Genomic DNA, 115,343 nt, shown 5'->3' with positions numbered 1-115,343 from the left:
AGAACTTTTTTAAAAGTAATGAAATGTTTTAATTCTTCCGTATTCTATTATTCAAAGCAAATTTGCAAGAACCCATTATGTGGATGATGGCATTTTTTATGTTTTCTATGTCATACCTTCTAATTAGGGGGAATGCATGTTGAGAAAAATAGTAATGTTTGTTGGTGTATTGCTAGTAGCTATAGTTACTTTTAACCTTGTCGACAGGCTTTTAGCAGCCGATACTTCAGAAAATAAAGAAAGGCAGGGTTCATTCGTTAGTCAAGAACAATTAAGTATGGCTACATTGAAAGATAAGTTGCGTGCAATATATGTTGGAGTAGATGTGAAAACGACACCAAAGAAAGAATTGGTGTTACAAGTTGTTGCGGACGAAGATTATTTTAATTTGGTAACAAAGGATATGGAACCGATTGCCAAAAGTGTAATAGCAAACTCTCCATTTATGGACTATACGCTTGTTTTTGAACGCTGGGAACTAACCTCACGGGATGAAGAGGATATCAATCTCGTTAATGGGGTATCCAATTTTATTAAAACGATTGTGGAAAGTCTTGAAAGTTATACAGTATTCAAACATGTAACGACGGATTACCAGTCTTTCATTACTATCCAAACGACAATAGATAGTTCTGAGAAAGACGCGGAAAAATTAGCGCTGGAGATGGAAGAGACAGTTTATGAAATAATTAATTTTCAAAACCGAAATGAGCAATCTCAGAAGCGTACATATGACATTAAAATAGTGAGTGCTCAGGGAAAAGTATTAAATCAATAAATGGTGAAATTGTGTGGGTGACAGGCACTAAAAAAAAGCCGTAACATGCGCTAAGTGCGACATGTTGCGGCTTAAATTGTATGAGTGACAGGCACTAGCTTTTTAGGAAATCGGGTTTAGCGAAGCTTGGGTTAGGGTATTGGTAGAAGCCTTCACCTGTAGCTCGTCCTAATTTACCTTTATCGATATACTCTGTTTTCAATAGGTTAGCTAATTTTTTCATGTTTTCATCCCCTGTAGCGGCAGCTTTTGCTTCTACAATGTTATGGGCTGTATTAATACCTACAACGTCTAAAATAGCAAATGGTCCAAGAGGAGCGCCAGTACCAATCATCCATGTTTTATCAATTGTTTCAGGGTCAGCTACTTCTTTCACTAATAGCATTTCTGCTGCATCTAAAAATGGCACTAATAAAGAGTTTAAAATATAGCCAGGCTGTTCTTTATATAAAGGTAGTGGTACCATGCCGATTGCACGTGCAAATTCCACCACTTCATCAAATACTTTCATATCTGTACCTGGGTGTTTCATAATTTCAGCAGTATTGTTTACCCAAATAGTATTAGCAAAATGTAATGCTAAAAATTTCTCTGGACGCCCTGTTGCTTCTGCAAATTGGCTAGGTAATAAAGTCGATGAGTTCGTAGCAAAAATTGTTTTTGCGGGTGCAACTTTACCAAGGTTTGTGTAGAATTCAGTTTTAATTTTTACAACTTCAGGAATAGCTTCGATAACTAAATCAGCATTTGCTACAGCATCTGCTAAATCACTATTAAATGATAGACGAGCGTAAGCAGCATCCACTTCTTCCTGTGTGGCACCTAAATCGTGCTGGTACAATGGTTTTAACTTTGTAATACGCTCTTGCGCATTTTTTAAAGCTTCGTCATTAATATCGTATACAGTAACGTTAAATCCTTTAAAAGCAGACTGATAAGCAATCTGGCTTCCTAAAACTCCGCTTCCTGCTACAGTAATATTTTGATAATTCATCTGACTTCCTCCTCTGATAATGTTACATCGATATAATAGTTTCGTTACAAAACGATTTCCTTGTTACACTCCCATAGTACTGCTTCCAACGAACTAAAATCAAATAATAAACTCAATTATTATAATGATATAAAAATATGTCTGATTACTATAAAAAATTATCTCCTTAGAGTATGTGCTGATGGGGAATAAAAATAACGGCTCTACCATTTTTTTTTGATAGAGGTCTCTGATACTAGATGAGTACTGTACAAAGGTTGTTATCGTGAGTTGAAAGGACTATACAAGATGAGTAGTTATCCCTTTAGTGAATAAATATATTAATCAATTAGACTTATGTAACTAATTATTTAGACGGTGAATTTAGTTTTTGAAATATAGGACTTTATTATAATTTTGAATAATTTACATATATTTATAGATTTGTTAACAGATGATTTAGTACACTAAATTTATGAATTGAAAGGGGAAAGAAAAATGAAGAAAACGATTTTAGCTGGAGCTTTAAGTATTGCTTGTTTTACAGGAGGTTTTGCTACACAAGCACAAGCTCAAGGCAATGACAATATTGCCAATATTATTCATCCAAATCAGGTTGTTGTAGCAACAAACCAAGCGCAGTCTATGTCTTATCAAGATATCTACAAAATGCTATTACTTTCAGAATTAGGTATTGACAATCCTGATAATATGACTGTAGTAACAACTAAAAATAGCATTACTTTGAAAATTTCACTAAAGGCAGTAATGGATAGCTATTCAGATGGGTCAAACTTATATCCTGAGGGTGAAAAAGAGTTTAAAGAAAACTACGAAGAAATTAAAAAGCTATTTGGTGATGCTATGCAAATGCGCTTTATTCAATCTGGTAATAGTTACAAAGCTGAAGTTTATGCAGAAGGGAAATGGCAAACTGCAAGTAATAAAGATGTGAATGATTGGTTGACAGTATTAAACCGTGCAGATTTTGATCTTAAACCAGGTGGTTATTTTACAGATGCAATTGGTCACTGGGCTGAAAACTATATCCAATTACTTTATCAAGCTGGAATAGTGACAGGTGTTACGGATACAACGTTTAATCCGAATGGTCAAGTAACACGTGGACAATTAGCTGCAATGATTTTCCGTGCTTCAGGACTAGATGTTAATGAAGATTATGAAGGTCCAGCTACATACAAAGATATGCAAGGCTTCTGGGGGGCAAAGGAAGTAGCGATTTTACAAGAGTATGAATTACTCGAAATTTTTGATGGTGAAAATTTTGAACCAAATAAACCGGCTACACGTGAGGAAATGGCTCATGTAACGGCAAGCTACTTGGAATCAGTGGAATTCGATGTAGAAAAGGCTAATAAAAATAATACTTTTACAGATAAAGGTGACATGCGTCAGGAAGCGGTAGCATCGATTGGCTTATTACAGCAATTAAGAATTATTGAAGGCGCAAATGGTAAGTTTAATCCAAAAGGCAATTTGACTCGTGCGCAATTTACGAAAATCTTATCGCTTACACTGATGACAGTAAATAAATAGTAAGAGTAAAAAACCACTTTGCTAAGGCAAAAGTGGTTTTTTTACGTGCCAGTCACCGAAACAATTTTGACACAATTCATCCTGCAAGTACGTGGAACATATAGCTTAAAAAATAGCCTAATAATATATAGGTGAGAAAGGCTTTACAAGTGACTGTTTGTACATGGTGCAAAATAAACTCTGAAATACTAGCCGTACCGATTAATCCGATTGATAAGCCCATTAATATTCCTTGTGCTCTTATTGTTAAATCCCAATACTGACCAATTAAAATAAAAATGATAAAGAAAATGGAGAATCCGATGAAATAAATAAATAGCTTCCATAGCTTTTCACTTTGTGAGAGAAAAGCTGTTGTAAGTGCAAATCCTTCAGGAAGATGATGAAGAATAATGGAAGCTGTGATCGTTATACTTAATGCAGAGTTTCCTAGTAAATTACCTACTGTAAGACTGATTGGGATTGTATGAATGACCATTGCAATGGCAAGCAAGGAAACGGAGGGATTTTGATAATTAGTCGGGTGAAATAAACTACTAAGTAGTTGAAAAACTAAATAGCCGATGAGAATGCCTAGTATGATGCCAAAAGACTTGTACATTTGAAATGAGGATGGAATGATGTCTAGTATAAGCAATCCCACTAAAAATCCGCCACATAATAACGATAAGCCTTGGGTTGTATGTTGAAAAAGCTTAGAGAAAACCCAAGCAATTGTTCCTCCTATACTCACGCTGAAAAAAAGAAATCCTCCAAGTATCATTGCACTCAACTGCGAAATTCCCCCGCCCCATTATAATCTGAAGTCCGTTTTACAAAATATATGCAATTCAAGGGTTTATATGAGGATACGCTGTTAAAAATATACAATCTCACTATCTATGTAGAGCAGGAAAACATTAATTAGCAAATAAAAAGTTACAGCTCGTACAAATGAAAAGGAGCAGTATCAAGCTTCCCTTCCATCTGTAGACCGTATAAGGTTATTGGAAGACTTCTTCAATCGTTTGAGCAATTTTAATAAAATGTAAGTCTTTATCTTTTGTATATTCGATTGCGCCAGCTCCACCTAAATAAAATTGTATAGCTGGATACTTTGAAGCAAAATCCTCTAATTGCTGTAAGAGAGCAGGGTGCATTTCAAAAGGCATAGTTGTTAGAGCGGACAATATAACAATTTGAGGCTGAAACTTCGAAACGAGCGATTCAATTGCCCCTAGTGCAGGTGAGCTCCCTATTAAAAATGACTTCCATCCAAGCAACATCGCTTGTAAAAGCAAAATATGGAGTGGGACTTCATGATATTCCCCTGGTAAACATGCCCCCATAATGAGTGGGGCGTTGTCTTTATATTGATAGTTGCGTCTAATCTGTACTAAATAATCTCGGATCACCATCGTGATAACAGCTTCCTGATATTCTGACCATTCCGCTTTTTCCCATCGCATACCTACTTCATGTAACAAAGGAATAACTACAGTCGATAGAAATTTGGGTAAGCCAAGCGCATAATGGGCATCTTGAAGAATTCGGTTAATTTCAATTTCGTCACAATGCGCCCCTTTTTCTAGTAGAAGAAAAACATAATCGTTCATTTCGTGATGGATAGTTGGAACAGGAATTGGTTTAGAATCTGATTCTTGTTCTGGCTCCATTGTTTTGACAACTGTGGCCGCTTGTTTTATAGAATATCCTTGTTCGGATAGTTTTCGTACCTTTAGTAGTATTTGAATATCTTGTTCTGTGTAAACTCTATGACCGTTGTCTAATCGTTTTGGTTCAACAAGTTGATAGCGTTCTTCCCATTTTCGAATGACTTGCTTAGAAAGACCCGTTACTTCAGAAACTTGTTTAATATTATAATGCCATGTTGTTGAATTGACAGATGTCATTGTTCGTCAACCCTCTTTCCAGTTTGAAAAGTATCGAATTATCATAACAATTATACTGTAGATTTATCAAGTGGAAAATTTAAACCTATAGCTCTATTTTAAACGATAAAACATAATTTGTATAATTTTTGTATAACTATTATATCTAATAGTTTGACAATATTTAATTTTTCATGATATACAGGTACTAAACAATTATGTGATTGAGGTGGAGAATGTGGCGAAATGGTGGAAACGGAAGTTAGAAGCCTCTAAAGATGAATTATTTAGGTTGGAAGATGGCTTTGAACCAGTTATTGAATTGTCTACTATGCCAGAGTTAGAAAAACAGATGGTATTAATAGGGCTTAAACGAGAAGATTTCTACATAATAAAAGCATGTCAGCCATTTGTTCGCGACGGTATCGAAGAAGTAACGGCTGTATTTTACCAAAACATACTCGCAGTTCCATCGTTGCGTAAAATCATTGAGGGGCGTACCCAAATCGATCGCTTGAAAAAAACATTAGGGAACTATTTAATTGCAATGTTTGATGGAGCTTTTAATGTAGAAGCAATTGAAAGAAAAAGAAAGCTAGCTCGCATGCATTTTAAAATTGGTCTAGAGCCAAAGTGGTATATGGGTACTTTTCAACATATCCAAGAAGCAATCATCAATTTGATTGTGAAAGAGATGACAGCACCTGCTCTTCGTGAGCAAATTATGTTAACCATTTCAAAATTAATTAATCTTGAAATGCAAATTGTGTTGGAAGAATACGAAAAGGAAAACGTTAAAATAAGAAATGATCAATACAATCACATTAAAAATGAGTTAAAACAAAAAATATCTTTAATCAGTCAAGATTTGGCTAATTTAACTGAAGAAACAAATTCGTCTATTGATGAAGTAGATGTGCAAACGACGATGATTGCACAAATAATTGAAAGAAATGTCGAGACTGTTCATCATATTAATCAAGATGCAGATGTTGGTAATCAACATGTCATGAAGTTGGAACAAGAGATGCGCCATATATATAACCGGACAGAAGAAATGGGCACATTAATCGGCAACTTAAAAGAGTCTTCGGATCGTATTATTGATATTGTTTTGCTCGTCAAAGCCATTGCAGATCAAACCAATTTGCTTGCCTTAAATGCCTCTATTGAAGCGGCAAGAGCAGGTGAACATGGTAAAGGATTCGCGGTAGTTGCTCAGGAGGTACGCAATTTAGCTGAACAGTCAAAACAATCTGTCGAGGAAATTACGAAGCTTGTTCAAACATCTACCTCTTTAACGATGCGTGCAGTTGAAATGATAGATCGTATTGAAGAAAGCGTGGCAGATGGTGTTGAGGCTGCTGTTGAAACACAATCGAAATTTCACGATATCCTCCAAGCTATTGTGGAAAATGAGCGATGTATTGTACAGGTAGAAACGGATGTAAAAAATTTAGAAAAGGTAATTAGCTCTATTGGGAACGAAACACGCACTGTTGCCAGTACAGCTGATAGTTTATATCAGACAGCCATGCATTTGTAATTAACACATATGCTGATAGATTTTCACTAAGATAGAACGATCTCCAACTGTAGATCATTCTATTTTTTTATGTCCTTGAGTAGAAACGAGCAGTATCTGTTCATCATGGACTGTTTTAAAAGTAGCCACTACAGGTATAAAAGGGGAGAGCGTGTTTTTAAAGGAAACATGTATATCAATAATTAAAAGGCTATATAGTACCTTATATAGATAAAAATAAGGAGGGGTGGCTATGAAGTGGGTTGCACTGTTAAGTTATATAGCAATGATTATAATCAATGGTTTAGCAAGTACAATCGGTATTAATGGCAAAACAACAGCGGAAATATCCAATCAAATAGAGGTACTTTTCACACCAGCAGGCTATGTTTTTGCCATTTGGATTGTGATTTATATTGTTTTGGGAATATGGATTTTTATTCATTTCTTTTCGAAAACAGAAAATCAGGAGACCGCCATTATCAATCTTGTTACATTAACGTGTCTGTTTAATATTGCGTGGCTTTTATGTTGGCATTATGCATATTTCGTATTATCCATTGTAATGATGGTAGGTCTCCTTATAAGCTTAATCTTGATATACAGTAGTTATCCAAAAGGGGATACTCGTTTTGCAGGAAGATTACCGTTCTCGATTTATTTAGGCTGGATTAGTGTAGCCTTAATGGCGAATATTAGTTTTGTACTGAAGTATTATCAATGGAATGGCTTTGGTATCTCTGAAATATGGTGGACAAATTTATTGCTCTTTGTCGCTACATGTCTTGCTATTTATATACGCACTGTAGAAGTGGATGTTGTGTTTCCACTAGTTATTATTTGGGCTCTTATCGGCATTGCTGTCAAAAATGGAGTGGATGCAGGAAGTTTATTTTATATGCCTATACTGTATAGCGTAGTGCTCTTGATATGGATTTTTGTAGGAAAGCGGAAAGAGTAAGACGGTAACAGCCATCAACGACATAGCAAAAAGTGTTAGATTGATTGCAGTTAATCTAACACTTTTTCGCTTTTGTCCCAGTCTCTTTCATTCATTGGATTATGATCAAGGACCGTGCTAGTTGTTCTAATTTTGTTCTTATATGAATATAGTGGCTACTAAGTGCTGAAATAGGATGCGAAGTGTAACACTAGAAAATAAGCGTTTGGAAAGAACGTGATGCTTTGTTATTGAAGGCAAAAAGGAGTGACTACACACGTGCTAGAGTATAGACTCGTGACAACGATTGACGAGCTTGAGTCGTATAAGGAAACTTGGACTAAGATACTTGAACGTGAAAAGAACGATAATCCATTTATAGAGTATGGTTGGGTGTCGACGTGGTGGTCGATACTTGGGTGCGAAGAAAATGTGGAAATTTACGTAGTTGAGCATAGTGGAGAGCCCATTGCATTTTTTCCATTTGTTCATGCTATTCGATTTGGTGGCATTCATCAATTTAGCTTTTTAGGACAAGGACTTGCTTCTTATATGGAGGTGATTTCCGAAAAAATTTGGAAAGAGCGAGTGGTGCAATATTTATTAAAAGAACTGATAAACCAATATAAACGGGTTCTTTTCTTGTTCCATGGTTTGCTTGAAAGTAAGGATACTTCTCAGATTTTAGAAAAGTTTACTTTAGAACGACAATTGCCCCATTCAATTTTTCGTGTGGTCACACCTTATATAGATTTTAGAGCAATTGAATTACCGGATTTTTTAAAGAAGCATAAGCGTAAATTTAAAAGTATTCATCGTCGAGAGAAAAGATTAAAAGAATATGGTCAACTTACGTTTCAAAAAGTTGATGATGGAAATTTAGATAATATGTTTCAGTTGTTCGAAAGAAGATGGCAAAAGAAAGTAGATACAAGTGGATTTACAAAGGAGCGGACGCGGGCATTTATTGAACAGCTCGCAAAACAACAAGATGCAGCACTTGCTTTAAAAGTTCATCGGTTGCAATTTGAAAATATCTGGATTGGCTTTACAGTAGATATTTGCTGTCGAGGTAGAAACTTTTGTCACACAATGGGGCATGAGCCGGATTTCAATATGTTCGGACCTGGACGATTGATCGAGAAGGAAAATATGCTGCAAGCACATAGTACAAACTTACAACTATACGATTTTGGCAGTGGCTACGAACCGTATAAGTTTGAATGGTATACTCATTTAGATTTTACAAGAAAATTCATTATGAGTACGACAGGTATTAGGGAACGACTATTTCGAAATGCAATGGTGCTCCATGAAACGGTTTTAACAATAGTAAAAGCAAATCGCAGAATGGTTGAATGGAAACGTAATACATTAGGAGAAATGCGATACTGGTTGACAAAGGCAACTTTGCACGAGTGGTTTTCAATGCTAAAATGTAGGGTTCTTAGTGGACGGGTATTTCATATTTATTATTTACAGACAAAACGAGGTCATAACAAATCGAATTTTCGTGAAATCTATATTCAATCCTTACTGGAACACGATAAGCGTTCCGAGCTCCTTATGCATTATTTTAAAGGCTATAAACTGTACGGACAAACCAATCAGGAAGTCGCTTATTTGCGACATGATCAATTGATTCGTGAAGAAGCAATTGGATTTATACAGGAGTTGCCACCGAATACTACATATATTAAAAATTATGAACTACCGAACCTCCAAATAATAGTCGGGGAAGTGCAACGGGAAGAGCGAGCAATTTGTACGTCTGCCAATTGGTTTGAATGGCGGAAACGTAAGAAGTTGTCAGCATTGGGATTTCAAAAGGTAGAACGTGTATGGGTCAATCAATTTTTAAAATGGAAAAAAATATATCGTCAACAGGAAAAATGGGAAAAATATTTGTTGAAACAAGGGCATAAATTAGAGCATATTTGGCATCTAGCCATACTTTCCTTACTTATATAACAAAAAACCTTAGCATCTTTTTATCGATGCTAAGGTTTTTTAGCTTGTCTAATTTTAATTGTAACTGTCATGCTGTAATGCAGATGATATTTTGTTAACGTAGTGTATTAGCAAAAATCAAATTAAAAGTGAATGCCAGGTTTGTCAATTAGCTTACAGCCTGTGCCGTATTTCGCTTTTAAGGCACCTTTAAAGTGTGTTTGTTCAAGCTCTGGGAATGTCTGCTTCCATAGTTCGAAGACATTATGATTTGACGCTGTGCCGTCTTTTGTTAGGCGGACAATATGAAAACCGTATTCGTCATTACAACGAGCGAGTGGACGATTTTCTCGCACTGTCATAATTCGCCCGCTTGCTGTTATTTCATAGAGTCCTTCATAGCCTGCAATTGCACGGCTTTCTTCATCTAAATTAGTTGTTTTAATAACTGCCTTGTTAACAGGTTTTTGTTCTTTAGCAGGCGCTTCGGGCTCCTGTTCCTCTGGAAGTTGGTCAACGACAATAAAATCTTTATTGGAAGCTTTATCGCTCATTGTTGCCATTACATTCATAATGGAGCCTACATAATGTAATGGTTTGTCGCTACCTTCTTCATAGACAAAAATATTATAGTCAGTTTTATTTACCTTTTTCATAATAATGTTTCCTGTCGTAATCGTAAAACCGATAAATTTGTTTTTATTTAGTGCTTGTAATGCTTGTTGCTTTGTTAAAGTCATTATTAATTCTCCTAAAAAAATGTTTTTTCTATTTTACCATAAAATTAGTAGTGCTGTTTTCTAATGCTTGTTGCAATTGCCCATAGGAAAGAAAAATGCGAGAATGCAGTTTGGAAAATTTAAGAAAAAATATGTAAAGGGTGCTTTACAAAATAAAAAAAGTAAAGTACACTTTACGTAAAGTTAGCTTTACATAGGGGTGGTGAAAAATGGAACAGCGCATAAAAGAGCTGAGGGCTTCCTTTGGTTGGACACAGGAACAACTATCCGAAAAACTAGGTGTTTCGAGACAAACGATTATTTCGATAGAGAATGGTCGTTATAATCCGTCTTTAGAACTGGCGTATAAGATTGCAAAATCATTTCAACTAAGTATTGAAGAAGTATTTATTTTTGAGGAAGGTAGTGATGAATGATGACTTTGGAACAAATGCTAGGTTTACTTGGTATCGTATTAGGACTTTCAGGCGGTGTTTTTGGACTTTGGTGGGGACGTAGAATGGCTGCACGTAAAAATGGGCTAGATGAAAGATATGAAAAAATTACAGTTCATTCACTGGCAACTGGCTGGAAAATAACGATTATCTCCATTTATCTGCTACTCCTTTTAGTGATTCTTGGTACGCAGTTTTCTACTGCCCAAGTATTAGGGATTCTGTTATTCATTCATATGGCAGGATGGGCATTTTCAACATTGTATTATAATTTAAAGTTTTAGAGTTGAAGGGGGCAAATTCAATATGCAACATAAGTTTAGTATGAATTTATCTTGGTCACAAGGAAGAAATGGTACAGGCAATTTATCAGCCACTCATTTGAAAACACATGTATCTATTCCTCGGGAAATGAATGGGCCAGGAATAGGAACAAATCCGGATGAGATGTTATTGGGTGCTTCCGCAACGTGTTATTTAATCACATTTGCCGCTTTACTTGAAAATTCTAAAATTCCTGTCGTGACATTATCAATGGAGGCAGAAGGATTTGTCGACGTAACGGATGGTGTTTTTACATATGAAAAAATTATCCACAAACCGAATGTCAAAGTAGCTCATCTAACGGAGCGTGAGGAAAGACGTATTAATCGATTAGCATATAAAGCAGAACAAACTTGTATGATTAGTAAAGCTTTAAAGGGAAATGTGCAAATTGAATGTCACCTTCAAATTGAACATACGACTGATGGTCAACCATCCACCTCAACGATTTAATGATGAAAGGAATTATGCTAGAAGTTTTTCTAGCGTAATTCCTTTTGTCATTTTTACATAGTATTTACTTGGACTGAAATAGTTCTATAAATGGGCGAAATGAATATATAAAGTTAAGCACTAAAAAAATGAAAAGGATGATGTATTGCACGTACAGACAGCCGAGACACTCACATTTTACGGTCAGTATGGAAAACGAATTTTTGATATAGTAGGGGCACTTATTTTATTGTTTTTAACAATCCCTCTTATGATAGCTATTTTCCTCCTATTACTTATTACTACTGGACGCCCCATCTTTTTCAAACAAATTCGAACGGGATATGATCATCAGCGTTTTATCATATGGAAATTAAGGACCATGTCCATACAGGCAACACCTGTCAATATGCCTGTGATATGTACAGATGGTATACCAGATGATTACTATTTTAAAACTGACCAAGATACGCGCATTACAAAAATTGGAGCAGTTCTTCGTAAGTTAAGCATTGATGAAATTCCACAACTTCTCAACGTATTAAAAGGTGATATGAGTATTGTTGAAATTTTACTGAAATTCCTGCAATTACAAATAGCTATAGCGCATTACAAGCACGTCGTTTAGAAGTAAAGCCAGGTTTAACAGGGCTTGCCCAAATTAACTTCTAATATATCGCATGGACAAAAAATTTCCTATGACCTTCACTATGTGGACCATGTAACTTTTTGGATGGATGTAAAAATTGTTGTGAAAACACTTTTTGTCGTACTGGCCAGAACAGGTGCTTATTAAAAGCAGGAGGTGGAGGATACTGAAGATTGTTCAACTAATAACACGTATGGATAAAGTAGGTGGCGCTCAAAAGCATGTCGAAGCGCTTGCCATAAAATTAAAGCAAGATGCTCATGAAGTGACGATTGTGACGGGGAGTTATGATCCATCATTATGGCGCTTACAAGAGGCGCAAATTGAAGTCATTCGTATCCCAGCCATGCAGCGAGCAATACATCTGACAAAAGATATGCAAGCGCTGTGGCAATTACGAGCAGCTTGTAAAAAAATTCAGCCTGATATTATTGCGGCACATTCTTCTAAAGCAGGTGCCATTGGACGTGTTGCCGGTCGTCTTTTACGTATCCCAACAATTTTTACTGCGCATAGCTGGAGCTTTACAGAGGGTGTGTCGCCAAAAAAACAATTAATGTATCGTCAGCTTGAAAAAACTGTCCAACCATTGACAACAAAAATTATTACTGTATCTGATTATGATCACAAGTTGGCGCTAACGAAAGGAATTGCACCCGCTCATAAAATGCAGACCATTCACAATGGGATAGAACATTTAGAAAGCGTAATGGCACCAAATAGAGTACGGAATGAACAGCCTCAGCTTGTTATGGTCGCTCGCTTTGAGATACCGAAAAGACAGGATCAATTGCTAGAAGCTTTGTTGGCGTTACGTGACATCCCTTGGCATCTTCAATTTATTGGAGATGGTTCTTTGCGACTGTCATTAGAAAATTATGTGAAAGACAAAGGGTTATCAGAGAGAGTGACCTTTTTAGGCAATCAATTGGATGTCACAACATTACTTGCTGAAAGTCAAATCTTTGTATTGTTATCCGACTGGGAGGGCTTGCCTATTTCGATTATCGAAGCAATGAGGGCTGGGCTTCCCATTATTGCGACGAATGTTGGTGGAGTGAATGAGTTAGTGACTGATGGTGAAAATGGATTTTTAATTCCTCGTAACGATGAAAATCAGAGCCTATTAATAAGAAGGCTAAAACAGCTTTTAACAGATAAATCACTTTGTGAAAAAATGGGCGATGCAAGCGAACGCCGTTTTTTACGTAACTTTACGTTTTCGCCTATGTATCAAAAGACGCTTGATATTTATGAACAAGCTATTTCAAAGTTTGCTAAGAAGGGTGATTAAATTGCAATTACTTCGCATTCGAACGGACGATGAACTTGTGCTTTATAAGGAGATATGGGATGACATTTTAGCGAATGAACAAAATGATAATCCATTTATTGAATACGCATGGTTTTATAACTGGTGGATCACGATAGGAAGAAAAGAACGAGTGGAGCTATATGCTGTTCAAAAGAATGAGGAAATTATAGCATTTTTGCCATTCACGGTAAAAATGCTTTGGGGAGTGCGCATATATGCCTTTACAGGTGAAAAAATAGCCCATTATACAGGAATCGTCGCAAGGAAAGAGTGGCAACTTTCTGCCATTACGTTCGTATTTGATGAACTTATGAAAAAGCACCGCCACGTATTATTTTCATTTCATGGATTACTAGAAAGCAAAGAATCAACAAAAGTAATCGAACAGTATTTTGTTGAAAAGCAATTACAACTTCGTATTTTTCGAGATGTAACACCGTATCTCGCCTTTTGCGAAGTTGATTTCGATAGCTACTTTAAGGAAAGGGAAAAAATGCATGATGTCGAACGTCGGAAAAATAAGCTGCGAACATTTGGCTATTTGCGCAAGAAATCGCCTGTACACGAAGACCTAAGAGCATTATTTCAGTTATACGATAGATGTTGGGTAAAAAAAATAGATACGAGTGGCTTTACAGAAGGAAAGAAAAAAGATTTCTTTGAAAGGCTTATGCTCCTGAAAGGAGAAGCAATGCAAGTCGAGGTAGATGCTCTTGCTTTTGACAATCAATGGCTCGCTTTTAATTACGGTATTTGTTGTCGGGGACGTTATGTAATGTATGCAAGCGGTTATGAGCCAAACTTTACAAGTTTTGGGGTAGACCATTTGCTGAATCAATCCACAATAAAACGTATTTTTACAGAAAACTACCTTTTGTATGATATGAGTACTGGCTATGAGCCCTCTAAATTAGCGTGGCGTTCTGGCATTGATTTTACAAGGCGGCTAGCGGTCAGTAGTAACACGAAGCGTGCCAAGTTATTATTTAGACGATTAGTATGGAAGGAACGCATAAAGGAAATGTTGCGCAGTAATCAACGCGTTGTCAAATGGACACGTCATACGCTTGGTCATTTACGCTATTTAGTAAAGTATGGGAAAGGGAAAGATTGGCTAGAATATGGACAACAATTCGTTGAAAAGTTTGTTCGTTTAAAGCGCGTGGAATTGTACGAGTTATCCCCAGCTGATCGGGTAATACCACAGCAACCAGTAGGAGAGTTATTTGAGGAAATGACGATTCAAGAGGCGATACAAATCGATCAGGAAGAGCTTATTTCCTTATTGTCTAAGGGATATACCATCTATAAAGATTCCTTTGCTCAAACGAGTAAGCCTGCTTTTGCTTTACATACGGAAACTTTACGTGTGGATGCATTGCAAATTGTTGAGCCGTTGCCAAAGCAAACCTATTTTTTAACTTATGATCTCTATAAAAATATCGACATTATCACAGCATATATTCAAAAAGTAAAACCAGATAAAACACTGTGGATAACGGCAAGTTTTTGGCAATGGCGTAAGCGAAAACGTCTACAACAAATAGGCTATAAACGTATTTCTCGAATGAAGCATTTTAAATGTGCTCGTTATGAGCGCAATCATGTAGAAAATTACACAGAGAGTGGGGGCGATGTTCATTCTATCCATTAGAAGTAAGCGATGGAATATCGCGATGCAGCATATTTACTTTGCAGAAAAGCTAGCAAATACTAGAAAGCCGATGAAGTTAGTTTGTCACACACATTCACTTGTTCCAAGTCGTAAGTTGATTAAACGTGAAGCCGTTCATATTCGATTAACAGATCATGAGTACATGATGTTGAGTGCACTGTCGAAAAACACTCGAAAACTATTGCGTCGTGCACAAGAAGAGTCCTATCAAGTTTTCTTATATAAAGAACCTTCAGAGGATAATTTACGAGCATTTCAACAGTTTTATAATGAGTTTGCCAAAAGGAAAAAAATCGACCAAATAAATAAACCTCAAATGGAAGCGATTATGCTATTAAATCAACAACAGGCTTTGTTATTGTCAGAGGTGCGAAGTATTTGTGGACAAACCTTATGCTATCGACTGGATATTGTCCATGCACAAAAAGCGATGTCCTATTATGTAGCGACTTGTCATGCTAGCGCATTACCTACACATTTAAAACGTCCTATGCGCTATGCGAATCGTTTCTTGTTATGGCACAATTTTATGTATTTAAAACAGCAAGGGTTCGTTCTATATGATATGGGTGAGCTAACAGATATCGAAACGGTTCGTCAATTTAAATTGAGTTTCGGTGGACAAGTTGTAAACGTATATTCTGGTTACATCGCACATTCGAGAATAAGTGCGTTGTTATTGGGCGTGCAAAAGTGGAGAAAATAGCAAGCAAAGTAAATCATGGAGGGTTTGTTATTTCCTTGGACTTTGAGCTAAATTGGGGTGTCCATGATGTATTTAGGTATGGGCAATATAATAAAAACTTATATGGAGTACGTCAGGCCTAACCTAAAATCCTAATGCTGTTTAAGGAATATGAAATTCATGCAACATGGGCTACTGTTGGCTTATTATTTGCGGAGTCTAAGGGAGAAATGGCGCACTACTTGCGAGGCATTCCAGTGAAGTACGAGCAGATGAAGTATGCAGCACATTCACAACTTGCAAAAGTAGGTGAAAATGAGCAAGAAGATCTTTTACACTTTGGCAAATCGTTAATAGAACAAATTATTCAAACACCTTATCAGGAAATTGGTAGTCATACGTTTTCGCATTATTATTGTTTAGAGAGTGGACAAATTGAATCGGATTTTGAATCGGATTTACAAGCGATGGCCATGATTTGTGAAGGATATATTGCACCGATGAAGTCGATTGTTTTTCCACGTAATCAGGTAAACGACAACTATTTTACTGCGTGTCAGCAAGCAGGCTATGTTTGCTATAGAGGAAATGAACGGCATGATTTATACAATCCGAAAAAGTTCACCAAAAAAAATCGACTATCATTAGGCGCAATGAAATGGCTGGATAGCTATGTTAATATTACGGGTAATCATATGGTCCGATTAGAGGAAATGAAAGAGGATGCATTTATTAATGTTCGAGCAAGTGCATTTTTAAGGCCTTACAGTCGTATTTTACGTGCATTTGAGCATCGCAAGATACAACGAATTAAAGAAGGGATGCTTGCTGCTGCTAAGGAAGGGGCTTTTTATCATTTGTGGTGGCATCCGCATAATTTTGGAAGACATATTGATAAAAATTTAGCGATGCTTGAGGAGCTTTTGCAATATTATCAAGAATTGCAAAGAGACTATGATTTCCAAAGCTATTCCATGTATGAGGTAGCAATGCTATGTAAGCAATAACATTTCTGTATAGAGTGTTATTGCTTTTTTGTCTTGCTTCGAAATTTAGTTGCTACTCTAAGCGAGCAATGAAACGTGCGCTAAAAATTAACTCGCTAGATGTTATAGATTTGGCAAGGGACTATTCGCGGTTCCGAACATAAGGATTCATTTTGTGCTCAAGCTTTATGGATGATAGGTTTTATAGAAATTTTAAGAGAATAAGAGGGAATTGCGCAGGGCGTGACGAAGATGTAAGTACCTTACTATAGGGCTGCTTTAGAATAATAAGCGTGTTCACAATTTTAGTGAGATCATAGTAATAAGTTCACTTAACGGATGAGGGTTATACATAGACAAAGGGGAGTTAGGGATGAAGGACAAGCAACAAAAGCCAATTTGGATTCAAAATATTTCTCAATTAGTAACACTTGCAAGTGACAAGAAAGGTCCGCGAGTACGAGAAGCAATGCGAGAGCTTGCTATTATTGAAGGAGGAAGTGTTTGGCTGGAAGATGGTGTGATTCAAGATCTTGGTACAACACGAGAAATGATATTAAAATATTTACCCCGTGCAGAGGAAGCGGAGATTGTCGATGCTACAGGGAAAATTGTCACGCCCGGTTTGATTGATCCTCATACCCATGTTGTTTTTGGCGGTAGTCGTGAACATGAATTTGAGATGCGTATAGAAGGCGCGAGCTATATGGACATTATGAATGCTGGGGGAGGCATCCATGCAACAACTCGAAAAATGCGCTCGTTGACAGAAGAACATATTTTCAATCAGACGACGAGACGCTTGGACTTATTTTTACAACATGGTGTTACGACGTTAGAAAGTAAAAGTGGCTATGGCTTAGACTTAGAAAACGAGTTAAAACAATTACGGGTTATGCAACGATTGCAAAATAAGCATCCGATGGACATTGTGCCGACCTTTATGGGCGCACATGCAGTACCAGAAGAATATCGAGAAAACCCAGAGCACTTTGTTAACTTAGTGATTGATGAGATGATTCCTGCGGTGGTGGAAGAAAAGCTTGCAAAATTTATTGATGTTTTTTGTGAAGTCGATGTCTTTACACCCGAGCAAGCAGAACGTATTTTATTGGCTGGCAAGGCACAAGGGCTTATACCTAAAATACATGCCGATGAAATTGAAGAAAATCAAGGTGCGCATGTTGCGGCAAGAGTAGGTGCTATTTCTGCTGAGCATTTATTAAAAGTGTCGGATGAAGGTATTGAAGCACTTGCTAAATCGGGCGTAATTGCATGCTTGTTACCAGCAACAGCATTATATTTAGGTGAAAAACCAGCACGTGCCCGAGATATTATTGACGCAGGTGTACCTGTAGCGATTTCCACTGATTGTAATCCAGGCTCATCGCCAACGATTTCGCTACCACTTGTTATGAACTTAGCATGCATCACAATGAAAATGACGCCGGCAGAAAGCTTATGTGCTGCTACCTATAATGCGGCTTGTGCATTGCAAATTGAAGATCGCGTAGGTTCTATCGAAATTGGAAAACAAGCTGATTTAGTGCTGTGGGATGTCCATAATCATCAAAAGTTACATTATATTTTTGGTGTAAATCATGTGAAAAAGGTTTGGAAAAAAGGTGTGAAGGTGGTAGGTTAAGATGTTTACCCAACCTGAATGGCAATGGAAACAAGAAAACGGCTCAGGCATGCATCAGTGGATTAAGCAAAAGCAAAACCCACATGCAAATAATGTAGATATTATTGTCTATGGCGCCTTATTATCTTATGCGAACGATCCTATGAAAAAAGCACAGTATCCTACTGCTTTTCGGAAAGCGTGGTCGAGCTTTCAATCTTATAATTTAGATGAACAAGTAGATTTGCGTTCATTAGCAATTGTTGATATTGGAGACGTGGCAATTGACTCGACCAATCGCATGCTTTCGGAATCTGCTATTGAGGCAGCTGCTGAAAATTTAAGTATCGCTTATCAGAAAAGCTTCACTTGCCTGATTGGTGGCGACCATGCAATCACGGCTTGTTCATTAAGGGGGATTAAAAATGCTTTTCCGAATGAGCGAATTGGCATTATTCAACTTGATACGCATTTAGATGCAAGAAATCAAGAAGATATAGGTTTAGCAATGAATTCACCGATTCATCAACTAATCGCATCAGGCGTTGTAGAGGGAAAACATATGTATAACGTGGGCTTGCATGGCTTTTTTAATTCACCAGAAATGATTTATTATGCTCGTGAGCAAGGAATTCATATGATTACGTTAAAGCAGATGCGACGTGACGGTATCCAATTGACCATCCGTGAAATGCTACGTCAGCTTATGTACGAGGTAGATAGAATTTATGTATCCGTGGATTTAGATGCATTGGATATTACGTTTGCCCCAGATGTACCTGCTGCTACACCGGGTGGATTAACGGCCTATAAATTATTTGATATTTTAAAGCTGATTGGTGAAAATGAAGGTGTACGGCATATTGACTTTATTTATCCTGATCCAAAACAAAATGAACTTCGCTTAGAAACGGTGAAAACGGGGGTTACTGCATTTTTGCAATGGCTAACTGGCATTCAATTGGATCATCGCAATCGTATATCAAGGAAAGAAAAGGCAGGCTATGGAGCTACTCCATAGTCTGTTTTGCTACGGGCGGAAGCTTCCCACAGGCACATCTAAATTGTTTGGGTGCCTGACACCTTAAACTGTTATAATAGAATAATAGATAAGAGAGGATTTTTTATTATGACTACAAAACCAAAATTACTCATTGTTGATGGTATGGCGTTATTATTTCGTTCTTTTTTTGCATCAGCAGCAATGGGGCATTTTATTCGATTAAAGGACGGCACACCAACGAATGGTGCGCAAGGATTTGTGCGCCATGTGTTGACGGCACAATCTATTATGCAACCAACACATTTAGCTGTTTGCTGGGATATGGGGGCACAAACATTCCGCAATGAATTATATGATGGCTATAAAGCTAACCGTCCAGCACCGCCAGAGGAAATGCTTCCTCAATTTGATATGGCTAAAAATTTAGCTCAACATATCGGATGGCAAAATTTTGGCGTTGTCGGTATGGAGGCGGATGATGTAATCGGCTCGATGATTACGAAGTGGCAGGATGAAGCTGATATTACGGTTATTAGTGGGGATAAGGATTTATTACAATTGCTCACACCGACAACGCAAATTGCTTTTACAAAAAAAGGTTACACTGAATATGATCTTTATACACATACACGCTTTAAAGAAGAATATGGTATAGAGCCAATTCAATTTGCACAAGTAAAAGCGTTTATGGGTGATACGAGTGATGGCTACCCAGGAGTTAAAGGAATTGGACCTAAGCAGGCACTGACACTTATTCAAATGTATGGCTCGATTGATAATGTGATTGCTTCCTTAGAGGACTTAAAACCTGGTCAGCGTACCAAAATTAAAGACAATCTGGATATGCTGAAGTTATCACATGAACTTGCAACGATACAAACGAATGTACCGATTGAAGCCGATTTTGCTCATTTAGCAGTACCAAACTATGAGCACCAGACGATTAATGCAATAGAGGAACGTGGCTTTACACTTATTGCGAAGCAAGCACGTTCATTGTATGCCCTTAGTTAGGTGCTATTTTAACGAAGCGTAATACGTTTTTATTTTGTTGAAATGAAGCACTACGGATTTGACTGGCGCGATTGTTTCCTCCGTTATCGTGGAAAATTAACAATAGCTTACCATCTTGTACTTCGTAGCCAATAAGTGGTACCCAATGGTAGGCAAAGGTCGATTTTTTATCAAACCATCTTAGGCTAAAATAACGGTCAAAGCGCATTGCCACCGGGCGACCTGCGTCAATTTCTTGCAGCGCCTCTTTTAATGTGCAATCGCGTATATCCCATGTTGGTAACAGCTTTCGAAGGTTAGAAATTAAACGCCATTTAAACAAACCAACTTTGGTGCTACCTAGGATTTGGTAAAGGTCATTTACCGATGGAGCTAAAGGATCAAAGTACTTTAGGATGACATGGACTGTTGTCGGCCCACAGGCAGAGTTACGATAATGAGATGCAATAGATGCATCGTATTGCGATTTTCCTTGTAATGACAAATGCTGTTTCATCAATATCTCCCTTCCAAAAAACGCTTTATAATCTACGTGTTTTTAATAAGGTGTTTGCTTTCGATTGATATAGAAGAAAAAATAGTATGCCAAGGGATACCTAGCATACTATTTTTACGTTTGTTACGATTTATTATTGTTGAGCAGCTAAAAACTCCGTAACTTGTTGTGGTGTTTTAGCGTTCGCACTATGTAAGTGGGCTAATTTTTCACCGTTTTGGAAAATTAATAAACTTGGAATACCCATTACATCGTATTTATCAGCGATTTCTGGCAGCTCGTCACGGTTAAGCTCATACCAATCAAATTGGTTGTATTCTTCAATAATTGGGTCGATGAACATATTCATACGTGTGCAATCTGGGCACCATCCAGCATAAAATTTTACAAGTACTTTTTGTTCACCAGAAATAAGCTCATTAAATTGTTCTGCAGTTGTTATTGTTTTCATTAGTAAATCACTCTCCTTGCTTTCCATTTTACACATTTTCTCTTCAACCTGAAAGTTATCTGTTTGGGATATGTGGAAGCTACTTATTGTCTTATTTTCGCTCGTAAAAAACAAAAAAAGTTGTATATCGCAAAAATAATTATAGAAAAAAGATTGCTAATTTAGACAAAATAATCTACACTAAAAACAGAAAAAGTAGTTTTATTTTCATTCAGTGGAAGACATTTCTCGTGATTGAAGAAAGTAAATTGAGTGAAAATAAGTCTCTGGCGATTGTCACAGATTTTGAGTAATGCTAGTGTGAAAACTTCGCATTCATGCTATACGACGTTTCGACTTCCGTTTTAACCAGTAGCAGTGTCAAAATCTATGCGCAAAAACGCCGAAGCACAGTTTTGATTTTTTTTGACCAAAAAATGAATGGTCATTCATTCAATGGGAGAATAAGGGGGAATTGCTTGTGACTTACAACATTAAAAAAGCGGCTGTTCTAGGTTCTGGGGTAATGGGTTCTGGAATTGCAGCACATTTAGCAAACATCGGTATTCCAACATTATTATTAGACATTGCACCGAAGGAACTAACGAAAGAGGAGGAAGCAAAGGGGCTTACGTTAGCACATCCAGCTGTAAGAAACCGCTTTGTAAATGGGGCTCTTCAAAAGTTATTAAAGCAAAAACCAGCACCACTTACTTCTAAGAAAAATTTATCGCTTCTAACGGTGGGAAATTTTGAAGACGATTTAGACAAACTGAAAGATGTCGATTGGATAATTGAAGTTGTTGTAGAAAATCTAGCGATTAAACAAAGCCTGTATGAAAAAATTGATGCTGTTCGTACGCCAGGTACAATAATCAGTTCTAATACATCGGGCATTAGCATTAATGCGATGGCTGAAGGACGTTCAGAAGATTTCCAACAACATTTTTTAGGGACACACTTCTTCAACCCTCCACGCTATTTAAAATTACTTGAAGTAATCCCAGCAACGACAACTGCACCAGACGTTGTTGACTTTATGAAAAAATTTGGTGAGGACATTCTTGGGAAAGGTGTTGTCTTGGCTAAGGATACACCAAACTTTATTGCCAATCGCATCGGCACATACGGTCTGTTAATCACTTTACAGCAAATGATGCAAGGTGGTTATTCAGTCGGAGAGGTAGATTCAGTGACAGGGCCGCTCATTGGTCGCCCAAAATCAGCTACCTTCCGTACATTAGATGTTGTTGGCTTAGATACATTTATTCATGTGGCAAAAAATGTATATGACCAAACGACAGGAGAGGAACAGCAAGTATTTGCAGTACCTGAGTTCCTACAAAAAATGGTTACGAAAGGCTGGCTAGGTGCAAAGTCTGGTCAAGGTTTCTTCCAAAAGCAAGGAAAAGAAATTTTAGAAATTGACCCACATACTTTAGCTTATAGTCCAGCTAAAAAATTACAAACACCTTCGATTGAAATGGCGAAACAAACGCGCGGACTAGCGAACAAAGTGAAGACATTAACATACGCAAAAGATCGTACAGGTGAGCTTTTATGGGGAATTTTTGCACCTACACTAATTTACTCTGCGCAGTTACATGGTGAAATTGCTGATGATATCGTCGCAATAGATAATGCCATGAAGTGGGGATTCGGCTGGCAGCAAGGCTCATTTGAAATTTGGGATGCTATTGGTGTAACAGAATCTGTTGCGAAAATGGAGGCAGAAGGTCGAGAAGTTCCACTATTTGTGAAAGATATGTTAGCGCAGGGCTTTACTACATTCTATTCAGAAATAGATGGTGACGTAGCGTATTATAACGGCTCACAATACGTGAAAGTTCCAGTGAATGAGAAAGAAATTAACTTAAAGCGTTATAAGAAAAAACATGGTGTTATTAAGTCCAATAGCGGTGCTAGCTTAATAGATTTGGGTGACGGTATTGCGTTACTAGAGTTCCATTCCCAATCCAATGCCATTGGTTTAGATATTATTCAAATGATTAACTACGCAATAGATGAAGTAGAAGCAAATTATAAAGGCTTGGTAATCGGAAACCAAGGTAAAAACTTCTGTGTCGGAGCGAACTTAGGCATGATTTTAGTAGAAGCACAGGATGATAACATCTTCGAACTAGATTTTGTTATTAAAGCATTCCAAGATGCTATGCAAAAAATAAAATATTCAAGAAAACCAGTTGTCGCTGCACCGTTCGCTATGACATTAGGTGGGGGCGCAGAAGTATGCTTACCTGCTGCACATATCCAAGCGACAATGGAAACTTATATGGGCTTAGTAGAAGTCGGTGTTGGCTTAATTCCTGGGGGTGGCGGTAACAAAGCACTCTACCAAAAATTCTTAAAAGGCTTACCGCATGGTGTGGAAGTAGATTATCAACAAATTGCCAATAAAGTATTTGAAACAATTGCTATGGCGAAAGTATCAACTTCAGGTGAGGAAGCACGCGACAATAATTTCCTAAACTTTGCAGATGGTATTTCAGTCAATGCAGATCACCAAATTTATGATGCAAAGCAGGCTGCTTTGGCACTCTATGAGGCAGGCTACCAACCACCGGTGCCAAAAAAAGTTCCTGTTGTCGGTGCATCAGGCTATGGTACGTTACTAATCGGTGCTCAAGGGATGTTTGAATCAGGTTTCATTAGTGAACATGATTTAAAAATTGCCAAGAAGTTAGCGTATGTTATCGCAGGTGGAAAAGTACCATACGGCACATTAGTAGATGAACAATATCTATTAAATTTAGAACGTGAAGCATTCTTAAGTCTAGTAGCAGATCCACTATCGCAGCAAAGAATGCAACATATGTTGTTAAAGGGAAAACCACTTCGTAACTAATTAGATAGATGACTATATTTGCACATGAAACAAAGGGGGATTTAGACGATGCGTGAAGCCGTTATTGTAGCAGGAGCACGAACTCCTATTGGAAAAGCGAAAAAAGGTTCATTAGCAACAGTAAGACCAGATGATTTTGGAGCAGCAGTTGTCAAAGAGACATTGAAAAGAGCAGGCTATGAAGGGACTATTGATGACTTAATTTTAGGGTGTGCAATGCCTGAAGCAGAGCAAGGCATGAATGTTGCACGTAGCATTGGTGCACTTGCAGGGCTACCGGATACGACACCTGCTTTGACTATTAATCGTTTTTGTTCATCGGGTTTACAGGCAATAGCGTATGCAGCTGAACGGATTATGCTTGGTCATTCAAAGGCAATTCTTGCTGGCGGTGTTGAGTCTATGAGTATGGTACCAATGGTAGGGAATACACCACGCTTAAATCCAACATTAGCAGAAACAGCCCCTCAATATTATATGGGGATGGGACATACAGCAGAGGAAGTCGCACGACAGTATAATGTTAGCCGTGAAGATCAAGATGCATTTGCGGTACGCTCGCATGTGCTTGCAGAAAAAGCAATTCAAGAAGGCAAATTTAATGATGAAATCGTCCCAATTGAAGTAGAACAACATTATGTGGATGCTAATAATAAACTACAGGTGAAAAAATTTACTTTCAGTATGGATGAGGGGGTCCGCCCTGGCACATCTGTAGAAGGTTTAGCGAAACTTCGTCCTGCCTTTCATGTAAAAGGTAGTGTGACAGCAGGTAATGCTTCGCAAACTTCTGATGGTGCAGCAGCAGTTCTGGTGATGGATCGAGAGGAAGCTGAAAAGCAAGGGATGACACCAATGGCGAAGTTTTTAGGCTTTGCGGTAGGTGGTGTTCCTCCAGAAGTGATGGGCATCGGTCCAATCGTTGCAGTACCGAAAGCACTTGATATTGCCGGTTTATCTATAGAGGACATCGATTTGTGGGAAATTAACGAAGCATTTGCTTCGCAGTCTTTACAAGTTGTACGTCATTTAGGCATCGACCAAGAGAAAGTGAATGTCAATGGTGGCGCAATTGCATTAGGACATCCACTTGGCGCAACCGGTGCAATTTTAACATTAAAACTTATTCATGAGCTGAAACGTCAAGGTAAAAAATATGGAGTTGTCACAATGTGTATCGGCGGCGGTATGGGTGCAGCTGGGGTATTTGAAATTCTATAAGTTGTGTAAAAATTAATTGTTTAAGAATTGCGAATTGTATGCGTGCCTGGCACCGAAAAATAAGGAGGAATTGGACATGACAGAAAAAACTACAGATATCATTAAAGGCGGCGGATTTATTATTGAGGATGTGGCGTTAGATCGCGTATTTACACCTGAAGATTTTACAGATGAGCAAAAAATGATCGCCAAAACAACGGAAGAGTACGTTGCGAATGAAGTATTACCTGTCGTTGAAAACTTAGAACATCATGAGTTCGAACATTCAGTACGTTTACTAAAAACCGCTGGTGAGCTAGGCTTATTGGCGGCGGATGTACCGGAAGAATATGAAGGTCTTGGTTTAGATAAAATTTCTTCAGCATTAATCGCAGAAAAAATGTCTGTAGCAGGTGGTTTCTCGATTACACATGGTGCGCATGTGGGAATTGGTTCATTACCGATCGTGCTTTTCGGGAATGAAGAACAAAAGCAAAAGTACTTACCAAAGCTTGCTTCAGGTGAGTTAATTGCAGCTTATGCTTTAACAGAGCCAGGTTCAGGTTCCGATGCATTAGGTGCTAAAACGACTGCCAAGTTAAATGCTGCTGGTACTCATTATGTTTTGAATGGTGAAAAACAATGGATTACAAACGCTGGATTTGCTGACGTATTTGTTGTGTATGCAAAAATCGATGGCGATAAATTCTCGGCATTTATCGTAGAACGTGCATATAACGGTGTTTCTGTTGGGTCAGAAGAAAAGAAAATGGGTATTAAATCTTCATCAACTCGTACATTAGTGCTTGAAGATGCAGAAGTACCTGTTGAAAATCTGCTTGGTGAAGTAGGTCGTGGACACGTCATTGCCTTTAACATTTTAAATATCGGTCGCTATAAATTAGGTGTCGGTACAATCGGTGGCTCAAAACGTGCATTAGAGCTAGCGATTCAATATACGAACCAACGTCAACAATTTAAAACAAAGCTTTCTGATTTCAACCTAACAAAAGAAAAGCTATCGACTATGGCGTCTCAATTATATGCGTCAGAATCATTAAATTATCGTACAGTTGGATTATTTGAAGATCGTCTAAGCCAATTGAGCCCTGAAGAACAAAAGCAAGGGAAAGTCATTGCTAATGCAATTGCAGAATATGCAATTGAGTGTTCGATTGCGAAAGTGTTTGGTTCAGAAACATTGGATTATATTGCTGATGAAGCGGTGCAATTACATGGTGGCTATGGCTTTATGGCAGAATATGAGGTAGAGCGCATTTATCGCGACTCTCGAATTAACCGCATTTTCGAAGGAACAAATGAAATTAACCGCATGATTGTGCCTGGCACATTTATGAAAAAAGCATTAAAAGGCGAATTGCCATTATTGCAAGTCGCACAAAATTTACAACAAGAATTGCTGATGATGATGCCAGAAGAAGTAGGTACAGAACCACTAGCACAAGAAAAATACCTTGTAAAAAATGCTAAGAAAATCGCTGTGTTAGCAGCAGGTATGGCAGCACAACGCTACGGTGCGAAGCTTGACCAAGAGCAAGAAGTATTGGTAAATATCGCGAATATCGCAAACCAACTATTTGCTATGGAGTCTGCTGTGTTACGTACAGAAAAAGCGATTGCACGTGAGGGTGCAGAAAAATCACAACAAAAATTACTTTACACGCAAATTTTCTGCCAAGAAGCATTTGCAGAAATTGAGAAAGAGGCAAAGGATACGATTCTTGCTTCAGCTGATGGAGATGCTGCACGGATGACATTGTCAGCGCTTCGCAAACTGACTCGCAACAATCCTTATAACCTTATTGCTAAAAAACGTGAAGCTTCCGTTAAACTTATCGAAGCTGAAAAATTCATCGTATAATACTAGCTATGAACAGACTGTAGATACCTTAATCTACAGTCTTTTTTGGTGCCAGGCACTCACACAATTTATAGCTTTGTCTTAAGACTCACTAAGTAATAATCCACGTAGACTCCTGCGGGAACGCATAGATTTAAGTGTCAGGCACTGAAACAATTCTGAATTCCACTGGTGTCAGGCACTCAAACAATTATAATTGTTTCATTTTGGCACATACTAGTTATGATGGTATACTACAGAAAATGATAGTAGAGGAGCCTACAAATATGATTCAATTTATCCATTATCCTAAATGTACAACTTGTAAAAAAGCACAGAAGTGGTTAAACGACAATGGCGTTTCATACGAAGAGGTACACATCGTTGAACAAGCACCTACGAAAGAACAATTAAAGCAATATTGGCAAGAGAGCGGGTTGCCACTGAAGAAGTTTTTTAACACTTCTGGCATGAAATACCGTGAACTTGGATTGAAGGATAAATTGGCGGAAATGCCGGAAGATGAGCAACTTACACTGCTTGCGTCAGATGGTATGCTAATTAAACGACCAATCGTGACAGATGGAAAAAAAGTAACGTTAGGTTTTAAAGAAACAGAATTTGAGCAAGCTTGGAAATAACTGCTTTTATCCTTGTTTTTATGATAGAAGTATGGCACACTGATAGTGAATATATTACATATTTATGGAGGGGTTTTTGGCATGAGCACACCTAAAGACTTACGTTACTCTGAAGAACATGAATGGGTAAAATTAGAAGATGGTAAAGTACGTATCGGTATTTCTCACTTCGCACAATCAGAACTAGGAGATATCGTTTTCGTTGAGCTTCCACAAGTTGGCGACGAAATTAAAACAGATGATCCATTCGGAAGCGTAGAATCAGTAAAAACTGTTTCTGAACTTTACGCACCAATTTCAGGTACTGTAGTTGAAGTAAATGCAGACTTAGAAGATAGCCCAGAATTCGTAAATGAATCACCATATGAAAAAGCATGGATGATCGTTGTAGAGCCTGCTGATGCATCAGAGATTGAAAACCTTATGACAGCTGAGCAATACGAAAAATTGATTGCAGAATAAACAAGCCTGTAATAGAAAAACGTCGGCAAATTTACCGGCGTTTTTTATTATATAATGCTACAATTTTTCGGCGCAATCTTAGGAATTGCTAGTGCCATGAATTAATGGAAACGCTCAAAAGTTGAGATGCAATAGTATGAAATTCGGTTATTCAAATGTTATGCTGTAGTAGATAACTGTCTAAATGGGGGTGGCGTGATGTTCGAAGGCAAATGTTTAATCGTGGAAGGCCGTTCGGATAAGCTTCAAATTGAACCTATTCTTAGTGAAGATGTTACAATCCTTTGTACAAATGGTACAATTGGTGTGCATCAATTAGAAGAATTACTCGACCCATATGAGGGCTGTGAGCTCTATACATTTTTTGATGCGGATACATCAGGCGATAAACTACGTGCATTAATGGATAGACATTATCCAGAGGACGAGCATTTACGGACAATGCCAACATATAAAGAAGTAGAAACAACACCGAGGAAAGTGCTAGCGACGATTTTATTGCGTGCTCATTTTTCAATCCATAATGAATATATTTTGTAAGGTTGCGTGAAATCATGGAAGAATGGTCAAAAGAGCAGTGGGAAACGGCTGTACAGTCTGGAGACAAAACTGCCTTTTATTTATATACACCGATGTGCGGAACTTGTGCCGTTGCATCTAAAATGATGAATATCATTGAACAGTTACTGCCAGAGGTAAAAATAGGCAAGGCAAATATCAATTTTTTAGAACAAATAGCTTTTGATTTTCAAATTGAAAGTGTACCTTGTTTACTTGTTAGCGATGGAGGAGAGGTTATTGAAAAGATTTATGCCTTTCAATCCGTACCATTTTTATACGAATTGTTAAAAAAACCAATTGACTGAACTTTGCTAGCGTGGTAAAGTAACAAATATATTAAAAAACTATTAAATATATCGAACTCTTATAAAGAGCGGCGGAGGGACGTGCCCTATGAAGCCCGGCAACCATCACATTTGTGAAAAGGTGCCAAATCACCCAAAGATTTATCTTTGAAAGATGAGAGAACGGTTTAGCGTATAAAAGTACGTGACCCCTTCTACTTGTCTTGAGAGAAGGGGTTTTCTATATGAGAAAAGGAGTATTCGCTATGATACAGCTTCAAAATATTACGAAGAAATACAAAACCGCAAATGGCGAATTGACTGCTGTCAAAGATGTAAATCTTTCGATTAACAAAGGTGAAATTTTTGGCATTATCGGCTACAGTGGTGCTGGTAAAAGTACGATGATTCGTTTATTAAACGGTTTAGAAAAACCTACTACAGGTACAGTGAAGGTCAATAATCAAGAATTTTCATCTATTAAGGGGCAAAAGCTCCGTGATGCTAGACAAAAGGTAAGTATGATTTTCCAACATTTTAACTTACTTTGGTCCCGAACAGTGGCAGAAAACATTGCTTTTCCACTAGAAATAGCAGGCGTTTCTAAGCGTGAGCGAGAAGCACGCGTGAAAGAACTAATTGCACTCGTTGGCTTAGAAGGTCGCGATAAAGCGTATCCTTCACAGCTATCAGGTGGTCAAAAGCAACGGGTTGGTATAGCGCGAGCCCTTGCCAATAATCCAGAAGTTTTGTTATGTGACGAAGCTACATCTGCACTTGATCCAGAAACTACAGATGCAATTCTCGATTTACTAGTTGATATTAATGAACGATTAGGCTTAACCATTGTGTTAATTACGCATGAAATGCATGTTATTCGCAAAATTTGTCATCGTGTGGCGGTGATGGAAGCTGGAGAAATTGTAGAGCGCGGTGAAGTATTGCAAGTGTTCCAAGCACCTCAAGCGGCAATTACAAAAAAATTCGTCTCACAAATTACTGATACGAAGGAAACGCAGGAGACTGTTGCACAGCTTAGAGCGAATTATCCTACAGGGCAATTGGTCAAGCTCGTCTTTGTAGGAGAAAAAACAGAGCAGCCCGTAATATCGCATTTAGTGAAGCAGTTTGATGTAGAAATTAGTATTGTTCATGGTAACATCTCACAAACTAAAAACGGCGCATACGGCACACTTGTTGTGCAAATTGATGGCTCAGAGACAAATGTAGCAGCTGCATTAAATTATTTGAATACAGTTGAAGTACAAACGGAGGTGATTGCAGATGCTAACTAATCTCTTTCCGAATGTCGACTGGGAAAAAATGTGGTCTGCCACATATGAAACACTTTATATGACCACTATCTCAACGGTCATCACGTTCATACTTGGTTTAGCCATTGGTATTATCCTCTTTTTAACGAGCCCGAACCAACTATGGGCAAATAAAATCGTAAACTTTTTAACGGGGTCAATCGTCAATATATTCCGTTCGATACCATTTATCGTGTTAATTATTTTACTAATACCGTTTACAAAGTTTTTACTTGGAACAATCCGTGGAGCAGATGCAGCTTTACCAGCACTTATTATCGGTGCAGCACCATTCTATGCACGAATGGTATTAATTGCACTACGAGAAATTGATAAGGGCGTTATAGAAGCAGCGCGCTCAATGGGTGCTAAAACGTCCACGATTATATGGAAAGTACTAATTCCAGAATCATTACCAGCACTTATTTCTGGGATTACGGTAACGGCTGTTGCCCTTGTTGGCTATACAGCAATGGCTGGTATTATTGGTGCTGGCGGTCTAGGAAACTTAGCCTTTTTAGATGGCTTCCAACGTAATCGCCAAGATGTGACATTAATGGCAACTATTTTGATCTTAGTAGTCGTATTTATTATCCAATGGATTGGCGATATGATTACTTCGAAAACAGACAAACGTTAAAAAGGTTATACCGGTTATTTACCGCTAACATATTATTGTTTGAACAAAATAAAGGGAGTGTAGACAAATGAAGAAGTTATTAGCAGGATTATTTTTATCAGTACTTGTACTAGCTTTAGCAGCTTGTGGTGCTGGTAACAAAGATGAAGCAGGTTCAACAACTGGAGATAAGGCAGACGACAGTGCAAAAACTGAAGAAAAAGTAACATTAAAAATAGGTGCTTCTAACACACCTCACGCAGTTATTTTAGAAAAAGCAAAACCGATTTTAGCTAAAGAAGGCATTGACTTAGAAATCGAAACATACCAAGATTATGTATTACCAAACCAAGATTTAGATTCTGGAACAATTGATGCAAACTATTTCCAACATATCCCTTATTTAAATTTACAAATTAAAGATAATGGCTATGATTTTGTAAATGCTGGCGGTGTACACATCGAGCCAATCGGTATTTACTCTAAAAAATATAAATCTCTTGAAGACCTTCCTAAAGGTGCAACAATCTTATTATCTAATTCTGTTTCAGACCATGGTCGTATGCTGTCATTATTAGAAGCAAAAGGCTTAATTAAATTAAAAGATGGTATCGATAAAACTGCAGCTGAAATTAAAGATATTGTAGATAATCCGAAAGACTTTAAATTTGATGCGAATACTGCACCAGAACTACTTGTTCAAATGTTTGAAAACGAAGAAGGCGACGCAGTCCTTATCAACTCAAACTACGCAATCGATAATGGCTTAAACCCAATCAAAGATGCGATTGCTTTAGAAGATAAAGAATCTCCATATGTCAATATTATTGCAGTACGTGCTGGAGATGAAAATAAACCAGAAATTAAAAAATTATTAGAAGTATTAACTTCTAAAGAAATCCAAGACTTCATTCTGGATGAATGGAAAGGCGCAGTAGTACCAGTTAAATAATATGAACTTTTAAAAAGAGTATGTAAGTGAAAACTTACATACTCTTTTTTTATGTAAGGAAAATATCCGTCGTTCAAGGCAATGTCCAATCCGTCTTTTACGAACATATTTGTGTAAATAACAATAGTAAGAAAGTATTTATTATATTAAATGTGAATTATTAACATTGTTCAGTGTTACAATGTGACTTTTATTAATACAGTTAAAAAGAGGTGCGTGAAAAAGTGAACAATTAGGAAAAGGCCATTTTATTTTAAGCAATCGGAGTGTGACGATATTTTTTCTTTTTTTGAAATAATGCCATCTTTGCATCTAGTTAATTATATTTAGAAAAATAGTGCATGTATTAATTTACCAAAAATGATATAATACTAAAGGATTATATGAAGGTTTTTGGTGAAATCAACTTATTTAAAATAGTTATATATACATTCAATTAAAAATTGTTTAGAATTTGTTTAGTTGAAATTAGTACTATAGGTATGTTGGAAATGTGTACTTATTTTGTGGTGACAAGAGAATAAATTCCTTTTGCACAAAAAAGGATTTATTTGTATTTAATGTTTAAAATTAGGTAAAGGGGTAATTTGTTTATGGGGATTAAAATTGACTCACCAAAGTTAGCTTTATCGAAAAAAATCAAAACGAAACAGGCAAAAATTGGTGTAATCGGACTTGGCTATGTAGGATTACCACTCGCTATAGAAATGGTCAAAAAAGGGTTTCAAGTAATTGGTATTGATAAAAATAACGAAAAAATAGCTAAGCTAACGAATGGAGAAAGTTATATTGCTGATTTATCGGATGCTGTTATCCAAGAGGTCTTAAAAGAAGAGAAGTTGGAAACGACTGCGGATTTTTCAAAGCTTGCAAGTGTAGATGTCATGATTATTTGTGTACCAACTCCAACATCAGCAGATGGTACACCGAATATTTCTTACATTGAAGATGCGTCCAAATCAATCGCACAATATATTTCTGCCAATACACTAGTGATTCTTGAAAGTACGACGTACCCTGGAACGACTGAAGAAATCGTTCAACCAATTTTAGAAAAAAGTAATTATGTGATTGGGCAGGATATCTTTTTAACTTATTCCCCTGAACGTGTTGATCCTGGAAATATTAATTTTACCGTTTCAAATACACCGAAAGTAGTCGGTGGTGTGACAGAAGCATGTTTAGAAATAGCAAAACTATTTTATGAAACGATCATCAATACAAATGTTTTTCCTGTTTCTAACCCAAGGGTTGCAGAGATGGAGAAGTTACTGGAAAATACCTTTCGCCAAATCAATATCGCACTTGTTAATGAGCTGAGCAAAATATGCTACAAAATGAATGTAGATATTTGGGAAGTAATCGAAGCTGCTTCGACAAAACCATATGGATTTATGCCGTTTACACCTGGTCCAGGGGTAGGGGGGCATTGTATCCCTGTTGACCCTAAATATTTATTATGGGCAGGACAGCAACATGGTATTACGGCTTCATTAATTGAGGCGGCAGATAAAATTAATGATTCCATGCCGAGTTTTGTGGTTGAAAGACTGGAAAATTATCTTATTGACCAGAAGAAAGAGCTACGAGCTAGAAAGATTGTTGTTATTGGTGTCACGTATAAGCCAAATATTAATGATTTCCGTGAATCTCCTGCACTTCACGTCATCCAAGAATTATTGGAGAAGCAATATGATGTTATGGTTGTGGACCCATTTATCGAAACTTTTTCAGTCAACCAATACACACTTAATACTGTTGCATTATCAAAACAATTAATCGAAGAAGCAGAAGCTGTATTAATTTTAACGAATCATGCAGAAATTGATTATGGATTGATCGATCAATATGCTGCACTAATTTTTGATACACGGAATACCCATTTTTTATTTGCCAATAAAAATTATCATAAATTGTAAGGAGAACTGTGTGGAAATGAAAAGACTAAAATTATGTAGTTTACTAGTCGCTTTGTTCATAGCAGGATGTCAATCCGAAACACAAAGTCAAGTTGCACCAGTAGATTCGTCGATTGAAATAAAAGAACATGATGGAACGATGAGCGATATTTTACATCATGCCAATATTCTTACCCCAAAAGTGGCTTTGACTTTTAATGGACTTGCAGATAATGAGACAATGCAAAAGCTTTTAAAGGTATTAGATCAAACGAACATCAAGGCAACGTTTTTTATTGAAGGTATGCGTCTAGCACAAGAACCTGAATTGGTTAAGAACATATTGAGCAAAGGCCATGAAGTAGAAAACGGTACATTAACGTTCCCTGATATGGCAGATATAGATTATGAAGAGACTTATAAAGAAATATATTTAACAAATCAAATTTTTGAAGAGCAATTAGGTTATACACCGAAGTATGTGAGAAGTCGTTCAGGGGACGCAACAGACAATATGCGTTATGCTACAAATGCTCTTAATATGAAAGCTGTTGTAGAGGCATCTGTTAATCCGAAAGATCGTAATATGCAAAGTGCAGAGGAAATGATGACGTATATTCGAAAGTATGTAGATAGTGGTTCAGTCATCCATTTAAATACGTATATTAATCCGTAGTCATTGATGTTGTCCCGTTACTTGCACAGTTTGGCAAAGAAAAAGGCTTTACATTTTCTACGTTAACGGACGTATTTGAAAACGAATATTTGGTTAAATCATTAGAGGAAATTAAAGGCTACGATGCGATAAAAATAAATCCAGCATACGAAAATGTCCAACCGCATGTCTATTATCGGAAAAATACAACAAAAAAAGAAATTGCTTTATCCTTTGATGACTGGGCAAGTGAGGAACGAACGAAGGAAATTTTAGATGTTTTGGATAAGTACAATATTCAATGTACATTTTTCTTAATCGGGAAGGGTGTTGAAAAAAACCCTCAATTAGCACGATTAATTGTAGATCGAGGACACGAAGTAGCGAGTCATTCTTATAATCATGTCGATGTAACAACGATGACACCAGAGGAGTTACAAGAAGATGTATTGAAGGCACACCAAGCACTCACGTATGCCTTACAAGAATCACCGTTATTGTATTTTAGACCAAATCAAGGTGTTATTAATGAGGAGTCTGCTAAAATTATTGCCGCTACTGGCGTTCAAACAATTGCCATGTACGATATTGCATCATTTGATTGGAACTTAGATTATACGGCACAAGATATTTATGATCGGGTTATGACTAGGGCAGCTCCAGGAAAGGTAGTGGTGATGCATATTTTAGACGGTACAAAAACAGTCGAAGCACTGCCATTAATTATTGAACAACTTCAAAAGCAAGGCTATAGTTTTGCAAAAATGTCGACTTGGATTGAAGAAGATTCAAATAAGAAAGTGAATTGATAATCATGAAAACGAAAAAAGAGATTTTAACAATGCCGCGCTCTGATCGACGTATCTTATCCAATATTCCTGACCCTGAAAATGTACGGAGCCTCATTAATCGTCGAGGGGCTTCGTACCAAACAGAAGGGGATATTGACCCTACAAATGTAAATGAAATTTATCGTTTACAGTTATTAAGTTTGCGTTATGAAACTGCATTTGAAGTGAACATTAAAAGAGCTAGACAAAAAAATCCTTATCAATATTATGCTGAAGATATTTCGGTGACAGGTATCCTTGTTTATACGGATAGTGCAAATAGATTATTAGCTGATGAAATTGTTACGATGCAGTTCACAATACCTGATGGAGCGATGCCTGAGGGTTATGAATCAAAAGTAAAGTTAAAAGCTAAAGTAGTCCGTCAATTTACAAAAGAGATAGATGGAAAAACGAGATACTACTATGCGTTTGAATTTTTAAATCCTTTAAATGAGTATTTAACGAAAAAACGTTGGGGACTTTCAATTTTTGTAGCGAGTTTATTTTTATTTATTGTTTCACTTATCGTTGTATTAATGCGTGCTGAAAGTGTCATCTATTTTAAGTTTAATAAGTTCTTATATTTATATAGTATAATCGCAGCAACATTTCTTCTAAGTAGATATTTGTTTGGTATTTTCTATAAGAATGTGCCAATCAATCCTCAATATGAACCCGGTGTTTCTATTATTATTCCAGTATTTAATGAAGAACAATGGATTCATAGAACCATTTTAAGCTGTATAAATCAATATTACCCTGTGGATAAATTAGAAGTTATTGTCGTAGATGATTACTCTACAGATAGAACAGAGGAAGCCGCCAATAACATGATTGAGCTGATTCATAGGGAAGGTGGGCGTTTTAGAACAGAGGGACGTTTGAAATTTCATAAGCTACCTCAAAATGGGGGGAAGCGTGAAGCGTTAATAGCGGGAGTGCATTTGGCCAAACATGATTTAGTCGTTTTCGTCGATTCAGATAGCTTCTTAGAGCCTCACGCCATTCGAAATTTAGTACAACCTTTCCAAGATCCTAAAATGGGCGGTGTAGCAGGGAGAACAGAAGTAGAAAACAAGTTTACGAATGCTCTAACAAAACTACAAACGGTTCGATATTATATAGCCTTTCGTATAATGAAAGCGGCAGAGTCTTGGTTTGACACCGTAACATGCTTATCGGGGCCACTTGCATGCTATCGTAAAGAGCTTATATTAAAAAATGAAACAGCATGGTTAAATCAAAAGTTTTTAGGGCAACCGGCAACATTTGGTGATGATCGTAGTATGACAAACTATATTTTAAAGACGCATCGCACAGGCTATCAGGACAATGCAGTATGTTCTACGATTGTACCTTCAGATACAAAAGTCTTTTTGTCGCAACAAATGCGCTGGAAACGATCATGGTTACGAGAGTCGTTAAGAGCCTTTTTATTTATGTGGAAAAAAGAACCTTTTATGTTTTTGTTCTTTATCATTGGTTTAATTGTACCAATCGCAGCACCAATTGTCGTAGTTTATAATTTAATCTATGTGCCTATTATGCATGGGATATTTCCAACAACATTTTTAATGGGTCTATTGTTAATGGCAATGCTGATGAGCTTGGCTCACCTATTCTTTAGACGAAGTAAGTTGTGGATGTTTGGCTTTATATTTGTCCTTTTCTACGAATTTATTTTACTTTGGCAAATGCCTGTGGCGTGGGTGACATTTTGGAAATCAACTTGGGGTACAAGAGAAACACCTCAAGATGTATTGGCAAGGGAAAAGAAATTGGAAAAACAAAAGATTCGGAAATCCCGATTTTCAATGCTGAAAATAAGAAAAATGGGTGAGAAGGAATGAGTGAAAAAAATGTTGTATTAAATCCAGCTAAAAAAAATCGCAGAAAATTACTTCGTTCTATTGCTCAATTCGTTATCGTTGTATTTTTAGCGGTGATATTAATACGTGTCGTGTTCTTAACAGAAAAAAAAGAAGAGGAAACTGTTCCTCTAATTAATAAAGATGGTTTTATTGCATTATCCTACTTTGGCGTAAGTAGAAATGATTCTCCAAAATACGTGTCCAGAAAGAACTTGGAAAAACAGTTGGAGTTACTTGAAGGGCAAGGTTACAAAACGATTACCCAGCAAGATATATTAGATTTTTATGAAAAGAAAAAACCTCTACCAGAGAAAGCGTTGTTTTTATCATTTGAAGATGGACGCACAGACTCAAGTATTTTCGCTCAAAACATTATGGAAGAGTTGAATTATAAAGCAACCATGTTTACGTATGCCAATAAGATGGATACGAGAGACAATAAATTTTTAAAACCTAAAGATTTATTACTGATGCAAAAAAGTGGGTTTTGGGAATTAGGTTCCAATGGATACCGTCTGACGTATATTAATATTTATAATGATCAAGGACAGTCATTAGGCATGATTGACGAGAATGATGTGCCAAATAAAACGACAATCGAATATTATAATCACTATTTAATGGACTTTATTCGCAATCAGTTTATGATTCCGAGTGAAACGCGGAAAGAAATGGAGACGCGAATTAAAAAGGATTATAAATTAATGCACGATATTTATGAAGAAAAGTTAGGTGAAGTGCCAAAGGCGTATGCCATTATGCATGCCAATGCACTTTACAATAATATGGACCCTTTAGTAGAGAGTATTAACGATACCGAAATTAAAAATACATTTCGTATGCATTTCAATTTAGAGCTAGGTGCCTATAATAACAAAGATGCAGATCTCTATAACTTAAGTCGATTACAAGTATCGCCATATTGGTCAACAAACCATGTGATGATGAAAATCCGCCAAGCGAGTAAACAAAATGTAGCATTTGAAGTAGGGGATGCGCAACAAGCAAAAAAATGGTCCATTATTAATGGAGCCGCAGAATTTAAAAATAATGAAATCATTATAACGTCTGCACCATCCAGTGAAGGGCGTATTATTTTAAAGGATGCCTTGCCTAATCAATATAATGTCAATTTTGCTTTTAAAGGAAATGTAGTAGGGCAGCAATCTCTATATTTGAACTATGATGAAAAAAGCAATAGCTATATTCGCATTGCATTAATAGACAATGAGATCGTTGTGTCAGAAAAATTGCCTGGAGCAAGTGTTGTTGAAAAGGAACGCTTGCAGTTAAATGATATTAAGTGGGATGAAGAACAATACGCATTTAATAAAGCAACTGTCTATAACTATCAAGATACACAAAAAGGTTCGAGAATTGATGAAGATGAATATCCACGAAATTTAACACAAAAAAGAGTATTTAATATCGCTGTGAATAAAGATAAAATAGAGATAAATGTCGACGATGTATTATCGAAGACAATAAAGGTAAATCCAGTTATTAATGGGACTCAATTAGGAATCGGAGCAATGTATAGTAAAAAAGATACGACACACGAACAGTATGCAGATGATATTTACGATACATTGATCGATGATCTATTAATAACAGATGGAAACAAGACGACACTCTTTTCAAATCAATATACGAATTTTGATAAAGTAAAGTATAAAACAACGACATTGTTTAATAACGTTGTAGACTTCTTTATTGAAACCTTCTAAACCGAGGGGAAGTTAGATTCACGTGAGAAAATTTATTTGGTTTATCTGTATGGCACTACTAATTATCACAGCATGTAGTAATAGCAAAGAAGTTCCGGTTGAAGCAAAGGAAGAGCTAAAAAATAAAAATAAGTTGCAATTATCTATTTGGTTGCCCGAATGGCAAAAAAAATCAGCAATAGAAGACGTGAAAAATTCACAGCAGGGTTTACAGGATATCCGTGTATTTGGCGCTTATTTCAATAGTAAAGATCAATTATTATTAACAGATAATGCGGTAGAGATGTTGCAACAAACACAGCAACAATTTCATGCCACACATTTTGTGATGCTTACGTTAATCAATGACTATGTTACAGATAACGCCCCATCAGTTCAGAAGGATAGTAAGTTATTACATCGCCTGCTCCAAGATACTTCAACGAGGCAAAAGCATATCGATAATATATTGCAAATTATTGAGCAATATCAGGTCAAGGGAATAGAAATTGATTATGAAAAGGTAGCGAAAGAGGATCTTCCGAAATATATACTTTTTTTAGAAGAGCTTTATCAACAGTTATCCAAAAAAAATATCACACTAAATGTTGTATTAGAACCGCGTTTTCCATTCGATATGAAATTGCCCGATGGCCCAAAGTATACTGTTATGGCGTACAATGTCCATGGTTATCATAGTGGACCTGGAGCAAAAGCAACATTCTCATTTTTAGATGACTTACTAAAAAAAATACAAAAGTCGAATCAAAACTTAGCCATTGCTTTTGCAACGGGTGGATTTAAATGGGCTGCACAAGGGAAAGCAGTTGCTTTAACAGAAATTGAGGCAGAGCAACTTCTCGCCAAAACGAAAGTAAAGAAACAACGAGATCAAGCAAGCGGAGCTGCCTACTTCACTTATTCTGATGACAATAATGTACGTCATGAGGTATGGTATGCGGATCAAGAGACACTTGAAAAATGGATTAGCTATGTCCAACAAAAAAGCTACCATGAGGTAGTATTATGGCGCGCTGGCGGTTTAAGTTCAGATACATTAAAGTGGATTGACAAGCAATCTATCAAATGAAGGAAGGATAGATAAGTCAATTAAACGTATTTTTTACTGTAGTTTGAAATAGCGAAAAGCTATATAATGATTAAATATGACAAGCCCCACCATTTAACTTTTTGTGGGCGAGCATCGAGCATCTTCCATATGGCATGTGCCATATGGAGGGGGCTTGTCTGACTCGCTTTCCTATAAAAGTTTATTTGGTGGGGTTTACCTTGTTTATCAATAATTATGTACGGTTAGTACAAGGTTTATTTTTGTTCCTATCGGGCACTAAACAAGTAAGGCTTTGAATTATTTCGAGGAGAGCTACAAGGAGGTAGGAATAATGAATGAAGTAATTTTCGCAAAAGATATAATGCTAGAACAAGATGTTAAAAAATATTTTGAAATTATGCTTGAAAGTGCTATTCGTTCACATATGACGATTACCACAATTTTTTTAAAGTGTGTACACAGTAGCTCTTCAGAAGTAAATCAAAGCAATGTAAATGCTCAAATTACTGATTTTTTAACGGAAAATATTCGGAAGACGGATTTACTCTTCCAATTGGCAGATGGAGAGCATTGGGGCATTATTTTTTTACAAAGTAGCGATGTTGAAGCGAATGCATTTTTAAAAAGAATCTTTTATTTACTAAAGAAAGATACAACGCTAGAAAGTCGCGTTGCCTTAAAAGCTTCTATAACAGAAATACGTAATAATCAGATTAACTTTGAAATACTAGTAGAAAAAAATAAAGCATTACTGGCTGATAGCAATCAACAGCAATGGTGGATTGAACAGATAGAGGATTATCGTTTACAATCCATTGAACTTGTAAAAGTGAGTATTATTGAACAAAATGCTATTTTTAGAAAAGTGTTAGAAACGACTTTAAATTCCATGGATATCGCTAATTTTACTTTTGATGTCACTGCATATGAAGATGGTTATAGTTTTTTACAATCTAATACTTATCAATCCGGGCATTTGCATTTAATTATTATGAATGATATTTTACCGCGCAATAATGGCTTAGAAATTTTACACAGCTTACGAACAATGCCGAACGAAAAGCGATTCCTCATTTACATGATGTCTGAACGTAACTCAGAGATCGCCGCACTCAATGCATATGAAGGTGGCGTAGATGAATTTATAGTTAAACCGTTTAACTTACGTTTATTAGAAGCAAAAATTAAACGAACTTTTGCGAGGTATTGGCAATGATAGACTTATCGCTTGATTTTCTTTTATCCGTAATAGCTATACTGTTCATCGTTCTGTGCGGCTTCATGATGTATATATTTTATCAACGTCAAAGTGAAGTGCGTTTTAAAAAATCGAGAGATATCTATTTAAAAGACTACTCACAGCTTTGGTATGAATATCTTTTTAATAATGAAATTTTTTCAGTGGTGCTTATACCACGTGGCAAGCCGCAAGTTCAGGCAATCGAAATGATTTTTTCATCCTATTTAAAGAACATTATGAATGATGATATGAGATGGAAAATGAAGAATTTTTCCAATCAGTATTTAAAGACATTTTATGAAAATGATTTAATGAATAAACGTTGGAGCATTCGCATGAACGCATTATATCGTATCGCCGATTTGCAGCTCGATGAATTGCTCGATGCTTGTAAAAAATTAGAGACAACGAAATACTCTAAGGAAGAGTTTTTTCAATTGCTTAAAATATATTCTTTATTTCAGCCAGAATTATTTATTCGAAAAATAAATAATGCAAATTACTCTGAAAGTGAATATAGAAGATTATTCGTTTTATTAGAGGAAGATATATTTATGCGATTTTTTGATGAGTTTACGAGCTGGTCAATGAGCATTCAATTTGCTGTAATCGATACGGCTGCGGTAAAAAAAATATGCAATATATTGAGAAATTAGAGCAATTATTAACGAATGAAAATGATGAAATTAAAATACGCGCGCTAAAGTACTGTTTGAAATTGGTGTAATTGAAAATATCAATCCGTATATTCCTTTCGTAACGTCACATTTATGGGAAGTACGCTTAATGGTTGGGAAGATATTTAAATATGTCCCCTTGTCCTATTCTTATCCCTATTTAGAACAGCTTCTTCAAGATGAAAATTGGTGGGTTCGGTCTCAAGCTGCGAAGACGATTGCTGAAGATCGTGACGGATTAGAGAAATTAAAAGAGTTTATTTCATATTCTACTGATCATTATGCAGTGGAGATGGCACAAGAAACAATAATGAGAAAGCAGGGAACGAGATGAAAATTTTACATTACTCCATGTTGTTTTTTGGCGGCGTAATTGTATTTTATATGCTGTTTGTTATTGTTTCATATTGCACCATGTTAATTATCGCAATGCTTGATTTGCGTAAGCGATATCGTTTAGACCCTTCGGAGTATGATGATGCGCATATAGATGCCTTTTATTCCAAGCCTGTGTCCTTACTAGTTCCTGCCTATAATGAAGAAGTAGGGGTAGTAGATACCGTCTATTCATTGCTTAATTTACGTTATCCGCAAACAGAAATTATTATTATTAATGATGGTTCCACTGACAATACTCTACAAACGGTCATTAAGCACTTTCAGATGAAACCTGTAAATAAAATTATAAAAACAAATATTCATACGAAGCAAGTTATCCAAATTTATGAATCAGAAATTTATATGAATTGTATATTGGTAGATAAAGTGAATGGCGGCAAGGCTGATGCATTGAATGTTGGTATCAACGTATCACAATATCCGTATTTTTGTTCCATTGATGGGGATTCCATTTTAGATGAAAAAGCATTGCTTCGTGTAATGAAGCCGATTGTTTTATCTGATGGAGAAGTGATTGCAGCTGGGGGCAATATACGTATCGCCAACGGAGCGAAAATGCAACTTGGCTCGATTTATGATATGCGATTACCTAGTAATTATTTAGTTATCATGCAAATAATTGAATATTTGCGAGCCTTTTTAATGGGGCGAATTGCATTAAGTAAATTTAATCTTGTGTTGATTATTTCAGGTGCATTTAGTGTCTTTTCAAAAAAATGGGCTGTTGAAGCAGGCGGCTATTCGACCAATATTATTGGTGAAGACATGGAGCTCGTTGTCAATATTCATCGACTTATTAAAGAGAAAAAAGAAAATAAACGAATTGAATTTGTGCCAGACCCTGTCTGTTGGACAGAAGCGCCGCATACATTAAGTGTTTTGCGAAATCAGCGAAGACGTTGGCACCAAGGAATGTTTGAAAGTCTTTGGAAACATAAGAAAATGACGTTAAATCCACGATACGGTTTGATTGGTATGGTGTCGTTTCCGTATTTTTGGCTTGTGGAATGTTTAGGACCTGTTGTAGAACTAGGTGGCTATATCTATATTATTATCGCGTTTTTCTTAGGGCAAATTTATTATGAAATGGCGATTTTGTTATTATTGCTTTTTGTTATTTATGGTGTTATTTTTTCCGTTGCTTCCGTATTATTTGAGGCTTGGAGCATGAATACGTATCCAAGAAAGAGAGACTTGTTACGTATGATTACTTTAGCGTTTACTGAAATTTTTTGGTATCGCCCACTTACACTACTATGGCGTTGTGAAGGATTAATTCGATTTGTACGTAGAAAGAGTGAATGGGGAAATATGAAGCGTGTCGGGATTGCTGAAAAGGAGAAAAGTGTATGAAGCGAATATATATAGGAATTATCATTACATTAATGCTCATTATTACTCCGATTATTATTTGGTACTTGGATGATAATACCCCGCTTAACGTAGCTATTTTAGATAAAACAGTTCCAAATGAAACATATCGCGAACATCTCGGCGTGAATTGGTTTTTAAATCATTACAAGTATACGATGGACAATCAGCCTTATGATTTAGTGGACAGTTATTTCGGTACGCAACCAGATGACAAATTAAAAAGTGTAACGGAAAAAAAATTCCCAACAGACTACAGTAACTATGATGTGATTTATTTAGCAGATACGTATGGTGTGTATAAAGATGATTTAGGACAAGAAAAAAGGCTAGGACAGCGCTCAGAAAAAATTGTCGGTGGTTTAGAGATGGAAGAATGGCAGTCCATTGTATCTCGACTAGCTAGTAATAAAAAAAGTATGTTAATAGCCGAGTACAATACATTTGCTTCGCCAACAACAGAAGCTGTTCGAAAAGAGCTTCAAGATTATTTGGGAATTTCATGGTCAGGATGGATTGGGCGTTATTTCGATGAGCTCGATTATCATAAAAATTTAGAAATACCACAATGGATCGTAGATGAATACGGAGACGATTGGTCCTATAAAGGCGGAGGATTTATCGTATTTAATGAAATTACAGAAAAGCTCGTAGTATTAGAGTTGGACAAACATATTAAAACGGCAGGGATTGAGCTTCAATTTACGGAAGCGGGTAAGCAATTTTTTAATACCTCTAGCAGTGCAAAATATGAGTATTGGTTTGATATTATTACGCCGAAATATGCTGAAGATGCATTAGCCAACTATAAGTGGGATTTAACGAAAGAAGGGTCAAAGTTATTAGATGACAATCATATTCCACAACAATTTGCAGCGATTGTCTCGCAGGATAAACGTTATACAACGAGCTATTATTTTGCAGGAGACTTCAATGATATGGGGCGTTTACCTACGCTATCTAAAGTCAAAGGTTTACCTACTCTTTATAAATATGCTGAGAAGTTTGCTGACAGCTCTTTTTATTGGTCTATTTACATACCAGTTATGCACAAAGTATTTGAGACATTTGAGAAAAAAGAAGTGCAAGAAACAAATCATGCAAACAAATTAAACTATAATGCACGTGTTCAAGGTGAAACGTTTGAAGTGTTACAAGATGGAAAATGGGAGCCGATAACATTCAAAGGTGTCAATATTGGTATGGGGAAACCAGGTGCATTTCCTGGGGAAGCAGCAATCACTGAAGAAGAGTATTATCGTTGGTTTAATCAAATTGCAGCTATGAATGCGAATACGATACGGGTATATACATTACACCCGCCAGGCTTCTATCGAGCGCTGGCAAAGTACAACGAAGAAAATCCTAATAAGCCACTATACGTTTTACATGGTGTTTGGATTAATGAAGAAGGCTTATCACAATCACTTGATGCTTATGATGCAACTACGTTAAAGGATTTTCAACATGAAATGAAGCGCATGGTTGATGTTATTCACGGTAATATTTATGTGAAGCCTGTAACGGGACATGCATCCGGCTTATACGATGTAGATGTTTCAAAATATGTAATTGGTTGGGTGCTTGGGATTGAGTGGTATCCTCATATGGTCGTCGGAACAAATGAAAAGCATGCTAATTTAGGGCAATATAATGGAACATATTTCGAAACGAAAAATGCGACACCTTTTGAGCATTGGCTTGCTGAGCAGATGGACATGATTACAGTTTATGAGAAAGAAAAATACAATTGGATGCGACCGATGAGTTTTACCAACTGGGTAACAACAGATTTACTAGAGCATCCATCCGAACCATCAGAAGATGAAGATTTAGTAGGCGTTAACCCGAATGTCATCTTTACAAAAGGGGAAATGCAAACACCAGGACAATTTGCTTCATATCATGTCTATCCTTATTACCCAGATTTCTTTAATTTCGATAAAGATTATTTAAATTATGTAGATTTCCGTGGTCAAAAAAATAGTTATGCAGGCTATTTAAATGAATTGCATAAGGCGCATACAATGCCTGTACTTATCGCGGAATTCGGCATTCCAGCATCGCGTGGAATGACACATGAAAATGTCTACGGTTGGAATCAGGGGCACATGTCTGAAAAGAAACAAGGTGAAACATTGCAGCATTTGTATGAAGATATCATGCATGAAGGCTTGCTTGGTGGGCTTGTATTTACATGGCAGGATGAGTGGTTTAAACGGACGTGGAATACAATGGATTACGACGACCCGAATCGTCGACCGTTTTGGTCCAATGCTCAAACCAATGAACAGCAATTCGGTCTAATGAGCTTTGATCGAAATAAAGTAAAAGTGGATGGAAAGCTAAATGATTGGGAAGAAGGTACACAATTATATAAAACTTCGCCTTCTAGCTCGACTGATTTTGCTGTGGATTACGATGAAAAGTATGTGTATATGAAGTTGAAGAGTGATGAGATAAAAACAGCATCACCACGTATTTTACTAGACGTAGTACCAGAGCAACGCAATACATCTGCAACAACTATTAAAAATATAACATTTTCAAATGGTGTTGACTTTATTGTTGAGTTAAATAAAAATAGCGATTCGCGAGTTGTCATTGATGAATACTACGATTTCTATGATTATTTCTATGGACATCGATTAAGCATGATTCCTCCACGCATGAAAGCAGCGGTTAAAAATAGTGGCAGGTTTGCGCCGATTTATTATGTTTTAAATAAACAACTGTACTTACCAGAACAAAAAAAGACGACAGACTTTAGCTTTTATGAAACAGGTAAATTGCTACAAGGAAATGCAAATCCTGAAGCGTCTAACTATAATTCACTCGTTGACTACACATGGACAGATGATAATGTGATTGAGCTACGAATACCTTGGCTTCTGCTACAATCCAAAGATCCAAGTCAGCGAGAGTTTATGGGAGATTTATATGCAAATGGTGAAACAGCGTCAGTTAAAGTGGATAATATTTTTGTTGGTGTAGTATTTGTCGATGAAGAAGGAAAAGTAGTCCAATCTTTACCGAAGTCTACGAATAATGTATTGCCAGCATTGGATTCATATAGTTGGGATACTTGGCAACAACCGAAGTACAATGAACGCTTAAAACAATCTTATTATATTTTACAAAAAGTATTTAAGGACGATTAACGCATACACTTGAAGCATTGGATAAACAGAAAAAGTGGATGGGACATAACTAAAAAAATTAAGAAACAGACGAAAGATGTTCATAATTTTTTGCTGTATGGAGACCTTAGCTATTCTTGCTTTTGCAATAAAAAAATTAGAAGTGTTCACTAGTTGTTGGTAGCGAAGGCGGTGACTCCTGCGGGAACAGCACATAATGTTAGACGCAACAGACCGCGCGTAGCGAGGGTTGCGGCTTACGGTGTGCCCGCGGAAAGCACCGTCGTAGCGGACAACAACGGCAAAGCAAAAAAGTGTTAGATTGATGGCAGTCAATCTAACACTTTTTCTCTTTTGTCTCAGCCACTTTTTTTACTGTGAATGTTGTTGTCGCACCGTCGTCGGACGCATCTCAATTGTTTAGGTCATTGAAACTGTGAAAGTCGAGAATAGAAATTAGTTACGAACTCTAAAAATATTTTTTCAGATGGAGCGATTTCACGATTTATCGGTGAAATAATGCCAACAGTTCTTGGTATTGTAGGTGATTCAATGGGTACCTTAATCGTGAAGCGGGCAGCTGAATCATATAGGGAGCTTTCAGGAAGTAAGCTAACGCCAATTCCAGCTGCAACTAGACCTTTTAAGGCATCTAAGTCTTCACCTTCCGAGATTACATTCGGTAAAAAGCCAGCAGCACGACAAGCGTCCATTGCAACTTTATGCAATATATAGCCGTCTGGAAATAGAACGAAAAGGTCATTACGTAAGTCTGCCAGTTGAATGCTTTCTCGTTTAGCTAATGGATGGTTTGCTGGCAATAAGGCTGCAATGTTTTCTGTAAATAGTATAGTTGATTGGATTGCCTCGTCCTTTGGGGGAAGCGGTCCTAAAAATGCTAAATTTAACTCACGGTTTTTAACAGCATCAATTAAAAATCGATAGGAGCCCTGACGCAATTGGAATTGCAAATCTGGGTATTCGCGCTTAAAGGCTGAAATAACAGTCGGTAGCACATAGCTTGCTAGGCTTGTAGGAAAGCCTATCTTAATAGTACCTTTTGCAGGGTCTAAATATTCCTCTACCTGCTTCGCTGCAAAGTCTATGGCTTTTAAAGCAGTAATCGTATGTTCGAGAAAAGTTTTTCCGATCGGTGTTAATTTTACATTTCGACCGACGCGTTCAAAAAGTGGTGTGCCTAATTCGTCCTCTAAATTAGCAATTTGACGACTTATTGCTGACTGAGCAACATGAAGATGTTCAGCAGCTTCTGAAATATGTTCCCGTTCTGCAACCTCCACAAAATAACGTAATTGACGTAACTCCACTGGATATTCACCTCTATTAATCGAAAAATCCGATTGATTATACTTTAATTATATAATATTTAGTATATAAATAGTCTGAAAAAATAGCGTAGTGCGAAATAAAAATATGATAAATTACAGAAAAGACAATTGAAATTGAAAGATTTAACACAATCTTTTAATGATTATATTAAAAAAGGGAAATTACACTTATTCTGTTAGTAATTTGAGAGTTGGGTCTTGTAAGATGTATATGAGGTGGAAATTTATGATAAAGAAAGGGATTAGCTGGATACTAATTCTACTGGCCATTACAATGTTAGCCGGTTTAACATTTAACGATCAAGATACGAGCAATACAGATCTGCAAGCAAAAGATGGCATATTAGATCTAACGGGTATTTCTAAAAATGAAAAAGTAGTTGCATTGTCAGGTGAATGGAAGTTTGTTGGAAATGAATATGTAAAGCCAACCGATATTCTGCAAAATGCAAAGGTGGAAATTGTGCCGGGGTCTTGGAAAGAAAACGTCCAATATGGTACTTATCAGCTTCAAGTTACATTGCCTGCCCATTTCGATAAACTAGGCATCCGTGTAAGAAATATTTGGTCTGCACATCGCCTCTTTATCAACGGAGAAGAGTTTGCTTCTTACGGAACGCTTGGAACGCAAAAGGAAGGGGCAGTACCGAGTAATCCAGTGTATGAAATCTATTTTAAGCCTAAAACAAAATCACTGACCATTACATTGCAAGTAGCAGATTTCTATAATGCACGGCATGGCGTCATTTTTCCAATTGATCTTGGTGATGCAGAAACGATTGCTCACGATGTTGTAAAGGATGTTAATTTAGAGAAAACGACAATCATTATCTTATTTATTTTTTCGATTTTTCATTTTAGCTTGTACTTATTAAGGACGAAAGATCGAGCTTTTTTCTACAGTGCTCTGTACTTTTTCACATTGGCATTATTAGTATCTACAAGGGGTGAACGGACGCTTATTCGGGAGTACCCTGCCATCTCCTTCGAATGGTACTTTCGATTACAAGATTTTATTACGTATATCAATGCCGTTACGTTATTCTTTTTCTTTGTCTATACTGTTGAAACGCTAGTGAAGCGTCGAACAGCTATTACGTTGGCGATGCCGCTAATCTTATACGGAGTAGGAACGCTACTCTTTCCTGCAAGGTCATTATCATTTTTACAATATTTCTTCTTTGGATACATAAATGTTTTGGCTTTAATAATAATTGGGAGATTGGTCCACTTACTTATCACTAAAAGTACGAAAATACCTAGAAATGAACTAATGATTTTAAGTGCCTCGATGTTTTCACTACTTATTTTTTCGATAAGTGGCACAGTCGATCAGCTTTTTTTCTCTGGCAAAAATGTTCTTAATCGCGGTGGATTACTATTTTTTATTCTAGGTATGAACGTCTTTCTCGCAATGCGTCTTATTAATCGAACGACGGAAGCGGAAGTTTTTAGCGAAAGATTGGAAAAGGCTACAATAGGTAAAGATTCTTTTTTAGAAGTTACAACAAAAGAACTCGAACAACCTCTTTATCATGCACTGAACGTCACAAAATCATTATCAGCACATCGAACTTTAATAGAGCATCAATTACTTGAGCAACAACTTGAACGTTTACTTTATTTAGTAAATGACTTAAAGGATTTTACAAGAATTCGTTTCCAAGATTTTCACATTGAAGTTCATCCGGTAAATGTGCAAATGATTTTTCAGCATGTCGTTAAAATGCATGAACGTACGATGGAAAAAGCAAATATCCGATTTTATACGCATGCAGATAGTCAATTGCTAATACAAGCAGATGAGCAAAGAATTAGTCAAATAGTTTATCGTGTGGTGGAAACAGCCATTGCTCACGCGGTCAATGGAGAAGTCGTTCTAACAATTATGCATCTTGATTCAGATGTAAGAATAGTCGTTGAAGGAACTGGACCTGACGTTATCAAGCAAATCGCTGCAGACGAAACGGGCCAATCAATCGGAAAAGCAATAATTGAACAAATGGGTGGCAGCTATTCGGTAGATATTTTACATAATGGCATAAGGTTTTTAATCACATTGCCTTTTGGGGGATATGAGAAAAAACAACACAATAAAACCGATTATGTTCTGCCGTTACCCCTTCCAACACTAAATGATAATTTACCAAATTTATTGATTGTGGAGGATGATGTTATACATGCAGAAGTATTGCGAAGTTTGCTTCAGAATCATTACGCAATATCTTTAGCGCATAGTGCTGAAGAAGCGCTTTACACTATTCAGCATAAAAAACCGGATTATTTATTAATCGACGAAGTGATGCCGGTGATGGATGGCTTAGTGTTAACCAAACAAATAAGAACTCAATATAGCTATATTGATTTACCGATTATCATGCTAGTAGCTAATGAATATCCTACGAATATTTCACTTGTACTTGAATCAGGCGCTAACGATTACATTCGAAAGCCTGCATCCAAGGAATCATTATTGGCACGACTCTCTGCTATTTCTTTAACGAAAGAAGCGATGACGAATGCTATTGAGCATGAAATGAACTTTTTACAAGCGCAGATTAAGCCACACTTTTTATATAATGCACTTAGTAGTATTATTTCCTTCTGTTATACAGATGGAGAACGTGCAGGCCATTTATTAACCATGTTGTCTACGTATTTACGATATATTTTTGATTCTGGAAAAGAAGGACATCGAGCAACGCTTGAAAAAGAACTGGAAATCATTCAGGCTTATGTTGAAGTTGAACAAGCTCGTTTTGGTAGTAGATTAAGCGTTGTAATTGAAATTGATGAATCAATTGATACAGCAAAAGTTGAGGTGCCTAGCCTGCTTATACAGCCTCTTGTCGAAAATGCGATTCGTCATGGAATTTTTGAAAAAGAAGGAAATGGCTGTGTAATTGTGAAAATAGAAAAAGAAGAAAATTTCCTTGTAGTTCAAATTATCGACGATGGCGTTGGGATGACGGCAGAACAAGTAGCCGCTTTAACAATGGGGAAAAATATCAGTTCTAATGGAATTGGTTTTACGAACGTATTACGTCGTGTTAAAGAGTTACCAAAAGCTTCGCTCATGATTCAATCTAAATTGGATGAAGGAACTACAATGATTTTAAAACAACCTTTAAAGGAGCATGCCAATGTGGAAAATTATTATGGTAGAAGATGAAGAACCTATTCTAAACTTGCATAAGCGTTTACTGGAGAAGAGTGGTCTTTTTAAGGTTATTGCATCTTATACTTCGCCCATAGAAGCAGCTAAAGAGCTTTCAACAATTCAGGCAGATGCGATTCTGTTGGATATCGAAATGCCTAAAATAAATGGCTTAGAGCTTGCGTTAAAGCTAGTAGAGGAAGGAATTGATGTACCAATCATTTTTTCGACAGCTTATACGAAGTATGCAGTAGATGCTTTCCGCGTACAGGCGCTTGATTATGTCTTAAAACCGATGACACCGAATACGGTACTGCAATTAGATGAACGACTTGCAAAATATTATGGTCGTCAGAAACAACACAATATTGCCAAGCTTGAAGTTCGCCTTCGAGGTGAAGCAGGAACTCGTATGAACGGTCAAGCGATTAAATGGCGCACAAAGGTAACAGAAGAACTGTTTTACTATTTGCTGTTGAATGAAGGAGTAGTCGTTTCTAAATATCGTATTTTAGATGATATTTGGCCAAATCTTGATGAGCGAAAGGCACTAGCGAACCTTTATAATACGATTTATCGCTTGCGCCAGCTATTTAATGAATTAGAAGTGCCAATTCAAATTGAACGTATCAATGATGGCTATGAGTTAAAAACAAATAATGCCGTTGTGGTGCAAATGCCTAATGAGCCTGATTCATTCCTTCTTGAATCAAAGGGCTATTTATGGGCTTATAAAATAAGCTGAATTATATTTTTAAAAAATAGTAAAGAAGAGAGCTTAAGACAAAAGCGTTAGATTGACCTGCTAGCAATCTAACGCTTTTTTGCTATGTTGCTAATGTCCGTTACAACGGCTATGCGCATGCACTAAGAATGCACCCCGTTATATGCCACGCTTTGTTGCATCTTCATTTCTAAGTTGTTCCTACTATAGCCATGTCCTTTGCTACAACTCGTATGCTCTTTACATTGTTAAAATAATTGCAAAGGAAGGAATCACTAGGTTTTCCATTCATTGAACCTAGCTAAAAGTTACGAACAGGTTTATTCTTGTTTTTTATATTTACATACAAAGTTTTATGGAGACTTCTGCTGAAAGCAAATTAAATTTTCATCATACAGTAAAAAAGTGTAAATCTGCTTGATGTGTTTATTATGCTAGTACTCTATAATTTTATTTCTTGAAGTGATTCCATTCGAATGAAATAGGATATAGTATAGATAGGGTTGTTTGTGCGTATTTGTCACAAAACCGTTACAATTAACGCTCTATGCGAGGTTTCCACTATGTAGCTAGATGAAATCTATTCTCAATTAGAGATATTTCATTGAAAATAAACTTTGTTGATTCTCATTGTCAGTTTCGATTTCCAATAATCTGAAAATGCTTACAAAGTCTTTATATTTCACGATTTCATCATTGAAAAGTGAAAGTGGTCAAAATGGTTTGCATAGAGAACGATTTTCAGTTAAGATTAGAATGATAATAATTAAGGAATGGTTGCCCATTCATAGAACACATTATGGAGGTATTTTCATGTCAACTTTAGTAATTAAAGATCTTCACGTTGAAATCGACGGGAAAGAGATTTTAAAAGGCGTAAACCTTACAATTAATACAAATGAAATCCATGCAATTATGGGACCAAACGGAACTGGTAAATCAACACTAGCTTCTGCAATTATGGGACACCCTAAATACGAAGTTACTTCTGGTACAGTTGAACTTGATGGTGAAAACGTACTTGAAATGGAAGTTGATGAGCGTGCACAAGCAGGTTTATTCCTTGCAATGCAATACCCATCAGAAATCGCTGGTGTGACGAACGCTGATTTCTTACGTTCAGCTATTAATGCACGTCGTGAAGAAGGCGACGAAATTTCACTAATGAAATTTATTCGTGAATTAGATAAAAATATGGAATTCCTTGAAATGCATGAAGACATGGCGCAACGTTATTTAAATGAAGGTTTCTCTGGCGGTGAGAAAAAACGTAACGAGATTCTTCAATTAATGATGATTAAGCCAACTTTTGCTATTTTAGATGAAATTGACTCTGGTCTTGATATTGATGCACTTAAAGTTGTGTCAAAAGGTATCAATGCAATGCGTGGCGAAGGCTTCGGATGCTTAATGATTACGCACTATCAACGTCTACTAAACTACATCACACCAGATCACGTACACGTAATGATGCAAGGTCGTGTTGTAAAATCAGGCGGCGAAGAATTAGCACAACGTTTAGAAGCAGAAGGTTACGATTGGATTAAAAAAGAACTAGGAATCGAAGAAGAAACAGAAGAACAAGAAGCATAAGAAGGAGGACGAACTAGCATGACAGTGGAACTTAACTTGCCTGTAACAGTACAGGACGTGCGCTCGTTCTCAGAAGCGAATGGTGAGCCAACTTGGTTTGCAGAGCTTCGTACGGCAGCACTAGACAAAGCAGCTGGTTTAGATATGCCAAAACCAGATAGAACAAATATTACAAAATGGGATTTTATGAATTTCCCAACTCACACAGTTGTCAGTGAAGAATTAACTTCATTAGATGAATTACCAGAAGAGGCAAGAGGGTTAATTAATCTTGAGTCTCAAGAAAACTTATATATTCAACGTAACAACACACCAGCGTTTATTAAAACGTCACAGGAGCTTGCTGACAAAGGCGTTATTTTTACAGATATGTTAACAGCTGTACGTGAACATGGTGAGCTTGTACAAAAGTATTTCATGACTGAAGCAGTAAAAGTCGATGAACATAAATTAACTGCACTTCATGCAGCACTTGTAAATGGTGGCGTATTTGTTTACGTACCGAAAAATGTCGTTATTGAGCAACCGTTACAAGTAGTATTTTTAAATGATAATGCCGAAGCTTCTCTATATAACCACGTATTAGTTGTTGCTGAAGCCAATGCAGCTGTCACATACGTAGAAACATATATTTCTACAGTTGAAGAAGCGAAAGGTCAGGCAAATATTATTTCTGAAGTCATTGTACAAGATAACGCGCAAGTAATTTACGGTGCGGTTGATGTACTGGCTAAAGGTTATACTACTTATGTAAATCGTCGTGCTCGCTTAGCGCGTGATGCAAAAGTAGACTGGGCACTAGGTTTAATGAATGATTCAGATACAATCTCTGAAAACATTACACACCTTATCGGTGATGGTTCTCATGCAGATACAAAAACAGTTGTAGTTGGTCGCGGAGAGCAAAAGCTAAACTTTACTACAGAAGTTCGTCACTGGGGTAAAAACTCAAATGGTCACATCTTGAAACACGGTGTGATGAAAGATGCAGCACAATCAATCTTTAATGGGATTGGTTACATTGAACACGGTGCTACAAAAGCGGATGCACAGCAAGAATCACGTGTGCTAATGCTTTCTGAAAAAGCACGTGGCGATGCGAACCCAATTCTTTTAATTGACGAAGATGATGTAACAGCAGGACACGCAGCATCTGTAGGACGAGTAGATCCACTACAACTTTATTACTTAATGAGTCGTGGTATCTCGAAAGCAGAAGCAGAGCGCCTTGTTATCCATGGATTCCTTGCGCCAGTTGTTACGCAATTACCAATTGAGGGCGTTCAAAAGCAACTGACGGAGGTTATTGAAAGGAAAGTTCGCTAATGATCAATAAAGACATTAAAAGCTATTTCCCAATATTAAATCAACAAGTAAATGGTCACCCGCTTGTTTATCTTGATAGTGCAGCAACATCTCAAAAGCCTATTCAAGTAATTGAAGCAATTAAGCATTACTATGAATTTGATAACTCAAATGTTCACCGAGGTGTGCATACATTGGGGAATCGTGCGACTGACAAATACGAGGGTGCTCGTGAAAAGGTTCGCAATTTCATTAATGCGAAAACGACAGAAGAAATTATTTTCACTCGCGGTACAACAACTGCGTTAAATACAGTAGCTTCTAGTTATGGTCGTGCAAATGTTGGGCAAGGTGATGAAATTGTCATCACACATATGGAACACCATTCTAATATTATACCTTGGCAACAGCTTGCAAAAGAAAAAAATGCAACATTAAAGTACATTGACCTTGAGGCAGATGGAACGCTTGACCTTGAAAAGGTTCGAGCAACAATTACGCCGAAAACAAAAATCGTGTCTGTATCCATGGCATCAAATGTTCTCGGTACGATTAATCCGATTAAAGAAATTGCTAAAATTGCACATGCCAATGGTGCAGTTATGGTAGCGGATGGTGCACAAGCAGCACCTCATATGAAAATGGATGTGCAAGACCTAGATGTCGATTTCTTAGGATTTTCAGGACATAAAATGTGCGGACCGACTGGAATAGGTGTACTATATGGTAAAAAAGAGCACCTTGAAAAGATGGAGCCAATTGAATTTGGTGGCGAAATGATCGACTTTGTTGGATTACATGATTCAACGTGGAAAGAATTGCCGTGGAAATTTGAAGGTGGTACACCTATTATTGCAGGAGCAATTGGTTTAGGAGCTGCTATCGATTTCTTAACTGAAGTAGGGTTAGACAATATCGCAAAGCATGAACATGCGCTTGTAGGCTATGCGATGGATCAGCTTGAAACAATTGACGGACTTAAAATTTTTGGCCCACGCGATCCTATGAAGCGTTGTGGACTTGTTACATTTAACTTAGATGATGTACATCCGCATGATGTTGCAACTGTTCTTGACATGAATGGCATCGCTGTTCGTGCCGGACATCATTGTGCGCAGCCACTAATGAAATGTCTCCAACAAGTAGCGACAGCGCGTGCAAGCTTTTATCTGTACAATACGGAGGAAGATATTGACCGCTTAGTTGCTGGGTTGCGTTCAGCGAAGGAGTATTTTGGCGATGTCTTTTAATAATTTAGATCAACTATACCGTTCAGTAATCATGGATCATTATAAAAATCCTCGTAACAAAGGATCTTTAGAAACAGATGCTGTCACAATTGATATGAACAATCCGACTTGTGGTGACCGTATTCACTTAACACTTAAAGTGAATGATGGTGTTGTAGAAGATGCGAAATTTGACGGTGAAGGCTGTTCAATTTCGATGTCTTCTGCATCGATGATGACTCAAATCATTAAAGGGAAAAAAGTAGCAGAAGCATTAGAACTTGCTGATATTTTCTCAAAAATGATGATGGGTGAAGAATATAGCGATAAATACGACCTAGAGGATGTCGAAGCACTGCAAGGTGTTTCACAATTCCCTGCACGCATAAAATGTGCGACATTGGCTTGGAAAGCAATGGAAAAAGGCGTAAAAGAATAATAATTCGTGAACGGAGGAGAAATAATGGCTAAAAAAATGCCGGATATTGGCGATTACAAATACGGATTCCATGACAAGGACGTATCAATTTTCCGTTCAAAACGTGGTTTGACTGAAGAAATCGTCCGTGAAATTTCAAATATGAAGCAAGAGCCAGAGTGGATGCTTGAATACCGCTTAAAAGCGCTTGAAACTTTCTATACAAAACCGATGCCACAATGGGGTGGCGACCTTGGCGATTTAGATTTCGATGAGATTACGTACTACGTAAAACCATCTGAAGCTACGCAAAAATCTTGGGATGAAGTACCTGAAGAAATTAAAGCAACGTTTGATAAATTAGGTATTCCTGAAGCAGAGCAAAAATATCTTGCTGGTGTATCAGCTCAGTACGAATCTGAGGTAGTATACCACAACATGAAACAAGATCTTGAAGACCTTGGTATTGTGTTTAAAGATACTGATTCAGCTTTACGTGAAAACGAAGAGATTTTCAAAAAATATTGGGGCAAAGTAATCCCATACACTGATAACAAATTTGCTGCATTAAATTCAGCAGTTTGGTCAGGTGGTTCATTTATCTACGTGCCACCAGGTGTAAAAGTGGAAACGCCTTTACAAGCATACTTCCGTATTAACTCTGAAAACATGGGGCAATTTGAGCGTACGTTAATTATCGTTGATGAAGGCGCACACGTGCATTATGTTGAAGGATGTACTGCTCCAGTTTATACTACAAACTCTTTACACTCTGCAGTTGTAGAGATTATCGTCGAAAAAAATGCTTACTGCCGTTATACAACGATTCAAAACTGGGCAAATAATGTTTACAACTTAGTAACTAAACGTACAGTTGTTGAAGAAAACGGTACGATGGAATGGATTGACGGTAATATTGGTTCAAAATTAACGATGAAATACCCAGCTTGTATCCTAAAAGGTGAAGGCGCTCGTGGTATGACATTATCAATTGCATTAGCTGGTAAAGGACAACACCAACATGCTGGGGCAAAAATGATTCATATGGCACCGAATACATCTTCTACAATCGTTTCTAAATCGATTGCCAAACAAGGTGGTAAAGTAACATATATGGGTCAAGTTCGTTTCGGTCCTAAAGCAAGTGGTGCACGTGCTAACATTGAATGTGACACGTTAATCATGGATAATCAATCTACTTCGGATACGATTCCATACAACGAAATCTTAAATGATAATGTTTCTTTAGAACATGAAGCGAAAGTTTCAAAAGTGTCAGAAGAGCAACTATTCTACTTAATGTCTCGTGGTATTTCTGAAGAAGAAGCAACAGAAATGATCGTAATGGGCTTTATCGAACCATTTACGAAAGAATTACCAATGGAATACGCAGTAGAAATGAACCGTCTTATCAAGTTCGAGATGGAAGGTAGTATTGGATAAAAGTCCGATAAACCCTGATACATCAGTGTTTCTGTATGGTTGGTGTAAGAAAAAACCCAAATTAAAAATTTATATGTTTTTCATAGAGGTCGAGTGCGTTGCGCTCGATCTTTTTGTTGTATACAAATAAGTATTTGCTGTTACTTATATTGATTTATGACCAAGACATGGTTTCTCTATTATAGCTTGGAAAAACAGCCGAGAAATAAAAAGCATGCTTTAGATGGATGAAGGAAAAGAACACAGAGAGGCTTATGATGAATATGTTTATATGGGTAAAATAAACCAAAAACTAGGTGAGGGCGCGGTGTATACATTTTATCAATATCAACAAGCTGTAGAAGCAAAAGGCATTACCATGAGCATGTTCCGTAAAGGTACGTCCGCTGATAATGCCCCAATCGAATCGTTCATTCTGTGTTAAGTCTGAAACATTCTACTTAGACATTTTGAAAAGTACTACGACGGCCATCGTAGAACAAACTGTCAAAGACTAGATTAATTATTATAACAATAACCCGAATCCAAACAAAACTAAACAACCAGTCACCGGTTCAATACCGACAACTGGTTGGATAATGCTATGTTAATTGTTGTCCCCAGGGTTAGTCCCATTTTATATTACGACCTTTTCTTAATTAGTTGCAAAACAATCAACCCTGCATCTCCCTAACACTACACAGTTTTTATATTTGAGAGGGGTTGTCCCACCTCTCTATTTTTTATTTTAACTGAAGACCAGTTATACAGGATTACTATACATCCTACCTGTAAAAGTAGCTTTATATTCTCCTTTAACATACTCATGTTTTACATATTTTAAAACACCCCTCATTACGCCGTAAACTTCATGATAATACTCATAGGGTACTTCCTTAGGAATTAATGAAGCTGTAGGAAAAGTCAAAGTGATTGTTTGAATATGATCATAAACCCAAAATGGTGATACATCAGTTTGTGTTTCTTGTATCAAGGGTATAGTTGTTTCTCTTGCCTGAACAGTTGGATTAGAAAAAGGTAAAATAAATGAAGCAACACTTACCATCAATAAACCTTTATTAAAAAAGTTATTCATATATAACACTCCTTTTTTAATAATTAATTTTACCTGTGAAAGTTGCTCTCCAAGTATATTGAAGCTTTTCTACATCTCCAGTTCTTTTTAGTTTGCCATGATACCACTTACCATCAATATACTCTTCGTAATAGATTGAATCTGGGACTGTAGCAGCTGAAGTATATTCTTTTTTTACAGTTTTAGTTATTGCAGTCCAAGGACACCCATAAGTTGTAACCTCATCTTTATTTATTGTGTATAAATTTCCACTCATATCACCAACTTTTTCTTTTGTATAATCTACACTTACCCCACCTTTAGTCACTGCTTGTGGCTGAATTACAATTGAACCAAATGAAACAACCAAAACCAAAGCTACTATGAAATAAATGATTTTTTTTGGCACTTCCTTTTCTCCTTCCCTTCATTTTTTAGAGTGTTTTGTTAAAATCGCATCTATTATAAATTATAAATTATAATATTGCAAATATTTAGATAATAATGTCGAAAGCTATTAATGATTTTCAACGTTTTAAGTAATTCTGCATTATCGATTATACTCAACTGGTAGTTCTGATTTTTGTAAGTATTTGCACTAGAAAGTGTATGCTATCATTAGGTACATAGGGAGGGAGTCTTATGATTCGAATTGGGTTAACAGGCTGGGGCGATCATCCTTCGTTATACAGTGGTGTGACTGCCTCAAAGGACAAATTATTTGATTATGCAGGTCATTTTTTAACAGTAGAAGTAGACACATCATTTTATGCTATTCCATCAGTTGATAATGTACGGAAATGGTGTGAACTAACACCACATTCATTCCGTTTTGTTATAAAGGCTTATCAAGGAATGACCGGTCATTTACGTGGGGAAATCCCCTTCGAATCCAAAAATGATATGTTTAACGCGTTTATCGAGTGTGCCAATGAATTTAAACGTCATGGAAAATTAGCGATGGTACTCGCACAGTTTCCACCATGGTTTGATTGTCAGTCAAAAAATGTCCAATATTTATTGTATATTAGGCAACAATTAAAAGAGTTCGATGTGGCAATTGAATTTCGTAATCGCACGTGGTATGCAGACAAGCTTGTCCAGCAAACAATGGATTTCTTGCAGGAACATCAATTTATTCATACGATTTGTGATGAACCACAAGCGGGTATTGGCTCTGTTCCCTTTTACCCTGAAGTAACGGCAAATAGGGCACTTGTACGCATTCATGGTCGTAATATTCATGGTTGGCGTAATACTGGCAATATGGAAAACTGGCGAAAAGTTCGATTTCTATATGATTATAATAAAGAAGAATTGCAACAACTCTACTAGCATATTCAAGCTATACAGCCAAAGGTACAGGAGCTATTTGTGTTATTTAATAATAACTCAGGGTTGCATGCTGCGAAAAATGCAAAGGAGCTTCAGGAGCTATTAGCTATACGAGATGTTGGTTTAGCACCAAAACAATTAAATATGTTTGAAGGAGAAATATAATGGAGTTTATTCTTTTAGTTATCATTGCACTAGCATCGGGGCTAATCGGCTCTCTTGTTGGGCTAGGTGGAGGGATTATTTTAGTACCGGCTACTTTATTTGTTGGGTTAAATCTTGGGTTGCTTCCAGATATAACACCGCAAAAGGTGGTTGGGCTATCTGTTGTGATGATGATTTTCACCGGGCTAGCATCAACATTAAGCTACATGAAATCCAAAACGGTGGATTATAAAAGTGGTTTTATATTTTTTTTAGGTAGTGTTCCAGGAACAATGGTAGGTGCATGGGTAAATAAAGGATTGGATTTACCTTCATTTAATTTATATTTTGGGTTATTGTTAATCGTTATATCGATTATTTTACTTGTACGCGATAAATTGAAACCTGTACAATGGTTTGTGAAAAATGGTACACAACACCAGTTTATCGATGCATCGGGACAAACATATGTTTACGGCTATCCGATTTGGTTTGCGTTGTTGTTCTGCTTTGCAGTTGGCTTTGCATCAGGATTATTTGGTATTGGTGGCGGCTCGATGGTTGTGCCTGCAATGATCATATTATTTTTATTTCCACCACATGTGGCAGTGGCAACATCCATGTTTATGGTGTTCTTAACATCCATTGTGAACTCCGCAAGCCATATTTATTTAGGTCATGTACCATGGCTTTATACGATTCCAGTTATTCCTGGGGCTTATATTGGAGCTAAGTTAGGAGCAGCACTCAATAAAAAAATTAAATCAGATACACTTGTCCTGGCACTTCGAATTATTTTATTATTATTAGGAATTCGTTCCATTATAGAGGGCTTATTGTAAAGAAGAGGTGGCTGGAATGCTAGAAAAAATTCATATTTTTCACACAAATGATTTGCATAGTCATTTTAAGTATTGGCCACGCATGCAAAACTATGTCAATGCGCAACGTGCTCAATATGCAGCTCTAGGGGAAACTAGCTTTTTAGTTGATGTTGGAGATCATCTAGATAGGTCAAATATTTATACAGATGCGACTATTGGTAAGGGAAATGTCCAATTATTAAACGATGCAGGTTATGATGTTGTGACAATCGGTAACAATGAAGGCATTACACTGTCTCATGATGAGTTGTTTCATCTATATGATGACGCGCTATTTGAAGTCGTAGTGGCGAACGTTAATGCCTCGAAGGGACAAAATCCAATGTGGCTAAAGCCTTACGTTGTGTTAACTACAAAAAATGACACGAAAATCGCGGTTATTGCAGCGACAGCTATGTTCGAAATTTATTATAAGGAATTGCAATGGCAAATAGACGATGCACGAAGTTCCCTTATTCGATTAACCCATCAACTGCGTAAAGAAGTAGACATTGTTGTTTGTCTGTCACATTTAGGAATTACTGAAGATGAACTGCTCGCAGAGGAATGTCCTGAGATTGATGTTATCTTTGGGTCTCATACGCATCATACATTGCCAAATGGGAAGTTCATCAATGGTGTATTGCTTACTGGCGGAGGAAAATTTGGCCAATATACTGGACATCTCGTGATAGAATATGATAAAAAAACGAGAGAAATTGTTGAAAAAAAGGATACTTTAATTCATAATAAGGACTTGCCAATTGTTGAAAATGAAAATGAATTTTTGCTAACTTTAGAAGAAGAAGGCAAAAGGTTATTAGACAAGCCTGTATTTTCAACAGAAAAAATGTACAATAAAGAATGGTTCCATTACTCACAATTATCTCACTTATTTGCGCAAGCAATTATAGAAAAAAGCGGTGCAGATTGTGCGTTATTTAATGCAGGGATTTTTTTAGAGGGCCTTCCAAAAGGAACGGTAACCGCGCTTGATTTACATAAAATTTTTCCACATCCAATTAATTTATGTACAATCGAATTGTCGGTATCTGAAATAAAAGAGATTTTTCAGCAATCGAAAAATGAAGAGTGGCCCAATATGGAGCTTAAAGGATTAGGGTTTAGGGGCGTTGTTTTTGGTAAGATGCTGACGTATGGCTTTGCAATGAATGAGGAGCGTCAATTGCTCATTAATGGAAAGATTGCAGATAATGAACGTACTTATAAATTAGTAACGTTGGATTTGTTTACGTTCGGTTATTTTTATCCTAGCTTTAAATATGCAAAGAAAAAATATATTTTACCTGATTTTTTACGAAACATTATGTTAGATTATGGGCAAAGTTTCTTTAAGCGATAGATAAAATGCTTTAAGAATGGATTGGGGAAGAAGTCATGCGATTAATTTCAATCGATGTATTAAAAGAAGGAATGGTACTAGGAAGAACCATTTGGAATGAGGCAGGTCATCCACTTTTAAAGAAAGACGTTGTCATTAATGAACGTATTATTGAAAGACTTCAACAGTTGAATACGCATTATTTATATATTGATGACAAAATTTCTGAAGGCATTGAAGTCAAGGAGACAGTTCCTCCTGATGTCCGGAATAAAGCCATTTCAACTATTAAAGATTCTTTCCAATCATTGAATGGTTTAAGTACGGTGAATGCCTCTTATATACTGGATCAACAGTCGAAAGCGATTGTCACGATTGTCGATGAACTACTCTCAGCTATTACGGGTAATAATGAAATTTTAACGGTTTTAACAGATGCTTATTTATTTGATGAATATTTATATCAGCATTCTTTTCATGTGACTTTATACTCGATTGCAATAGCAAAAGAATTAGGTCATTCTGCTGAAGATCTTCGTTTAATTGGTATTGGTGCCTTATTGCATGATGTTGGAAAGCTTATGGTGCCGAAAGAGATATTAAAAAAACCAGGTCGCTTATCGCATGAGGAATTTGAGATGATGAAAATGCATACGCGTTACGGGTTTGATTTATTACGTAATTTGCATTCTATTTCCTTACTGGTTGCACATTGCGCTTTTCAACATCATGAACGCATTGATGGAAGTGGTTATCCACGTGGCTTAGTTGATTTTGAAATCCATCCATTTGCCAAAATAATTGGTGTAGCGGATGTATTCGATGCGGTGACGACAAATCGTGTATATCGTGAAAAAATGCTACCATCACAAGGGCTTGCCATTGTTGAAGCTGGCTCAGGCACTATTTATGATGCACGAATTGTTAATGCATTAAAAAGATCGGTTGTCCATTATCCGAATGGGCTGATTTTAAAATTATCAGATGGTCGCCGAGGCATTGTTTCTAAACAAAATACTTTGGATGCTGCTTTGCCATGGATTCGAATTTTTGAAGAGCGTAATGAATTACTTACAGCGACATATGAAATTAATTTAGTGGACTATCCAACTGTAAAAATTGATAGTATTGAAACTGATTATGTAGTACCAACGAGAGTCGTATAATTTGCTCCTTCTGTTCATACGTTGTAGAACAGGAGGAGATTTTTTTGTTTTTCCCTCGAAAAAGGATGAAATTGCGAACGAATCATAAAAGAGGAATGCAGCTCAATCGTTTAACCTTATTAATTGTCGCAAGTATTATTTGTATCGCATTATTTCTGTATTTATTAAATGAGCGTCTTAAACCCACATATTTGGAATATGCAGAAGTGCAGACGAATAAAATTGCGTCGTATGTTGTTAGTAAAGCCATTAACTCACGTACTTCTAACGTATTGGACGTTAATGATATAATCGAAGATGTACCATCTGGTACGTCAGTGACCACAAAATTTAATACAGAAATTATTAATAGAGTGCGTGCAGAAACACTTGAACTTGTGAAAATGTATTTAGAACAAGCTGAGCATGGAGAATTGTCCCATTTACCGGATTTAGATAATGTTGAATATGATGTGAATAAAATTCAACAAGGAGATGGTATTGTCTTTTTCGTTCCGCTTGCACAGGCGGCAGATATTCCTTTACTCGGTAATTTAGGGCCTATAATACCCATACGTTTTCATGTAATTGGCAATGTCCATAGTAATGTTACAGCGGATATTAGAGAATTTGGTATTAATAGTGCGTATGTCGAAGTTGGCATTCATATAGAAGTGAATGTCCAAATAATTGTGCCATTTGCTAGTAAGTCAACGACGGTATCACAGGATATTCCTGTAGCAATGGGGTTAACGAGAGGACCAGTACCAAACATTTATACGAATGGCACAGATGCGGTACAGCCATCTATAGAAGTGCCGGTGCCATATCAATAGAAATGTTAGGTTGAGAGTAAATGTTAGTTGTTGCAGTTCGTGTAATATGATACATTGACAACAGTGATGGTAGATCATATTCAACAAAAGATTACTTTGATAGGGGCGAAATTGTATGACATCCTGTAAACCTACTAGCAATGAAAAAGAAGAACATGTAAGAAAACCTGATTGGCTTAAAATTAAACTAAACACGAACGATGAATATAAGGGTCTTAAAAAGCTAATGCGTGAAAAAAATCTTCATACAGTATGCGAAGAAGCACGTTGTCCAAATATTCATGAATGCTGGGGTGAGCGTCGAACAGCGACAATGATGATCTTGGGTTCAGTTTGTACGCGTGCATGTCGTTTCTGTGCTGTAAAAACGGGTTTACCAAATGAGTTAGACCTTGCAGAACCAGAACGTGTGGCAGATTCAGTAGCAATTATGAACTTAAAACATGTTGTTATTACAATGGTGGCTCGTGATGATTTAAAGGATGGCGGTGCAGAAGTATTAGCGGAAACTGTGCGCGCTATTCGTCGTAAAAGCCCTTTAACATCAGTAGAAGTATTGCCTTCAGACCTTGGAGGTATTAAGGAAAATCTTCAACTTCTAATGGATGCAAGACCAGATATTTTAAATCATAATATTGAAACAGTACGTCGTTTAACGCCAAGAGTACGTGCGCGTGCAAAATACGAACGTTCTTTAGAATTTCTTCGTTTAGCAAAAGAGATGCAACCAAACATTCCAACAAAATCATCTTTAATGATTGGTTTAGGTGAAACGCATGAAGAAATTTTAGAAGTAATGGATGATTTACGTGCGAATAACGTGGATATCATGACAATTGGTCAATATTTACAACCGACTAAAAAACATTTACCTGTAAAAAAATATTATTCTCCGATTGAATTCGGTAAACTTCGCAAAATTGCAATGGAAAAAGGTTTCAAACATTGTGAAGCAGGCCCACTTGTACGCAGTAGTTACCATGCAGACGAGCAAGTGAATGCCGCAACAAAAGAGCGTCAATTACAAGCCGAAGTGTAATGTAATTTAGTAGACCTAGAAAGGTGGTGTCACTTTGATCATTATTGAAGGATATGAATACGAAGTTGTTGAAGATTACCGTGAAGCTTTTCAGGAAGAAGTCTTTAAGGAGCGGTACTCAGATATTTTAGTCAAGTATGATTATATTGTAGGCGACTGGGGTTATAATCAATTGCGGTTAAAAGGTTTTTTTGACGATAAAAATCAAAAATCTACCTTTGATACAAAAATCAGTACGCTGCAAGATTACTTATATGAGTATTGTAACTTTGGCTGTGCTTACTTTGTTTTGCATAAACGCGGTAAAGCTATTATGCAGCCTGATGTTGTAATAAATGAAGCTACCGAAGTGACAAAACCAAATGACAATGAACAGATAGCAGAATAGCTAATAAAAACCTGATGCCAAATGTGCATCAGGTTTTTTTATGCGATGACGGCCGTTGAACAATGAACAGCCAAGTATAGTGTGTGTAATTTGGATATAATAGTACAAAAGATTAGTGCTTTAGCATTTATTGATTCTTATTAAAGGTGTGATTTTTATAAAAAGAGCAGTCTTTTTAGATCGAGATGGGGTTATTAACGAAGTGTTGACGAAAAGAGTTAAATTTGTGAATAAGCCGCAGCAACTTTTTTTCCTACCTCATGTGCCAGAGGCGATAAAAAAATTAAACGACTTTTTTGATTTTGTCTTTGTTGTAACCAATCAAGGTGGCGTAGGCTTAGGATTTATGAAAGAAGGACAGCTCAAAAAAATACACATGCATATGACAAATGAATTAAAGACACAAGGTGCTATCATTCATGAAGTCGTGTATTGCCCTCATAAACCAAAAGCTGGTTGTGATTGTCGGAAACCAAATAGCAAGTTAATTGTAGATCTTGCTGAAAAATACAATGTGGATTTATCAAAATCTTATATGGTGGGGGATACAGATACAGACATTATTGCAGGAAAAAGAGCTGGTACAAAAGGCGTTTTTTTAGGTAAATATGATCCACTTGCGGATGCCGTATTCCCAGATTTAATAAGTGCTGTTGACTGGATAATTGAGGATGCATATTAGTTTTTTTGTTTAAGTATAAATCATTTTAAAAAGGAAAGTTTATAAAGTGGAGGTGATAATTTTGGCTAACGAAAAGCAAAAGCAAAAGAAAAAGCAATTAGACCGTGAAGAGTACGGATATGGCTTTGATATTAGTGTAGATGATTTAGCTGTTATTGGGCAAAATAAACAAGCGAAAAAACAAAATGATAATGAAAACAAAAACAAACCACATAATAAAGATAACCCTTCCACTTTAAATAAATAATGATACATCAGGGGTTCTATTTAGTGTAATATTCGATAGACATGATGGGATTTTGACAAAAAAATTTCGCTATATGCCAAAGGGTCTATTGCAGTCCCAAGCAAATGGATTAGCGAAATTTTTTTATTTAAATCTTTAAACAGTATTAGTTTAGTAATTCCCGTAAGTATTCACGCAGTTCCACTGTCTCTTCTTCCGAACGGTTGTATACGTGTTCAAGGTAGCCAGGTTCTTCTACGTCGTCTGGTCCTATAATCGCAAAACGGCCAAATTGGATATCCATCACAAGTACTTTGCCAAAGAAGCGGCTAGATTGTAAAATGGCTAAATCGTAGCGTAGTTTTTGTCCTGCAAAACTAACAAAGCGTGTTTTTGTATCTTCTACATCATCATATAAGAAAAAACGTTCCATCTTTTAATCTCCTTCCAGTCCTATAGATATGGTACTATAGAAGAGAAAAGACTATCAACTTTAAATGATTTGAATGGGGGCTTTCCTTGTGTATTTTGTAGATCGAAATAAAATCACAACAAACTTACAGTACTTAGATAAACTATTAGCTATTTTGGAGACAGAGGATAACTGGCTACAAAATGATATGAAGAAATTAGCGCTCGAACGTATTGGGCATAATGTGATGGAATCAATGATGGATGTAGGTAACTTAATGATTGACGGTTTCATCATGCGTGATCCAGGTAGCTATGAGGATATTATTGATATATTAATCGATGAAAAAGTCGTATCAACTGATATGGAAGCATCGTTAAAAGCTGTTGTAGGCTTACGTAAAATGCTCGTTCGTGAATTCGCATCTGTAGATATAGCAGAAGTTGTGACGGTTTTAACAGCCAGCTTACCGGCTTTAAAGCAGTTTGCACCAGCAGTGAATAACTACTTAACAAATGAGCTAGGTCCCGTATCAGCATTTTTACCTGAGGATCATCAATGAAAACCTATAAGGCTTATTGCTTTGATTTAGATGGCACTGTCTACCGCGGAAAGGAAGGTATTCCTTCTGCGGTTGCTTTTATACAGCAATTACAGCAGCAAGGAATTGAGCCGTTTTACGTAACAAACAATTCCTCTAAAACGAGAGAGCAGTTACAAGAAGCTTTACACGCAGTTGGCGTAGAAGCACCACTTCATCATATTTATTCAAGTGCTTTAGTAACAGCAAAGTATGTAGCTATGAATTTCCCAGACAAAAGAGTAGCAATGATGGGCGCTGATGGGATTCGATTGGCGTTGTTAAATGAAGGAATTGAACCTGTAGACAATGAGCCAGATGTATTTGTTATGGGCATCGATCGCACATTAGATTATATGGCACTGGCAAAGGCTACAATTGCTGTACAAAATGGTGCTGCCTTTATTGCAACTAATCAAGATATTAAATTTCCAACAGAATATGGATTTTTACCTGGAAATGGCTCATTTGCGCGCCTAGTAGGAGAGGTTGCTGGGGTTGAACCAATCTACATCGGGAAGCCGTCTGCTGCAATGCTCGACATCATTGCGTTAGAGCATTGTTTTACAAAAGATGAGATGGTTATGATTGGTGATAACTACGATACGGACATTATGTGTGGTATTCATTTTGGCTGTGATACCATTCATGTCAATACAGGTGTAACACCAACAAGCGAAGTTTTAACAAAAGAACAGCAACCTACTTATTTAGTGGAAACGCTGGTTTAAAATTTTGCTCGAGGTATAAATTAACAAAGGATGTTATGCCGATTTTGGTATAACATCCTTTTCATATGTGTAACTTTATTTTGTTAGGACTCAAACTTTTTTTAAAATATATTGATGGTATCCATGTTGTCTACAATTACCATAATGGATTTTCATCAATAAATTGATATATAGCTTTTGTGAGCTCCTCTGGTGAAGCAGCTTCTACTAATTCACCATTGACAATCGCGTAAAAAGATTCAGAACACTTTGTACAGTAGCTAAGGCAGCCATATTCCAAAACATCGATATTTGGATCGCGTTCGAGTATTTCATAAGTTTTTTGTGAGCCATTTGCTAAATTACTTACACAAAATTCAACCATTGGATTCATATGTTCACCTCACCCTTGATATGCTACTAGCTTTTGAAACGTTCGTCAATGATTTAAATTGATTGAGTTAAAGTCGTTCCAGTTTATATGAATGCTGACTAACCGTTTATTTGTAGTGGGGATGCAAATTATTGCAAGATACTTTTGGATGTCACCAATTTTAAGTTAAACTTTTCGAGTCGGCTTATTTATTACGGGGCACAAATTCTGCCGAAATGTAATTGACTTTGGCATAATTGTTGTGTGAAAATGCAAAGAAGTAATCGATATTGTGAAATCTTTCACAAAAATGCAATCTTATATTGTGAAACTTCTCACAATCGGTTATACTCATTTGTGGATACTTTGTGAACAATTATAATTAGATACATTAAAGGAGACTATTATGGGGAAATTAGTACTTTTAGGTGGCGGCTACGGCAATATGCGTGTCATGCTTCGACTTTTACCAAACAACTTACCTTTGGACACGGAAATCGTGTTAGTAGATAGAGCGCCTTTCCATAGTTTAAAAACAGAATTTTATGCATTAGCAGCAGGGACTTCAACAGATAAAGAAATTCGTGTAAGTTTCCCAGAGCACGAGCGTTTAACGGCTGTGTATGGTGAAGCCGTTGGGATTAACCGTGCTGAAAAAGTAGTCATTCTAGAGGATGGGCAACGTATTGAATATGATGATTTAGTTATTGGTCTAGGCTGTGAGGACAAATACCATGGTGTACCAGGTGCAGAAGAGTACACATACAGCATTCAGACGATGGCAAAATCACGTGCAACATTCCAAGCGTTATGTGGTTTACCAGCAGGCTCAACTGTCGGCATTGTTGGTGCTGGTTTAAGCGGTATTGAGTTGGCGAGTGAGCTACGAGAAAGCCGTGCTGATTTAAAAGTAAAATTGTTTGACCGAGGTTCACGTATTTTAAAAGACTTCCCAGAGAAGCTTAGTAAATATGTGAAAGATTGGTTTACGAAACATAATGTAGATGTTATTGCAAATTCTAATATTACAAAAGTAGAACCAGGGAAAATTTTTAACCATGAAGAGGAAATACCACTAGATGCAGTAGTTTGGACTGCAGGTGTGCAGCCTGTTAAACTTGTGCGTGAAATGGATGTTGAAAAAGATCGTCAAGGTCGTCCGATTGTCACGCAATACTTTAATGTGTTGGATGATGAGCACGTCTATGTTGTTGGTGACTGCGCTTCTTCTGACTTTTCTCCTAGTGCACAATTAGCGGAGGAGCAGGCGGAGCATATCGTAAAAGTATTACGTATGCGTTGGAAAGGTGAGCGTTTGCCAGAAAAAATGCCTGATATTAAACTAAAAGGTTTCATGGGATCATTAGGTAAAAAACAAGGCTTTGCTTACTTAGCGGATACAACTGTTACTGGTCGTATTGCACGTTTAATGAAATCTGGATTACTATGGATGTACAAATATCAAAATGATTAATGCGTTGCTCATATTCTTTTGAGCATACTAGTAAATAATAAAAGGGATTGCTCAAAGGTAAACTTGTGAACAATCCCTTTCATGTATTATTAAACGGTTTCGTCTGGTGTAAAGCCAAGATTTTCAAGTGCATTAAAGACCGGCTTTAATTGGACATACCCTTCTCCTACTACTTCATCATTGATGAGCACGAGTGGATAGAAAAATTCATCTTCTTGAATACGTCTAGCATAATCTAAATCACGTTCATTCTCAATTGGACCTTCAATATCGACATAACGAATAGCATAAGCTTGGTCTGGATATTTACGATCAATAGCGGCTTGCAACCACTCATATGTATCCTTAGAAGATGGTGCATTGACACAGCTAGCACAGATGACCGCAGTGCCATAAATTTCGATAATTGGTTTTGTTTGATCCATAGTATTTATTCTCCCTTGTGATTCTATATTGGATTTTTTCTGTTGCTAACATTATAATCATTATAAGGAAAGGAGTCGAGACAAATGGCAGAAGCAACAATTAACGACCAAGTTCAAGAAGTATTAGATAAATTACGTCCATTCTTATTACGTGACGGTGGAGACTGTGAATTAGTAGATGTAGAAGATGGCGTTGTAAAATTACGTTTATTTAGTTGCCCTAGTTCTACGATTACATTAAAAGCAGGTATTGAACGTGCTTTATTAGAAGAAGTACCAGGGATTATTGAAGTAGAACAAGTTTTCTAACATTTACGTACAAAAAGTTCTAGCTAATTTTGGCTAGAACTTTTTTAATTTACGCTTGTCGAGATTTTTCTTTTTCTTCGCGAATCAGTGTCCATTGTTCCTTTGCCATATCGATAATTTTTGCTTCGCCACCAATACTTTGTTTCTCAATAACCTTAGAAAAGAAGCGTGTCGCATTTTCGATATCACCGATACGTCGTGATAGCTCGGCAATCATATACATAATGCGTACATCAGACATTTGAGTTGCGCTGTAATCCTCATTTGAATAGGAATCCATATAAAGATCTCGGGACATTTTCATAAAACGCTGCTCTTGACCTTCATTTTTTAATGAACGATATAACCACGCAAGACGTAAAGTTAGACCAGCAGTAGCAACGAATTTTTCTTTTTTAATCGTAGCGCATAAAAATGCTAATTTATAGGCTTGAATCGCTTGGAAGACCGTACGTTCACCTTTAAAATCATGGTGAATCCATTTTTCTGTAATTTGTGTCTTTATCTCATCTTGTACGCCAGGCGCAAAATATTTTGTAAAGTCCTCTGTAAAGGAGAAGCCACAATGCTCACAAACAAAAACATTGTAGTAAAGAGCATTGACATCGTCAGCATAAATCGGCTGAAAATCGGTTTCCGTATGATCCACTTTTATGAATTTAGAGCGTACTTTTAATGTTGGAAATTCTTTTTTACAATTAAGACATTGAATTTTTTTTTCATAATACGGTGAAATCTCCATAATATATACCTCTTTCATCGATGTAATTATAACTATTATACCAATAGATGCATTTAACACATGAATAAAAAATACTAATTAAGTGAAAATATCGGGAATTTTGCTAATAATCTACTTCAAGCTGAATGTTTGTCATACAATAGTCAAAATTGATATGATAAGTAAGAAGGAAGGTGATTGGGATGACAAGTTTAAAACAAGTAATAGACGTGACTGAAGCGGCTGCATTTCATATTAATGAAATGATGAAGCATAATGAGGAGCAAGGTTCTTTTTTACGCGTAGCTGTTAATGGTGGCGGATGTAGTGGTCTATCGTATGGCATGCATTTCGATAAAGAGAAAAAAGAAGACGATTTTGAAGATGTACAACATGGTTTAACGATTCTTGTTTCCCGCGAAGATGCGCCTATTTTAATGGGAACAAAAATTGACTATAAACAATCGTTAATGGGTGGTGGCTTCACCATCGACAACCCAAATGCCATCGCATCTTGCGGCTGCGGCACAAGCTTTAAAGCAGCAAAACGTGAAGGTACGCCTGAAGTTTGTGAATAATTAAACGTGATATAAATGTTGAAGAAGGGTTGTATAAGTCTATACATTCCCGATTATAAGTAAACACAACCCTAAATTAGCGTCGTTAGGGCTGTGAATACCAAGCCTTTTTGATTTGTCTGTTGCGGAAAGCATCACAAATTGAGGAGGCTTTTTTGTATGGTTTAAAAAAAGTAAACAAACACAATGTAGAAAGAATATCCAAAAACTTTGAACAATCAATTGACCTTATGGATTCTGCTAAAAATGCAGAGGGGCTTCCTATTCTTATTATAGTAACTGCGTAAGAGTGTTCCTTCTTAATAACAGGAACCCAATCTTATTTTTCTTTTATAAAAAAGAAACCTGTTCCATTTTCTTGTGGTATAAATCCCTCTTCAATGGACAATTTTTCTATAGTGTTTTGTTCATGTGCTGTAATTACAGCGGTAACATCCTTTTTTCATTTGGCTCCCCTTTAATAAAAAAGAAACCTGTTCCATTTTCTTGTGGTATAAATCCTTCTTCAATGGACATTTTTTCTATAGTGTTTTGTTCATGTGCTGTAATTACAGCGGTAACATCCTTTTTTCATTTGGCTCCCCTTTAATAAAAAAGAAACCTGTTCCATTTTCTTGCGGTACAAATCCTTCTTTAGCGGACATATTTTCTACCATTTTTTGTTCTTCTTTTGTTATAACCGTAGTAATATCTGTTTGTTCTTCAGCTGATCCTATATTGTCTTTTGCAAAACCAATTGTGAATGCTAAAACGCCTGTTAAACCAATAGTGAAGACTAACTTTCCTTTCATATAAAAACCTCCATTTGAATGTAGTTTGAACCAATAACATATTTCTTTATCATTTTTCCTTACACAATTTTATAAAGCAACTTAGAACTTCTCCGTTAGAGTTTCTCAATTTTTATTGTTATATTTTCTTCGCTAATTGTGATGTTTTCTGTTTCAGATACTTTCTTTATAGAATCTTTAATTATTTGTTTAATCATCTTATCATCAACTTTTGTATTCTTTGGAAAGCTTATTGATATATCAATAATTCCTTTAACGGGACTACCACTTACCATTATTCCTTCTATTGACTCACTATCCAATTCCGTTTGTTCTGTAATAGATGCCATTATTTCTGTTTTAAATTGTGAAATTAAATTTAATTCTTTTGATTCTGACATTACATTTGCATCATTTTCCTTGTTTTCCGTAATATCTATAATTTCCTCTTTATTGCAGCCAACTAACAAAATTGAACTAAAAACAATTCCTGAAAGCATAGCTTTTTTTAACACTTATACTCCTCCTTTATAAATAAATTACATATTTTGAAAAAATATCAATACTAAGTTTAACGATATATATTGGCGAAAGTTTCAATTTAAACATAATATCTTACCTTATTGAATTGATAAAAATGAGTAAAGATATAAACATAGAATGACTAAGGTATTTTCTAGAACGCCTTGATGTTCATTTACAAAGTATATCGAGGTTGTGCACAGTCGAATCGAAGCAATGAAAGCGGATTGCATTTCTTGTTTATTCATTTATATTTAGCTTTAAAAATAGGTAAAATTTATTATGGAAACATATACAGTCAATAGTAAAAATGGTAGAATAGTGAAGATTAAAAGGAGGTCATTTGATTGAATATACTTAAGAAATGGTTTGTTGCAGCCTTTGTACTCATCATGTTATTTACTTTTCAGCACCAAGTAGCTGAAGCAGCAGACTACCGAACAGTGAAAGTTGTGAGTGGCTCCAGCTTAATTGTTAGAGAGTCGCCGAGTGATACAGCCAATTCGGTTGGTAATCTAGATAAGAACCAATTTGTAATAGAGTTTTCTACTTCTTCTAATGGTTGGTCTCACATTCAAGCTGGTGATGTTAAGGGCTACGTTAATACTTCATTTTTAAGCGTTCCACCTTCAACAATAAAAATTGCAAATTCTAAAAGTGGTCTTGTTGTAAAATCTACGCCATCGCTATCAGCAGCCACATTAGCGACATTGAAGTACAATATGGTCGTTGAAGATTATGGTTCGGTAGGGAATGGATGGTCCTATGTGCAGTATGGTAATGTGATAGGCTATGTTAAATCCGATTTTATGGGAAAGACTAAAACATCGACTAAGTATGTAAATACAAGTAGTGGGGTTGTTGTTCGCAATATTGCCAGTCAATCTGGAGCTTCAGTAGGTTCATTAAGCAATGGTACACAAGTAACAGTACATTCTACATTAGTAGGGTGGTCTTATGTAACTGCTGGGAATGTTAAAGGGTATGTAGTCGATTCATTTTTATCGACAAAGAAACCTGTTGTACCTTTCAATAATATTAACTTTAAATTGTCTATTCGTGATGTAGAGAGAAATGAAAAATCAACGTTTATTCAAAAAGTTCAAGACGATAGAGAAACTTATTTAATTTATGAGACGAAAAAATATGGCTATTTTGCAGAGTTAACATACATTTTTATAGGTGGACAATTAGAGTATATTAGCTATGATTTCTATCCAGATCAAAATAGTTATCATACATGGGATGAAATGTCTGTTTTACATGATATTCTGCATAGAAAGGGTGTTGCAGAATTTGGTAATGACTATCAATTCACATATGAAAAATATAATAGTCTATATACTACTTGGGAAAAGAGTGGTTACAAGGCATTGCTAACAGTGCACGATAACTATCTTTATACAACGGCAAAATTAATATATTATCGTAAATAAAATTCATATAATTAGTAATATAGATATAAAGCCTTTTAAGTTGGTGCTTGCAAAAGCATAATGAATTTAAAAGGCTTTTTTGTATGGTTTTAAAGAAGGTGAAAATTGCAATGGAGAATGAATATTCAGTGTTAGTAATCGGGGGTATTTATAAAAAAACCTCACATTGTTGTAATGTAAACCTCCAATAGCGATTGAGAAAGCAGAATAAAAAGACTTGTGCTGAAAAGTCGTTCAAACGCACAAGCCTTCACAAAAGTATTTCTTTGAAAAATAGACTATCCTATTAAGATGTTAAGGATACCATGAAAGTTTAGCATCACTATCTAATGGTTTATTTTTTATTTCCTCACTCAAAGTATTGAACCATTGACTTGAAATTTCTTCTGCTTTGAGATTGATATCGTCATTATCTTCCCAGATAATATGAGAAAACCAAGCTCCTGTTGCCCATTCAAATTGCAGTTCAGCAAAAGAAATTTTAGAATGGTTCACTTGAATAAATTGATCATTTACTGCTTTAGAAACATTAGAAGCTTGAGGTAGTAACTCATTTTGAATTTTTTCTATAATAGTAGGATTTTCAAGCTCATACCACTTCAATAGATGCCCATCAATTTGGTAAAAAATATGGAAAGATGGCTGTTGACCCATATCTATTAAAATAAAGGCACGTTCTACTGTGTTGTCAGTCGCCTTCACTGCGTTTACGATAATATTTTGTGCAATTTCCTTCCAAAAGTCATTTGCCTCATCTAATGGTGACGCTAGAGTAAACGCAGACTCAAGTTCAGAAATATCAGCTTCTGCTTTATTAACCTCTTCAACTTTTTTAAAAAATCTATTAAAGAACCCCATTAATTGTCCTACTCCCGATTTTATTTATGATAAATAATTTTTGTATTGTTGCTTATTTGTTAACTAAAACATATCTATTACAAATAATAACATATAAAAGTAATAATAAATAAATGGTTATGTAAATATTTAGGGGCATAGGGTGAGCATGGTGTTGTAGATAAGTTTACTTTGATTTTGGTGAAAGGGGATATTCGTACAATAAGAAAGAAGCTGCGATATATCTTTAGATAGAGATATTTGCGGCTTCTTTATGTACAGGTAAAAGATGGTTAGCTAAGTTTCGCTACTACATAATCATAAATTTCTTCTGAAGGTTTATCGAGTGCAATGGAGAATTCCGAAAATATAATTTCTTGTAAAGAGTGCAATAATTTTTCTTCTTGATTTGGGAATTTTTTTTCGTTCGCTTCATATTCAATCTTTTTGCGTAGCAGTGTATTTAAGAGGTTAGCTTGCTTTTGTCGATCGCCGGTTTTAATAATTTCTACGTGAAATCTCATACGATGTGTGTTTTGTTCAATCCATTCCACACCAGGAGACGTGAAGGATTGTAAAATTCGAATGGCTTCTTCTTTTTGAATAACATCTCTAAGCTGTTTTTTTGCATTATCAATAGGAGTACGTATCGTTAATTTTGAATCGTTTAGTGGTTGTAAAACGTAGTAAGTTTTAGTAATGTCGCTAAAGGTTTGTTCACAAATATCTTCAACTGAACAAAGTCCATGTGATGAATAAATGACTACATCGCCAACATTATACATGTATAATCCCTCCATCAAACATTATTGTCAACTTAGTTGACTAAATTAATTGTAAACAATAAAAGAACTTTTGTCAACTTAGTTGACGATGACTTCGTTTTTTTGTATAGTAATTACGAAAATTAGGGAATGAAGGTGAACGAGTTGAAGGACGAATTGCAAAATCGAGATGTCATTGATTTGTTGAGCGAACGTCATGAAATACTTCGCCGACTTGCTGAAGAGAAATGGAATAAACATAATACAGTCCATATATCCAACTCAGAATGGCATATTTTAAGCAAAATTTATAAAAACCAACCGACTATTTCAGAAGTAACAAAAGTTGTGGATTTTTCTCGCCAAGCCACTCATAAATTTATTAAAAGTTTAGCAGCTAAAGGTTTGGTGGAAGTGAGCAACGCTGAGAATAGTAAAAAGCACAAAGTAATACGGATGACGAACTTCGGTGAACTGTGCTATGAGCAAAATGAACGGAATAAAGCAGAAATTGAACAGCAATTGGTTCGTACTATCGGAGAAGAGCAAGTAGCAAAATTAAAAAACATCTTACAACTTAATTGGATGGAGTGCCAGTCACCGAAACAATTCTGAATATTTCTTTTGCGCAGGATGCGTGTGCTTGAGTTTAAAGCTTCTGACTGCAAAGATATCGTCTTTTTTCTAGAATTAAAACTTCTAACTATAGAAAGCTTAACGCTATAATATGGACATAGAGGTGAATGGATATGAAAAAAGATCGAGGCAAAGTTTGGTTAGGAGTTGCTGGTTGCACTGTCAATGAGCTTGGACAATGGCTTGTTGTCAAAAAGGCTTATAGTGGTTTAAAGGGGCGCTGGTCATTACCAGCAGGTTTTGTGAATGCAGGTGAAACAGTGGATGAGGCGATTGTTCGGGAATTAAAAGAAGAAACAGGTTTAGATTGCTATGTTTCGGGCTTAATAGGCTTCCGTACAGGTGTTATTCACGGTGAAGTTAGTGATAATATGGCTATTTTTTATTGTAAGATGAAAGACGAGCGACAACAGCTTTGTATTCAAGAAAATGAATTGTTAGAGGCAAAATGGTTATATCCATGGGAATTGGCACAGGATGAAATGACATCGGTCATGTTAAAGGAAATGGTTTCTAATCAGTTTGAACAGCATCAATTAGATGCCATTGAAGGTATCAATCCAGGAGAGGTATTCGGTTACACTTCTTACCGTTTGTTTTTTAAAAAATAATGCAAGGAACAGCTAGCTACATTTACTGAAAGTTGACGATTTACTAAAATATGACGAACATGCGAAATGAAGGATATGTTCATTGAAAGCACTCTCATAATCATGTAAACTAATGAGAGGAAAACGGAGGTTATACATACATGGGTGGTTCAGTTTCATTAGTACAGTTAATCATTTCAATTGTGTTATTTTTCGTCATGTTTTTTGGTATCGGATTCTTATTGAATATGTTACTGCGAATGACATGGTTAATGGCAATTGTATATCCAATTGTTGTAGTTTTTATTGTCGATGAAGTAAGCTTTTTAGATTATATTTTTAAACCTGGTTCAGCTTTCCCTGCGCTGTTGGAGAAATTGCAAGCACTTCAAACAGTAGATATTGCTATTTTATCTGGCGGCTTTGCAGGAGCGATTGTAGCAGGAATTGTAATGATTTATTTACGTAAAAGTGGATATCGAATGTTTTAGTCTTAACAAGAGACAATGTAATTATGAAAGGAGCTGGTTCGAGGATGTGAACCAACTCTTTTTTTATTGAATAAATTGATAGGCTATGATGGCGATAAAAATGCCAGTCAATGCTCCGAAAAATACCTCACTTCGCTTATGCCCAAGCAAGGTTTTTAATTCTTCCATTTTTTCTTGCCCATCCATTTGTGGCCAATCCTTTATATCACGTAACAATGTTTGAAAATCCTTGCGCAACTGATTTAAGACTACAGCATGTTGCCCTGCCTGGTATCGAACACCACTTGCATCATACATGACAATAAAAGAAAACATAGCCGCTATGGCAAAAATGGGAGAATCTAAGCCTGTTTCATAAGCGATGGACGTTGTTAACCCTGTAACAGAAGCGGAGTGTGAGCTAGGCATTCCTCCAGTGGATGTGAACAGTCCCCATTTTAATTGTTTGGTCATTAAAAAATGAATGGGGATTTTTACAAACTGTGCAAAAAGAACGGAAAAGAGGGCGACGAGTAGAGGAGTATTTTGAAGTATCGACATATTCATCACAACCTTCACTTGTAATTGCCTTTATTATAACATTCATTATTTTCTAAAAGAAGAAATAGCTAAATATTACGTGCATTTCTGAAAGTTAGGTATAATAGAAATATTGAATGGAGGAATATTTATGCATATTGTTAAAGAAGCAAAAACATTTGAAACGATTTCTACAGAAGTATTAGTGGTGGGGGTCACAAAACATCGTGAACAAATGCAAGATTGGGCAAGTTTTTCGACTTTTTACGGAGAATCTCTGAATGGGTGGCTTAGTGCAGGTGATGTTTCGACTGAACTAAAAGCCATTACGAAATTGCCATTTATGAAGGAGCATGCCCATCTAAAACGAATTTTGTTTGTTGGCTTAGATGAACGTAAAAACTTAACGGAAGGTGATTTACGTGCAGCCTTTGGTTTAGTCGGCAAAGAGCTAAATGCTTTAAAAGTGAAAGAGTATTCGATTTGGCTAGAATCATTTACAACAGAAACAATAACGGTAGATGATGTTGCATTTTTAGCAGGTGAGGGCACAACGCTAGGTTATTATACAATTCCGCATTATAAAACAACTTCAAATGAAGTAGATAAGCGCATGGAAGCTGTACATTTCGTGACTACTGCTGAAGATTTAGATAATGTTGTAGCGAGCTTCGAGGTCGGAATTATTTATGCAGATGCCGTAAATGAAGCACGTAGCTTAATTAATCTTCCACCAAATTTATTAACAGCGACAGACTTAGCAAATTATGCACAGTCCCTTGCGATGGACTATGATTTTGAAGTGGAAGTTTTAGATAAAGCCCAACTAGAGGAACTGGGAATGGGTGGTATTTTAAGTGTAAATCAAGGCTCATATGAGGAACCTCGCCTTATCACTTTAAAGTATAAAGCAACAGAAGATTTCACTGATCCGATTGGGCTTGTTGGTAAAGGTGTAACGTATGATACAGGGGGCTATTCTCTAAAACCTAAAGATTCAATGGTTGGAATGAAGGGTGATATGGGTGGTGCAGCAGCTGTGCTTGGCGCTATGAAAATTATTGGTGAATTACGCCCTAATAAAAACGTTGTAGCCGTTATTGGTTCTACGGACAATATGGTTTCGGATACAGCCTTTAAACCTGATGATGTGATTACAACGTATAGCGGTAAAACGGTTGAAATTTTAAACACTGATGCTGAAGGTCGTTTAGTACTGGCAGATGCTACTACATATGCTAAACAACAAGGTGCAACTGCGCTAATCGACGTTGCCACTTTAACTGGTGGTGTTATTACAGCTCTTGGTTTAGATAAAACGGGTGCGCTTTCTAATAACGATGCATTCTATGCGAGTTTTATGGAGGCAGCACAAGAGACAGATGAGTTTGTATGGCGTATGCCGTTAACAGAAAGTGATAAAAAGCGAATTCGGAAATCAGATATTGCCGATTTAAACAACTCTCCTGGTCGCGATGGCCATATGATTTTCGGAGGTGGCTTCGTAGGTGAGTTTGTTGGGGATTTACCATGGATTCATTTAGATATTGCAGGTACATCGGATGCAGTCTCTGCACATGATTTAGGACCAAAAGGCGGTACAGGTGTCATGGTGCGAACATTAGCAAACTTTGTGCAACGTTTAGGTGAAGAGAAATAGAGTAGGCAAAGGACTTGCGGTATATGTACCTCCCTTCATACGATAGAGAAAAAGGGAGGTAGCATATGCGGAATTTCGGAGGATATCCAGGAGGCTTCGGTGGCTTTTTTTTGGTGCACCATTTTTTGGAGGATTTTTAGGCGGTCTACTTGGATCACAATTTAACCAATATCCAAACTATCCTAATTATCCAAATTATCGTCCATACCCACCAGGTCCATTTTACCCGCCAGGTAGACCATACCCGAGGTATCGTAGACCATATTAATGTGAATTAAACGAGTGCCAGAAGTTTAACAATGGGCTCATTAAAAAGTAAAAAAAGGTGAGGCTGGGACAAAGGAGAAAAGGTGTTAGATTGATGGCAGTCAATCTAACACCTTTTTTGCTGCGCCGTTGTTGTCCGCTTCGGTGCGGTGCTTTTCACTCAGCACAGTAAGCCGTAACCCTCGCTAACGCGAGGAATGCCAGCGTCTTACGTTGTGTGCGTTCTGAGCAGGAGTCACCCCTTCCTACCAACAACTAGTGAATCCTTCTAAATTTTTATTTATTGCAAAAGTAAAAATAGCTAAGTTCTCCGTATAGCAAAAATTTATGAACACCTTTCCTCTATTCCTCAATTTTTTAAGTTATGTCCCAGTCTCATTTTTTTCGTATTGTAAATTTAAAATGATTGGTTTCGTCGTTTAACTTTTAAAATGAATAAAACAACTGTTGACAGAATATACTAAATTATTTATTATTCTTATTATATTACTAAGAATTAAAAATAAAAGCTGACTAGCAAACTAGAGGCTCTTATTATCCAAAGGCAGGACTGTGTCTATGGATAGTATGAGTCTCTTTTTTTATCGAATGAAAGGAGTGCAACGACATGGGAAAAGTGTTCATAGTAGGAGCGGGACCTGGAGATGTTGATTTGATTACCGTGCGTGGATTGCGCTGCATTGAACAAGCGGATGTCATTTTATATGACAGACTGGTCAATAAGGATTTATTAGCCTATGCGAAAAAGGGTGCCAAGTTAATATTTTGCGGTAAGTTACCAAATCGGCATGCCATGATTCAAGATCATATTAATCATTCGCTTGTAAGCTATGCACAACAAGGTTTTATTGTCACAAGGTTAAAAGGAGGTGACCCTTTCGTTTTTGGTAGAGGTGCTGAGGAAGCTGAAGTACTTGCACAACACCATATACCATTTGAGGTCGTACCTGGTATTACATCTGGTATAGCTGCACCCGCCTATGCGGGAATTCCTGTTACACATCGAGATTTGAGTTCAAGCTTTGCAATGGTCACAGGGCATATGCGAGAAGGAAAAGATGATGGTATTCAATGGGAAAGTCTTGCTAAAGGAATCGATACCCTTGCGATTTATATGGGCGTTGGCAATTTGCCTTATATTCAACAGCAGTTACTGCAATATGGACGTGATGCGCAAACGCCTGTCGCACTTATTCATTGGGGAACGTGTGCACAACAAAAAACGGTGATAGGTACATTGGCAACTATTGTGGATGTCGTACAACAAGAAGAAATTCAAAATCCGAGCATGATTGTAATTGGTAAGGTGGTGACATTAAGGGAAAAAATCCAATGGTTTGAGGAAGTTTGTCCACAAATGCCTTTTAAAGAGATGTCAGTATAAGGAAGTGTTTTGATGCAAGCGATTTTATATGTAGCACATGGCAGTCGTGTGAAAGCTGGTGTAGAGCAAGCAGTTGCATTTCTACAACGTGTGCAACAGGACATTGCATTACCAATACAAGAAATTTGTTTTTTGGAACTAGCCGAGCCGACGATTGCACAAGGTATAGAAAACTGCTTCCGCCAAGGAGCAACGGACATTGCGATTATGCCAATTTTGTTGTTAGCCGCTCAGCATGCCAAGCATGATATTCCCAAGGAAATTGACAAAGCACAAAAGCAATATCCAACAGTACATTTTACATACGGTGAACCACTCGGCGTACATGAACTATTAATTGATACACTTCAAAAACGAATTTTAGAAACACAGCTCCATTTTAACAATGCAAGTGTATTACTGATTGGACGTGGCAGTAGTGATCCAGCAGTAAGAGAGGATTTAACAAAAATCGCATTAAGATTACGCGATAAATATGGTTATGGAAAGGTCGATACGTGCTTTTTATACGGAGCGGGTCCTAATTTGGAGGAATGGTTAGCACAAAGAAAACAAGACAATGAGCAGGTATTTATTGTGCCGTATTTATTGTTTACAGGCATTTTACGTCAAAGTATAGCCAAACGTTTACAAGGATATGAGGTAAATAACATGATTTTATGTAATAGCTTGGGCTATGACGATAATGTAAGAAAAGTATTAGTGGAACGTATTATGGACTTAATAAAACGAAATTATTTGGAGGAAGGGTGTTTTTCGTAATGGTAGATAAAAGAAAAGAAAATATAAATCTAGCATTAGATAATGTCCGACAAATTTTAAATACAGTTAACCATGGCTCGATTACATTAACTGTTCAAAACTTTTACGTTGTACAAATTGAAAAGAAAGAAAAAATACGTCTTAGATAATTTAATTATGATACGTGAGGTGGCTTAGTTGAAACTGCAAGTAATTAACAGTCCTTTTAATGAGGAACAGGTGAAGCTATTAAATGAACTTCTACCTAAATTAACTGGAGAACAAAAAATATGGTTGAATGGTTACTTAAGTGCTCCACTAACAACAGTAGATACCGTTGTAGAAGAAGCAGTATTGTCGGTAGTACCCGAGACGAAAACGGTGACGCTATTATATGGCTCACAAACTGGAAATAGCCAAGGACTCGCTGAAAAATATGCAGCTGCGTTAAAAGCAAATGATATTGAGGTGACTGTCACATCTTTAGCAAAGTTTAAGCCAAATAATTTGAAGAAAATAACGAATCTTTTGCTCGTAGTGAGTACGCATGGTGAAGGGGAACCACCCGACCAAGCAATTCAATTCTATGAATTTTTGCACAGTAAGCGTGCGCCTAAATTAGAACATCTGCACTTTTCCGTTTTGGCATTAGGAGATAGCTCATATGAATTCTTCTGTAAAACTGGGCAGGATTTTGACGCACAATTTGAAAAGTTAGGCGCGAAACGTATCGTTCCACGTAGAGACTGTGATGTTGATTACGATGAACCAGCAGCCGAATGGTTTACAGCTGTTCAACAGGCATTATTACAGCAAAGCGATACAGCGATTGTCTCGCATGCAACGCCATTATTAGAAGAAGAAGCTACATATTCTCGCAAACATCCGTATTATGCCGAAGTACTGGAAAATATCAATTTAAATGGGCGTGGCTCGAATAAGGAAACACGTCATATTGAGTTGTCCATTGAAGGTGCAAATTTACATTTTGAGCCTGGAGATAGCATTGGTATTTTGCCAGAAAATGATGAATCTTTAGTAGATGCATTAATCACAGCCTTACAGTTTCATCCCCAAACAGAAGTAACGGTGTTTGAGGAATCTATGCAATTAAAAGAGGCGCTCCAAAAAAAATTAGAAATTACAGTGTTGTCGAAGCCTCTTTTACAAAAAATAAGTGCTTTTACGGTGCATAAAGCATTGGCAGAGCTATGTGAAAGTGCTACAGCATGGAAGGATTACGCAAGAGGAAGAGATTTACTTGATGTCGTTGAAGATTTTGCTCCTTTTACTTGGGATGCACAACAGTTTGTAGCCCTTCTTCGTAAAATTCCAGCGAGATTGTATTCCATTGCTAGTAGCCAATTGGCCAATAGTGATGAAGTCCATTTAACAATTGCTAAAGTGAGTTATGAAACGAATGGTCGAAAGCGTTTGGGCGTGTGTTCGGGCAGTATTGCAGAGCGAATTCAAGTGGGCGATACATTACCGATTTATGTCCATAAAAATCCAAACTTTAGATTGCCAGAACAAGCAGATACACCAATTATTATGATTGGTGCGGGCACAGGTGTTGCGCCGTATCGTGCTTTTTTAGAGCAGCGAGAGGAATTGGGAATAACAGGGGATTCTTGGCTGATTTTTGGCGATCAACATTTTGTCACCGATTTCCTTTATCAAACAGATTGGCAGCGTTGGCTTGCTTCAGGCACATTAGCTCAAATGGATGTTGCTTTCTCACGTGATACAGATAAAAAAGTATACGTCCAACATAAAATTCACGAAAAGGCACAAGTATTTTATGAATGGCTTGAGCAAGGGGCTGTTATTTACGTTTGTGGTGATGAAAAATCGATGGCTGCTGATGTTGATCAAACAATCTGTCGCATTATTGAGCAGCAAGGGCATAAAACGCCTGAGGAAGCGAAAGCGTATATCAATGATTTGAAACAGCAGAAGCGCTACCAACGTGATGTTTATTAGTAAAGGAGCGAGATAAATGACTGGAAAAATTATTTTACCCCCACAACCTGGAACACCAAGCGATGTTGAGCGTATTAAAAGCGATAGTAATTACTTGCGTGGAACATTAGAAAGAACAATGAACGAACCTTTAAGTTCAGGTATTCCTGAAGATGATAATCGCTTAATGAAATTTCATGGCAGTTATTTACAGGATGATCGAGATTTAAGAAATGAACGGCAACGTCAAAAATTAGAGCCCGCGTATCAGTTTATGGTGCGTGTACGTACACCTGGTGGTGCGGCAACACCTGCACAGTGGCTTGTTATGGATGAGATGGCAAGAAAATATGGCAATGGTTCATTAAAATTAACAACACGTCAGGCATTCCAAGTGCACGGGATTTTAAAATGGAATGTCAAAAAATATATGCAAGAAATAAATGAAGTACTTTTAGATTCTCTTGCTGCATGTGGGGATGTCAACCGTAATGTAATGTGTAATGTCAATCCCAATCAATCAGCATTACACGAGGAAATTTACAATTGGTCAGCAAAGTTAAGTGAGCATTTATTGCCAAGAACACGTGCCTATCACGAGTTATGGCTAGATGGCGAAAAAGTAGTGGATAGCCAAGAAGAAGAAATCGAGCCAATTTACGGTGCACAATATTTGCCTCGTAAATTTAAAATTGGTATTGCGATTCCACCGAGCAATGATGTCGATGTTTACTCACAAGATATTGGCTTTATTGCAATCGTTGAAGATGATGAGCTTGTAGGTTTTAACGTAGCAGTTGGTGGTGGTATGGGGATGACACATGGTGATCATGAAACGTATCCACAGCTTGCGCGTATGATTGGCTTTATAACGCCTGATAAATTACTTGAGACGGCAGAGAAAATTATTACGATACAACGTGATTATGGTAATCGTTCAATTCGTAAAAATGCCCGTTTTAAATATACAATTGATGCACGTGGACTCGACTGGTTTAAAGCAGAATTACATCGTCGGCTAGGGTGGGAAATACAAGCGGAGCGTCCATTTACATTTGACCGAACGGGCGATGAATTTGGATGGATTAAAGGTGCAAATGGTAAATGGCATTATACGCTATTTATTCAAAATGGGCGCATTAAAGATTTTGAGGATTATGAGCTGTTAACAGGTTTACGAGAAATTGCCAAAGTGCATACCGGAGATTTCCGGTTAACACCAAATCAAAACTTAATGATTGGCAATGTATCGCAACAGCAAAAGGAAATCATTGCTGCGCTTATTGAGCAGTATAAGTTAACAGACGGGGCCCACTATTCAGCGCTGCGCCGTAATTCCATTGCTTGTGTGTCGTTGCCTACTTGCGGTTTAGCAATGGCAGAGGCAGAACGTTATTTGCCTTCACTCATTACGAAAATTGATACGATTATCGATGAAGCGGGTTTACATGATACGGAAATTGTTATTCGTATGTCGGGTTGCCCAAATGGGTGCTCACGCGCTGCAATGGGTGAAATCGGCTTTATCGGCAAAAGTCCAGGAAAATATAACATGTATCTTGGCGCAAGCTTTACAGGTAATCGTTTAAATAAAATTTATCGCGAAAATATTGGGGAAGAAGAAATTTTAGCCGAACTACGTCCAATTTTGCTGCACTATGCAAAAGATCGTTTAGAGGGCGAGCATTTCGGGGATTTTGTAATTCGTGCAGGTTATGTAACAGCCGTCTTTGATGGTCGAGAATTTCATAAGGAGTAAAAGGAGGGTGCCTGGCACGCAAACAATTCTGAATTCTATTGCCTAAATATTCACGAAGGCTCCTGTGAAATAGCGCAAGATGTAAGCCGCAACAGGCTCGCGTCAGCGAGTGTTGCGGCTTACGTGTGCCCTTGCAAACACTTTGGCGGTAAGAACTTCTGCCATAACGGACATGAACGACATAGCAAAAAGTGTTAGATTGAAGGTAGTCAATCTAACACTTTTCTTTTTTGTCCGAGTTTTTTAAATAGAATAATCTTCTGGGATAAATACTTTTAATTGCTTTGGTCGCACAAATACATTGTCACCTACGTTAAGATGAAGACTTAAAAATTGTTCTTTTGTCAGTTCTGCTTCTAAAAATTCATCCATGTCACAACGACGGAGTTCAATTTGGACAATCGGTCCAAGCAAATGAATATGGCTGATATGGGCGGGGACAGTGCCAGCCACCGCTGTTTTTTCAATTTGTATATCGTGTGGTCGTACATAGCCTACTGCATCTTCTTGTGTATGGGCATGCGTATCTGGCACATCAATGGCAAATTCTCCATGTGTCAACTTACCGTTATGTAAACGCCCTTTAAAGAGGTTAACATTACCTAAAAAATCATAAACAAATGGACTTTTAGGGTGGGTGTACACTTCATCTGGACTTCCAATTTGCTCAATTTTGCCGTTGTTCATCACGACGATACGATCTGCGACATCGAGTGCTTCTTCTTGGTCATGCGTAACAAAAATACTTGTAATATGAAAATCATCATGTAACTTCCGCAACCAACGCCGTAATTCCTTACGCACTTTTGCATCAAGTGCTCCAAATGGTTCATCTAGTAAAAGGACTTTAGGTTCCACAGCAAGTGCACGTGCAAGTGCAACCCGTTGACGTTGCCCACCAGATAGCTGTGTTGGATAGCGATCCGAAAAATTGTCTAGTTTAACAAGTCGCAGTAGGGTCATTACTTTATCGGTTATTTCTGCTTTGGAAGGTCTTGTTTTACGTGGTCGTACTTTCAACCCATAGGCAACATTATCGAAGACCGTCATATGGCGAAAGAGCGCATAGTGTTGAAAGACAAAGCCTACGTTTCGTTCCTTCGGGTGACGATTAGTAATCGTTTGGCCGTCAAATAAGATTTCGCCGACATCCGATGCTTCAAGCCCTGCAATCACGCGCAGTAAAGACGTTTTACCAGAACCAGAAGGGCCTAGTAGCGCTACCAATTCACCAGATTGAATATCGATGGATACATCTTGTAAAGCTTGAAAAGAACCAAATTTCTTAGAAACATTTTGAATTTGAATGCTCACGCAAGAATACCTCCTTTAAATTGATTTCGATTTCCATGCAACAATATCTTTTATAACTAACGTAATAATCGCTAACACACTCATCAATGAAGCAACAGCAAAAGCTGCTGAAAATTGGTATTCATTGTATAAAATTTCGATATGAAGCGGCATAGTATTCGTCATGCCTCGAATATGACCCGAGACGACAGAAACTGCTCCAAACTCACCAATGGCACGTGCATTACATAAAATCAAACCATAAAATAATCCCCATTTAATATTGGGTAATGTTACATACCAAAAGGTTTTAAAGCCATTTGCACCAAGAGAAATAGAAGCTTCTTCTTCAGCGTTCCCTTGTGCTTGCATTAACGGGACAAGCTCACGTGCAACAAAAGGCAATGTTACAAATATAGTCGCAAGCACAATGCCAGGTAAGGCAAAAACAATTTTAATATCATTAGCAAATAGCCAATCTCCAAATAGTCCTTGTGCACCAAATAGCAAGATAAATACTAAGCCTGCAATAACGGGCGATACAGCAAAAGGTAAGTCAATTACTGTTAATAATAAATTTTTACCTTTGTAATTGAATTTCGTTAATGCCCAAGCAGCCATAATGCCGAAAATGGCATTTAAAGGAACGGCAATGGCTACTACTGTTAAGGTCAACTGAATAGCAGCTAAAGCATCTGGATGTGCGATTGCTGCAAAGTAGACGTCTGCCCCTTTTGAAAGTAGTAATAAAAATCGATACGAGGGGAGAACGATAAAAAATGCTAAAAATGCCAGTGCAATAAATGTTAATACATAACGAAAGAAGCGAGGCTCCTGTAAGGCAGCGGGCTTTGCTGCTACAATCCGTGTTTGTGGAGCCAAAGGTTCAATAATCGTAGACTGATCCATAAATACCTCCTAATGTATAAAGCGGCGATTTGCTAGCCATTGAATAAGATTAATCGTAAATAATAAGACAAAGGATGTAATTAGCATAACAGCGGCAATAGACGTGGCACCCGCATAGTCATATTGTTCAAGCTTTGTCATAATGATTAACGGTGTAATTTCTGTCTTCATCGGCATGTTACCAGCGATAAAGACAACTGAACCGTATTCCCCTAATGCACGTGCAAAGGCTAATGAAAAGCCAGTCAAAATGGCTGGTGCAAGTTCAGGGAAAATAATCTTACATACAGTTTGCAGACGTGTAGCCCCTAAACTTGCTGAGGCTTCTTCAACTTCTACACTAATATTTTGTAAAACAGGTTGCACAGTACGCACAACAAATGGAAGACCGATAAATGTTAGAGCAATTATAATACCGAGTGGTGTAAAGGCGATTTTAAAATTGAAAAACTGTCCAATCCAGCCATTTGGTGCATATAGCGATGTTAAAGCAATACCTGCTACTGCCGTAGGTAAAGCAAATGGTAAATCTACAAGACCGTCAATAATACGTTTAAACGGGAAGTGGTAGCGTACGAGTACCCAAGCGATAATGGTGCCAAACACAACGTTTACTAAACCAGCAGCAAGTGCAGTGCCAAAGCTTAACTTATAAGAGGCAATTGCTCGAGGGTCGGTGACAATTGCGGTAAACTCTGCCCAGCTTAACGACATTGTCTGAATGAAAATCATTGCTAAAGGTAAGAGTACAAGCAAGCTTACGTAGAGCATCGTATAACCAAGTGAAAGGTGGAAGCCGGGAATAACACGAGCCGGCTTCTTTTTAAATGTTAGGCTAGTCATCATATGCCTCCTTATTGTGGAACGTAAATTTCATCGAATGTACCACCATCTTTAAAATGTGTTGTCTGAGCTTCTGTCCAACCCCCAAAGTCTTCAATGGAAATAAGTTCAAGCTTAGGGAATTGCGCTTGGTATTTTGCTAATATATCTTCATTGCGTGGTCGATAGTAGTTTTTCGCAGCAATCTCTTGACCGATGTCACTATATAAATGTTGTAGGTATGCTTCTGCGACTTTACGCGTCCCTTTTTTATCAACAATTTTGTCAACGATTGCTATAGGAGGCTCTGCTAAAATACTTAAAGAAGGTGTAATAATTTCGAATGCATCTTTCCCTAATTCATTAAGTGATAAATAAGCTTCATTTTCCCAGGCAATTAACACATCACCAATTTTTCTTTCAACAAAAGTAGTCGTGGCGCCGCGAGCACCAGAATCAAGTACCTCTACATTGCGATACAAAGCCTTCATAAAATCTTTTATTTGCTTCTCGTCATTGTTATACAACTTCGCTGCATAGCCCCATGCGGCTAAGTAATTCCAACGGGCACCACCTGAAGTTTTTGGGTTTGGCGTTATGACTGAGACATCGTCTTTTACTAAATCATCCCAATCTTGAATCCCTTTTGGATTGCCTTTTCTTACTAAAAAAACAATGGTAGAAGTATAGGGTGTAGAATTATTTTCAAATTCTGTTTGCCAGTCTTTGTTTAGTAGACTACGAGCTTGGGCAATTTCATCAATATCGTAAGCAAGTGCTAATGTGACAACATCGGCTTCTTGACCATCAATAACCGCACGCCCTTGTTTACCCGAGCCACCATGTGATTGATGAATTTTTACTTCTTGACCTGTTTCGTTTTTCCACTTCGCGATAAAGTCTTGATTAAATTCATCGTAAAGCTCACGTGTTGGATCATAAGATACATTTAGTAACTCAACTGTTTTTTGTGTGTCTTGCGAAGTTGTATTGTTGTCTTTGGACGTGCTATTACATCCTGTTAACATAATTGTTAACCCTGATAAGAGTACAATTGTTTGAAAAATAGTTTTTCTTTTGTACATTGAAAATCTCTCCTTTTTCTTACAAAATGCAAAAGGACCATCTCTTCAACATGTATCAACACATGTTAAGGAGATGGCCTTCAGATAATCTGATCAGCATGTTTTGTTTTTTAGCTTAGTACCACATTAAACATATATTTCCTATTAGTCAACAAGGAATTGAAAAATATTTAAAATTTTAGATAGGTTTTTCCCTAAGTCCAGTAACGAGTAGCAAAAGACTCTTTTTATGAATAAAATTATTTGTATGTAACGATAGTGACAGTTTAAAGAGATGCAAAATGACATTCTTTAAATATGTTTATATTTTTACAAAACCTAGTTGACTACTAGGTGTAATTTAGTATATATTGGGTAATAAGAAAAGTGATTGTTGAATGAGGTACAAGATTACTAGTTTACAATCATCATATATGCTGGCTAGTCAAACTAGAGGCGTTTTAACGAAGGTACAATGCATTATTGTATCTGTTGTTAAAACGCCTTTTTCTATATCCGAAAATGTTTCGAGGGGGATTTTATGTTAACGTATGCAACTTGGCAGGAGCCAACGATTAATTTTGAAGTGGATGAATCCTATAAGGGTGCACTTGAGGTGTTACGCTGGAGCTATGCACAATATGGCGATGAGATTGTATATGCGTGTAGCTTTGGTATTGAGGGAATTGTGTTGATTGATTTGATTTCAAAAGTAAAGCCAAATGCTACGATTGTTTTTTTAGACACAGATGTCCATTTCAAAGAAACGTATGACACGATTGAACGAGTAAAAGCAAACTATCCGCAGCTAACGATTATACTGCAAAAGCCTAAGCTGACACTTGAGGAGCAAAAGGCGCAATATGGCGATGAATTATGGAAGTCCAATCCTAATCAGTGCTGTGACATCCGAAAAATAAAGCCGTTACATGAGGCGTTATCAGGAGCAAAAGCTTGGATTTCAGGGTTGCGCAGAGAACAATCGCCAACTCGGCAACAGACAAATTTTATCAATCGTGATGACAAATTTAAATCCATTAAAATTTGCCCGCTTATTCATTGGTCATGGAAAGATATATGGCGTTATGTTTCCAAGCATAATTTAACGTACAATCCATTACACGATCAAGGCTATCCGAGTATTGGCTGTGAACACTGCACACAACCTGCATTTACGTTGGATGATTTACGTGCAGGTAGATGGCAAGGAACGGGTAAAACTGAATGTGGGTTACATGAATAGGGGCGTTTAAATCATGCTGGAATATATTGCAATAGCTATAAGTTTATTTTTTGCAATGAATATTGGGGCAAGTGGTGCAGCAGCATCCATGGGTGTTGCTTATGGGGCAGGCGCTATAAAAAAAGCATGGCACGCATTGTTAATTTGTGCGGTAGGGGTTTTGGCAGGCGCTATATTGGGTGGCGGTGAAGTTGTCAAGACTATCAGTTCAGGGATTATGCCACAACAGTATATTACTGTAAAAATCGTCATCATTATATTAATTTCTGCGACAAGTGCGTTGTTTCTTGCCAATTTGTTAGGCATTCCCTTATCGACGAGTGAAGTAACCGTCGGAGCGGTCGTAGGTGTAGGAATTGCCTACCGCGTGCTATATGTCAAATCATTGCTCGTGATTATGGCCTTTTGGGTAATCGTTCCTGTTATAGCGTTTGTCATTGCCTTTATAGTTGGCAAAGTACTGTATAAATTTCAAGGGAAGAGCTTTTTGAAAAACCACCCAATTTTAACAGTGCTACTCATATTTGCTGGATTTTTCGAAGCTTTTTCAGCAGGGATGAATAATGTTGCCAATGCAGTAGGCTCACTTGTTGGTGCTGGTATGATTACGGTGACAAAGGGTATTTGGCTAGGCGGTGCTTTTGTTGCACTAGGGGCGTTGTTGCTAGGAAGACGTGTACTTGAAACAAATGGCAAAAAGATAGTGCGTTTTGAAAAAGCTGAAGGCATTCTTATTTCAACTACAGGTGCCTTGCTTGTTGGTATTAGTTCATTGTTTGGCTTACCTGTACCATTAACGCAAGTAACTTCCTCTTCTATTATTGGTATCGGAATGGCGAAAAGCGGTAAACAAATTTTTCATAAACATATCGTAAAGAAAATCATGTGTATTTGGATTGTATCACCCATTTTTTCATTAGCGATTTCTTATAGTCTAATTCAGTTATTTATGGAGAAAGATTTATATGCCATCGTCATTATGGGGAGCGTTATAATCGGAACGCTTGGTGCTATTAGTTTAATGCGAACAATGCGTGAAGAAGAACGCTCAATATACGATGCAGGTGAAGGCATTTAAATATAAAACATAGTATTTGAATAAAAATAGGGGGAATATTGAATGAGTTTACAACCACATGGCGGCACTTTAGTGCAAGCTTATAATCCACAAAAATCAGTAGTACATATTGAGAAGGAGATTGTTTTGGATACCATTGCGTTAAGTGATTTAGAATTAATCGCAATTGGAGGGTATAGCCCAATCGACGGTTTCTTAACTAAAGAAGATTATGAATCTGTTGTTGAACATACAAGGTTGGCCTCTGGCATTGTTTGGAGTATACCGATCACACTGCCTGTTGATCAGGCCTTAGCAGCAACTTTACAACCAGGTGATGAAGCAAAATTAATCTATGGTAATGATGTCTATGGTGTGATTCATATCGAGGATATATATGAACCAGATAAGCAAAAAGAGGCACTACTTATTTACGGTACACAAGACTTAGCCCATCCTGGAGTGAAAAAGTTACATGAACGGCAGGGGATATATGTTGGTGGTCAAATTACGTTAATTAAACGTCTAGAGCAAATATTCCCTACGTATTCATTTGATCCAACAGAAACAAGGCAGTTGTTTAAAGACAAAGGGTGGCAAACAATTGTGGGCTTTCAAACGCGTAATCCTGTTCACCGTGCGCATGAATATATTCAAAAGGCGGCATTAGAAACAATTGATGGCTTATTTTTAAATCCATTAGTCGGTGAAACGAAGTCGGATGATGTATCTGCCGCTATACGTATGGAGAGTTATGAAGTGCTTTTGGAAAATTACTATCCTCAAAGTCGTGTGCAATTAGGTGTGTTCCCAGCGGCTATGCGCTATGCAGGGCCTAAGGAAGCCATTTTCCATGCACTAGTGCGGAAAAATTACGGCTGTACCCATTTTATTGTTGGACGTGACCATGCAGGTGTAGGGGACTATTATGGCACATATGATGCGCAAAAAATCTTTGAACAATTTACCGAAGATGAACTTGGGATTGTGCCTTTAAAGTTTGAACATAGTTTTTATTGCACTCGATGTGAAGGCATGGCAACTACAAAAACTTGCCCGCATGATAGTGCATCACATGTAATTTTATCAGGAACGAAAGTCCGGGAAATGCTCCGTAATGGAGAAGTGCCTCCAAGTACATTTAGCCGTAAAGAGGTTGTCGATGTACTAATAAAAGGCATGCGTAAGGAGGTATTAAAATGAGTTCTAATATCGTATGGCATGAAGCTTCTATTACGAAAACAGAGCGTCGCACGCAAAACAAACATCACAGCTTTATTTTATGGTTTACAGGATTATCGGCATCAGGAAAATCTTCCGTAGCAAATGCGTTTGCACGTACATTATTTGAGCGAGGTAATCAGGCGTTCGTATTAGATGGTGATAATGTAAGACATGGCTTAAATAATGATTTAGGCTTTGACGAAGTGAGCCGTAAGGAAAATATACGACGTATCGGAGAAGTTTCTAAGCTTTTTGTGGAGAGTGGTCAAATTGTACTCACAGCCTTTATTTCACCTTATCGACAAGATCGTCAAGTCGTTCGACAGCTAGTGGAAGAGGGGGAATTTTTAGAAGTGTATGTGAAATGCTCCGTAGAAACATGTGAACAACGCGATCCAAAAGGTCTATATAAAAAAGCGCGCAATGCGGAAATTGCTAATTTTACAGGTATTAGTGCGCCCTATGAAGAACCTGAACATCCCGAATTTATTTTGGATACTGAACGCTATTCTATTGAGGACTGTGTAGAGCAGTTAACAACGTTTCTAACGGATAAAGGCTATATTTAAAGCGTGCCAGTCACTCAAACAATTTCAATGTTTGCCCTAGAGCAATGATTGGGCAGGAGAAACAGCGACCGTAACAGACAAAGATATAGCAAAAAAGTGTTAGATTGATTGTAGTCAATCTAACACTTTTTCATTTTTGTCTCAACTTTGGTTATTTAATACCTTGTTCTTTTTTCATTTTCTCAATTTCTGGCCCTAGTTCATCACGTACGGTTCCTTTCCATGGCTTAACACCTGCTATGTAGGAGGAACGAGTCATAATATGTCCTCCGACAGGTCCAGTTATGAATAGAAACAAAATACCTAATAAAATACGTGGGTTAAAATGATCCTCGATCAGCCAAAAATAAAAGAATACACCTACCAACACACACATAACACCAAGTGTGGCACTTTTAGATGCGGCATGTGCCCGTGTGTACAAATCAGGTAATCGAATCAGCCCAATAGCTGTTACAACGATAAATAGTACACCAATCGAAATAAATAAAATAACTAACGTATTAGCGAGAATTGTCACGTTTAATGATATCTCCTTTCTCTATAAATTTAGAGAAAGCAACAGTACCGATGAATGATAATATCGCTAATAATAAAACAATTTCTAGGAAGAAGCTTGTTTCCACTAAAACTGAAAATAACGCGATTAAAGAAATAAGTGATACACCTAAGGAATCAAGTGCTACGACACGATCTGATGCAGAGGGTCCTTTCACCATACGGTAAATCACTGCAATCATCGATAAGCAAATCACTACGATCGCTGCAATAATAAACGTCATCATGATTTACTCACCTCCAAAATAGCTTTTTCAAAAGAGTCGCGAATGGATGCAATGGCATCATCTACATCACTAATATCAATAGCATGGACAAACAATGTTTTAGCATCATCTGAAACATGCACTACAACAGTCCCAGGAGTTAATGTAATGAGACTTGATAGTAATGTAATTTCCCAGTCTTCTTTCAATACAGTTGGGTAAGCAAAGAAGGCAGGTTGCATGTCCAGCTTGGGCTTTAATACAACTTTCAATACTTGAATATTGGCTAATATTAATTCCTTGAAAAAGAGAACAGTGAGTTTAATAATTGCCCATACTCGAAATAAATAGAGACGTGTAAAGAAAAATCTTCTCATAATGACGAGCAATACAATACCAAGGATGAAGCCTACTATAAAGCCTGTTGCTGTGTAATTAGATGAAAGGAACATCCAAACGAAGGCAAGAGCAAAATTTAAAATAATTTGAAATGCCATAGCTCTAATCCCCCTTCATTACAGCATCTATATAAATAGATGGGTCATTTAAAAGTTTTGCAGCATCATTCATAAATGGTGTCATCCATTCCGAACCAACACCATAGGCAACCGTAATAAGCACTAATAGGACAGTCGGCACAAAAAGTGTAGTATAGACTTTTTTATCGACAGTTCCCTTAGTTTCCTTTTCCTCTCCCCAGAAGGCATATAGGAAAATACGAATAACCGACAGTAGGACAAGTAAAGAGGAGGCTAAAATAAAGATACTACTCCACATACTGCCAGCCTCAAAGCCCCCCTGCACAATTAAAAGCTTTCCAACGAAACCACTAAGTGGAGGAATCCCAGCTAAACCAAAGGCAGCAATTAAATAGAACCATCCAAGAGCAGGATATGTTTTCATAAGACCGCCCATTTTACGTAAATCTGATGTACCGGTAATGTAGATGACAATACCAATTAACATAAAGAGGGCTGCTTTTATAAGCATGTCATGTATCAAATAGAACATTGCGCCCTTTAGCGCCATTTCATTCATTTGGGAAACACCAAACAAAATGACACCTACTGCAATCACGATGTTGTAAATAATAATGAGCTTGACATCGAAATAGGCTAGTGCCCCGATACAGCCAGCAATAATTGTTCCAATGGCTAGCACCATTAGTAAATCATGTGTATACGATAAATCGTGTACAAAAAATAATGTGTATGTGCGCGTAATCGCATAAACGCCAACTTTAGTAAGCAGTGCACCGAAAAGTGTTAACACGGGAATAGGTGCAGCAGCATAAGAAGTTGGAAGCCAGAAGTAAAGTGGGAATATGGCTGCTTTTAGTCCAAAAACCATTAAAAACAAAACAGCAATTACGGTTATAATACCTGGCTGATGAATATCGCTAATCTTTACTGCGATGTCTGCCATATTTAGTGTACCCACAACCGAGTAAAGGTAGGCTACCGTAATAACAAACAAAGCAGAAGAAATAACATTAATTAAAATATATTTAATGGAGCCTTTCAGTTGTCCTTTTTCTCCACCTAGCACAATGAGTAAATACGACGCCATTAAGAGTACTTCAAAGAATACAAATAAGTTGAAAATATCTCCTGTCGTAAAGGCACCATTTACACCAGTTAAAATAAACATCATACCAGGGTAATAGAAAAAGCGTTCACGCTCTTTTGTAATAGAGCCAAAGCCGTACCAGACAACAAAAAATGCAATGAGTAATGATGTAGTTACTAACAGTGCTGACATCATATCAGAAACCATTGTAATACCGTATGGTACTGGCCAATTGCCAAACGTGACTTTCTGAATGCCATCATTTTTAACTTTTAGTAAGAGCGAAACGGCTGAAACAAAAGCAAGTAGGATGCCCAGTAAAGCAAACGAACGCTGGTATTTTAAATTTTTTTGCCCAAACATTAAAATCATACCGAAGAAGAACGGAATGATAATCGGCAGTAAAAGGAAGTTATTCATCCTCATCACTTCCTCTCATTAAGCTAATATCATCTGTCTCAAGCTCTTGATAGGAGCGATAGGCAAGTACTAGGAAGAAAGCCGTTACCCCGAAGCTAATAACAATCGCAGTTAAAATCAATGCCTGCGGTAAAGGATCAGCAAACGTTTTGGCTCCTTCTTTTAAAACAGGGGGTGCCTCACCTGTTAATCCACCCATTGTTAAAATAAGTAAATGGGCACCATGGCTTAAAAGTCCCGTACCAATAATAATGCGTAATAAGCTTTTCGATAATATTAAATAAACCGCTGCCATAAACAGAAAGCCAATGACAAACGCCATAATTATTTCCATTATTCATCCTCTCCAATCGTTTGAATAATGGTCATCGTAACGCCAACAACAACCAAGTAAACACCGCTGTCAAACAGCATTGCTGTGTGCAAAGACTGCTTACCTAGAAGCGGCAATTCGAAATAATCAAAGAAATGTGTAAAAAATGGTTTTCCTAAAAACATCGGGAATGCGGCTGTCGCAAATGCCAATAATAAGCCCGTAGCCGTTAAATACGTGTAGTTTATCGGTAAAACATTTCGCACTGTATTTAAATCAAAGGCAAGGACTAACAGTACAATGGCACTGGATGTTAAAAGCCCCCCGACAAAGCCGCCACCGGGTGTATAATGACCAGCTAGGAAGATATGAATGGAGAAGAAGAAAATAATGAAGAATACAATTTTAGCTGTAAATTGTATAATCACATCATTTGTTTTCATGTGGTTTCTCCTTTCTATTCATACGCAGCTTAATCATTGCTAAAATTGCCATACCTGCAATACCTAATACTGTAATTTCAAATAATGTATCAAAGCCACGATAGTCTACTAAAATCACATTGACAATATTACCGCCACCCGCTTTAGAATAAACGGTTTCTTCATAATATTTTGAGATGGTCGGCACAAGTTTTTGCGAATGTGCAGATAATGCGATAAGTGTCACCATCACACCAACTGCGATTGAAATAATCGCCCGATTTAATTGAAAGCGCATGCGTTCTTCGCGCTTGCCAAGCTTCGGAAGATGATAAAACGCCAATAAAAATAACGCAACCGAAATGGTTTCAATAACTAGTTGAGTTAACGCTAAATCAGGTGCATTAAAAATAACAAAGAATAATGCAACAGTATAACCGACAGAGCCTAGTCCAATAATTGCTGTCAGTCGTGATTTTGCAAAAATTGTGATCGCTGTTCCAATCATTAACACGACAATTAAAATTAGTTCGTATGAGCGAATTGGTGCTGTACCTTCAAAAGATAGTGAAAAGGCATCTTTTACAAATAAGGTTCCAATTGAAATCGCTGTGATGCCACTAAACATATACAGTAGATAGTGACGCATTGACCCTGTCATATAAAGACGTGATACACGATTTAACCCTACATCTAAAGCAAGCATCATTTGGTCATAGGCATTATTGAACGTAAGAGCACGCGGGAATAGCTTGTAGATGCCTTGCCATTTAGGTAAGGCAACAAATAATAAGACACCTATAATAACAATGCCTATTGTCATAACTAATTCTGGTGTAATTTCGCCATGCCAAGCTGACACGTGAATGTTGATATCTTCAGGTGCATTATATAAAAACGGCTGAATAGCTTGTACAGCCGGCTTCACAAACGTATCACCAATAAGATTCGGAATGAAGAAAATAATCACCACTAATGATGCTAAAATCATCGGCGATATAAGCATGCCTATCGGAGCTTCGTGTGGTTTATGAGCGTAAAGTTCTGGTTTATATTTTCCTGTAAATGTTCTACAAACAAAGTAAAAGCTATAAATAAACGTAAAAATACTCGCAATCCAAGCAACAATTGGGAACAGCACGCCCCATGTATCAAAGCCGAAAAATTCGAAATTCTGAAGTGATAACATAGCTGTTAAAAACATTTCCTTACTTAGGAAGCCATTAAATGGTGGTAATCCTGCCATTGAAAAACTACCGATCGCCGCAACCGTAAAACTAAGAGGCATGATGCTCATTAATCCGCCAAGTCTACGTATATCGCGTGTACCTGTTTCATGATCGATAATCCCAGCAATCATAAATAAGCTACCTTTAAATGTTGCATGGTTAATCAAGTGGAAAATGGCTGCAAAAGCTGCATATTTAAACATTGAGTCTGCTGCACCATTTACATGAAATGCAACTGCACCAGCTCCTAGTAATGACATAATTAGCCCAAGCTGACTGACAGTAGAAAAGGCAAGAATACCTTTTAAATCGGTTTGCTTTACTGCAAAGAACGAACCCCAGAAGAGCGTTAGCAGACCAACCCCTGTAACAAGCCAAATCCAAAGTTCAGAAGCTGCAAAAATCGGTGTAAAGCGAGCAACTAAGTAAATACCTGCTTTTACCATTGTTGCAGAGTGAAGATATGCGCTGACAGGTGTCGGAGCCTCCATTGCATCCGGTAACCAAATATAAAATGGGAATTGTGCAGATTTCGTAAACGCCCCAAACAGCAATAATATATGGGCCCAAATGAATAACGGATGTTGCACTAAGTTTGGTGCCATTGCAATAAGTTCACGGATTGAATATGTTCCACCCATTAAATAAAGAAGGATAAATCCTCCTAACATCATTAAGCCGCCAAAAACGGTAATCATCATCGATTTTAGTGCACCGAAGCGAGAAGCATCGCGTGTGTACCAATAACCAATCAATAGGAACGATGAAATAGATGTTAATTCCCAGAAAAAGTACAAAGTAATTAAATGGTCTGATTGTACAACACCGAGCATAGCAGACATAAATAGTAATAAGTAAACATAAAAATTATGTAGTTTTTCTTTATGTTTATCTAAGTAGAAAATGGAGTAAAGCACAACAAGTGAGCCAATTCCAGTAATTAGTAATGAAAATAATAAACTAAGTCCGTCTAAATAAGATACAACAGAAATATCAAGTGATGGTATCCATGGAATTCCATCATAAAATACTTCGCCTTTTGCAACTCTCGCTATATAAGTAGCATAAATCACGGCGAGTGTAGCAGGTACTGCAAGAACAAACCAGCCTGTGTGAATATTTTTAATGCTTTTATATATAAAAGGCACAAAAATTGCAGCAAGCATCGGGATGAAAATATAGAGTACTTGTAACAAAAAAATCCTCCTTTATGCAGGTAAGTGTAATAATTATAACGTACTTTTGTAGGGAATGCATATCGACTCGTAGGATTTAGCTTGGATACAAGGAGAATTTTAGCTATATTATAAATAGGAAGTTATCAAAAAAAACAGAGGAAAAAAATTTTTTATGAGGAACCCTTACATATATGGTTATTTACCATTAATTACAATTTTATTATTTAGTTTAACGTTCGGCATGTATGCCGTAGGTGAAGCATTACAGTTGTTTCAAGCAATCGGTGTTTATTCTGGAATGCGAGAATTTTTATCAGATTTTGAATTACGTGTATTGTTACTCATTGTGTTTGCGCTTATCTTTTTTATGGCTTTTTCAGCACTCAAACTAGTTGGTGAAACAATTCATGAACTAGGAATGTTGTTTTTTTCGAAGGACAATGAAGGGGCTGCTGTGAGTCAAGCACGTGGAGGCTACGTCATTTTATTTATTGGTGCAATGTGTTCTGCCTTTGCAATTCAATCTATCTATGTATTGGCAGGTATTTTTGTATTAACGGTCTTTATATATTTTATTTATCGTATTTATAAAATGAGCCTTTATATGTCTATGGGTGGAACAATTGGATTACTTATATTTGAGCTTTTCATGTGGACATTATTATTCTCGTTATTAGTTTATGTCATTTTAAAATTGTACAACGGCGTACTAGCAAGTCTCCCATTTGCCAAATAAAGTGCCAGTCACCCAAAAAATTCTGAATTTTTTCTAAGTAAAAACCCACTTTGACTCCTGCGAAGGCTGATAATGTGCCTGCAGAAAACGAAGTGGGTTTTTTATGCTAGTGCCAGTCACCGAAACAATTCACCGAAACAATTGGCGCTGATACACTAATAGAAAATTACTCTAGTAAAACATTAAAGAGTTTGTGATGAATTTTGTACGCTTCTAGTTTTTCCATTGGCTGTGGTTTATCATAGCCAAGCCACACGGCAGCGGTATATTGGTCATTTAAACCAGCTAGCCAATAATCACGGTAATCATTTGTCGTACCTGTTTTAGCCCCAACATAGCTACTATTGCTATAAACCCCTTGCCCCGTACCATTTGAGACAACTTCTGCAAGCAGCCCACGCATATATTTTACGGTTTTAGGCGACCAAATCTGGTCACGTGCCTTGTCCCAACTATATAGCTCAGTGCCATCATTAGCTGTTACTTTTCGAATACTGTGGGCTAGCACATAAGAGCCATCGATAAAGCTTGTATAGGCATCTGCAAGTTCAAGAGCAGTGACGCCATATGTTAATCCACCTAATGAAGCAGCGTAAGTATGATCCTTTGCCACCATGGAACGGAAATGGAAGCGATCAAGATAACTGAAAGCTGTATCTACCCCCACAGCGTTAAAAATGCGAAGAGCGGACGTATTGTAACTATTCCGGAATGCTGTATGAATTGTCACATCACCGTAGTTATATCCTCCATAATTTTGAGGACAAAAAGAACCGACACAATAGCGCCCACCATTGACAATGGAGTCTGGCGTATGAGTTGTTGTTTCAAAATAGGGTGCATAGACAGCAAGTGGCTTAAAGGCTGACCCTGGCTGTCGCGGACCTTGATAGGCTCGATGATAATCAAACTTTTCATAATTTTTTCCAGCATAGAGGCTGACGACTTCACGAGATGAATTGTTAATAACAGCACCCGCCGCCTGTAATTGGCCATTGCCTAAAATAGCAGTTATGCGCTCTTCATCATGATTCTGTTTAGTTGGATCCAGTGCAGTATAAATAGTTAAACCATTCTGATATAAAGTATTAAGTCGATTGTCTAGTTGTGCTTGAATAGTTTTCTTTTCTTCTTCACTTTGCGTGTTGAGCAGTCGATCTGTATAGCCTTCCTTCTCGGCTACTAGCCAGCGTAACTCTTGAAGAACGTAAGTACTATACATTGGATAGCTTTGTACCTTGTTCTTAACATTTAAAGTGATTGGTTCTGCTTTAAACGTAACTGCATCTTCTTTTGTAATAACACCACTTGTCGCGAGTGTATCAAGTAGACGTTCTTGTCTTGCCTTGGTATCATCAAAATGTTTTAAAGGGTTATAAAGAGAAGGATTGTTAGGGATAGCTGAAATAAACGCTATCTGTGCAATCGATAATTCTTGGATAGGTTTTTGAAAATAATAGCTTGCTGCACTACCTATTCCATAAACTTGATTGCTAAAATAGGATTCATTTAAATACATCGTTAAAATGGCATCTTTATCGTATTTCTTTTCAAGTTCATAGGCATAAAATAGCTCTGTTAGTTTTCTTTCGTATGTTTTTTCATCAGATAAATAACGCATACGAACAAGCTGTTGGGTAATGGTACTGCCTCCTTGTGAAGCTGAATTGGTGTTTGAGTTAGCAACCACCGCGCGTAGGATAGCGCTAAGATCGAAGCCTACATGATTATAAAAGTCTGCATCCTCACTAGCAATAAAAATTTCCTGGGCAATTTGTGGAATTTCTTGTAAAGTTAAAGGTTGTCGCCATTCGACATATTCCTCACTAAAGGTTTGGCTGTTCTGATCAACTAATGTGACAGGAAGCTGTACCTGTACTTCGGGAACCTCAATTTTCTTCTGAATTTGTTGTTCGTGGGCTTGTGCTGTACTCAGCTCTGCTCGTATATTTGTACCAATCCACCAAATGGTAGGTAAACATAGCGTTACAATAATAAAACCAAAAACTTTTTTCATATATGCCTCCAACTTTGAAAATAAGTCTTTCATCAGAATAGCATATTTTGGATGTATTCCAAATACTCGTTCAGACCTATTTACACAATACTAAATTACAAAATAACAATTGCCTTGAGGTCGTCTGTCATTCCAACATGATTTTGGGTTATACTACCATTGTTACTACACAGAAGTTTTTAGATTTTCACAAACATAATTGACTAAACGATTGTAAAATTGCAAAATTCGTCAATACTTTGATGGAGAAAACAGCTAGGAAGTATGTTAGACTAATATGAGGTCAGAAATGATAAGGTATAATCATTTTCGTTGAAACTGAAATTTACATTTAAAGGAGAGACTCCAATGTTTCCACAATTAACAACTGAAGTACAAGAAGGCGAAGTACTAGTAGAAATGAAAACAACGTTAGGTGCATTAAAAATTAAATTGTTCCCAAAACAAGCACCAAAAACAGTTGAAAACTTCTTAGGGCATGCAAAATCAGGTTATTATGATGGTATTATTTTCCACCGTGTTATTCAAGATTTTATGATTCAAGGCGGTGACCCTACTGGTACAGGTATGGGTGGAGAGTCAATTTGGGGTAACTCATTTGAAGATGAGTTTTCTGATGAATTATTTAACCTACGTGGCGCACTATCAATGGCAAATTCTGGTGTAAACACAAACGGTTCTCAATTCTTTATCGTACAAATGAAGCATCTTCCAAGTGATATGCTTCGTCAATTACAAGGTGCTGGTTTCCCAGAAGAAATTATTGAGGCATATGCACAAAATGGTGGAACACCATGGTTAGACCATAAACATTCTGTATTTGGTCATGTTGTAGAAGGTATGGATATCGTTGATAAAATTGCTGAAGTAGAAAAAGACTTCCGTGATAAACCTGTTGAAGATGTGAAAATCGAGTCAATTACAGTTTTTGAATAATTATTGTAAGGACGTGTAGAAAATATGGAACATTTGATGTATCAATTTTTATATTTCCCAGAAGATAAATCAGCGTATATTCCAGCAGCTTTTGAATTTTTAATTATGCTTATTTTATGTATAGGCGTATTTATGATTTTCCGTAAAATTTCTAAAAAGCAGGAATTAAAATCTAAGGAAATCGAAGCACGTATTTTAGCTGAGAGAAACAGCACCAACAATAGACACAATTAAAAAAAGCACTCTGCAAAAGAGTGCCTCCGACTATAGACAAACTTGAGATTTTCCGAGTTTGTCTATAGTCTTTTTATATACATCCTGACAGCAGGCACAGTGTAAGCCATAGCTTGAAAATTCACAATTGTGTGAGTGACTGGCACTATGACAATGCGAGCTTAAAACGAGCAACGGCATCTTTTACCGTATCAAATGAGCAAGCTACATTCATGCGCAGGAAGCCACGACCTTCTTCACCATATTTTGAACCAGGTTCTAGTGCAAGTTTTCCAACTTCAAGCAAACGTTGCATTAATTCTTTTTCAGGGAGACCTAGTTGGCGGCAATCAATCCACAATAAGTACGTACCTTGAGGCTTTGCAATGTGTATGCCTGGCAATTGCGTTAACTCGGCTATAACATAATTCATATTATTGGAAATATAAAGAAGTAACTCTTCTAGCCATGGTAATCCTTCTGTGTAGGCTGCTTGCAGTGCTACAGGAGCAAAGCTATTCAATGAACCTTGCCCGCAAGCCATATTAACCGCCTCTAAAAGCACCTGCTTTTTCTTATCTGTCGTAATAATATAAGCAACTTGAATTCCTGCAAGATTAAATGTTTTAGTCGGTGCCATACAGGTAATAACACGATTAATTTCATCTCCTGCTAGTTTTGCAAGCGGAGTATGTTGTGCACCATCTAACATTAAATCAGCATGAATTTCGTCTGAAATAATGAGCACATCATATTTTGCACATAATCGAATAATTTCTTTTAATGTAGCTTCGTCCCATACATAGCCTCCTGGATTATGTGGGTTACACAATATGTATGCTTTAACGTTTTGGGCAAGTGCCTGTTCAAAAGCCTCAAAATCATAGACAAATGTTCCATCTTGCTCGACTAAAGGGCAAGTAACCACTTCACGGCCATTACTTTTAGGGATATTAAAAAATGGCGGATAGACGGGAGTAGAAATAAGCACTTTATCGCCTTGTTGAGTCAGTGCAGTCAAAATATTTGCCAAAGCTGATACGACACCGTGGCTGAAAGAAATGGCTTCTTGCTCAATGTGCCAATTGTATCGGCTTTTTTGCCAATCTACAATCGCTTGTTTTGCTTCTTCGCCTACATAGCTATAGCCAAAAATCGCCTCTTTAGCATGTTTTTGCAGTGCTGCTGCAACTGCAGAAGGTGGAGCAAAGTCCATGTCCGCTATCCACATTGGTAATATTTCTGTTGTATCGCTTAATCCATAAATTTTCTCCATTGCGTCCCATTTTACTGAGTTAGTACAACGACGATTTAAAGTTTGATCGAAAATCGACAAGCAAATCCCTCTTTTCTTTTTTTTTTACTATGGTATCATACCTATTAAGATTAAAGGATAATAGGTGAGTATTTTGGATAATATAAAAATGAATCGAACAGCCGTGCATCTGCTAGCAGAGTGGGATCCTTTCCACTTAGGTGCTGAGCATTATGATACAGAAACAGCAGATGTTGTTGCAGCACTACAAAGTATTGATGACCCATCTGCTCTTGCGAAGGTCATTCAAGAAACTTACGAGCACTCGTTTGAACAGTGGATTCCAATTGAAGATTGTGTTGCCATTTCATATAAACTACTGGCCATTAAGTTTGAAGCAAAATGTATTATTTAAATCGACATATAGTGTTTTTTTATTGGAAAGGTTTGTGTGCAAATGATTGCACGAAAGCTGCTTCCTTATAAAAGTGAGGTTGTCTTCTGTTTTTAGACAACCTCACTTTCTTATTGAAATAACGGCAAAATACCTTGGATAAAAATAAGCAAAATCGCAATAGGTGACACATAACGAATTAAAATATACCAAGTGTTAAACAGTAGACTTGAGGAAGCAAGCTCTTTACGAGAAATATCCTTTGTATAATAATAGCCTGCAAAAATAGAAATCAGTAAGGCACCGATTGGCATGCCGACACTATTTGTAATAAAGTCTACAAAATCAAAAATGGAACGATCTAATATTTTGACATCTGATAGAATACCGAAAGATAGGGCACTCGGAATTCCGAAGATGAAAATAATAAGTCCACCAATCCATGCGATTTTTTTACGCTTGTCGGGTTTGTCTCCAATGGCGATAGCTACTACAATTTCTAACATTGAAATCGAAGAAGTCACTGTAGCAAACAGTAAAAGAATAAAGAAAATCGTTAGGAATATGCCTCCAAGTGGCAATTGCTCAAAAACAGCAGGTAAGATAATAAAAACAAGCCCTGGCCCTTGGTCGGGTGTATAGCCTAGCGCGAATACAGCTGGGAAAATAACTAAACCTGCAAGAAGCGAAATAATAATATTCATAGATGCTACATTAATGGCTGAATTACCGATTTTTTCGGTTTTAGGGAGATACGATGCGTACGTAATCATAACAGCTATACCAACACTTAAGGAGAAGAATGCTTGTCCAAGCGCTTTTAAAAATGTTTCAGCATTTAAGTAAGACCAGTCAGGTACAAACATAAATTTTACGCCTTCCATTGCACCATCAAGTGTTAAGGAACGGATTACTAACACAATAAAGAAAATAAATAGTAGTGGCATCATCCACGTACTTGCCTTTTCAATCCCACCTTTAATACCTCCAGATACGATAGCAATCGTTAACAGTAAAAATAACCCTTGCACAAGTACCGCTTCAAATGGGCTAGAGATAATATTGCCAAACAAATCAGCATAATTCCCGTTATGACCATCGCTCGTTAATTGAAACGTTAATGAACGTCCTAAATAACTTAAAATCCAACCACCTACTACACTATAGAAGGATAGTATTAAACCCGCAATAATCATGCCGCCCCATCCTATTAAAAACCATGGTTTTCCTGGGGCTTGTTGTTTGAACGATGTTACAGCATCCTTTTGCCCACGACGTCCAATCATAAATTCTGCAATTAACACCGGCAAACCGATGAAAAATGTACATAAAATAAATAATAAAATAAATACACTTCCGCCGTTGGTTCCCGCCATATAGGGGAATTTCCAGATAGCGCCTAATCCTATGGCGCTACCAGCAGCAGCTAAAATAAATCCAATTTTTGTTGAAAATTGATCTCTAGATGACACGAAAATAAAGCCTCCTTATACTAAAGTTCTATTTTACCGCAAATATGGCATAACACAAGGCAAATTTCTGAAAATTGATTATAAATACTTTTTACGCCCCAACGTCTTACTACAAGTAGAATTCTTTAAACGAAATGCATGATTTACTATCAATTCTAGCGATTTTCTCAAGCTAGCCAGTTACAATTAAAATTGTAACAATTAGGAAGAACAGGTCGTTACATAGAAAAGGAGGGATAACGAGTGAATGAAACGGAATTAATCGAGCGAGCACAACAAGGTGATAAAGAAGCTTATATTGAACTAATTCGCATCCATCAGCGAACAGTTGAAAAATTTGCCTTTCAATGTGGCGTACATAGTAGTGATTTAGCGGATGTTTCACAAGAAGTTTTTGTCAAGCTATACCGTTTTTTACATCAATTCAAGCAGGATCGATTTACGACATGGCTTTATAAAGTCACACTTAATGCTACCCGTGATTATTATCGAAAAGAGCGACGTGAACAAGCAAAGGAGGAGCTGTTAAGCGCGCAGCGACAAGTCCCAAGTCCTTCAGCTGAAAAGCATGTCCTTAATTTTGAGGAAGACCGTGTATTGCATCATAGCATTCAAGCACTTGATGAAAAATATCGCTATCCGCTCGTCTTGTATTATTTTCATGAGTTGAAGTATGAGGAAATTGCCGAGGTACTTGGCATTTCGTTATCCACTGTCAAAGTACGCATATTGCGGGCAAAAGAAAAACTTAAAGTAGCTTTGACACAGGAAGGGAGTGTTGAGAATGGATGATCAACAATTTGACAAGCGTATGGCACTGTTGAAAAAATCATACGACCGAATGGAACCTCAATTAAATCCCGATAATGTTTTCAAGCAAATCGAAGAAGAAAAAGAAGAAGCACTGCCTAAGCAATCGATTACCGCACAACAAAAACAAGCCGTAAAATGGCAGAAGCCAGCAGTATGGATAGCAAGCGTTGCAAGTGTGTTGCTAATTGGTTTCTTGGTATCGTTTTATACATTGAATCAACAGGAAAATACACACAGTGAAGTAACACAAGATGTGCCTGTTGAAAAGGCAGTTGAGGAAGAGTTAGCAGATTACTTAACGAAAAAATTTAATAGTAAAAAGGAGGATATTAGAAAGGAATTAAAAGTGACCAAAGATGAGCTAGAAGACTTTGATTTTATTAAAAACGCAAATTCAATGTTAGATTTTTATCTTACGACTAATTTGCATTTGAAATTAACGGATGAAAACTATGTGGAAATTATGGAAGAAAATATAATGAATCGTTTAATGACTCCTAAGCGGGCGGTAGAAAAGATAGAAACTTTTAGAAATTTAAGTTTTGAGGAATCGTTTGCCGTTTATAGTAACTACGTTATTTCCGTAGAGGAATTGGAGCGTTTTTATAGCAAGCTTCTTGAGCCTTACCAACAGCAATTAAAAGAAAAAGATGATGTAGAACAATATCCATCTAATTTACAAGCTATTATTGAAGCGGCAAATAATCAATATATGGAGTTGAAAACGGATGGAAATGGCGTGTTTTATTTTAAAGCAAATCCAATCAATGGGGAATTTGCTCCGCAGTATATCAACCAATTACATCCGGACGTTTTCGGGTATTTCGAATATTTAAAAATGGGTTACTTATTATTGGCAGATGACTTACGATATACGCGAGAAGAAACGGCGCGCTCACTTAAAATAATGGAACGTACATTACTTGCAGATGTAAATGCTAGTTCTCTTGATTACAAGCTTTTAGAAGAAACCTATAAAAATACGTGGGTGGTATTATTGCTAGGTACAAAACAATATCCTGCCATAGCAAATGACGGGCAACCTCATCAGGACTATATGAAATTTTTAGAGGAAGTAGCTAGTGGAAAGTATGGTGAAGTAATGCAAAAGACCGCTGCTACTATTTTAGGAGAATTACAGCAAATGCAGCACTCCGCTACATTATCACAACTGGAACCTTATGATATCTGGACAATACTTTTACAGACACGGCAAGAAACAGCAGGTACTATTAACGACAGTGACTTTAATGTTGTCGATATGAATGAGTCTCGTATTGCACAAATAAAAGGAATATATGAACAATATAAAAACAATAATGATGAAGCAATCATCAATCAACTACACCCAATCAATATTGCCTCACTTTACTTATATGCTGTGACCATTGACGATAAGGCAGTGCAAAATGCTTTATTAACACCAGAAGCCGAAGTGGATGCAAGTATGTTACAAACGATACAGAGTCTTGATGTTTTTAGTCAGCTAGGCGAATATAATGGAATTTTTCCTACCGTCGCTGCTCGTGTTGCTATAGGCAGTCAGGAAAAGTACGGAAGGCAGTTCCTCATCAAGTTTTCAAAATCAGAGGAAGGTAATTATCGTATCACAGCAATCATGGATTGATGGGATGATTTTTTGCCCCACTTATTGACGTATGTTATAATTTATCGTGATATATACGTAGCAAACATATAGAAAGTGGGCAAAGGTTATGGCAAAAAAATATGAATTAGGAGACGTATTGACCGGAAAAGTTACAGGTATTCAACCGTACGGTGCATTTGTAGCACTTGATGACGATACACAAGGGCTCGTGCATATTTCTGAAATTACGTACGGCTTTGTAAAAGACGTCAGTGAGTTTTTATCAGTTGGGCAAGAGGTTGAAGTCAAGGTACTTGAAATCGATGAAGCGGCCGAAAAAATTAGTTTATCGATTCGTGCCTTACAAGAGCGCCCAGCAGCAAGAAAAAAAGACGCACCACCCCGAAAATCATTACAGGATCGAGTGGATGAATCCGATGCGAATGGTTTTAATTCCTTAAAAGATAAATTACAGGACTGGATCGAACAGTCAGGACATTAAAAAACGAGGATGCTTTCATGTGAAGGCATCCTCGTTTTTTATTTTTTATGATTTAGCCCTTTTTCATCTTCCGTATGCGATATTGCAGGTTTTGTCGGCTCATACCGAGAGCACCAGCAGCCTTTGTTATATTGCCTTCATATAGATTTAAGACATTTTGCACATAATAGGATTCGGCTTCTCGTAAATAAGCATCGAGAGGCATGACATCGTTTTGCTGGTGGAACATGAAAAATTCAGGTTCATGGTCAGATGTGTCTTGGCTTTGCACTTTAAATCGAAAATGAACAGGTAGTAAATCAAACGTAACGGTTGATTCTGTTGTCATAAACGAAACGATTTCATCTAGCAATAGTTCGAGTTCCTTTAAGTTTCCTGGCCAATCATATTGTAAGAATAATGCTTGGACATCCGGTGCAAGTTCTGCCACATTTGACGCAAATCGCTCACGATGACGACTAAAATAATCTGCCACGAACGGTAAAATATCTTCTTTGCGATCTGTTAAATTTGGAATAGTAATGGACATTGTTGCAAAGAAATAATAGAGAGATTTAGACAGCTTATTTTCTGCAATAAGTGTAATTGGGTCACTGCCGACACTACCGATTAGCATATATTTGGATGGTGGTAATGACTGTAATAACTCAAGTAACTGTTCCTGAATAGGAAGACTTAAAAAATCAATACGTTCGAAGAAAAAAGTATAGGCTTTATCATCTTGTAAAAGTTCCTGCACCTTATCGAGCACTGATTTTGCCGAACGTCGACTAAATAATGTAACAAAGGCTTCAGGATCACTAGAAGCTGCATGATGAATACCTTCTGCAACTAAATCTTTGCCTGTACCAGATTCACCGATAAGTAAAACAGGTAATTTTACCGCCGCTGCTTTTTTAGCGTTGACAATAACTTGTTGCATTGCTTCAGATACTGCTGTAATCATATCAAAAGTTAAAGGTTCACCATATCGTCGTAGCGGCTGATAGACTAATTTTTCTAAAGATGTGATATCACGTGCGAATTCAATCGCACCAATCAATTGATTATTTTTAAAAAGAGGGAATGTATCATTAATGGTTGTAATTTCATGGCCGTTTTTATTCCAATAGGTTTGTTTCACATTCATTTCTTGTAAACCGGTTTGTAACACCCGCATTAAAGTACTTTCATGTTGACGGAAGGAAAACAATTCAATAATTGAACGATCTGCTAATTCATCAAAATGAAATCCTTCGATTTCTTTCATTTTTGAATTATAGATAATTGTTTTACCCGTTACGTCAATCGCATGTATACCAACGGATACATTAGTTGCAATAAACTCATAAAAGGGTAGTAATGGTTCAGAATTATTCATAAAATGTGCACCTCAAAAATTTTTTACTTGAAATATGCAACGAAATTTTGCATTATAATAAGTGTAAGAATATTTTATACGCAAAAATATTTTGCGTCAATAGTTTTTGCATACTAAATATTTACAGCTCACAAAAGGAGGATATAGTATGATTCCATACAAACATGAACCATTTACAGATTTTTCTCAAGAGGCAAATTACAACGCATATTTAGAGGCATTAAATAAAGTTGAAAGTTATTTAGGTCAAGACTATCCATTAATTATTGGTGGAGAGCGCATTACTACAGAAGATAAAATCGTTTCATATAATCCAGCAAAAAAAACACAGGTGATTGGTCGCGTTTCAAAAGCAAGCAGAGAATTAGCTGAAAAAGCAATGCAAGTAGCTGACGAAACATTTAAAACATGGAAAAAAGTAGACCCAGCGATTCGCGCTGATGTGTTATTCAAAGCAGCGGCAATTATCCGTCGTCGTAAACATGAGTTTTCAGCATTATTGACAAAAGAAGCAGGTAAACCTTGGAATGAAGCAGATGCAGATACAGCAGAAGCAATTGACTTCTTAGAATACTATGGTCGCCAAATGTTACGTATTAAAGACGGCCAACCAGTAGAAAGTCGCCCAGGCGAATACAACCGTTATGATTACATCCCATTAGGAATCGGTATCGTTATTTCACCATGGAACTTCCCATTCGCAATTATGGCTGGTACTACAGTAGCAGCTTTAGTAACAGGGAATACAGTATTATTAAAGCCAGCTTCAACTACACCAGTTGTTGCATATAAATTTATCGAAGTTTTAGAAGAAGCAGGATTACCAGCAGGTGCTGTTAACTACGTACCAGGTTCTGGTGCAGAAGTTGGTGATTACTTAGTTGATCATCCGAAAACGCGCTTTATCAGCTTCACTGGTTCTCGTGATGTTGGTTTACGTATTAACCAACGTGCAGCAACACATAACGAAGGTCAAATTTGGATTAAACGCGTTATCGCTGAAATGGGCGGTAAAGATACAATTGTAGTCGATAAAGAAGCAGACTTAGAGCTTGCAGCACAATCAATTGTAAAATCAGCTTTCGGCTTCTCAGGTCAAAAATGTTCGGCATGCTCTCGTGCTGTTATCGTAGAAGATGTTTATGACACAGTAGTGAACCGTGTAGCCGAGCTTACTAATGAATTAACAATCGGTGACCCAGCTGACAACAGCAACTTCATGGCAACAGTAATCGACCAAGCAGCTTTCAATAAAATTACTGAATACATTGAAATCGGGAAAAAAGAAGGACGCCTTGTAGCAGGTGGTACAGCAGATGATTCTGTTGGTTACTTCATCAACCCAACAGTGTTTGCAGACGTAGATCCTTCTGCTCGCATCATGAAAGAAGAAATTTTCGGACCAGTTGTAGCAATTGCAAAAGCAAAAGATTTCGATGAAGCGATTGAAATTGCAAACGACACAGAATACGGCTTAACAGGTGCGGTTATTACAAATAATCGTATGAACCTAGAAAAAGCGCGTGAAGATTTCCACGTTGGTAACTTATACTTCAACCGTGGTTGTACAGGTGCTATCGTTGGTTACCAACCATTTGGTGGTTTCAACATGTCTGGTACTGACTCAAAAGCTGGTAGACTACCTACAACTTCATATGCAAGCAAAAACAACTTCAGAAATGCTTTAATTTTTACTGATTTTAATGTGGGACGACACCACATGTTCAAAGATAGACTGTTCTAGTAAGTAGAAAAAGTTAGCACACCTCGTAGAAAATAAATTCTACGAGGTGCGCGATTTAACCATATGAAGGTCAACAAATATTTTTTGTTTCTATTATATAGTCCTTTTTCAGCTCTACTAGGCAGTCTTATCTTTCATAGATTTTTATTATGAGTTAGTAGGGAGAGTGCTTTATGACAAAATCACAACAAGTTATTGAACAAACACAAAATTATGGTGCTGCAAACTATCATCCACTGCCAATCGTTATTGCAGAGGCTGAAGGTGCTTGGGTTAAAGATCCAGAAGGAAACAAATACTTAGATATGTTATCAGCATATTCTGCAGTAAATCAGGGACATCGTCATCCAAAAATTATTGCTGCATTAAAAGAACAAGCTGATAAAGTAACATTAACTTCTCGTGCATTTTACAGTGAAAACTTAGGTGAATGGTATGAGCTTGTAGGAAAATTAACAAATAAACAAATGGTTTTACCTATGAATACGGGTGCAGAAGCAGTGGAAACTGCATTTAAAGCAGCTCGTCGTTGGGCTTATGATGTAAAAGGTGTTGAAGAAGGCAAAGCAGAACTAATCGCTTGTAATGGAAACTTCCACGGGCGTACGATGCTAGCTGTATCTTTATCGTCTGATGAAGAATATCGCCGCGGTTTTGGACCGATGTTACCTAACATTAAACTTGTAGATTATGGTAATTTAGAAGCGTTAAAAGCTGCAATTACACCAAATACAGCAGCATTTTTACTTGAGCCAATTCAAGGGGAAGCTGGTATCGTTATACCACCAGAAGGTTTCTTAAAAGCAGCTCGTGAACTATGCCGTGAAAACAATGTGTTATTTATTGCAGATGAAATTCAAGCAGGATTAGCTCGTACAGGTAAAATGTTTGCTTGTGATTGGGAAGAAGTAGAGCCTGATATGTACATTTTAGGAAAAGCATTAGGCGGCGGTGTATTCCCAATTTCTTGTGTAGCTGCAAATCGTGATATTTTAGGTGTCTTCAACCCAGGTTCTCATGGTT

General features: G+C 37.0%; 112 protein-coding genes, 4 pseudogenes and 1 riboswitch (1 of these 117 only partly in view). Of the genes and pseudogenes, 83 read left to right on the top strand and 33 right to left on the bottom strand.

From position 1 onward, the window contains the following. Positions 1 to 136 precede the first annotated feature (136 nt). The gene (locus tag LO754_RS18875; protein WP_231785013.1) at positions 137 to 778 is read left to right on the top strand and encodes a hypothetical protein; all 642 of its coding nucleotides are present in this window, start codon (positions 137 to 139) and stop codon (positions 776 to 778) included. 94 nt (positions 779 to 872) lie between these two features. Here the strand turns inward: LO754_RS18875 and LO754_RS18870 are convergent, their stop codons facing one another. Next, the gene (locus LO754_RS18870; RefSeq protein ID WP_325032961.1) at positions 873 to 1,790 is read right to left on the bottom strand and encodes a 3-hydroxyacyl-CoA dehydrogenase; all 918 of its coding nucleotides are present in this window, start codon (positions 1,788 to 1,790) and stop codon (positions 873 to 875) included. 459 nt (positions 1,791 to 2,249) lie between these two features. On the opposite strand from LO754_RS18870, the gene LO754_RS18865 reads away from it, so the two are divergent. Continuing rightward, positions 2,250 to 3,308, top strand: a complete 1,059-nt coding sequence (locus LO754_RS18865; RefSeq protein WP_231785012.1) for an S-layer homology domain-containing protein — start codon at positions 2,250 to 2,252, stop codon at positions 3,306 to 3,308. Positions 3,309 to 3,384: 76 nt separating this feature from the next. On the opposite strand, the gene LO754_RS18860 is transcribed toward LO754_RS18865, so the two are convergent. Further along, positions 3,385 to 4,071, bottom strand: coding sequence for a ZIP family metal transporter (locus LO754_RS18860; protein WP_229389871.1), 687 nt, complete (start codon positions 4,069 to 4,071; stop codon positions 3,385 to 3,387). 220 nt (positions 4,072 to 4,291) lie between these two features. After that, a complete protein-coding gene (locus tag LO754_RS18855; RefSeq protein ID WP_231785011.1) occupies positions 4,292 to 5,200 on the bottom strand; it encodes a MerR family transcriptional regulator in 909 nt (302 codons plus the stop codon). 217 nt (positions 5,201 to 5,417) lie between these two features. Between LO754_RS18855 and LO754_RS18850 the strand changes: the two genes are divergently transcribed. The 3 genes from LO754_RS18850 to LO754_RS18840 all read left to right on the top strand — a co-directional run bounded on the left by LO754_RS18850 (position 5,418) and on the right by LO754_RS18840 (position 9,615). Further along, a complete protein-coding gene (locus tag LO754_RS18850; protein WP_231785010.1) occupies positions 5,418 to 6,725 on the top strand; it encodes a globin-coupled sensor protein in 1,308 nt (435 codons plus the stop codon). Between the two features lie 232 nt (positions 6,726 to 6,957). Further along, positions 6,958 to 7,665: a tryptophan-rich sensory protein gene (locus LO754_RS18845; protein ID WP_036205485.1), complete on the top strand. Its 708-nt coding sequence runs from the start codon at positions 6,958 to 6,960 to the stop codon at positions 7,663 to 7,665. Positions 7,666 to 7,923: 258 nt separating this feature from the next. Further along, on the top strand, positions 7,924 to 9,615 hold the full coding sequence (locus LO754_RS18840) for a GNAT family N-acetyltransferase (RefSeq protein ID WP_231785009.1): 1,692 nt from the start codon (positions 7,924 to 7,926) through the stop codon (positions 9,613 to 9,615). Between the two features lie 122 nt (positions 9,616 to 9,737). Here LO754_RS18840 and LO754_RS18835 read toward each other — a convergent pair whose 3' ends face one another. Beyond that, positions 9,738 to 10,334, bottom strand: coding sequence for an NUMOD4 domain-containing protein (locus LO754_RS18835; RefSeq protein ID WP_231785008.1), 597 nt, complete (start codon positions 10,332 to 10,334; stop codon positions 9,738 to 9,740). Between the two features lie 209 nt (positions 10,335 to 10,543). Here LO754_RS18835 and LO754_RS18830 point away from each other — a divergent pair, with 209 nt between their 5' ends. From LO754_RS18830 to LO754_RS18780, 11 genes and pseudogenes are all read left to right on the top strand, one after another. Further along, positions 10,544 to 10,750, top strand: a complete 207-nt coding sequence (locus tag LO754_RS18830) for a helix-turn-helix transcriptional regulator (protein ID WP_024364213.1) — start codon at positions 10,544 to 10,546, stop codon at positions 10,748 to 10,750. After that, positions 10,747 to 11,052, top strand: a complete 306-nt coding sequence (locus LO754_RS18825) for a hypothetical protein (RefSeq protein ID WP_227665378.1) — start codon at positions 10,747 to 10,749, stop codon at positions 11,050 to 11,052. Before LO754_RS18830 ends, LO754_RS18825 begins: the two co-directional genes overlap by 4 nt. Before the next feature lie 22 nt (positions 11,053 to 11,074). Continuing rightward, positions 11,075 to 11,545 carry an SACOL1771 family peroxiredoxin gene (locus LO754_RS18820; RefSeq protein ID WP_108031007.1) on the top strand — a complete coding sequence of 157 codons (471 nt, stop codon included), beginning with the start codon at positions 11,075 to 11,077 and terminating at the stop codon, positions 11,543 to 11,545. Between the two features lie 145 nt (positions 11,546 to 11,690). After that, positions 11,691 to 12,320: pseudogene (locus LO754_RS18815) on the top strand (sugar transferase). Next, the gene (locus tag LO754_RS18810) at positions 12,289 to 13,467 is read left to right on the top strand and encodes a glycosyltransferase family 4 protein (RefSeq protein ID WP_231785007.1); all 1,179 of its coding nucleotides are present in this window, start codon (positions 12,289 to 12,291) and stop codon (positions 13,465 to 13,467) included. The pseudogene LO754_RS18815 and the gene LO754_RS18810 overlap by 32 nt, the downstream one beginning before the upstream one ends. 1 nt (position 13,468) lies before the next feature. Continuing rightward, entirely contained in the window at positions 13,469 to 15,142 is a 1,674-nt protein-coding gene (locus LO754_RS18805; protein WP_231785006.1) for a GNAT family N-acetyltransferase, read from the top strand. Beyond that, on the top strand, positions 15,123 to 15,869 hold the full coding sequence (locus LO754_RS18800; RefSeq protein ID WP_229387530.1) for a hypothetical protein: 747 nt from the start codon (positions 15,123 to 15,125) through the stop codon (positions 15,867 to 15,869). Before LO754_RS18805 ends, LO754_RS18800 begins: the two co-directional genes overlap by 20 nt. Positions 15,870 to 16,003: 134 nt before the next feature. After that, positions 16,004 to 16,855: a polysaccharide deacetylase family protein gene (locus LO754_RS18795; protein ID WP_231785005.1), complete on the top strand. Its 852-nt coding sequence runs from the start codon at positions 16,004 to 16,006 to the stop codon at positions 16,853 to 16,855. Between the two features lie 352 nt (positions 16,856 to 17,207). After that, entirely contained in the window at positions 17,208 to 18,479 is a 1,272-nt protein-coding gene (gene hutI / locus LO754_RS18790) for an imidazolonepropionase (protein WP_231785004.1), read from the top strand. 1 nt (position 18,480) lies between these two features. Next, positions 18,481 to 19,479 (top strand): agmatinase family protein, encoded by a 999-nt coding sequence (locus LO754_RS18785; RefSeq protein ID WP_231785003.1) that lies wholly within the window; start codon positions 18,481 to 18,483, stop codon positions 19,477 to 19,479. A gap of 108 nt (positions 19,480 to 19,587) precedes the next feature. Beyond that, the gene (locus tag LO754_RS18780; protein ID WP_025220421.1) at positions 19,588 to 20,475 is read left to right on the top strand and encodes a 5'-3' exonuclease; all 888 of its coding nucleotides are present in this window, start codon (positions 19,588 to 19,590) and stop codon (positions 20,473 to 20,475) included. Here the strand turns inward: LO754_RS18780 and LO754_RS18775 are convergent. Both LO754_RS18775 and LO754_RS18770 read right to left on the bottom strand, forming a co-directional pair. Then, positions 20,468 to 20,971 (bottom strand): C39 family peptidase, encoded by a 504-nt coding sequence (locus tag LO754_RS18775; RefSeq protein ID WP_025220420.1) that lies wholly within the window; start codon positions 20,969 to 20,971, stop codon positions 20,468 to 20,470. The two genes, LO754_RS18780 and LO754_RS18775, sit on opposite strands and share 8 nt — an antisense overlap. A gap of 133 nt (positions 20,972 to 21,104) precedes the next feature. After that, positions 21,105 to 21,449: a thioredoxin family protein gene (locus LO754_RS18770; protein WP_081769927.1), complete on the bottom strand. Its 345-nt coding sequence runs from the start codon at positions 21,447 to 21,449 to the stop codon at positions 21,105 to 21,107. A 433-nt stretch (positions 21,450 to 21,882) separates the two neighbouring features. On the opposite strand from LO754_RS18770, the gene LO754_RS18765 reads away from it, so the two are divergent. The 21 genes from LO754_RS18765 to LO754_RS18665 all read left to right on the top strand — a co-directional run bounded on the left by LO754_RS18765 (position 21,883) and on the right by LO754_RS18665 (position 47,043). Beyond that, positions 21,883 to 24,267 carry a 3-hydroxyacyl-CoA dehydrogenase/enoyl-CoA hydratase family protein gene (locus LO754_RS18765; protein WP_231785002.1) on the top strand — a complete coding sequence of 795 codons (2,385 nt, stop codon included), beginning with the start codon at positions 21,883 to 21,885 and terminating at the stop codon, positions 24,265 to 24,267. 48 nt (positions 24,268 to 24,315) lie between these two features. Then, positions 24,316 to 25,488, top strand: coding sequence for an acetyl-CoA C-acetyltransferase (locus LO754_RS18760; RefSeq protein WP_231785001.1), 1,173 nt, complete (start codon positions 24,316 to 24,318; stop codon positions 25,486 to 25,488). Positions 25,489 to 25,564: 76 nt separating this feature from the next. Then, positions 25,565 to 27,349 carry an acyl-CoA dehydrogenase family protein gene (locus LO754_RS18755; RefSeq protein ID WP_231785000.1) on the top strand — a complete coding sequence of 595 codons (1,785 nt, stop codon included), beginning with the start codon at positions 25,565 to 25,567 and terminating at the stop codon, positions 27,347 to 27,349. Positions 27,350 to 27,615: 266 nt separating this feature from the next. Next, positions 27,616 to 27,969, top strand: coding sequence for an arsenate reductase family protein (locus LO754_RS18750; RefSeq protein ID WP_024362695.1), 354 nt, complete (start codon positions 27,616 to 27,618; stop codon positions 27,967 to 27,969). An 81-nt stretch (positions 27,970 to 28,050) separates the two neighbouring features. After that, positions 28,051 to 28,431, top strand: a complete 381-nt coding sequence (gene gcvH / locus LO754_RS18745) for a glycine cleavage system protein GcvH (RefSeq protein WP_024362696.1) — start codon at positions 28,051 to 28,053, stop codon at positions 28,429 to 28,431. 198 nt (positions 28,432 to 28,629) lie between these two features. After that, on the top strand, positions 28,630 to 28,971 hold the full coding sequence (locus LO754_RS18740) for a hypothetical protein (RefSeq protein ID WP_231784999.1): 342 nt from the start codon (positions 28,630 to 28,632) through the stop codon (positions 28,969 to 28,971). Between the two features lie 14 nt (positions 28,972 to 28,985). Then, complete coding sequence (locus tag LO754_RS18735; protein WP_024362698.1) at positions 28,986 to 29,297, top strand: thioredoxin family protein; 312 nt, start codon at positions 28,986 to 28,988, stop codon at positions 29,295 to 29,297. Positions 29,298 to 29,353: 56 nt separating this feature from the next. After that, positions 29,354 to 29,458: riboswitch (SAM riboswitch) on the top strand. An 84-nt stretch (positions 29,459 to 29,542) separates the two neighbouring features. Further along, complete coding sequence (locus tag LO754_RS18730; RefSeq protein ID WP_108031001.1) at positions 29,543 to 30,571, top strand: methionine ABC transporter ATP-binding protein; 1,029 nt, start codon at positions 29,543 to 29,545, stop codon at positions 30,569 to 30,571. Beyond that, positions 30,561 to 31,229 (top strand): methionine ABC transporter permease, encoded by a 669-nt coding sequence (locus LO754_RS18725; protein WP_024362700.1) that lies wholly within the window; start codon positions 30,561 to 30,563, stop codon positions 31,227 to 31,229. The genes LO754_RS18730 and LO754_RS18725 overlap by 11 nt, the downstream gene beginning before the upstream one ends. A gap of 67 nt (positions 31,230 to 31,296) precedes the next feature. Continuing rightward, the gene (locus LO754_RS18720; RefSeq protein WP_025220414.1) at positions 31,297 to 32,160 is read left to right on the top strand and encodes a MetQ/NlpA family ABC transporter substrate-binding protein; all 864 of its coding nucleotides are present in this window, start codon (positions 31,297 to 31,299) and stop codon (positions 32,158 to 32,160) included. Positions 32,161 to 32,753: 593 nt separating this feature from the next. After that, complete coding sequence (locus LO754_RS18715) at positions 32,754 to 34,079, top strand: nucleotide sugar dehydrogenase (protein WP_231784998.1); 1,326 nt, start codon at positions 32,754 to 32,756, stop codon at positions 34,077 to 34,079. A 16-nt stretch (positions 34,080 to 34,095) separates the two neighbouring features. Beyond that, positions 34,096 to 34,734: a polysaccharide deacetylase family protein gene (locus LO754_RS18710; RefSeq protein ID WP_231784997.1), complete on the top strand. Its 639-nt coding sequence runs from the start codon at positions 34,096 to 34,098 to the stop codon at positions 34,732 to 34,734. An 89-nt stretch (positions 34,735 to 34,823) separates the two neighbouring features. Next, positions 34,824 to 35,522 carry a polysaccharide deacetylase family protein gene (locus LO754_RS18705; RefSeq protein WP_231784996.1) on the top strand — a complete coding sequence of 233 codons (699 nt, stop codon included), beginning with the start codon at positions 34,824 to 34,826 and terminating at the stop codon, positions 35,520 to 35,522. 5 nt (positions 35,523 to 35,527) lie between these two features. Further along, positions 35,528 to 37,396 carry a glycosyltransferase family 2 protein gene (locus LO754_RS18700; RefSeq protein WP_231784995.1) on the top strand — a complete coding sequence of 623 codons (1,869 nt, stop codon included), beginning with the start codon at positions 35,528 to 35,530 and terminating at the stop codon, positions 37,394 to 37,396. Further along, on the top strand, positions 37,393 to 39,144 hold the full coding sequence (locus LO754_RS18695; protein WP_231784994.1) for a polysaccharide deacetylase family protein: 1,752 nt from the start codon (positions 37,393 to 37,395) through the stop codon (positions 39,142 to 39,144). Before LO754_RS18700 ends, LO754_RS18695 begins: the two co-directional genes overlap by 4 nt. Before the next feature lie 22 nt (positions 39,145 to 39,166). Then, positions 39,167 to 40,213 carry a glycosyl hydrolase family 18 protein gene (locus LO754_RS18690; protein ID WP_229387517.1) on the top strand — a complete coding sequence of 349 codons (1,047 nt, stop codon included), beginning with the start codon at positions 39,167 to 39,169 and terminating at the stop codon, positions 40,211 to 40,213. A gap of 313 nt (positions 40,214 to 40,526) precedes the next feature. Next, positions 40,527 to 41,411 (top strand): response regulator, encoded by an 885-nt coding sequence (locus LO754_RS18685; protein ID WP_025220410.1) that lies wholly within the window; start codon positions 40,527 to 40,529, stop codon positions 41,409 to 41,411. After that, on the top strand, positions 41,408 to 42,091 hold the full coding sequence (locus LO754_RS18680; protein ID WP_231784993.1) for a hypothetical protein: 684 nt from the start codon (positions 41,408 to 41,410) through the stop codon (positions 42,089 to 42,091). Before LO754_RS18685 ends, LO754_RS18680 begins: the two co-directional genes overlap by 4 nt. A 130-nt stretch (positions 42,092 to 42,221) precedes the next feature. After that, positions 42,222 to 42,446, top strand: coding sequence for a HEAT repeat domain-containing protein (locus LO754_RS18675; RefSeq protein ID WP_231784992.1), 225 nt, complete (start codon positions 42,222 to 42,224; stop codon positions 42,444 to 42,446). Next, a complete protein-coding gene (locus LO754_RS18670) occupies positions 42,443 to 43,864 on the top strand; it encodes a glycosyltransferase family 2 protein (RefSeq protein WP_024362709.1) in 1,422 nt (473 codons plus the stop codon). Before LO754_RS18675 ends, LO754_RS18670 begins: the two co-directional genes overlap by 4 nt. Further along, positions 43,861 to 47,043 carry a hypothetical protein gene (locus LO754_RS18665; protein ID WP_231784991.1) on the top strand — a complete coding sequence of 1,061 codons (3,183 nt, stop codon included), beginning with the start codon at positions 43,861 to 43,863 and terminating at the stop codon, positions 47,041 to 47,043. Before LO754_RS18670 ends, LO754_RS18665 begins: the two co-directional genes overlap by 4 nt. Positions 47,044 to 47,447: 404 nt before the next feature. Here LO754_RS18665 and gltC read toward each other — a convergent pair whose 3' ends face one another. Further along, positions 47,448 to 48,350 carry a glutamate biosynthesis transcriptional regulator GltC gene (gene gltC / locus LO754_RS18660; protein ID WP_025220406.1) on the bottom strand — a complete coding sequence of 301 codons (903 nt, stop codon included), beginning with the start codon at positions 48,348 to 48,350 and terminating at the stop codon, positions 47,448 to 47,450. A gap of 247 nt (positions 48,351 to 48,597) precedes the next feature. On the opposite strand from gltC, the gene LO754_RS18655 reads away from it, so the two are divergent. The 8 genes and pseudogenes from LO754_RS18655 to LO754_RS18620 all read left to right on the top strand — a co-directional run. Continuing rightward, the gene (locus tag LO754_RS18655; protein ID WP_231784990.1) at positions 48,598 to 51,543 is read left to right on the top strand and encodes a histidine kinase; all 2,946 of its coding nucleotides are present in this window, start codon (positions 48,598 to 48,600) and stop codon (positions 51,541 to 51,543) included. Further along, complete coding sequence (locus LO754_RS18650) at positions 51,515 to 52,273, top strand: response regulator (protein WP_024362713.1); 759 nt, start codon at positions 51,515 to 51,517, stop codon at positions 52,271 to 52,273. The genes LO754_RS18655 and LO754_RS18650 overlap by 29 nt, the downstream gene beginning before the upstream one ends. 792 nt (positions 52,274 to 53,065) lie before the next feature. Further along, positions 53,066 to 53,845, top strand: coding sequence for a Fe-S cluster assembly ATPase SufC (gene sufC, locus LO754_RS18645; RefSeq protein WP_024362714.1), 780 nt, complete (start codon positions 53,066 to 53,068; stop codon positions 53,843 to 53,845). Positions 53,846 to 53,863: 18 nt separating this feature from the next. Then, positions 53,864 to 55,171 (top strand): Fe-S cluster assembly protein SufD, encoded by a 1,308-nt coding sequence (sufD, locus tag LO754_RS18640; protein ID WP_024362715.1) that lies wholly within the window; start codon positions 53,864 to 53,866, stop codon positions 55,169 to 55,171. Beyond that, positions 55,171 to 56,400, top strand: coding sequence for a cysteine desulfurase (locus LO754_RS18635; RefSeq protein WP_229387509.1), 1,230 nt, complete (start codon positions 55,171 to 55,173; stop codon positions 56,398 to 56,400). The genes sufD and LO754_RS18635 overlap by 1 nt, the downstream gene beginning before the upstream one ends. Next, positions 56,390 to 56,818, top strand: coding sequence for a Fe-S cluster assembly sulfur transfer protein SufU (gene sufU / locus LO754_RS18630; protein ID WP_024362717.1), 429 nt, complete (start codon positions 56,390 to 56,392; stop codon positions 56,816 to 56,818). The genes LO754_RS18635 and sufU overlap by 11 nt, the downstream gene beginning before the upstream one ends. A gap of 24 nt (positions 56,819 to 56,842) precedes the next feature. After that, positions 56,843 to 58,240 carry a Fe-S cluster assembly protein SufB gene (gene sufB / locus LO754_RS18625; protein WP_024362718.1) on the top strand — a complete coding sequence of 466 codons (1,398 nt, stop codon included), beginning with the start codon at positions 56,843 to 56,845 and terminating at the stop codon, positions 58,238 to 58,240. Between the two features lie 298 nt (positions 58,241 to 58,538). Continuing rightward, positions 58,539 to 58,819 (top strand): annotated as a pseudogene (locus LO754_RS18620) (IS3 family transposase); the annotation flags it as partial. Positions 58,820 to 58,982: 163 nt separating this feature from the next. Here LO754_RS18620 and LO754_RS18615 read toward each other — a convergent pair. Both LO754_RS18615 and LO754_RS18610 read right to left on the bottom strand, forming a co-directional pair. After that, positions 58,983 to 59,315 (bottom strand): hypothetical protein, encoded by a 333-nt coding sequence (locus tag LO754_RS18615; protein ID WP_231784989.1) that lies wholly within the window; start codon positions 59,313 to 59,315, stop codon positions 58,983 to 58,985. Positions 59,316 to 59,331: 16 nt separating this feature from the next. Then, a complete protein-coding gene (locus LO754_RS18610; protein WP_231784988.1) occupies positions 59,332 to 59,703 on the bottom strand; it encodes a hypothetical protein in 372 nt (123 codons plus the stop codon). A 233-nt stretch (positions 59,704 to 59,936) separates the two neighbouring features. On the opposite strand from LO754_RS18610, the pseudogene LO754_RS18605 reads away from it, so the two are divergent. From LO754_RS18605 to LO754_RS18565, 9 genes and pseudogenes are all read left to right on the top strand, one after another. Then, a pseudogene (locus tag LO754_RS18605) lies at positions 59,937 to 60,794 on the top strand (DUF72 domain-containing protein). After that, on the top strand, positions 60,794 to 61,615 hold the full coding sequence (locus tag LO754_RS18600; protein WP_025220403.1) for a sulfite exporter TauE/SafE family protein: 822 nt from the start codon (positions 60,794 to 60,796) through the stop codon (positions 61,613 to 61,615). The pseudogene LO754_RS18605 and the gene LO754_RS18600 overlap by 1 nt, the downstream one beginning before the upstream one ends. A gap of 16 nt (positions 61,616 to 61,631) precedes the next feature. Further along, a complete protein-coding gene (locus LO754_RS18595; RefSeq protein ID WP_229387505.1) occupies positions 61,632 to 62,999 on the top strand; it encodes a bifunctional metallophosphatase/5'-nucleotidase in 1,368 nt (455 codons plus the stop codon). A 35-nt stretch (positions 63,000 to 63,034) separates the two neighbouring features. Next, positions 63,035 to 64,144, top strand: a complete 1,110-nt coding sequence (locus LO754_RS18590; RefSeq protein WP_024364829.1) for an HD-GYP domain-containing protein — start codon at positions 63,035 to 63,037, stop codon at positions 64,142 to 64,144. Between the two features lie 44 nt (positions 64,145 to 64,188). Beyond that, complete coding sequence (gene yunB, locus LO754_RS18585; RefSeq protein ID WP_231784987.1) at positions 64,189 to 64,959, top strand: sporulation protein YunB; 771 nt, start codon at positions 64,189 to 64,191, stop codon at positions 64,957 to 64,959. Positions 64,960 to 65,074: 115 nt separating this feature from the next. Next, the gene (gene lipA / locus LO754_RS18580) at positions 65,075 to 65,998 is read left to right on the top strand and encodes a lipoyl synthase (protein ID WP_231784986.1); all 924 of its coding nucleotides are present in this window, start codon (positions 65,075 to 65,077) and stop codon (positions 65,996 to 65,998) included. A gap of 34 nt (positions 65,999 to 66,032) precedes the next feature. After that, positions 66,033 to 66,386, top strand: coding sequence for a YutD family protein (locus tag LO754_RS18575; RefSeq protein WP_024364832.1), 354 nt, complete (start codon positions 66,033 to 66,035; stop codon positions 66,384 to 66,386). A gap of 157 nt (positions 66,387 to 66,543) precedes the next feature. Then, entirely contained in the window at positions 66,544 to 67,068 is a 525-nt protein-coding gene (locus LO754_RS18570) for a D-glycero-alpha-D-manno-heptose-1,7-bisphosphate 7-phosphatase (RefSeq protein ID WP_024364833.1), read from the top strand. Positions 67,069 to 67,129: 61 nt separating this feature from the next. Next, on the top strand, positions 67,130 to 67,315 hold the full coding sequence (locus LO754_RS18565; protein WP_370510647.1) for a hypothetical protein: 186 nt from the start codon (positions 67,130 to 67,132) through the stop codon (positions 67,313 to 67,315). 145 nt (positions 67,316 to 67,460) lie between these two features. Here the strand turns inward: LO754_RS18565 and LO754_RS18560 are convergent, their stop codons facing one another. Beyond that, positions 67,461 to 67,727 carry a DUF3055 domain-containing protein gene (locus LO754_RS18560; RefSeq protein ID WP_024364835.1) on the bottom strand — a complete coding sequence of 89 codons (267 nt, stop codon included), beginning with the start codon at positions 67,725 to 67,727 and terminating at the stop codon, positions 67,461 to 67,463. Between the two features lie 88 nt (positions 67,728 to 67,815). On the opposite strand from LO754_RS18560, the gene LO754_RS18555 reads away from it, so the two are divergent. Further along, entirely contained in the window at positions 67,816 to 68,268 is a 453-nt protein-coding gene (locus LO754_RS18555; protein WP_024364836.1) for a DUF86 domain-containing protein, read from the top strand. Next, the gene (locus tag LO754_RS18550; RefSeq protein WP_108030993.1) at positions 68,265 to 69,017 is read left to right on the top strand and encodes a TIGR01457 family HAD-type hydrolase; all 753 of its coding nucleotides are present in this window, start codon (positions 68,265 to 68,267) and stop codon (positions 69,015 to 69,017) included. The genes LO754_RS18555 and LO754_RS18550 overlap by 4 nt, the downstream gene beginning before the upstream one ends. Positions 69,018 to 69,153: 136 nt before the next feature. Here LO754_RS18550 and LO754_RS18545 read toward each other — a convergent pair whose 3' ends face one another. Continuing rightward, a complete protein-coding gene (locus LO754_RS18545) occupies positions 69,154 to 69,390 on the bottom strand; it encodes a YuzB family protein (protein ID WP_024364838.1) in 237 nt (78 codons plus the stop codon). Positions 69,391 to 69,775: 385 nt separating this feature from the next. On the opposite strand from LO754_RS18545, the gene LO754_RS18540 reads away from it, so the two are divergent. Next, positions 69,776 to 70,843 carry an NAD(P)/FAD-dependent oxidoreductase gene (locus tag LO754_RS18540; RefSeq protein ID WP_024364839.1) on the top strand — a complete coding sequence of 356 codons (1,068 nt, stop codon included), beginning with the start codon at positions 69,776 to 69,778 and terminating at the stop codon, positions 70,841 to 70,843. Positions 70,844 to 70,932: 89 nt separating this feature from the next. On the opposite strand, the gene LO754_RS18535 is transcribed toward LO754_RS18540, so the two are convergent. Continuing rightward, a complete protein-coding gene (locus LO754_RS18535) occupies positions 70,933 to 71,268 on the bottom strand; it encodes a YuzD family protein (protein ID WP_024364840.1) in 336 nt (111 codons plus the stop codon). 84 nt (positions 71,269 to 71,352) lie between these two features. Between LO754_RS18535 and LO754_RS18530 the strand changes: the two genes are divergently transcribed. Further along, positions 71,353 to 71,577, top strand: a complete 225-nt coding sequence (locus LO754_RS18530) for a NifU family protein (RefSeq protein WP_231784985.1) — start codon at positions 71,353 to 71,355, stop codon at positions 71,575 to 71,577. Between the two features lie 49 nt (positions 71,578 to 71,626). Here LO754_RS18530 and LO754_RS18525 read toward each other — a convergent pair whose 3' ends face one another. After that, entirely contained in the window at positions 71,627 to 72,319 is a 693-nt protein-coding gene (locus LO754_RS18525; protein WP_231784984.1) for a DUF2225 domain-containing protein, read from the bottom strand. 182 nt (positions 72,320 to 72,501) lie between these two features. Between LO754_RS18525 and LO754_RS18520 the strand changes: the two genes are divergently transcribed. Both LO754_RS18520 and LO754_RS23530 read left to right on the top strand, forming a co-directional pair. Further along, positions 72,502 to 72,876 carry a HesB/IscA family protein gene (locus LO754_RS18520; RefSeq protein WP_231784983.1) on the top strand — a complete coding sequence of 125 codons (375 nt, stop codon included), beginning with the start codon at positions 72,502 to 72,504 and terminating at the stop codon, positions 72,874 to 72,876. Positions 72,877 to 73,031: 155 nt separating this feature from the next. Beyond that, the gene (locus LO754_RS23530) at positions 73,032 to 73,163 is read left to right on the top strand and encodes a hypothetical protein (protein WP_255702585.1); all 132 of its coding nucleotides are present in this window, start codon (positions 73,032 to 73,034) and stop codon (positions 73,161 to 73,163) included. A gap of 261 nt (positions 73,164 to 73,424) precedes the next feature. On the opposite strand, the gene LO754_RS18515 is transcribed toward LO754_RS23530, so the two are convergent. Continuing rightward, a complete protein-coding gene (locus LO754_RS18515; RefSeq protein WP_231784982.1) occupies positions 73,425 to 73,667 on the bottom strand; it encodes a hypothetical protein in 243 nt (80 codons plus the stop codon). 95 nt (positions 73,668 to 73,762) lie between these two features. Beyond that, positions 73,763 to 74,161, bottom strand: coding sequence for a topoisomerase (locus tag LO754_RS18510; protein WP_231784981.1), 399 nt, complete (start codon positions 74,159 to 74,161; stop codon positions 73,763 to 73,765). Positions 74,162 to 74,515: 354 nt separating this feature from the next. Here LO754_RS18510 and LO754_RS18505 point away from each other — a divergent pair, with 354 nt between their 5' ends. Beyond that, complete coding sequence (locus tag LO754_RS18505; protein ID WP_231784980.1) at positions 74,516 to 75,604, top strand: SH3 domain-containing protein; 1,089 nt, start codon at positions 74,516 to 74,518, stop codon at positions 75,602 to 75,604. A 294-nt stretch (positions 75,605 to 75,898) separates the two neighbouring features. Here the strand turns inward: LO754_RS18505 and LO754_RS18500 are convergent, their stop codons facing one another. After that, positions 75,899 to 76,462 (bottom strand): hypothetical protein, encoded by a 564-nt coding sequence (locus tag LO754_RS18500; RefSeq protein WP_231784979.1) that lies wholly within the window; start codon positions 76,460 to 76,462, stop codon positions 75,899 to 75,901. Between the two features lie 272 nt (positions 76,463 to 76,734). Beyond that, positions 76,735 to 77,226, bottom strand: a complete 492-nt coding sequence (locus tag LO754_RS18495) for a CarD family transcriptional regulator (RefSeq protein ID WP_024364848.1) — start codon at positions 77,224 to 77,226, stop codon at positions 76,735 to 76,737. Between the two features lie 135 nt (positions 77,227 to 77,361). Between LO754_RS18495 and LO754_RS18490 the strand changes: the two genes are divergently transcribed. From LO754_RS18490 to LO754_RS18480, 3 genes are all read left to right on the top strand, one after another. Beyond that, complete coding sequence (locus LO754_RS18490) at positions 77,362 to 77,820, top strand: MarR family winged helix-turn-helix transcriptional regulator (RefSeq protein ID WP_337982688.1); 459 nt, start codon at positions 77,362 to 77,364, stop codon at positions 77,818 to 77,820. A 134-nt stretch (positions 77,821 to 77,954) separates the two neighbouring features. Continuing rightward, the gene (locus LO754_RS18485) at positions 77,955 to 78,452 is read left to right on the top strand and encodes an NUDIX hydrolase (RefSeq protein ID WP_024364850.1); all 498 of its coding nucleotides are present in this window, start codon (positions 77,955 to 77,957) and stop codon (positions 78,450 to 78,452) included. Positions 78,453 to 78,592: 140 nt separating this feature from the next. After that, positions 78,593 to 78,922, top strand: a complete 330-nt coding sequence (locus tag LO754_RS18480; protein ID WP_024364851.1) for a YuiB family protein — start codon at positions 78,593 to 78,595, stop codon at positions 78,920 to 78,922. A 63-nt stretch (positions 78,923 to 78,985) separates the two neighbouring features. Here LO754_RS18480 and LO754_RS18475 read toward each other — a convergent pair whose 3' ends face one another. After that, entirely contained in the window at positions 78,986 to 79,468 is a 483-nt protein-coding gene (locus LO754_RS18475) for a divergent PAP2 family protein (RefSeq protein WP_036205676.1), read from the bottom strand. A 124-nt stretch (positions 79,469 to 79,592) separates the two neighbouring features. Between LO754_RS18475 and LO754_RS18470 the strand changes: the two genes are divergently transcribed. From LO754_RS18470 to cysI, 6 genes are all read left to right on the top strand, one after another. Further along, complete coding sequence (locus LO754_RS18470; protein WP_231784978.1) at positions 79,593 to 81,101, top strand: leucyl aminopeptidase; 1,509 nt, start codon at positions 79,593 to 79,595, stop codon at positions 81,099 to 81,101. 874 nt (positions 81,102 to 81,975) lie between these two features. Then, positions 81,976 to 82,752: a uroporphyrinogen-III C-methyltransferase gene (cobA, locus tag LO754_RS18465; protein ID WP_025220389.1), complete on the top strand. Its 777-nt coding sequence runs from the start codon at positions 81,976 to 81,978 to the stop codon at positions 82,750 to 82,752. Positions 82,753 to 82,764: 12 nt separating this feature from the next. After that, positions 82,765 to 83,514 (top strand): sirohydrochlorin chelatase, encoded by a 750-nt coding sequence (locus LO754_RS18460; protein ID WP_231784977.1) that lies wholly within the window; start codon positions 82,765 to 82,767, stop codon positions 83,512 to 83,514. Next, the gene (locus LO754_RS18455; RefSeq protein ID WP_227665373.1) at positions 83,502 to 83,663 is read left to right on the top strand and encodes a YezD family protein; all 162 of its coding nucleotides are present in this window, start codon (positions 83,502 to 83,504) and stop codon (positions 83,661 to 83,663) included. The genes LO754_RS18460 and LO754_RS18455 overlap by 13 nt, the downstream gene beginning before the upstream one ends. Positions 83,664 to 83,691: 28 nt before the next feature. Continuing rightward, entirely contained in the window at positions 83,692 to 85,476 is a 1,785-nt protein-coding gene (locus LO754_RS18450) for an assimilatory sulfite reductase (NADPH) flavoprotein subunit (protein ID WP_229387481.1), read from the top strand. Between the two features lie 16 nt (positions 85,477 to 85,492). After that, on the top strand, positions 85,493 to 87,214 hold the full coding sequence (gene cysI / locus LO754_RS18445) for an assimilatory sulfite reductase (NADPH) hemoprotein subunit (protein ID WP_231784976.1): 1,722 nt from the start codon (positions 85,493 to 85,495) through the stop codon (positions 87,212 to 87,214). A gap of 243 nt (positions 87,215 to 87,457) precedes the next feature. Here cysI and LO754_RS18440 read toward each other — a convergent pair whose 3' ends face one another. The 4 genes from LO754_RS18440 to LO754_RS18425 are packed head-to-tail and all read right to left on the bottom strand — an operon-like array spanning position 87,458 to position 91,323. Next, on the bottom strand, positions 87,458 to 88,528 hold the full coding sequence (locus tag LO754_RS18440) for a sulfate/molybdate ABC transporter ATP-binding protein (protein WP_024364859.1): 1,071 nt from the start codon (positions 88,526 to 88,528) through the stop codon (positions 87,458 to 87,460). Positions 88,529 to 88,543: 15 nt separating this feature from the next. Beyond that, complete coding sequence (gene cysW, locus LO754_RS18435; RefSeq protein WP_231784975.1) at positions 88,544 to 89,416, bottom strand: sulfate ABC transporter permease subunit CysW; 873 nt, start codon at positions 89,414 to 89,416, stop codon at positions 88,544 to 88,546. 9 nt (positions 89,417 to 89,425) lie between these two features. Beyond that, positions 89,426 to 90,259, bottom strand: coding sequence for a sulfate ABC transporter permease subunit CysT (cysT, locus tag LO754_RS18430; protein ID WP_024364861.1), 834 nt, complete (start codon positions 90,257 to 90,259; stop codon positions 89,426 to 89,428). An 11-nt stretch (positions 90,260 to 90,270) separates the two neighbouring features. After that, positions 90,271 to 91,323 (bottom strand): sulfate ABC transporter substrate-binding protein, encoded by a 1,053-nt coding sequence (locus tag LO754_RS18425; protein ID WP_231784974.1) that lies wholly within the window; start codon positions 91,321 to 91,323, stop codon positions 90,271 to 90,273. Between the two features lie 520 nt (positions 91,324 to 91,843). Here LO754_RS18425 and LO754_RS18420 point away from each other — a divergent pair. The 4 genes from LO754_RS18420 to cysC are packed head-to-tail and all read left to right on the top strand — an operon-like array spanning position 91,844 to position 95,395. Further along, a complete protein-coding gene (locus tag LO754_RS18420) occupies positions 91,844 to 92,545 on the top strand; it encodes a phosphoadenylyl-sulfate reductase (protein WP_231784973.1) in 702 nt (233 codons plus the stop codon). Positions 92,546 to 92,561: 16 nt separating this feature from the next. Beyond that, positions 92,562 to 93,623: a sulfate permease gene (cysP, locus tag LO754_RS18415; RefSeq protein WP_231786356.1), complete on the top strand. Its 1,062-nt coding sequence runs from the start codon at positions 92,562 to 92,564 to the stop codon at positions 93,621 to 93,623. A gap of 42 nt (positions 93,624 to 93,665) precedes the next feature. Continuing rightward, positions 93,666 to 94,805: a sulfate adenylyltransferase gene (sat, locus tag LO754_RS18410; protein WP_231784972.1), complete on the top strand. Its 1,140-nt coding sequence runs from the start codon at positions 93,666 to 93,668 to the stop codon at positions 94,803 to 94,805. Continuing rightward, a complete protein-coding gene (cysC, locus tag LO754_RS18405; RefSeq protein ID WP_025220383.1) occupies positions 94,802 to 95,395 on the top strand; it encodes an adenylyl-sulfate kinase in 594 nt (197 codons plus the stop codon). The genes sat and cysC overlap by 4 nt, the downstream gene beginning before the upstream one ends. 151 nt (positions 95,396 to 95,546) lie before the next feature. Here the strand turns inward: cysC and mnhG are convergent, their stop codons facing one another. Genes mnhG through LO754_RS18370 form a run of 7 tightly spaced genes read right to left on the bottom strand, consistent with a single transcriptional unit; the run spans position 95,547 to position 101,308 of the window. Next, positions 95,547 to 95,915, bottom strand: a complete 369-nt coding sequence (mnhG, locus tag LO754_RS18400; protein WP_024364867.1) for a monovalent cation/H(+) antiporter subunit G — start codon at positions 95,913 to 95,915, stop codon at positions 95,547 to 95,549. Then, a complete protein-coding gene (locus LO754_RS18395; protein ID WP_024364868.1) occupies positions 95,899 to 96,180 on the bottom strand; it encodes a Na(+)/H(+) antiporter subunit F1 in 282 nt (93 codons plus the stop codon). Before LO754_RS18395 ends, mnhG begins: the two co-directional genes overlap by 17 nt. Further along, positions 96,177 to 96,656 carry a Na+/H+ antiporter subunit E gene (locus LO754_RS18390; protein WP_024364869.1) on the bottom strand — a complete coding sequence of 160 codons (480 nt, stop codon included), beginning with the start codon at positions 96,654 to 96,656 and terminating at the stop codon, positions 96,177 to 96,179. The genes LO754_RS18395 and LO754_RS18390 overlap by 4 nt, the downstream gene beginning before the upstream one ends. 4 nt (positions 96,657 to 96,660) lie before the next feature. Beyond that, complete coding sequence (locus tag LO754_RS18385; protein ID WP_108030981.1) at positions 96,661 to 98,148, bottom strand: Na+/H+ antiporter subunit D; 1,488 nt, start codon at positions 98,146 to 98,148, stop codon at positions 96,661 to 96,663. After that, entirely contained in the window at positions 98,141 to 98,482 is a 342-nt protein-coding gene (locus LO754_RS18380; RefSeq protein ID WP_024364871.1) for a Na(+)/H(+) antiporter subunit C, read from the bottom strand. The genes LO754_RS18385 and LO754_RS18380 overlap by 8 nt, the downstream gene beginning before the upstream one ends. Beyond that, a complete protein-coding gene (locus tag LO754_RS18375) occupies positions 98,482 to 98,904 on the bottom strand; it encodes a Na(+)/H(+) antiporter subunit B (RefSeq protein ID WP_024364872.1) in 423 nt (140 codons plus the stop codon). Before LO754_RS18375 ends, LO754_RS18380 begins: the two co-directional genes overlap by 1 nt. After that, positions 98,891 to 101,308 (bottom strand): Na+/H+ antiporter subunit A, encoded by a 2,418-nt coding sequence (locus LO754_RS18370; RefSeq protein WP_305068868.1) that lies wholly within the window; start codon positions 101,306 to 101,308, stop codon positions 98,891 to 98,893. The genes LO754_RS18375 and LO754_RS18370 overlap by 14 nt, the downstream gene beginning before the upstream one ends. A 154-nt stretch (positions 101,309 to 101,462) precedes the next feature. Between LO754_RS18370 and LO754_RS18365 the strand changes: the two genes are divergently transcribed. Further along, on the top strand, positions 101,463 to 102,026 hold the full coding sequence (locus LO754_RS18365; RefSeq protein WP_024364874.1) for a DUF5366 family protein: 564 nt from the start codon (positions 101,463 to 101,465) through the stop codon (positions 102,024 to 102,026). A 166-nt stretch (positions 102,027 to 102,192) separates the two neighbouring features. Here LO754_RS18365 and LO754_RS18360 read toward each other — a convergent pair whose 3' ends face one another. Continuing rightward, on the bottom strand, positions 102,193 to 104,043 hold the full coding sequence (locus tag LO754_RS18360) for a transglycosylase domain-containing protein (protein ID WP_231784971.1): 1,851 nt from the start codon (positions 104,041 to 104,043) through the stop codon (positions 102,193 to 102,195). Positions 104,044 to 104,391: 348 nt separating this feature from the next. Here LO754_RS18360 and LO754_RS18355 point away from each other — a divergent pair, with 348 nt between their 5' ends. Then, positions 104,392 to 104,979 (top strand): peptidylprolyl isomerase, encoded by a 588-nt coding sequence (locus LO754_RS18355; RefSeq protein ID WP_231784970.1) that lies wholly within the window; start codon positions 104,392 to 104,394, stop codon positions 104,977 to 104,979. Positions 104,980 to 105,003: 24 nt separating this feature from the next. Beyond that, complete coding sequence (locus LO754_RS18350; protein WP_025220379.1) at positions 105,004 to 105,213, top strand: hypothetical protein; 210 nt, start codon at positions 105,004 to 105,006, stop codon at positions 105,211 to 105,213. A 145-nt stretch (positions 105,214 to 105,358) separates the two neighbouring features. Here the strand turns inward: LO754_RS18350 and LO754_RS18345 are convergent, their stop codons facing one another. Further along, entirely contained in the window at positions 105,359 to 106,528 is a 1,170-nt protein-coding gene (locus tag LO754_RS18345; protein WP_231784969.1) for a MalY/PatB family protein, read from the bottom strand. Between the two features lie 73 nt (positions 106,529 to 106,601). Here LO754_RS18345 and LO754_RS18340 point away from each other — a divergent pair, with 73 nt between their 5' ends. Next, the gene (locus LO754_RS18340; protein ID WP_024364879.1) at positions 106,602 to 106,862 is read left to right on the top strand and encodes a DUF1871 family protein; all 261 of its coding nucleotides are present in this window, start codon (positions 106,602 to 106,604) and stop codon (positions 106,860 to 106,862) included. Between the two features lie 110 nt (positions 106,863 to 106,972). Here LO754_RS18340 and LO754_RS18335 read toward each other — a convergent pair whose 3' ends face one another. Continuing rightward, a complete protein-coding gene (locus LO754_RS18335; protein WP_231784968.1) occupies positions 106,973 to 108,313 on the bottom strand; it encodes a sodium-dependent transporter in 1,341 nt (446 codons plus the stop codon). 243 nt (positions 108,314 to 108,556) lie between these two features. Between LO754_RS18335 and LO754_RS18330 the strand changes: the two genes are divergently transcribed. From LO754_RS18330 to yugI, 3 genes are all read left to right on the top strand, one after another. Then, positions 108,557 to 109,105 carry an RNA polymerase sigma factor gene (locus LO754_RS18330; RefSeq protein ID WP_229387462.1) on the top strand — a complete coding sequence of 183 codons (549 nt, stop codon included), beginning with the start codon at positions 108,557 to 108,559 and terminating at the stop codon, positions 109,103 to 109,105. Then, entirely contained in the window at positions 109,098 to 110,753 is a 1,656-nt protein-coding gene (locus tag LO754_RS18325; protein WP_231784967.1) for a hypothetical protein, read from the top strand. Before LO754_RS18330 ends, LO754_RS18325 begins: the two co-directional genes overlap by 8 nt. An 88-nt stretch (positions 110,754 to 110,841) precedes the next feature. Then, positions 110,842 to 111,216, top strand: coding sequence for a S1 domain-containing post-transcriptional regulator GSP13 (yugI, locus tag LO754_RS18320; RefSeq protein ID WP_024364883.1), 375 nt, complete (start codon positions 110,842 to 110,844; stop codon positions 111,214 to 111,216). Between the two features lie 52 nt (positions 111,217 to 111,268). Here the strand turns inward: yugI and LO754_RS18315 are convergent, their stop codons facing one another. Beyond that, on the bottom strand, positions 111,269 to 112,576 hold the full coding sequence (locus tag LO754_RS18315) for an AAA-type ATPase lid domain-containing protein (protein WP_231784966.1): 1,308 nt from the start codon (positions 112,574 to 112,576) through the stop codon (positions 111,269 to 111,271). Positions 112,577 to 112,724: 148 nt separating this feature from the next. Between LO754_RS18315 and pruA the strand changes: the two are divergent. Continuing rightward, a pseudogene (gene pruA / locus LO754_RS18310) lies at positions 112,725 to 114,264 on the top strand (L-glutamate gamma-semialdehyde dehydrogenase). Positions 114,265 to 114,493: 229 nt separating this feature from the next. Further along, positions 114,494 to 115,343 carry the 5' portion of an ornithine--oxo-acid transaminase gene (locus LO754_RS18305; RefSeq protein ID WP_024364886.1) on the top strand. 344 nt of this gene lie beyond the right edge of the window, so 850 of the gene's 1,194 nt are visible here — the first part of the coding sequence; it begins with the start codon at positions 114,494 to 114,496; the stop codon falls past the right edge of the window.

This window comes from Lysinibacillus sp. GJ-1, assembly GCF_021166035.1.
GTDB lineage: Bacteria > Bacillota > Bacilli > Bacillales_A > Planococcaceae > Lysinibacillus > Lysinibacillus sphaericus.
The sequence above is the reverse complement of the archived record's forward strand: the minus strand, read 5'-3'. Positions and strand labels throughout refer to the sequence as shown.

Bases quoted from the DNA above. Each gene is read 5' to 3' on its own strand.
- LO754_RS18875 (WP_231785013.1), top strand. From the start codon at position 137: ATGTTGAGAAAAATAGTAATGTTTGTTGGTGTATTGCTAGTAGCTATA.
- LO754_RS18865 (WP_231785012.1), top strand. From the start codon at position 2,250: ATGAAGAAAACGATTTTAGCTGGAGCTTTAAGTATTGCTTGTTTTACA.
- LO754_RS18860 (WP_229389871.1), bottom strand. From the start codon at position 4,071: ATGATACTTGGAGGATTTCTTTTTTTCAGCGTGAGTATAGGAGGAACA.
- LO754_RS18855 (WP_231785011.1), bottom strand. From the start codon at position 5,200: ATGACATCTGTCAATTCAACAACATGGCATTATAATATTAAACAAGTT.
- LO754_RS18845 (WP_036205485.1), top strand. From the start codon at position 6,958: ATGAAGTGGGTTGCACTGTTAAGTTATATAGCAATGATTATAATCAAT.
- LO754_RS18835 (WP_231785008.1), bottom strand. From the start codon at position 10,334: ATGACTTTAACAAAGCAACAAGCATTACAAGCACTAAATAAAAACAAA.
- LO754_RS18830 (WP_024364213.1), top strand. From the start codon at position 10,544: ATGGAACAGCGCATAAAAGAGCTGAGGGCTTCCTTTGGTTGGACACAG.
- LO754_RS18825 (WP_227665378.1), top strand. From the start codon at position 10,747: ATGATGACTTTGGAACAAATGCTAGGTTTACTTGGTATCGTATTAGGA.
- LO754_RS18820 (WP_108031007.1), top strand. From the start codon at position 11,075: ATGCAACATAAGTTTAGTATGAATTTATCTTGGTCACAAGGAAGAAAT.
- LO754_RS18800 (WP_229387530.1), top strand. From the start codon at position 15,123: ATGTTCATTCTATCCATTAGAAGTAAGCGATGGAATATCGCGATGCAG.
- LO754_RS18795 (WP_231785005.1), top strand. From the start codon at position 16,004: ATGCTGTTTAAGGAATATGAAATTCATGCAACATGGGCTACTGTTGGC.
- hutI (WP_231785004.1), top strand. From the start codon at position 17,208: ATGAAGGACAAGCAACAAAAGCCAATTTGGATTCAAAATATTTCTCAA.
- LO754_RS18785 (WP_231785003.1), top strand. From the start codon at position 18,481: ATGTTTACCCAACCTGAATGGCAATGGAAACAAGAAAACGGCTCAGGC.
- LO754_RS18780 (WP_025220421.1), top strand. From the start codon at position 19,588: ATGACTACAAAACCAAAATTACTCATTGTTGATGGTATGGCGTTATTA.
- LO754_RS18775 (WP_025220420.1), bottom strand. From the start codon at position 20,971: ATGAAACAGCATTTGTCATTACAAGGAAAATCGCAATACGATGCATCT.
- LO754_RS18770 (WP_081769927.1), bottom strand. From the start codon at position 21,449: ATGGAAAGCAAGGAGAGTGATTTACTAATGAAAACAATAACAACTGCA.
- LO754_RS18760 (WP_231785001.1), top strand. From the start codon at position 24,316: ATGCGTGAAGCCGTTATTGTAGCAGGAGCACGAACTCCTATTGGAAAA.
- LO754_RS18755 (WP_231785000.1), top strand. From the start codon at position 25,565: ATGACAGAAAAAACTACAGATATCATTAAAGGCGGCGGATTTATTATT.
- LO754_RS18750 (WP_024362695.1), top strand. From the start codon at position 27,616: ATGATTCAATTTATCCATTATCCTAAATGTACAACTTGTAAAAAAGCA.
- gcvH (WP_024362696.1), top strand. From the start codon at position 28,051: ATGAGCACACCTAAAGACTTACGTTACTCTGAAGAACATGAATGGGTA.
- LO754_RS18740 (WP_231784999.1), top strand. From the start codon at position 28,630: ATGTTCGAAGGCAAATGTTTAATCGTGGAAGGCCGTTCGGATAAGCTT.
- LO754_RS18735 (WP_024362698.1), top strand. From the start codon at position 28,986: ATGGAAGAATGGTCAAAAGAGCAGTGGGAAACGGCTGTACAGTCTGGA.
- LO754_RS18730 (WP_108031001.1), top strand. From the start codon at position 29,543: ATGATACAGCTTCAAAATATTACGAAGAAATACAAAACCGCAAATGGC.
- LO754_RS18725 (WP_024362700.1), top strand. From the start codon at position 30,561: ATGCTAACTAATCTCTTTCCGAATGTCGACTGGGAAAAAATGTGGTCT.
- LO754_RS18720 (WP_025220414.1), top strand. From the start codon at position 31,297: ATGAAGAAGTTATTAGCAGGATTATTTTTATCAGTACTTGTACTAGCT.
- LO754_RS18715 (WP_231784998.1), top strand. From the start codon at position 32,754: ATGGGGATTAAAATTGACTCACCAAAGTTAGCTTTATCGAAAAAAATC.
- LO754_RS18710 (WP_231784997.1), top strand. From the start codon at position 34,096: ATGAAAAGACTAAAATTATGTAGTTTACTAGTCGCTTTGTTCATAGCA.
- LO754_RS18700 (WP_231784995.1), top strand. From the start codon at position 35,528: ATGAAAACGAAAAAAGAGATTTTAACAATGCCGCGCTCTGATCGACGT.
- LO754_RS18695 (WP_231784994.1), top strand. From the start codon at position 37,393: ATGAGTGAAAAAAATGTTGTATTAAATCCAGCTAAAAAAAATCGCAGA.
- LO754_RS18685 (WP_025220410.1), top strand. From the start codon at position 40,527: ATGAATGAAGTAATTTTCGCAAAAGATATAATGCTAGAACAAGATGTT.
- LO754_RS18680 (WP_231784993.1), top strand. From the start codon at position 41,408: ATGATAGACTTATCGCTTGATTTTCTTTTATCCGTAATAGCTATACTG.
- LO754_RS18675 (WP_231784992.1), top strand. From the start codon at position 42,222: ATGGTTGGGAAGATATTTAAATATGTCCCCTTGTCCTATTCTTATCCC.
- LO754_RS18670 (WP_024362709.1), top strand. From the start codon at position 42,443: ATGAAAATTTTACATTACTCCATGTTGTTTTTTGGCGGCGTAATTGTA.
- LO754_RS18665 (WP_231784991.1), top strand. From the start codon at position 43,861: ATGAAGCGAATATATATAGGAATTATCATTACATTAATGCTCATTATT.
- LO754_RS18655 (WP_231784990.1), top strand. From the start codon at position 48,598: ATGATAAAGAAAGGGATTAGCTGGATACTAATTCTACTGGCCATTACA.
- LO754_RS18650 (WP_024362713.1), top strand. From the start codon at position 51,515: ATGTGGAAAATTATTATGGTAGAAGATGAAGAACCTATTCTAAACTTG.
- sufC (WP_024362714.1), top strand. From the start codon at position 53,066: ATGTCAACTTTAGTAATTAAAGATCTTCACGTTGAAATCGACGGGAAA.
- sufD (WP_024362715.1), top strand. From the start codon at position 53,864: ATGACAGTGGAACTTAACTTGCCTGTAACAGTACAGGACGTGCGCTCG.
- LO754_RS18635 (WP_229387509.1), top strand. From the start codon at position 55,171: ATGATCAATAAAGACATTAAAAGCTATTTCCCAATATTAAATCAACAA.
- sufU (WP_024362717.1), top strand. From the start codon at position 56,390: ATGTCTTTTAATAATTTAGATCAACTATACCGTTCAGTAATCATGGAT.
- sufB (WP_024362718.1), top strand. From the start codon at position 56,843: ATGGCTAAAAAAATGCCGGATATTGGCGATTACAAATACGGATTCCAT.
- LO754_RS18615 (WP_231784989.1), bottom strand. From the start codon at position 59,315: ATGAATAACTTTTTTAATAAAGGTTTATTGATGGTAAGTGTTGCTTCA.
- LO754_RS18600 (WP_025220403.1), top strand. From the start codon at position 60,794: ATGGAGTTTATTCTTTTAGTTATCATTGCACTAGCATCGGGGCTAATC.
- LO754_RS18595 (WP_229387505.1), top strand. From the start codon at position 61,632: ATGCTAGAAAAAATTCATATTTTTCACACAAATGATTTGCATAGTCAT.
- LO754_RS18590 (WP_024364829.1), top strand. From the start codon at position 63,035: ATGCGATTAATTTCAATCGATGTATTAAAAGAAGGAATGGTACTAGGA.
- lipA (WP_231784986.1), top strand. From the start codon at position 65,075: ATGACATCCTGTAAACCTACTAGCAATGAAAAAGAAGAACATGTAAGA.
- LO754_RS18560 (WP_024364835.1), bottom strand. From the start codon at position 67,727: ATGGAACGTTTTTTCTTATATGATGATGTAGAAGATACAAAAACACGC.
- LO754_RS18550 (WP_108030993.1), top strand. From the start codon at position 68,265: ATGAAAACCTATAAGGCTTATTGCTTTGATTTAGATGGCACTGTCTAC.
- LO754_RS18545 (WP_024364838.1), bottom strand. From the start codon at position 69,390: ATGAATCCAATGGTTGAATTTTGTGTAAGTAATTTAGCAAATGGCTCA.
- LO754_RS18540 (WP_024364839.1), top strand. From the start codon at position 69,776: ATGGGGAAATTAGTACTTTTAGGTGGCGGCTACGGCAATATGCGTGTC.
- LO754_RS18535 (WP_024364840.1), bottom strand. From the start codon at position 71,268: ATGGATCAAACAAAACCAATTATCGAAATTTATGGCACTGCGGTCATC.
- LO754_RS18530 (WP_231784985.1), top strand. From the start codon at position 71,353: ATGGCAGAAGCAACAATTAACGACCAAGTTCAAGAAGTATTAGATAAA.
- LO754_RS18525 (WP_231784984.1), bottom strand. From the start codon at position 72,319: ATGGAGATTTCACCGTATTATGAAAAAAAAATTCAATGTCTTAATTGT.
- LO754_RS18520 (WP_231784983.1), top strand. From the start codon at position 72,502: ATGACAAGTTTAAAACAAGTAATAGACGTGACTGAAGCGGCTGCATTT.
- LO754_RS18515 (WP_231784982.1), bottom strand. From the start codon at position 73,667: ATGAAAGGAAAGTTAGTCTTCACTATTGGTTTAACAGGCGTTTTAGCA.
- LO754_RS18500 (WP_231784979.1), bottom strand. From the start codon at position 76,462: ATGGGGTTCTTTAATAGATTTTTTAAAAAAGTTGAAGAGGTTAATAAA.
- LO754_RS18495 (WP_024364848.1), bottom strand. From the start codon at position 77,226: ATGTATAATGTTGGCGATGTAGTCATTTATTCATCACATGGACTTTGT.
- LO754_RS18485 (WP_024364850.1), top strand. From the start codon at position 77,955: ATGAAAAAAGATCGAGGCAAAGTTTGGTTAGGAGTTGCTGGTTGCACT.
- LO754_RS18480 (WP_024364851.1), top strand. From the start codon at position 78,593: ATGGGTGGTTCAGTTTCATTAGTACAGTTAATCATTTCAATTGTGTTA.
- LO754_RS18475 (WP_036205676.1), bottom strand. From the start codon at position 79,468: ATGAATATGTCGATACTTCAAAATACTCCTCTACTCGTCGCCCTCTTT.
- LO754_RS18470 (WP_231784978.1), top strand. From the start codon at position 79,593: ATGCATATTGTTAAAGAAGCAAAAACATTTGAAACGATTTCTACAGAA.
- cobA (WP_025220389.1), top strand. From the start codon at position 81,976: ATGGGAAAAGTGTTCATAGTAGGAGCGGGACCTGGAGATGTTGATTTG.
- LO754_RS18460 (WP_231784977.1), top strand. From the start codon at position 82,765: ATGCAAGCGATTTTATATGTAGCACATGGCAGTCGTGTGAAAGCTGGT.
- cysI (WP_231784976.1), top strand. From the start codon at position 85,493: ATGACTGGAAAAATTATTTTACCCCCACAACCTGGAACACCAAGCGAT.
- cysW (WP_231784975.1), bottom strand. From the start codon at position 89,416: ATGGATCAGTCTACGATTATTGAACCTTTGGCTCCACAAACACGGATT.
- cysT (WP_024364861.1), bottom strand. From the start codon at position 90,259: ATGACTAGCCTAACATTTAAAAAGAAGCCGGCTCGTGTTATTCCCGGC.
- LO754_RS18425 (WP_231784974.1), bottom strand. From the start codon at position 91,323: ATGTACAAAAGAAAAACTATTTTTCAAACAATTGTACTCTTATCAGGG.
- LO754_RS18420 (WP_231784973.1), top strand. From the start codon at position 91,844: ATGTTAACGTATGCAACTTGGCAGGAGCCAACGATTAATTTTGAAGTG.
- sat (WP_231784972.1), top strand. From the start codon at position 93,666: ATGAGTTTACAACCACATGGCGGCACTTTAGTGCAAGCTTATAATCCA.
- cysC (WP_025220383.1), top strand. From the start codon at position 94,802: ATGAGTTCTAATATCGTATGGCATGAAGCTTCTATTACGAAAACAGAG.
- LO754_RS18395 (WP_024364868.1), bottom strand. From the start codon at position 96,180: ATGATGACGTTTATTATTGCAGCGATCGTAGTGATTTGCTTATCGATG.
- LO754_RS18390 (WP_024364869.1), bottom strand. From the start codon at position 96,656: ATGGCATTTCAAATTATTTTAAATTTTGCTCTTGCCTTCGTTTGGATG.
- LO754_RS18385 (WP_108030981.1), bottom strand. From the start codon at position 98,148: ATGAATAACTTCCTTTTACTGCCGATTATCATTCCGTTCTTCTTCGGT.
- LO754_RS18380 (WP_024364871.1), bottom strand. From the start codon at position 98,482: ATGGAAATAATTATGGCGTTTGTCATTGGCTTTCTGTTTATGGCAGCG.
- LO754_RS18375 (WP_024364872.1), bottom strand. From the start codon at position 98,904: ATGAAAACAAATGATGTGATTATACAATTTACAGCTAAAATTGTATTC.
- LO754_RS18365 (WP_024364874.1), top strand. From the start codon at position 101,463: ATGAGGAACCCTTACATATATGGTTATTTACCATTAATTACAATTTTA.
- LO754_RS18360 (WP_231784971.1), bottom strand. From the start codon at position 104,043: ATGAAAAAAGTTTTTGGTTTTATTATTGTAACGCTATGTTTACCTACC.
- LO754_RS18355 (WP_231784970.1), top strand. From the start codon at position 104,392: ATGTTTCCACAATTAACAACTGAAGTACAAGAAGGCGAAGTACTAGTA.
- LO754_RS18350 (WP_025220379.1), top strand. From the start codon at position 105,004: ATGGAACATTTGATGTATCAATTTTTATATTTCCCAGAAGATAAATCA.
- LO754_RS18325 (WP_231784967.1), top strand. From the start codon at position 109,098: ATGGATGATCAACAATTTGACAAGCGTATGGCACTGTTGAAAAAATCA.
- yugI (WP_024364883.1), top strand. From the start codon at position 110,842: ATGGCAAAAAAATATGAATTAGGAGACGTATTGACCGGAAAAGTTACA.
- LO754_RS18315 (WP_231784966.1), bottom strand. From the start codon at position 112,576: ATGAATAATTCTGAACCATTACTACCCTTTTATGAGTTTATTGCAACT.